Here is a 115076-nt window from a genome sequence, read left to right on the forward strand (position 1 = left end):
CTGACCGCCGCCCCGGGCACGCCCGTGCAAGGGCGTCGCGCGCCGGCCGACGGTCCGCGGCTGCAGGACCTGCTCGCGCCCGAGGGGGCTTTCGAGCCGGTGGTGCACGAGGGCTTCGAGTTCTGGGTCCCGGACGCGGAGAACGCCACGCCGGAGGTGACCGCCTCCCTGGAGCGGGCCAACGCCGCGGCCATCCCGACCGTCCGGCTCCAGGGCGTGGACGCCGCCTACTGGTGCGAGACGCCGGAGAAGAACCACCTGCGGTGGGTCATGCCGCACGAGGAGGAGCGGCTTCTGGACGCTCTGGCCCGGCTGCACGCGGCGGGCCGGTCGAGCCTGGGCGAGGGCACCCGGCTCGTGGGGTCCTTCCGGGCCCACGGACTCACCGTCCCGGTCTGGGACCTGCCGAGCGGGGTCACCGCCGAGGACGTGGAGAAGCCGGCGGCCGAGTTCGCCGAGCGCCTCGCCGAGGCCCTGGCCACGGAGGCGCCGCTCACGCCCGACGAGCGCCGGGCGCGCGGCGGCTTGACCAACCGGCAGGTCACCCTCAGCTGAGCCGCGGCCGGCGCACGGCCTCGGTGTCCGGTCCGGCTGACCGACCGGTCAGCCGGACCACCGGGTGCGGAACGCGTGACTCCAGTCACAACTCCCGCCACAGACACGCCAGTCGGTGACCGGAAAACAGGAGATCGAATTTGCTAACCGCCGATCTCTTGTTACCGTTCGAGTAGCCCGGTTGCTGGTGCATCCCCCGTCGCCAGCAACCGGGTCTTTGCATGCCCTCCCTGGCGCGAGCACCCGTGGCATCGCGTCAACGAGCCTGCTCTGTAGGCGAGTTGCTGCCCGTGCGCAGCAGCAGCGGTCCGTAGCCGGCCCGGCCGGCGAACTCGGCGACGGCGGTGTACGCGGCCGGCTCGCCCCGCATCCGCTCCCGGGGCGTCTCGCACATGCCCGGCGCGTCCTCGGCGCCCACCGCGCAGCGCATGCGCACGCTGCGGCCGCCGGGCCCCATGAGGCTCAGCACGGTCTCCAGCGCCCCGCCGGTCGCGTTGCGGTAGTAGGTCCGCGCCCAGGTCGCGGTCCCCTGCGTCAGCACACAGGTCTGTGCCTCGACCCCCTCGGGCGAGGTGAGCTCGGGACCGCAGCGCACGGCGGTGGCCAGGCCGAGCGGCAGTGCGGTGCGGGCGGGCCCGGCACCGGACGACGCGGTGCGGCCGTCGCTCCGCTCGGGCGCCTTGCCGTCACCGCCGTGCGGAAGCAGGCGCGCCACCGGCGGCCGGTGGTCCTTCTCCCCGTGGTGCACCGGCCCCGCGGACGCCACGGCGAACGGCAGCACGACGGCACTCACCACGACACCGGCGAGTCCGTACAGACGCATCCGGCCGCCGGCCGGACGACGGCGGCGCTGTCCCGCGCGGCGCGGCCTCGCGGCGCGGTGCTCCCCAGCATGAAGCGGCATGGAGCGGACGATAACGACCCCGGACGCGCGCCGACTTCCGCGCGCGCCCGACACCCCTACAACTCGGGGGCGCTCACACCCGTACGGGTGAGGGCGTCGACCACCGCGTCCACCACGGCCTCCACGTCGGGCACCCAGGGCGAGGCGGAACCCGGCAGCGGTGCCCGCTCCCAGCGGACGGCGCCCCGGCCTGTCCCGGACGGGGGCAGGGCGAGGTAGCCGCCCTCACCGTGGAAGCGCAGCGATCCGGGGACGAAGTCCTTGGCGTAGAGCAGTTCGCCCAGCTGCTCCATGGAGTACGGCCGGACCAGCAGCGACCAGCGGGTGGGCGAGGCGACGACCGGGCCGAGCCGCAGACCGGCGCGGTCGAGCGCGGCCAGGGCGCGGGCGGCCGGCAGGGCCGGCAGGGAGACGGCGCACGGGGCGCCGCCCCCGGTGGCCATGACGATCGGCGCCGTCGGCCGGTTGGTCCACCACCAGCGCACCATCCGCTCGTCGGTGGTGGCGGCGAGGAGGCCGGGGTCGAAGGGGTGCGCGCCGGGCACCGTGCACTCGGGGTCGGGACACCCGCAGCGCGAGCGCGCCTGCGGGTCGGGCGCCACGCCCGGGAGTACGGGCCACTGCCACTGCGTCGCGTAGGTCAGGGCCGCGCCGATCAGCTCAGGCCGCCCGTCGCCTCGCCGGGACAGGAGCCTGCGTCGCCTTCCGAGGATCTCGCGCATGAGCGCTCGTTCCTTTCCGTTGCACGCCTGGCAACACCGTGGTCGTCTCACACCATGTGTCGATCACTTCGCTGTGCGTAGCTGGTGGCGCATCACACCCCTGCCGCGGGCAAGGGACACCCCTGTGGTCCGAGCTCAGACTGCGTCCGCGGCGGTTCCATCCATACTGCGTCCATCAAAAGCATGGGCATGGCGCGGGGGTGGCGAAGTCTGGCGTTTGCCGTCCCGCGTATTTCTCTCCGCCTCCGCCACGGGAGGATGGGGCACGGTCGTCGGTGGATAGGACGCCCGGGTCCGCCGCCAGGTTCCGGGTGGCCCCCAGCCACCCCTGGCCTTCACCGAGTACGTACCCATCACGACCGCTGTGACGCTCCGTGGAGCACCCCCAGAAGACCGCAACAAGACATCCTCTGGGGCAGTTTCAAGCCAACTTCGCCTTTCCGCAAGGGGTTCGAAGAGGAGGCCGCTCGCACCTCACGGACACCAGGAATCCCAGCAGGACAATGCTGGACATCTCCTTACGAGTGCGTGTACATGTGGAGACACTGCCAGCGGCGCAGAATGACATGGGGGTTTGCGATGCTTTTGAGCAGTAAGCACCGGTCGGAAAGCCGGACGCCATGAACGCCCCGCACCCTGCGAAAGTGGCTGGAATCGATTCAACTGTGCCGTCCCCCGCACACACTGTCGCGTCCGCCGTCGCGGGCACCTCGCCGGCCGCCCCGCCGAACGGCCCGGGCACGCCGGACCCGCCGGGCGCCCTGCTCCAGGACCGGCTCGCCGGCTGGGTGTCCGACCTGACGACCCTGCACGAGCTGACCGAACGCCTCGTCCGCACGGACTCCCTCTCCGAAGCTCTGCAGGAACTGCTGCGCGCCGGCGCCGCCCTGGTGGGCGCCCGGCGCGGCCTCGTCGTCGTGGAACCGGCCGACGGGCTCGGCCCCGACAGCACCATCGGCCTCGGACTGGCCCGCGCCGACCTCGGCCACATCGAGACGGTGCCGCGCAGCTCCCTGTCGTACGGACGGATCCTGGAGGGCCTGCCCGTCGCCGAGGGCGGCATCGCCGAACCCGACCTGTTCGCCGAGGAGGGCCTCGACCCCCGCCACCGCGAGGTCGCCGCCCGCCTCGGTTACGCCGCCAGCTACGCCCTGCCCCTGTCCACCGAGCGCGCCGGCCGCCTCGGCGTCGCCGTGTGGCTCTACGACGAACCCGCCGAGCCGCGCGAGCGGCAGCGGCACCTGGTGGGGCTGTACGCCCGGTACGCCGCCGAGCACCTGGCCCGGCTCCTGGAGACCGAGCGCACGCGCACCCGCATGGCGACCATGGCGGAGGAACTGCTGCCCTCGCGCCTGCCCCGGGTGCCGGGCGTGCAGCTCGCCGCCCGCCGCCGCACCGGCCCGCGCGGCGGCGGTGACTGGTACGACGCCCTGCCGCTGCCGGACGCCGCGCTCGGCCTGGCCGTCGGCTCCGTCACCGGCTGCGGCCCCAGCGCGGTGGCCGCCACCGGCCGGCTGCGCGCGTCCCTGCGGGCGTACGCCGTGATGGAGGGCGAGGACCCGGTCGCGGTCCTGTCCGACCTGGAGCTGCTGCTGCGGCTCACCGAACCCGCCCGCTCGGCCACCGCCCTGTTCGGCTACTGCGAGCCCGCGCTGCGCCGGATCACCCTGGCCGGCGCCGGACACAGCCCGCCGCTGCTGACCGGCGAGCGGCGCACCGAGTTCGTGGAGACCTCCGTCTCGGCTCCGCTGGGCATGCTCGCCTGCTGGGAGGCACCGAGCGTCGAGCTCCAGGCCGCGCCCGGCGAGACGGTCCTGCTGTACACCGACGGTCTGCTGCACCGCACCGGCGACCCGATCGACCGCGCCTTCGCCCGACTGCACGCCGCCGCGGCCGGCGTACCGCGGGCCAAGCGCCAGGATCCGGACGCCGTCGCCGACCACGTGCTGCGCACGGTGCTGCCGGACGGCGCGGACGAGGCGGACTCCGAGGAGGACGTGGTGCTGCTGGCGGTCCGCTTCGACCAGTGACGCGCGCCGCACGGTGTAACAGGTCCTTCGGCCCTGGGCCCCCTTCCGCACGACCGTACGATGGAGGTGGTCCAGTGCCGTATCAAGGAGGATGACCGTGGCGGAGGAGCTCACCCCGGAGACCCCGGAAGAGACCGAAGAGCCGATCAAGCAGCGCAAGAACGGCCTGTACCCGGGCGTGTCCGACGAGCTCGCCGAGAACATGAAGTCCGGCTGGGCCGACACCGAGCTGCACGACCTGCGGCCGATCGCCCAGGCCGCCGAGACCGCCGCCCGCCGCGCCGCGCTCTCCGCCCGCTTCCCGGGCGAGCGCCTGGTGATCCCCGCGGGCAACCTGAAGACCCGCTCGAACGACACGGAGTACTCGTTCCGCGCGTCGGTCGAGTACACCTACCTGACCGGCAACCAGACCGAGGACGGCGTCCTGGTCATGGAGCCCGAGGGCGACGGCCACACCGCGACGATCTACCTCCTGCCGCGCTCCGACCGCGAGAACGGCGAGTTCTGGCTGGACGGCCAGGGCGAGCTGTGGGTCGGCCGCCGCCACTCCCTCACCGAGGCCGGGAAGCTGTACGGCATCCCCGCCTCCGACGTGCGCGAGCTCGCCGGCGCGCTGCGCGAGGCCACCGGCCCGGTGCGCGTCGTGCGCGGCCACGACGCCGGCATCGAGGCGGCCCTGACCGACAAGGTCACCGCCGAGCGCGATGAGGAGCTGCGCGTCTTCCTCTCCGAGGCCCGGCTCGTCAAGGACGCGTTCGAGGTCGGCGAGCTGCAGAAGGCCGTCGACTCCACCGTCCGCGGCTTCGAGGACGTCGTGAAGGTCCTCGACAAGGCCGAGGCGACCAGCGAGCGCTACATCGAGGGCACCTTCTTCCTCCGTGCCCGCGTCGAGGGCAACGACGTCGGCTACGGCACCATCGCCGCCGCCGGCCCGCACGCCTGCACCCTGCACTGGGTCCGCAACGACGGCCCGGTCCGCTCCGGCGACCTGCTGCTGCTCGACGCGGGCGTGGAGACGCACACGTACTACACGGCGGACGTCACGCGCACCCTGCCGGTCAACGGCACGTACAGCGAGCTGCAGAAGAGGATCTACGACGCCGTGTACGACGCCCAGGAGGCCGGCATCGCGGCCGTGAAGCCGGGCGCCAAGTACCGCGACTTCCACGACGCCGCCCAGCGGGTGCTGGCCGAGCGGCTCGTCGAGTGGGGCCTCGTCGAGGGCCCGGTCGAGCGGGTGCTGGAGCTGGGCCTGCAGCGCCGCTGGACGCTGCACGGCACCGGCCACATGCTCGGCCTCGACGTCCACGACTGCGCCGCCGCGCGCGTGGAGTCCTATGTCGACGGCACGCTGGAGCCCGGCATGGTCCTCACCGTCGAGCCCGGCCTGTACTTCCAGGCCGACGACCTGACCGTGCCCGAGGAGTACCGGGGCATCGGCGTCCGCATCGAGGACGACATCCTCGTCACCGAGGACGGAAACCGGAACCTGTCCTCCGGCCTGCCGCGCCGGTCGGACGAGGTCGAGGCGTGGATGGCTTCGCTGAAGGGCTGACCTCCGGGCCGACGGCCGGGTACCGCAACCGGTACCCGGCCGTCGTCGTACCCGGGGCGCCGAACGGCGCCGGGGCGGGTGCCTGACGAGGTGCGCCGGAGGAACGCTTCAGGCGGCCCCGGCCGCCTGAAGCGTTCGTCAGACCGCCGTCAGGGGGGCGTCCTCCCGCCACTTGAGGACCTTGTCGAAGCTCACCACGGCCCCCGCCCGGCCCGGCGTGCCGCCGAAGTGGACGTGGTCGGCGAGCTCCCGGATGAGACACAGGCCGCGCCCGTGCTCGGCGTCGGCGGGCGCCGCACCGGTCGGCCGGCCGGGTACCGAGGTGTCGAAACCGGGGCCCGTGTCGGCGACCTCGATGCGGCACCGCTCGCCGTCGAGGTAGGCCGTGACGCGGTACGCGGCCGAGGGACTGCCGGGCGCGTCGTCCCCGCCGTGCTCGACGGCGTTGGCACAGGCCTCGCTGAGGGCGACGGAGAGGTCGAAGGAGATGTCGGGGTCGACGCCCGCGGTCTCCATCGTGCCGAGCAGCAGACGGCGGGCCAGGGGCACGCTCGCAGCCTCGCGCCGCAGATGGAGTGACCACCAGATGCTCATGCTCCAGCCTCCCGGCCGCGGCTCGACATACCGTTACGTATTGCCCCTTGTGCCCGGGCGTAAGCGCAGTGTCCGCGCCGGACCGCCCGGACGGCGGATGCGACCGCCCCGGCGACCGGTGTATGTGGGACGGCTCCTGCCAAGAGCGACCATCCGGTCGTACGGCATCTTGCGGACCTGCCGTACGGCGCGGTGGCCGCCAGTGCGATGATGAGCCCGCCATGACTGCCCCCCACCCGCCTTCGGCGCGCTCCGGGAACGACCTCCGGATCCTGCGGGCCGCGGTGTTCGCCGCGGTCTGCGTCGTGCTGGCCGCGGCGGGTCACACCTTCGCCTCGTGCGCCACCGTCCCTCTGTGGTCGCTGGGCGCGGGGTTCCTCGGGGCGGTCCTGGTCGCCGCGCCCCTCGCCGGGCGCGAACGTTCACTGCCCGGGATCGCGGTGCTGCTCGCGGTCGGCCAGACCGCCCTGCACACGGTCTTCGGGCTCGGTCAGCACGGGGCGACGGCCGTCACCGCGGCGGCGTCCCCCGGCGGGACGGCACCGTTGTCCGACGCCTCACTGGTCCAGCAGGCCGCGCGCCTGGTCTGCGGGACCACCGCCGCGGCGATCAGCCCGGCCGAGGCCCAGCGGATCCTCACCGACGCGCGGCTCGCACCCGGTTCCGGCGCGGCACACCACCCGGCGGACGCCCTGTCCACCGCCGCCGGCTCCTCCGCCTCCCTGCTGCCGTCCCTGCCGATGCTGCTCGGTCACGTCCTCGCGGCCCTCGCCGCCGGCTGGCTGCTGCGCCGCGGGGACCTGGCGGTGGCACGGATCGTCGCGCTGTCGGCGCACTCGGCCCAGTCGATGGCCGAGGGAGCGCTCGTCCGCGCCCTGCGCGCCGCGCTCGCCCTGGTGCGCGTCCTGCATCGCGGGCTCGCGGGCGCTCCCCGCACGGGCCCGCGCCCGCCGCGCACCGCCCATCTCGTGCCGGTGCGGCCGCACACCGCCGCCCTCCAGCACACGGTGATCAGGCGCGGTCCGCCGAGCGCCCTCGCCCTCGCCGCCTGATGCGACGCGACCACCGACCGCCGAACCGCTTCCGCCTCACGGCCGGAGCGACGGAGGAGGGGCCGCCGTCGTGCGGCACGCGCGCGTCCGCGCACCCCTCCCGTCACTCCTGACACCGGCTCCTCGCCGGGTCATCACACGAAGCGGAGTACTCCGTTCATGAAGGTTTCCCGTATCGCCGCCGCGGGCTCCGCGGCCGGCATCGCCGTCCTCGCCCTGTCCGCCCCCGCCTTCGCGCACGTCAGCGTGCAGCCGGAGGGCGCGGCCGCCAAGGGCGGTTACGCGGTCGTCGACTTCAAGGTGCCCAACGAGCGCGACAACGCCTCCACCACCAAGCTGGAGGTCAACTTCCCCGCGGACCACCCGCTCGCGTCCGTCATGCCGCAGCCGATCCCCGGGTGGACGGCCGAGGTCACCAAGGCCAAGCCGGCCAAGCCGCTGGAGTCGCACGGCAAGCAGATCACCGAGGTCGTCACCAAGGTGACCTGGACCGCCGACGGCAAGGGTGTCGAGCCCGGCTACTTCCAGAAGTTCCCCGTCTCCATCGGCTCGCTGCCCGAGGACACCGACGAGCTGGTCTTCAAGGCGATCCAGACGTACTCCAACAAGGAGGTCGTGCGCTGGATCGAGGTGCCGCAGGAGGGCCAGGAGGAGCCCGACAACCCGGCGCCCGTGCTCGAACTGACCGCCGCCGAGGGCGACGCCCACGGCGCCGCGGGCGCGAACACCGGCACCGGTGCCGAGGCCACCGCCCAGCACAGCGCGGCCGGCAGCTCGACCGGCTCCGGCGACAGCAGCGACACCACCGCCCGCGTCCTCGGCATCGTCGGCATCGTCGTCGGCGCGGCGGGCGTCGCGTACGGCGTCCTCGCCGGCCGCCGCCGGAACACCGGCGCGTCGGCGTAACCGCACCCCCGCCGGTGTGTGCCGGGGCTCCGTTCGCGGACCCCGGCACACACCGGGGCACATCACATCTGGGACATTTCTCTATGCGCACGAAGACCTTCGCCGCGGCGGCGCTGCTCGCCGCCGCCACCCTGACCCTCTCCGCCTGCGGCAGCGGCGGTGACGGCGACAAGCCCGTCACCGTGGTCTCCGAGGACACCGGCCGACAGGCGGCCACCGTCCTCGACAAGCCCTTCGAGAAGCCGGACCTGGTCCTCACCGACACCCGGGGCAAGCAGTACGACCTCCGCGAGCAGACCGCCGGCAAGCCCACGCTGATCTACTTCGGCTACACCCACTGCCCCGACGTCTGCCCGCTCACCATGAACAACATCGCGGTGGCCAAGAAGCAGCTGCCCCGGGCCGAGCAGGACCAGCTGCGCGTCGTCTTCGTCACCACCGACCCCGAGCGGGACACCCCCGCCGCGCTCGGCAAGTGGCTCCAGGGCATCGACCCCCAGATCGTCGGCCTGACCGGCGACTTCGACACCATCCAGGCCGGCGCCCGCACCCTCGGCATCTCCATCGACCCGCCGACCAAGGACAAGGACGGCAACGTCGTCTCCACCCACGGCACCCAGGTCATCGCCTTCTCCCCGAAGACCGACGGCGGCTACGTCCTCTACGGCAAGGACGCCACCGTCGACGACTACACCGAGGACCTCCCCGCGCTGCTCAAGGGGGAGAACCCGTGACGGGCCGCCCCGCGCTGGCCGCCGCGGCCGTGATCGGCGCCCTGGTCCTCGCGGGCTGCGGCGACTCCGGCTCCGGCGCCTCCTCGGCCGCCGACCTCTCCGTCGACGCCGCCTACATACCGCAGCCGGTCTCCGACACCATGGCCGCCGGCTTCCTCACCGTCACCAACAAGGGCGGCGCCGAGGACGAACTCACGTCGGTCACCAGCCCGGCCGGCGAGGTCACCGTGCACGAGACCGTCGGCGGTGCGATGAAGGAGGTCGACCGCCTGCCCGTGCCCGCGCACGGCGAGCTCGTGCTGGAGAGCGGCGGCAACCACCTGATGTTCGAAAAGCTGAAGCACCGGCCCGAACAGGGTGAGACGGTCTCCATCGAGCTCCACTTCGCCCACTCCGACCCCGTCACGGTCGAGATGCCGGTGAAACCGGCCACGTACCGGCCCACCGCCGGACACACCGGACACTGAGGGAGGGACCACCTTGACCCGGACCACCGCCCCGCGCGTACGGACCCTGGTGCTGCTGCTCCTGGCCGCGGTCTGCGCGCTGCTCGCCGCCGCCGGCCCGGCCTCCGCGCACGCCGCGCTCACCGGCAGCGATCCCCAGCAGGGGGCGGTGGTCGACAAGGCCCCGGCCCAGGTGTCGCTCACCTTCTCCGAGACGGTCTCCCTGGACGACGACTCACTGCGCGTCCTCGACCCCAAGGGCCGGCGCGTCGACGACGGCCGGCCCGCCGGCACCGGCGGCACCACGTACGCCGTGAAACTGCACGCGGGCCTGCCCGACGGCACCTACACGGTGGCCTACCAGGTCGTCTCCGCCGACAGCCACCCCGTCTCCGGCGCCTACACCTTCTCCGTCGGCGCCCCTTCGGAGACCTCCGTCTCCGTCGGCGGCCAGGAGGCGGGGGGCGGCATCGTCGGCCTGCTGTACGGCGTCGGACGGTACGTGTCCTACGCCGGGTTCGTCGTCCTGGCCGGCGGCGCCGCGTTCGTCCTCGCCTGCTGGCCGCGCGGTTCCGGCGTCCGCCCCCTGCAACGGCTCGTCGTCTCCGGCTGGCTCGCGCTGACCGCCGCGACCCTGCTGCTGCTCCTGCTGCGCGGCTCCTACACCGGCTCCGGAAAGGCCGGCGACGTCTTCGACCTGAGCCTGCTCGGAGACGTCCTGCAGACCAAGAGCGGCGCCTCGCTGGTCTCCCGGCTGCTGCTGCTCGCCGCGGCGGCACTGTTCATCGCCGTGCTCTTCGGCGCCTACGACAAGCGCGAGGACGACGAGAAGAAGGACCTCACCTTCGGACTCGCGGCCGGCGGGACCGTCGTGGCCGCCGGGCTCGCGGCGACCTGGGCGCTGTCCGAGCACGCCTCCGTCGGCCTCCAGGCCGGCCTCGCCATGCCCGTCGACGTCCTCCACCTGCTGGCCGTCGCCGGCTGGCTCGGCGGACTCACCGCCCTGATCGTCGCCCTGTACCGGGCACCCGCCGGCACCCCCGTCCCCGCCTCCGCCGTACGCCGCTTCTCCCGCGTCGCCTTCGGCAGCGTGGTCACCCTCGTGGTGACCGGCGTCTACCAGTCCTGGCGGCAGCTCGGCTCCTGGTCCGCCTTCACCGACACCCGCTACGGGCAGCTGCTCCTCGTCAAGATCGCCCTCGTGGCGGTGATGGTCGGCCTCGCCTACCTCTCGCGACGCTGGACCGCGCAGCTGGCCCGGACGACGCCCGACGTCGCCCCGCAGCGGGAGAGGGAGCAGGTCGGCGTGGCCGGCGGCCGTCGGACGGAGACGGCGGGCGACCCGGGAGCCCCGGAGGGGTCCGGGGCGTCGGAGGCGTCCGGGGCGTCGAACGGTGCTGGCGGTTCTGGCGGTTCCGACGGTGCCAGTGGTTCCGGCGGTTCCGGCGCCTCCCGGGCGACGGGCGCGTCGAACGGGTCCGGTGGGTCCCAGCGTGCCGCCCAGCTCGCCCGGCAGCGGGCCGCCATGGACACCGCCCGCCGGAAACGACTGCGGGACGCCGACCCCCACCGCCTCGGACTGCGCCGGTCCGTCCTCGCCGAGGCGGGCGTCGCCGTCGTCCTGCTCGCCGTCACCACCGTGCTGACCCAGACCGAACCCGGCCGCACCGAACAGGAGGCCCGGGCCGCCGGCGGGTCCGCCGCCTCCTCGTCCACCGCCGCGTCCGGAGCCGTGACCCTGGACATGCCCTTCGACACCGGAAGCGCGAACGGCAAGGGTGTCGTCCGCATCGAGCTCGACCCCGCCCGGGTCGGCGACAACGACCTGCACCTCTATGTCGAGGACGCGGACGGCCGCGCCTTCGACATCCCCGAGGTGAAGATCGCCTTCACTCTGGAGGCCAAGGACCTCGGCCCCCTGCCCGTCGTCCCCGACCACATCACCAACGGACACTGGTCGGCGAGCGGAGTGCAGCTTCCGATGGCCGGCGACTGGAAGGTCGCCGTCACCGTACGCACCTCCGACATCGACGAGGTGACCATCTCCAAGAACGCGCAGATCGGCTGAACCGCACCATGGCTGACCAGTCCATCCCGGAGGCCCGCACCCCCGAGGCGACGCCCGGGACACCCGCCGGACCCGGCCCGCACGGCACCGGCGATGTCACCCCCCGCGGCGGCATCTCCCGGCGCCGGCTCCTCGGCACCGCCGGCGCCACCGGCCTCGTGCTCGGCGCGGCGGGCGGCGCCGTGGGATACGCCGCCGCCCCCACCTCCGCCGCCACACCCCTCACCTCGGTGGGCAGCGAGGAGGTGATGTTTCACGGGAAACATCAGCCCGGCATCACCACCCCGATGCAGGCCCGCGGGCACCTCGTCGCCTTCGACCTGAAGCCGGGCGCCGGGCGCAAGGAGGCCGCCGCTCTGCTGCGCCGCTGGTCCGAGACCGCCCGGCGGCTGATGGCGGGCGAACCGGCCGCGACCGGTGACACGGGCGTCGCCCGCGACGCGGGCCCCTCCTCCCTGACCGTCACCTTCGGCTTCGGCCACAGCTTCTTCGGCCGCACCGGGCTGGACGGGCAACGCCCGACCGCCCTCGACCCCCTGCCCGACTTCTCCTCCGACCAGCTCGACAAGGCCCGCAGCAACGGCGACCTGTGGGTGCAGATCGGCGCCGACGACGCCCTGGTCGCTTTCCACGCGTTGCGCGCGATCCAGCGGGACGCCGGGTCGGCAGCCCGTGTCCGCTGGCAGATGAACGGCTTCAACCGCTCACCGGGCGCCACCGCCCACCCCATGACCACCCGCAACCTCATGGGCCAGATCGACGGCACCCGCAACCCCAAGCCGGCCGACACCGACTTCGACAAGCGGATCTTCGTGCCCGAGAAGGGCGAGCCCGCATGGATGGCGAACGGCTCCTACGTCGTCGTACGCCGGATCCGCATGCTCCTCGACGACTGGGATCAGCTCTCCGCCCAGGCCCAGGAGGAGGTCATCGGACGCCGCAAGTCCGACGGCGCCCCCCTGTCCGGGGGCGGCGAGACGACCGAGATGGACCTGGAGAAGACGGACGGGGCCGGGAAACTGGTCGTCCCGATCAACGCGCACGCCCGCATCACCCGCCCCGACCAGAACGGCGGCGCCACCCTGCTCCGCCGCCCCTTCTCGTACCACGACGGCTTCGACACCGACGGTGTTCCCGACGCCGGCCTCCTTTTCGTCTGCTGGCAGGCCGACCCCCTGCGCGGCTTCGTACCGGTGCAGCGCAAGCTGGACCGGGGGGACGCGCTGTCGCAGTTCATCCGGCACGAGGCCAGCGGCCTGTTCGCCGTGCCGGGCGGGGCCGCGGAGGGCGAGTACGTGGGGCAGCGGCTGCTGGAGGGATGACGCGTCGCCTTCGGGCGATGCCCGCCGGGCGGCCGGGCCGGGGAAGCGTGCTCCGCGTCCGGCAAGGCCATTAAGGTGAAGCTCATGCCCGCCAGTTACGCGTATCTCGGCCCCGAAGGCACGTTCACCGAAGTCGCCCTGCGCACCCTTCCCGAGGCGGCCACCCGGGAACTGGTCCCCTACGTCTCCGTCCAGTCCGCGCTCGACGCCGTGCGCGGCGGCGAGGCGGAGGCCGCGTTCGTGCCGATCGAGAACTCCGTCGAGGGCGGCATCACCACCACCCTCGACGAGCTGGTCGCCGGCCAGCCCTTGATGATCTACCGCGAGGTGCTGCTGTCCATCACCTTCGCGCTGCTGGTCCGCCCCGGCACCAAGCTGTCGGACATCAAGACGGTCACCGCCCACCCCGCCGCCCAGCCCCAGGTGCGCAACTGGCTCAAGGCACACCTGCCCGACGTGGCCTGGGAATCGGCCGCCTCCAACGCGGACGGTGCCCGCCTCGTCCAGGAGGGCCGGTACGACGCGGCCTTCGCCGGCGAGTTCGCCGCGGAACGGTACGGCCTGGAGGTCCTCGAGTCCGAGATCCACGACGCCGAGAACGCCCAGACCCGCTTCGTGCTCGTGGGCCGCCCCGCCCGGCCCGCCGCGCCCACCGGCGCGGACAAGACGTCCGTCGTGCTCTGGCAGCGCGACGACCACCCCGGCGGCCTGCGTGATCTGCTGGGCGAGTTCGCCACCCGGGGCATCAACCTGATGCTGCTCCAGTCCCGGCCCACCGGCGCCGGCATCGGCAACTACTGCTTCTGCATCGATGCCGAGGGGCACATCTCCGACCGGCGGGTGGCCGAGGCCCTGATGGGTCTGAAGAGGATCTGCCTCCAGGTGCGCTACCTCGGGTCGTATCCGCGGGCGGACGTCGATCCGTCGGACGTGGCGCCCCTGCGCCGGGGGACCTCGGACGAGGAGTTCACCACGGCGGCCGACTGGGTGGCGCGGTGCCAGGACGGCCGTTTCTGACCGGTCGTACCTGCCGATTTTCGTTATCCACAGAAGTTATCCACAGGCCACGTTCTCGACCTGGGGACAAGTCGACAACGAAACGCCCTTCGGTCGACAAATCACCCTACGGGCGCCCACTTCGTCCACAGGCGCCCAGGTCACCCTTCGTCCACCTGTTTCTTGCCCCCCATCCTCCGGAGTGACCCGTTTCCACTCGAAAGTGAGCCTGCAAGGGGTTTGACACAGGAATTCTTCGCCCGATATGCCCGCACGCGCCCGATGAGGAATGGTCGCCTCCGAAGTCCACAGATCTTTCGCACAGCCTGTGGATAACTTCTTCCGGATCGCACAGCCTGTGGAAAGCCGACCCCCTCAAGTCCCGTTGCCCGCAAGGAAGTCCGGTCCGCCCGGCACGTGGCCACCCGTGTCGCCCCGAGTATGCGGACGCCTTTTCGCCGACAGGCCGGACAGGCCCGGCAAGCGGGAGCACAAGGCGCCAATTCTCCCGAAGCGAAGCTCTCGGAACGCGCTCGGCAAGAGCGAGTCGTGAGCCGTCACCGCGCACCGGTAGCCTTGACCGCGTGATTGACCTTCGCCTGCTCCGTGAGGACCCCGACCGTGTGCGCGCGTCGCAGCGCGCCCGTGGAGAGGACGTCGCGCTCGTCGACTCTCTCCTCTCCGCCGACGAGCGGCGCAGGTCGTCCGGCGTCCGCTTCGACGAGCTGCGCGCCGAGCAGAAGGGCCTCGGCAAGCTCATCGGCAAGGCCACCGGCGACGAGAAGGCCGAGCTGCTCAAGCGGGCCGAACAGCTGAAGACCGACGTCAAGGCCGCCGACGCCGAGCGCGACGCCGCCGACGCCGAGACCCAGGAGCTGCTCCAGCGGCTCGGCAACCTCGTCCACCCCGACGTGCCCGTCGGCGGCGAGGAGGACTTCGTCACGCTGGAGACGCACGGCACGCACCGCGACTTCGCGGCCGAGGGCTTCGAGCCCCGCGACCACCTGGAGCTGGGCCAGCTGCTCGGCGCCATCGACGTCGAGCGCGGCGCCAAGGTCTCCGGCTCGCGCTTCTACTTCCTGACCGGCGTCGGCGCCCTGCTGGAGCTCGCCCTCGTCAACGCGGCGATCGCCCAGGCCACGGCGGCCGGCTTCACGCCGATGCTGACCCCGGCGCTGGTGCGCCCCCAGTCGATGGCCGGCACCGGCTTCCTCGGCCAGGCCGCCCAGGACGTCTACCACCTCGACAAGGACGACCTCTACCTGGTCGGCACGTCCGAGGTCCCGCTGGCGGCGTACCACATGGACGAGATCCTGGACGCCGACCGGCTGCCGCTGCGCTACGCGGGCTTCTCGCCGTGCTTCCGCCGGGAGGCGGGCTCGCACGGCAAGGACACCCGGGGCATCTTCCGTGTGCACCAGTTCGACAAGGTCGAGATGTTCTCCTACGTCCTCCCCGAGGACTCGCAGGCCGAGCACCAGCGCCTGCTGGAGTGGGAGAAGCAGTGGCTGACCTCGCTGGAGCTGCCCTTCCGGGTGATCGACGTGGCCTCCGCCGACCTGGGCGCCTCGGCCTCGCGCAAGTACGACTGCGAGGCGTGGATCCCGACCCAGGGCAAGTACCGCGAGCTGACCTCGACCTCGGACTGCACCGAGTTCCAGTCCCGCCGCCTGTCGATCCGCGTCCGCGAGGACAAGAAGGTGCGTCCGCTGGCCACGCTCAACGGCACGCTGTGCGCGGTGCCGCGCACGATCGTGGCGATCCTGGAGAACCACCAGCAGGCCGACGGCTCGGTGCGCGTGCCCGAGGTGCTGCGCCCGTACCTGGGCGGCCGGGAGGTCCTGGAGCCGGTGGCCAAGTGAGTGACACCGGATCCGCCGCCGGTCCCGGCACCGGCTCCGCCGGGGGGGTCCCGTACCGGCTGATCGCCACCGACCTCGACGGCACGCTGCTGCGCAGTGACGACACGATCTCGTCGCGCACCCGCGAGGCGCTCGCCGCGGCCACCGCGGCGGGCGCGGCCCACATCGTGGTCACCGGGCGTGCGGTGCCGTGGACCCGGCACATACTCGACGACCTGGGTTACGACGGCCTCGCCGTCTGCGGCCAGGGCGCGCAGGTGTACCACGCCGGGGAGCACCGGCTGCTGACCTCGGTGACCCTGGACCGGCAGCTGGCCGGGGTCGCGCTGGCCAAGATCGAGGCGGAGACCGGTCCGCTGTACCTGGCGGCCAGCCGCGACGGCCTGGAGGGCGACGTCCTGGTCGGGCCGGGCTACGCGGTCGGGGGGCACCTTCCGGCGGTTCCGTTCACCGACGCGTCGGACCTGTGGTCCGCGCCGCTGAACAAGATCTACATCCAGCACCCGACGCTGTCGGACGACGAACTGGCGGAGGCCGCCCGGCAGGTCGCGGGCGGTTTCGTCACGGTCGTCATGGCCGGTGCCGGTGTCGTCGAGCTTCTTCCGCTGGGCCTGTCGAAGGCGACGGGGCTGTCGCTTGCGGCCCGCCGTCTCGGGCTGAAGGCGGCGGACACGATCGCCTTCGGCGACATGCCCAACGACGTCCCGATGTTCGGCTGGGCGGCCCGGGGCGTGGCGATGGCCAACGCCCACGAGGAGCTGAAGGCCGTGGCCGACGAGGTGACGTCCTCGAACGACGAGGACGGGATCGCCGTGGTGCTGGAGCGGCTGTCGCTCTGACGGCGGCCTGACGGCCTCGCCGCGCGCGTCCGGCGGCACGGCTCCGGGGGGCCGCAGTCCGGACGGCGCCGGCGTCCCCGTCGGCCGGCCCACGCGGGGCGTCCCGCGTGCTCGAAGCGGCCGCCCGATCGCGCCGGCGCCGTCCGGCTTCGTGCATCCCCCACAGTGCCGGTACGGCGGGCGGGGTGCCACCGATTAACAGCGGACGTACGGCGTGCCGCCGCCTGTCCCGCCCTCAGCCGGGCCCGGTCACTCCTCCCCCGCGAGCGTCAGCGACCGCAGCTTCTGACCGGCGTACCAGGTGGCGAGCACGGTGACCGCGACCAGCAGCACCGTGGCGGTCGGCAGGCCCACGTCGGAGGTGACCAGGTTGCCGTCGGCGACCTTCTGGGCCACTGCCAGCGACCACTGCTGGACGCTCAGGGTGCGGGCGCCGGGCACGAGGGAGCCGAACAGGGCCTCCCAGACGAGGGCGTAGACCAGCCCGAAGACCACCGCGTGCCGGGACACCGTGCCCAGCAGCAGGAAGAGCGCGGCGTAGGCGATGGAGGCGACCAGCGCGGCGATCGTGTAGGCGACGGCGACCTGCTGGCCGTTGCCGTTGAGGATCAGGCCGGCGAGCAGCGTGGGCACGGCGGAGAAGACCATGGTCACGGCGATGGCGACGATCAGCTTGGTGAAGATGATCGTCGGCCGTTTGACGGGCTTGGACAGCAGGTACACGACCGAGCCGTCGTCGATCTCGGGGCCGATCGCTCCGGTGCCGGCGATGACACCGATGATCGGCACCATCGTGGCGAGCGCGAACCCGCCGAGCACGTCGGACGCCGTCTGGTCGTCGGCTCCGGTGAGGGCCCGCACCACCACCGCGATGACGAGCAGCAGCAGGGGCAGTGCGCCGAGGATGAGGGCCCGGCGGCGGCCGAGCAGGGCCCGGTAGGTGAGCCGGGCGACTGTGGGGTCGTACATTCTTCGGCCTCCTACGCCGCGACGAGATACGAGAAGACGGACTCGAGGGACTCGTCGGACGGCGAGACCGTGAGCAGCCGGATGCCGTGGTCGCGGGCGACCTTGGGCAGCAGTGCCGTGAACCGGCCGAAGTCGACGGCCTGGATGCGCAGTGCGCCCTCGGCGAGGTCGACCTCGATGCCGGCTGTCGACGGGTCGGCGATCAGCGCCGCGGCGAGGGCCCGGTCGTCGCTGGAGCGCACCAGGTAGCGGTGCGGCCGGTCGGTCATCAGGCGGCGGATCTTGCGGAAGTCGCCGCTGGCCGCGTGGCGTCCGGCCACGATGACCTCGATGTGCCAGGCGAGCTGTTCGACCTCTTCGAGGATGTGCGAGGAGAACAGGACGGTGCGGCCCTCGTCGCCCATGCGGCGCAGCAGGTCCATCAGCTGCATGCGCTGGCGCGGGTCCATGCCGTTGAACGGCTCGTCGAGCAGCAGCAGGGAGGGCTGGTGGACGAGGGCGGAGGCCATCTTCACGCGCTGCCGCATGCCCTTGGAGTAGGTGGCGATCTTCCGGTCCTGCGCGTACTCCATCTCGACGGTGGCGAGCGCCTCCTGCGCCGCCCGGGCGCCGAGTCCGTGCAGTTCGGCGTTGGCGAGGACGAACTCGCGGCCGGTGAGGAAGTCGTACATCGCCTCCCGTTCGGGGACGATGCCGATGTGCCGGTAGATGGCCTCGTTGCGCCAGACCTGCTGTCCGTCGAGGGTGACGGTGCCGGTGGAGGGGGCGAGGAAGCCGCCCATCATGTTGATGAGGGTGGACTTCCCGGCTCCGTTGGGGCCGAGGAGGCCGGTGACGCCGGGGCCGATCGTCATGGTGACGTCGTTGACGGCGACCACGTTGCCGAACCAGCGGGAGACGTGGTCGATGCTGAGGGTGCTCACAGGCCCACCTTCTTGTAGCGGCGCATCAGGAGGCCGTAGGCGCCGGCGATCAGTCCCAGGGTGACGAGGACGTACACCGCGCCCTCCGCGGTGCCCGGGCCCTCCCCGCCGGGGAAGGAGGACGTGGCGCCCAGGAAGGCGGACTGCACGCCGTCGATGAGGGTGATCGGCGAGAACAGGCCGATCCAGGCGATGGAGCCGGAGCTGTCCTGGACGTCCGCGATGGCCTGGAGGGTGGAGACCGCGCCGTAGGTGATGGTCAGGACGGCGATGACGGCGGCGATGCCGAAGCCGCGGCGCGGGGTGACCGAGGCGACGACCAGGCCGAGGCCGGCGAAGAGCAGCGAGAGCAGTGCCACGGAGACCAGTCCCTGTGCGAATCCTTCCGTCTGGTCCGCGAAGTCCAGCTTGGCGAGCAGGGCTCCCACGTACAGGACCAGCAGCGGTGCGGCGGTGAGGAGGAACAGGGCCGAGGCCAGTGCCGCGTACTTGGCGCGGACGTAGTCGGCGGTCTCGATGGGCCGCGAGAAGTAGAGCGGCACGGTCTTGAAGCGCAGGTCGCGCGAGACCGACTGGGGTGCCTGGGCGGCGACGTAGAGGCTGATGACGGCCTGGAGGACGATCGCGTAGCGCGTGTAGTCCAGAGGCAGTTCGTCGGCCTTGGTGGCGACGGCGACGGCGACCATGATGCCGGCGGGCAGGCACATCACCGCGAACAGGAGCATCGGCAGGACCTTGGACTTGGCCGAGCGGCCGAGGCCGTAGGAGCCGCGCAGGGACTGCGAGTACAGGGAGCGGCGGGCGTAGGCGCGGCCGAGGCGCGGGCCGTCGTAGCCGCGGTAGCCGATGTTGTGGATGCGGGTCTGGTCGCCCGGCATCGTGGCCGGTGCGGGCAGGGGCTGTTCAGTCGCCATGGCCGACCGCCTCCTTCCGTGCTGCGTCGCTGTCCGTGAAGACCTCCGAGATGTGGTGCCTGCGCTGCTCCATGCGCACCAGGCCGAGGCCGAGATCCGCGATGACGTCCCGGACGAGGTCGTACGTCTCCTCGCCCGACGCGCTGAGCAGCAGGACGTGGCCGGCGCCGGGCAGGCCGCTGCCGTCCTCGGTGGTGACCCCGCGCGCGTGGAGCGCGTCACGGACGGCACGGGTGCCGTCGGGGTGTTCGTCGGTGTCGGTGACCTCGATCGCGAGGGTCGTCGTGGTCTGGGTGAAGTCGGTGGTGGAGCTGGACCGCAGCAGCTTGCCGCCGTCGACGACGACCACGTGGTCGCAGGTGCGCTCCAGCTCGCCGAGCAGGTGGGAGGTGACGAGGACCGAGATGCCGAAGTCGGTGTGGACGCGGCGGATGAGGCCGAGCATCTCGTCGCGGCCGACCGGGTCGAGGCCGTTGGTCGGCTCGTCCAGGAAGACCAGCTGCGGATCGTGGACGAGGGCCTGGGCGAGCTTCACGCGCTGCTTCATGCCGGTCGAGTAGCCGCCGATGGGGCGGTAGCGCTCCTCGTACAGGCCGACGTGGCGCAGCGTGTCGGCGGTCCGTTCGCGGGCGGCGGTCGGCGGCAGGCCGGACATGCGTGCCATGTGGACGACGAACTCGGTGGCCGAGACGTCGGGTGGCAGGCAGTCGTGTTCCGGCATGTAGCCGACCCGCTCGCGGATGTCGGCGCCCTTGGTGGCGACGTCGAGACCGAGCACTTCGGCACGGCCCTCGGTGGCGGGGGACAGACCCAGCAGGATCTTGATCAAGGTGGACTTGCCGGCGCCGTTGGCACCCACGAGTCCGGTCACACCGGGTCCGATGTCCACGGAGAGCCGGTCGAGCGCGGTCACCCGGGGGAACCGCTTGCTCAGGCTTTCGGTCGCGATCACAGTCACGTCCACGACAGTAGTGACGCCCGCCACTCCGGTCGTCAGACCGGAGAGCCGTCTTGGGGTCAGTCTGGAGTAGTACGGGCCCGTAGGGGATGCCGTACCTGAGGGTCACGGTGCGGGCTACGGGGGTCCGTGCCGCCCGCACCGTGGCGCCCTATTGACGCCTGGTCTAACAACTGGGAGATTCGGCGGCGTCACGTGACGAGCGAGCAGGGGCGGTCGGCCGGTGGGGCGGCCGGGACGGGTGGCACGGAGAGTGCCTCCTGGCTGGACGACGATCTGCCGCACGTGCGGCGCTGGGCGGAGGAGCGATGACGGTGCTGGACGGTGTGCGGGAACGCTGGGTGCGCTCGGACGACGTGGAGCTGTGCGTGGCCGAGCTGGGCGACCCGCAGCAGCCCACGGTCGTCCTGGTGCACGGCTACCCGGACAGCAAGGAGGTCTGGTCCGAGGTGGCCGCCCGCCTCGCCGGCCGGTTCCACGTGGTGTTCTACGACGTCCGGGGCCACGGCCGGTCCAGCGCGCCGAGCCCGCTGCGCGGCGGGTTCACCCTGGAGAAGCTGACGGACGACTTCCTCGCCGTCGCGGACGCGGTCAGCCCCGGCCGGCCCGTGCATCTCGTGGGCCACGACTGGGGCTCCGTGCAGTCATGGGAGTTCGTCACGGTCGACCGCACCAAGGGCCGGATCGCGTCCTTCACCTCGATGTCCGGGCCGTCCCTCGACCACTTCGGCCATTGGATCAACCGGCGGATCAAGCGGCCCACCCCCCGCCGGGTGGGCCAGCTCCTCGGCCAGGGCGCCAAGTCCTGGTACGTCTACCTGCTGCACACGCCGGTGCTGCCCGAACTGGCCTGGCGCGGACCGCTCGGCAAGCGCTGGCCGGGCATCCTGCGGCGCGCGGAGAAGGTGCCCGGCGGTGACTACCCGACCGCGTCCCTGCCCACCGATGCCGCGCACGGAGCCTGGCTGTACCGGGACAACGTCCGGCCCCGGCTGCGGCGCCCGCGCGACGACGCACACGCCCACGCGCCCGTCCAGCTCGTCACGCCCCTCGGTGACGCGTTCCTGTCCGAGCGGCTCTACGACGAGCTGGAGCTGTGGGCGCCGCGGCTGACCCGCCGCACCCTGCCCGCCAAGCACTGGGTGCCGCGTACCCGCCCCGACCGGCTGGCGGACTGGATCACAGAGTTCGTCACCGCCGTCGAGGACGGACGGACGGAGGTGGCGGCGAACGGCAGGCACGCCGACCGCTTCGCCGGCCAGCTGGTCCTGGTCACCGGGGCGGGCAGCGGCATCGGGCGGGCGACGGCGGTCGCGTTCGCCGAGGCCGGCGCGCGCGTGGTGGCCGTCGACCGGGACGCCGGGTCCGCGGCCCGCACCGCGGACCTGTGCCGGTCGGCAGGCGCCCGGCAGGCCTGGGCGGAGACCACCGACGTCTCCGACGAGCAGTCCATGGAGAAGCTCGCGGCCAAGGTCGCCGAGGAGTACGGCGTGGTGGACGTCCTCGTCAACAATGCCGGAATCGGCCTGTCGGGCTCCTTCTTCGAGACGACGCCGGAGGACTGGAAGAAGGTTCTCGACGTCAATCTGTGGGGCGTGATCCACGGGTGCCGCCTCTTCGGCCGGCAGATGGCCGAGCGGGGGCAGGGCGGCCACATCGTGAACACCGCGTCGGCGGCCGCCTTCCTGCCCTCCCGGGTGCTGCCCGCCTACAGCACCTCGAAGGCGGCCGTGCTGATGCTGAGCGAGTGCCTGCGCGCCGAGCTGGCCGGGCAGGGGATCGGCGTCACGGCGATCTGCCCCGGCATCGTCAACACCAATATCACCTCCACGGCGCGCTTCGCCGGGGCCGACGTGAGCGAGGAGAAGCGCCGGCAGCAGCGCAGCGCCCGGCTGTACGGGAAGCGCAACTATCCGCCGGAGAAGGTCGCCGCCGCGATCCTGGAGGCCGTGGTGCACGACCGGGCCGTCGTCCCCGTCACGCCCGAGGCACGCGGCGCCCACCTCATGTCCCGTTTCCTGCCGGTGGCGTCGCGCAGGCTCGCCCGGGTGTCGCCGCCGCTGTAGTTCCACAGGAACACCCCTGAGGCCCATGGACCACCGCGTACGCCTGTGGGTCGGACCGCGGCGGCAAAATCGATCGCGGGACGCGTGCCCCGCTCGGCACGCTGGTCGTATGGACAGAGAACAGATGGACGACAGACGCACCGTGAAGGTCTCCAAGTACCTGTCGAAGCATCTGCGGCACCAGCCGGGCCGGATCGGGCTCACGCTCGACGAGGCCGGCTGGGTCGAGATCGACACACTGATCGCCGCGGCGGCCGCGCACGGTTTCCGCTTCACCCGGCCAGAGCTGGACCACGTGGTCGCCACCAACGACAAGAGGCGCTTCGCCGTCGAGGGCACCCGCATCCGGGCCAGTCAGGGCCACAGCATCGACGTCGACCTGGGGCTGCCCGCGGCGGAACCGCCGGCGTACCTCTACCACGGGACCGTGGCCGGCGCCCTCGACGCGATCCGCAGCGAGGGCCTGCGCCCCATGAACCGGCACGACGTGCACCTCTCACCGGACCGGGAGACCGCCACCCGGGTCGGCGCCCGCCGCGGCCGGCCGGTCGTCCTGTCGGTGGACGCCGCCGCCATGCACCGCGACGGCCATGTCTTCCGCGTCAGTGCGAACGGCGTCTGGCTGACCCAGGCCGTACCTCCGCGCTATCTGCGCTTCCCCGGCCCGCACTGACGCCTGTCGCCGCGTGGGAGGCCGCAGGTGGCCGTTTCACGTGAAACCCGCTTGGACGTTTCACGTGAAACCTGGTCGTCCGCTTAGGCTCGGTGCCATGAGTCTGCGTCTGAGCACCGTGATCCTCCCGTACCGCCGCTGGCACGACGGCGGCCGTTCCACCTGGACCCGTGCCGAGCAGCTCGGTTTCCACAGCGCGTACACCTACGACCACCTGTCCTGGCGGAGCTTCCGGGACGGCCCGTGGTTCGGTGCGGTGCCCACCCTGACCGCCGCCGCGTCGGTCACCGAGCGGATGCGGCTGGGCACCCTGGTGACCTCGCCGAACTTCCGGCACCCGGTGACGCTCGCCAAGGAGCTGATCTCCCTCGACGACATCTCCGACGGCCGGATCACCCTGGGCATAGGAGCGGGCGGCACCGGCTTCGACGCCACGGCGCTCGGCCAGGAGCCCTGGACACCGCGCGAGCGGGCCGACCGGTTCGCCGAGTTCCTCCAGCTGCTCGCCCGCCTGCTCACCGAGGATGCGGTGTCCTACACCGGCGACCACTACGCCGCACACGAGGCGCGCAACGTCCCCGGCTGCGTGCAGCAGCCCCGGCTGCCGTTCGCGGTGGCCGCCACCGGTCCGCGCGGGCTGCGGCTCGCCGCGCGGTACGGGCAGGCGTGGGTGACCACCGGCGACCCCAAGCTGTACGAGAACGGCACCCCGGAGCAGTCGGTGCGGGCCCTGCGCGGGCAGGCCGAGAAGCTGGCCGACGCCTGCGCGGAGATCGGCCGCGACGTGGCGGAACTCGACAAGGTACTGCTCACCGGCTTCACGCCGGACCGTGGCCGGCCGCTGGAGTCCGTGGACGCGTTCGTGGACTTCGCGGGGCGCCACCGGGATCTGGGCTTCACCGAGATCGTCGTGCACTGGCCGATCCCCGGTTCGGACTTCGCGGCGGACGACAAGGTCTTCGAGAAGATCGCCATGGAGGCACCGGCGCAGCTGCGGTGACCACGCGACCGGCCGCCCCGGCCGTGGCCGCGGTTGTCGGTGCGGCTGCGGCCGGACAGCAAGGGGATGTCACTGATGAGAGCCATAGCTCACAGATGTGCGGACTTCCGCACGGGCGTGCGGGCATATGCGTGACAATGGCCGGGTGACCTCAGCGACCCGACAGCCCGAGACCCCGGCCGCCGCCGTGCGCCCACGACTGATCGCCACCGATCTGGACGGCACGCTGCTGCGCGACGACAAGTCGGTATCCCCGCGCACGGTCGCCGCCCTGGCGGCCGCCGAGAAGGCGGGGATCGAGGTCTTCTTCGTCACGGGCCGCCCCGCCCGCTGGATGGACGTCGTCAGCGAGCACGTCCACGGGCACGGCCTCGCCATCTGCGGCAACGGCGCCGCCGTGGTCGACCTGCACGGCGGCCCCGGCGCCCACCGCTTCGTGAAGGTCCGCGAGCTGGCCCGCGAGAACGCGCTGGACGCCGTCCGGCTGCTGCGTGACGCGGCACCCGGCACGCTGTACGCGGTGGAGCAGACGTTCGGCTTCCACCAGGAGCCGGAGTACCCGAGGATGCACATCGAGGTGCCCGACACCCTCGCGTCCGCCGAGGAGCTGCTGGCGCCGGACGGGCGCGCCGCGGCCGAGCCGGTCCTCAAGATCCTCGCCTTCCACCCCGACCTGGAGCCCGACGCCTTCCTCGCCCTGGCCCGCATCGCCATCGGCGACCGCGCCAACGTCACCCGGTCCAGCCCCAGCGCCCTGCTGGAGATCAGCGGCCCGGAGGTCTCCAAGGCCAGCACACTGGCCCTGTGCTGCGCCGAGCGCGGCATCTCGCACGAGGAGGTCGTCGCCTTCGGCGACATGCCGAACGACGTCGAGATGCTCACCTGGGCGGGACAGTCCTACGCCATGGGCAACGCCCACCCGGACGTGATCGCCGCCGCCTCGGGGCGGACGGTCGCCAACAACGACGACGGCGTCGCGGTCGTGATCGAGCGCCTCCTGGCGGAGGGGGCGTAGGCCCGGCCCGCACGGAGGACCGGTCAGAGCGGGGCCCCGCGCTGCCTCAGCCACGGCACCGGATCCAGGGCCGAGCCCATCTCCGGGGTGACCCGCACCTCGAAGTGCAGGTGCGGTCCGGTGGAGTTGCCGGTGCTGCCCGACTGACCGATCCACTGCCCCGCTTCGACCCGCTCGCCCTGGTCGACGGCGACGGCGGCGAGATGGGCGTACTGGGTGTAGTAGCCGTCCGGGTGCTGGAGAACGAGCTGCATGCCGAAGGCGCCTCCGCACGACACCTTCACCACGCGACCCGTGCCGACCGAGCGCACCGGTGTCCCGACCGGTACCGCGAAGTCCTGCCCGGTGTGGCGGTTCGCCCACCGCGCCCCGCCGCTGCCGAAGGACGCCGACAGTTCGTACGTCTCCACCGGTGTGACCCATGCCGCCGAGGAGCGCGGCTCCGGCTGGTCCAGGCGGACCGCGCCCGGGCAGGAGCCGGCCGCCACCGAGGCGTCCGCCTGCCCCTGCAGCCGCGCCCGCGCCGCCAGCAGCTTTTCCTCGATCCTCCCCTTCAGGTCCGCGAGCTCACCGTTCCGTTTCTCCAGCGCCCGCCAGGCCGCGCTCGCCCGGGCCTCGTCGGCGGCGAGCCGGGCCTCGGCCCGCAGGCTCCGGCCGATGGCCCTGTCGACGGCCAGACCGGCCCGGCTCAGCGCGTGCTGTCCCCGCATCAGCTCGTCCGGATCGTCGGCGAGGAACATCCGAGCGGTCAGCGGAAGGCCGCCACCGCTGCGGTACTGGGCCCGCGCGATGGTGCCCAGGTCCTCGTGCACGGCGGCGATCTCCTGCCGTTGCTCGTCGAGCAGTTCCTCGTACCGCTCGGCCTTCGACCGCTGTGCCTCGGCCTCGCGCCGGCCCCGCTCGTACTGCTCGGTGGCCTTGGCCGCCTCCTCGTACAGCCGTGCCACCTGCGCGCCGGCGGCGGTGCCGGAGCCGCCGTCCCTGTCGGTGGCCCCGGAGGGACGGGCCGCGAGTACGGCGAGTGCGCACAGCACCACCGGAACGAGCAGCGGACGGCGGCGAGATGAGCGCATGGCAGTGATCGTGGCCCGAGCAGGGGCGCGCGGTCCTGTTCGCGTGGTACGGTCGGGGGACCGGTTGCTGCACACGGCCCAGCGCGGTTGCTGCACATGGGGCAACACGGCCCTGACGGCGCCTCGGTGCGGCGCGGGCTCCTGACGGCGTCCGGCCACGGGACGCCGTCCTGACGCCCTCTCAGTACGGGGCCTCCCACAGCACCGTCGTGCCGCCGCCGTCCACGCCGATGCCGGGGCCGACGCGGCTGACGCCGCCGAGCGTCTCGGCGCGGCGCCGGAGGTTGCGCAGACCGCTGCGCCGGCCGCCCTCGGGAATGCCGACGCCGTCGTCCGCGACGGTCAGCCGGACGCCCGGACGCCCGTCCGGCAGGGTCACCTCGGCGTCGACGACCACGTCGATCCGGGTGGCCCGGGCATGCCGGAAGGCGTTGGACAGGGCCTCGCGCAGGGCGGCGATGAGGTTCTTGCCGGTCAGGTCGCCGACCGCGCCGTCGACCGGGCCGGCGAAGCGGTGCGAGGGCGTGAAGCCCAACGGCACGGCCGCCATGGTGATCTCGCGCAGGACCCGGGCGCGCAGCCCCGCGGGTGCCTCGGGGGGCTGCCGCAGCGCGAAGATCGCCGAACGGATCTCCTGGATGGTCACGTCGAGTTCGTCGACGGCCCTGCCCACGCCGTCGCGCACCTCGGGCACGAGCGGGCCGCGCCGGGCGCTCTCCAGCAGCATGCCGGTGGCGAACAGCCGCTGGATGACGAGGTCGTGCAGGTCCCGGGCGATGCGGTCGCGGTCCTCGAACACGGCGAGCCGTTCCCGGTCGCGCTGCGCGTCGGCCATCATCAGCGCCAGCGCGGCCTGCGCGGCGAACTGGCCGCCGAGCACGCGCTCCGCCCGCGTGTACGCAGGCCCGCCCCGCGCCCGGGGCATGACCAGGCTGCCGAGCACCCGCCCGTCGTTGCGCAGCGGCAGCAGCATGATCGGCCCGTAGGCGCGCACCGGACCCGTGTCCAGCCGCGGGTCGGTGGCCGCGTCGTCGACGAACACGGCCCGCCCGGCGAGAAGTTCGGCGATCACACCGTTGTCTGCCGGGATGACCGTGCCCAGTGCCTCCGCGGGCCGGGGCGCGGCGACGGCGGCGATCTCCATCCCTCCGCCTTCGGCGGCCAGCAGCACGATTCCGGCGGCCGCTCCGGAGAGCCTGCGGGCCTGCTCCGCGACGACCTGGAGGGCGTCGTCGGTGTCACCGCCGGACAGCAGCGCGGTGGTGACGGCGACCGACCCGTCGATCCAGCGCTCGCGCTGTTGCGCGGACGCGTACAGCCGCGCGTTGCCGATGGCGATTCCGGCTTCCGTGGCGAGGACACGGACCATGGCGAGGTCGTAGTCGTCGAACGGCTCACCGTCCCGTTTGTCGGTCACGTAGAGGTTGCCGAAGATCTGTCCCTGCACACGGATGGGCACCCCGAGGAAGCTGCGCATCGGCGGGTGGTGCTCGGGGAAGCCGCAGGAGCGGGGGTCACCGGTCAGGTCCGTGAGCCGGACCGGCTCCGGGTCGCGGATGAGGGCACCCAGCAGCCCCTTGCGGCCGTCGGGCAGGTGCCCGATCCGCCGGGTGGTCGGCTCGTCGATGCCGTGGTGGACGAAGTCGGCGAGGCCGTCGCCGTCCTCGGCGACGACGCCGATGGCCGCGTACCGGGCGTCCGCGAGATCGGCCGCGGTCTCGCAGATCCGGTTCAGCGTGGAATGCAGCTCCAGCCCGGTGCCGACCGACCGCATCGCCTCCAGCAGCCTCGGCACCCGCGCCAGGAGTTCGGCGGAGACCCCGTCGCGGGGCGGCGGGCGGCCGGGGGGCGGGGCTGCGGGCATGCACAGAGCCTAATCAGACGGTTTCGTCCAGGAAAGTCGGAATAGCCGTGCATCGTGTGCGGCCGCTGTCGCGCGCACGTTCCGGGACGGACCGCCACCCGCCCCGGACGCCGCGGTCACCGGGCTCCGACCAGCACGTCCGACGCCGCCTCCCGCTCGACCATCGTCCGCAGCGGTCCGTCCACGGCTGCCAGCTTCGCGTACGTGCCCCGCTGCACGACCCGGCCCCCGTCCAGCACGATCACCTCGTCCACCGCGTCCAGACCTGCCAGCCGGTGGGTGATGAGCAGGGTCGTCCGGCCCTCGGTGGCGGCCAGCAGATCGGTGGTGAGGGCGTCGGCGGTCGGCAGGTCGAGGTGCTCGGCCGGCTCGTCGAGCACGAGCACGGGGAAGTCGGCGAGCAGCGCGCGGGCCAGGGCCAGCCGCTGCCGCTGCCCGCCGGACAACCGCGCCCCGTGCTCGCCGACCAGGGAGTCCAGGCCGTCGGGCAGACTGTCGGCCCAGTCCAGCAGGCGGGCCCGCGCCAGCGCGGCACGCAGCTCCGGCTCCGTGGCGTCCTTCCTGGCCAGGAGCAGGTTCTCGCGCACCGAGCTGTCGAAGAGATGCGCGTCCTGCGCACACAGCCCGACGAGCCGCCGTACCTCGTCTCCGGCCAGGGCACCGGCGTCCGTGCCGGCCAGGGTGTAGGAGCCGGCGTCGGGATCCACGAACCGCAGCAGCACCTGGGCCAACGTCGTCTTGCCGGAGCCGGACGGTCCGACCACGGCGATGCGGCGGCCCTCCGCCAACGTCAGATCGACTGCCGTGAGAGCGTCCCGTCGCTGCCCGGGGTGGCGCGCGGCCAGCCCCTCGAGGACGACCGGGAACGGTGACGCGGGCGCCTCTCCCGGCCGCTCGGGTTCGCGCACGGGCTCCGGCGCGTCGAGCACCTCGTACACCCGCTCGGCGCTCCTGCGCACGCGCTGGCGGTACTGCACGGCGAGCGGCAGTCCGAGGACCGCTTCGAAGGCGGCCAGCGGGGTGAGGACCACGACGGCCACGGCCACGCCGGCCAGGCGGCCGTCGGCCACCGCCTGAACGCCGGTGAGCGCGGCGCCCGCGACGGTCAGACCGGAGATCAGCGCGACGAGTCCGTCGCCCAGCGCGGTGGCCGTCGCCGCCCGCGAGGCGATCCGGGTGAGCGTGCCGTCGGCGCGTCGCGCTTCGGCAATCCGCCCGGGGAGGGCACCGGCGACGGTCAGTTCGGCGGTACCGGTGAGCAGCTCGGTGACCCGGGTGGCCAGTACGCCGCGAGCGGGCGCCAGCCTGCGCTCGGCCCGTCGCGCCACGGCCCCGGTGATCAGCGGGACACCGGCTCCGGCCGCGAGCAGCCCGGCGGCGAGCACGGCTCCGGCCTCCGGCAGCAGCCAGGCCGTGAAGCCGACCGACGCGGCGCAGACGGCCACCGCGGTGCAGGCGGGCAGCAACCAGCGCAGCCAGTAGTCCTGCAGCGCGTCGACGTCGGTGACCAGCCGGGACAGCAGGTCCCCGCGCCTGCTGCGGCGCAGGCCGGCGGGCGCCAGCCGCTCCAGCCGCCGGTAGACGGCGACCCGGGTGTCGGCCAGCATCCGCAGCACGGCGTCGTGCGAGACGAGTCGCTCGGCGTAACGGAACACGGCCCGCCCGATCCCGAAGGCGCGCGTCGCCGTCACGGCCACCATCAGGTACAGCACCGGCGGCTGCTGCGAGGCCCGCGAGATGAGCCACCCGGAGGTGGCCATGAGTCCGACGGCACTGCCGAGCGCGAGGCTCCCGAGGAGCAGTGCGAGGCCGAGCCGCCCGCGCCGTGCGGCGGACATCGCCCGGACCCGGGCGAGGACGCGGACCGGGGAGCGCGGGGCAGGTTCCGTCGTGCCCGGGCCGTCGGCCGGAGCCGGGACCGCGCCGCCCGGCGCGTCGTCGGCCGGGCGGCCCGCCGTGGGCTTCGGGGCACCGGTTGCCGCGGGAGCGGCGACCGGTTCGTCCAGCCGCACCACCCGGTCGGCCACCGCCAGCAGGGCCGGCCGGTGCACCACCAGCAGCACGGTCCGTCCGGCCGCCAGCCTGCGCACGGCGGCCACGACCTCCGCCTCGGTCGCCCCGTCCAGGGCGGCCGTCGGCTCGTCGAGCAGCAGCACCGGCCGGTCCGCGAGGAACGCCCGGGCCAGGGCGAGCCGCTGCCGCTGCCCGGCGGACAGCCCGGCACCGTCCTCGCCGAGCACGGTGCCCGTCCCCTCGGGCAGCGCGTCCACGAACTCCAGCGCCCCGGCGTCGCGCAGCGCCCGCCGCACGGCCGCGTCGTCCGCCTCTGGACGGGCCAGCCGTACGTTGTCGGCGACGGTGCCTGCGAACAGGTGCGGACGCTGCGGCACCCAGGCGACGCGAGCGTGCCACCGCGCCGGATCGAGGCCGGTGAGATCCGCCCCGCCGATCCTGATCCGCCCGTGGGACGGCCGGACGAAGCCGAGCAGGGCGTGCAGAAGCGTCGACTTGCCCGCACCGCTCGGCCCGACGAGCGCCACCGTCTCACCCGGCTCGACGACGAGGTCCACGTCCGACACGGCATCCGCGGTGCGCCCGGGATAGCGCACGGTCACGCCCTCGAAGGACAGGGCACCGTCCCTCGGCACCGGGCCGCTGCCCGGTACCGGTGCCGGCGTCTCCAGCACCGAGAAGATCTCCTCGGCGGCGGCGAGCCCCTCGGCCGCCGCGTGGTACTGCGCCCCCACCTGCCGCAGCGGCAGATAGGCCTCCGGGGCGAGCACGAGCACGACCAGGCCGTCGTACAGGGCCATGTCGCCGTGGACGAGCCGCATGCCGATGGTCACGGCGACGAGCGCCACCGAGAGCGTGGCGAGCAGTTCCAGGGCGAAGGACGACAGGAAGGCGATCCGCAGAGTCCGCATGGTCGCTTGCCGGTACTCGCCGGTGATGCGTTTGATCGACTCGGCCTGGGCCTTGGCCCGTCCGAACACCTTCAGCGTCGGCAGCCCCGCCACCACGTCCAGGAAGTGCCCGGACAGCCGGGACAGCAGCCCCCACTGCCGGTCCATCCGCGACTGCGTGGCCCAGCCGATCAGCATCATGAAGACCGGGATGAGCGGCAGGGTGGCGACGATGATGGCCGCCGAGACCCAGTCCTCGGTGACGATCCGGGCCAGCACGGCCACCGGCACGACCACCGCGAGCCCCAACTGCGGGAGGTAGCGCGAGAAGTAGTCGTCGAGGGCGTCGACGCCCCGGGTGGCCAGGGCGACGAGCGAACCGGTGCGCTGCCCGCCCAGCCAGCCGGGGCCGAGCGTCGTCGCCCGTTCCAGCAAGCGGCCCCGCAGCTCCGACTTCACGGCGGCACTCGCCCGGTGCGCGGCCAGCTCGGTGAGCCAGCCGACCAGGGCCCGACCGCAGGCGACGGCCACCAGCAGCAGGAGCGGGGTGCGGAGTTCGGCGGCCGTCATGCCGTGCTGGAAGGCGCCCACCACCGTTTTGGCGATGAGCATCGCCTGGGCGACGACCAACCCGGCTCCGACGGCGCCCAGGGCGACGACCGCCGCCAGGAAGAGCCGGGTGGCACGGGCGTACCGCAGCAGCCGTGGATCGATCGGTTTCACGTGAAACACACCCCGCAGGGACTCAGTGCGCGGCTTCGGCGATGTGCTGGGTGCCGATCCGCTTGCGGAACACCCAGTACGTCCACCCCTGGTAGACCAGGACGACCGGCGTGGCGATCACGGCGAGCCACGTCATGATCTTCAGGGTGTACGGGCTGGACGAGGCGTTGGTGACGGTGAGGCTCCAGTCCGCGTCGAGCGTCGACGGCATGACGTTCGGGAAGAGCGTGAGGAAGAGCATCGCCACGGCGGCCACGATGGTGACACCGGACAGCGCGAACGCCCATCCCTCGCGACCCGCCTGATTCGCCGCCAGCGCGACGACCAGGGCGGCGACGGCCACCACCAGCGCGACCAGGCTCTTGCCGTCGCCGTTGTCGGCCTGCGTCCACAGCAGGAAGGCGAGGGCCAGCACCGCGGCCACGAGACCCACGCGCAGCGCGAGCGTCCGGGCCCGTTCACGGATCTCCCCCACGGTCTTGAGCGCGGTGAACACCGTTCCGTGGAAGGTGAACAGGGTGAGGGTGACCAGACCGCCGAGGAGGGCGTACGGGTTCAGCAGGTCCCAGACGGTGCCGACGTACTCCAGGTCGCGATCGATCTTCACCCCGTGGACGATGTTGCCGAAGGCGACGCCCCACAGGAACGCGGGGATCAGCGAGGTCCAGAAGATCGCGGTCTCCCAGTTGCGCTGCCAGCGCTCCTCGGGCCGCTTCACCCGGTACTCGAAGGCGACGCCCCGGACGATCAGGCAGAGCAGGATGACCAGCAGGGGCAGGTAGAAGCCGGAGAAGAGGGTGGCGTACCACTCGGGGAAGGCGGCGAAGGTGGCACCGCCGGCCGTCAGCAGCCACACCTCGTTGCCGTCCCAGACGGGCCCGATCGTGTTGATCAGCACCCTCTTCTCGGCCCGGTCACGGGCGAGCAGCCTGGTGAGGACGCCGACCCCGAAGTCGAAACCCTCCAGGAAGAAGTAGCCGGTCCACAGGACGGCGATCAGGACGAACCAGACGTCGTGAAGTTCCATGACTGTGCAGCTCCCTCGGCCTAGTACGAGAAGGCCATCGGCTTGTCGGCGTCACGGGCGTCGCCGCCGATCTTCGTGGGCGGGTTGAGGTCGGCCTCGGTGAGCTCGGGCGGACCGGCCTTGACGTACTTCACCAGCAGCCTGACCTCGATCACGGCCAGGACGGCGTAGAGCAGGGTGAAGGCGATCATCGAGGTGAGGACCTCGGCCGTGGAGACACCGGGGGAGACCGCGTCACGGGTCTGGAACAGGCCGTAGACGACCCAGGGCTGACGGCCCATCTCGGTGAAGATCCAGCCCCAGGAGTTGGCGATCAGCGGGAAGGCCATCGTCCAGACCGCCAGCAGCCAGTACAGCCGGGAGAGCTTCGACCCGAGCGGCTTCTTCAGCAGCACCAGGTGGGGCACCTCGTCGTCACCGGTCCGCCAGGCCGCCGGGAGCAGGAACTTCTTGCGGGTCAGCCACAGCCCCAGCAGACCGAGCGAGAAGGAGGCCATGCCGAAGCCGATCATCCACCGGAAGCCCCAGTAGGCGACGGGGACGATGGGCTTGTAGTCACCGGGGCCGAACTTCTGCTGCTCGGCCTTGTTGGTGTCGTTGATGCCGGGCACGTACGAGTCGAAGTCGCTGTGGGCCAGGAAGGACAGCAGACCGGGGATCTCCAGGGCGACCTCGTTGTGCCCCTTGTCGACGTCGCCGTAGGCGAAGACGGAGAAGGGCGCCGGCTGTTCGCCGTCCCACAGGGCCTCGGCGGCGGCCATCTTCATCGGCTGCTGCTCGTACATGACCTTGCCGAGGGTGTCGCCGCTGACGGCGGTGAGCAGGCCGCCGACGGCCAGGGTGACCAGGCCGAGCCGCAGCGAGGTGCGCATCACGGGGATGTGCTTCTTACGCAGCAGGTGGAAGGCGGCGATGCCCACCATGAAGGCGCCGCCCGTCAGGAAGGCCGCCGAGAAGCTGTGGAAGACCTGGTTGAGCGCGGTGTTCTGGGTGAGGACCTGCCAGAAGTCGGTGAGTTCGGCGCGGCCCTTCTCCTCGTTGATCCGGTAGCCGACCGGGTGCTGCATCCAGGAGTTGGCGGCGAGGATGAAGTACGCCGACAGCAGCGTGCCGATCGAGACCATCCATATGCAGGCCAGGTGGACCCTCTTCGGCAGCTTGTCCCAGCCGAAGATCCACAGGCCGATGAAGGTCGACTCGAAGAAGAAGGCGATCAGCGCCTCGAACGCGAGCGGCGCGCCGAAGATGTCACCGACGAAGCGGGAGTAGTCGGACCAGTTCATGCCGAACTGGAACTCCTGCACGATGCCGGTGACGACACCCATGGCGATGTTGATCAGGAAGAGCTTTCCCCAGAACTTCGTCGCCCTGAGGTACTTCTCCTTCTCCGTGCGCATCCAGGCGGTCTGCAGCCCTGCCGTCAGCGCGGCCAGCGAGATCGTCAGGGGCACGAAGAGGAAGTGGTAGACGGTCGTGATGCCGAACTGCCATCGCGCCAGCGTCTCCGGCGCCAAAGCCATGTCCACGTCGTCGGCCTCCTTGCATCGCCGTGGTCCCGGCAGTTTGTGCGTGTATGTGCCACCTATTGCGGGAGCAACCCGACACGCTTGTGAACGCGTTCACATTCACAAGCAATTATGACGTACAGCTTTTCGACGCCGGAAGGGGGGTCCCCTGTGACGTCAACCCCTTGGCAAGAACTTCAACATCTTGTTGAATCCGCGGCATGAACACCACGGAGAAGCAGGAGCAGTACGCACGGATACGCATCTCATGGCCGGCGGGTCACCTCACCGCGACCGTCGACGACACCCCCACCACGCAGGCGCTTCTCAAGGCCCTGCCGCTCACCGCCTCCGCCCACACCTGGGGCGAGGAGGTCTACTTCGACACAGGTGTGTCGGTTCCACGTGAAACGGACGCCCGCCAGGTCGTCGAGCCCGGCACCGTCGCCTTCTGGACGGACGGCGACGCGCTGGCGCTCCCGTACGGCCCCACGCCGATCTCCCGAGGTGATGAATGCCGCCTCGCGAGCCCGTGCAACGTCCTCGGCCGCCTCGAGGGCGACCCTCGTCAGCTCGTGACGGTGCGCGACGGCGACCCGATACGCGTGGAGGCGGTGGACGCCTGACGCCCACCGCCCCGGCGGACGGCCGTCGCCCGGCCGCCCTGGTGGACGCCATGCGCCCACCGCCCCGTCAGATCTCCTTGCGGAACGCTTCCGACACCTTCAGGAAGATGTCGTTCGCCTCGCTCTCCCCGACCGTCACCCGCACACCCTCGCCCGGGAACGGCCGTACGACCACGCCGGCCCGCTCGCACGCCTCCGCGAAGGCGACCGTGCGCTCCCCCAGGCGCAGCCATACGAAGTTGGCCTGGGTCTCCGGCACCGTCCAGCCCTGCGCGCGCAGGCCGTCGACCACACGGATGCGCTCGCAGACCAGCGAGCCGACGCGGCCGATCAGCTCGTCCTCGGCCCGCAGCGAGGCGATCGCCGCCTCCTGGGCGATCTGGCTCACACCGAAGGGCACCGCCGTCTTGCGCAGCGCGGCCGCCACCGGCTCGTGGGCGATCGCGAAGCCGACCCGCAGGCCGGCGAGGCCGTACGCCTTGGAGAAGGTCCGCAGCACGCAGACGTTGGGCCGCTCCCGGTAGAGCTCGACACCGTCCGGCACCTCGGTGTCGCGGATGAACTCGCGGTAGGCCTCGTCGAGGACGACGAGCACGTCACTCGGCACCCGGTCGAGGAAGCGTTCCAGCTCGGCCCGCCGCACCACCGTGCCCGTCGGGTTGTTCGGGTTGCAGACGAAGATCATCCGCGTCCGGTCGGTGATCGCGGCGGCCATGGCGTCCAGGTCGTGCACATCGCCCGGCGTCAGCGGCACCTTCACGGACGTCGCACCGCTGATCTGCGTGATGATCGGGTACGCCTCGAAGGAGCGCCAGGCGTAGATCACCTCGTCGCCGGGGCCGGAGGTCGCCTGGAGCAGCTGCTGCGCCACACCGACCGACCCGGTCCCGGTGGCCAGGTGGGAGACGGGGACGCCGAACCGTTCCGCCAGCTCGTTCATCAGGGCCGTGCAGGCCATGTCCGGGTACCGGTTGAAGGACCCGGCAGCGGCGGCGACCGTGTCCATCACCCCCGGCAGCGGCGGGTACGGGTTCTCGTTGGAGGACAGCTTGTAGGCCACCGGCCCGTCCGCCGCGGCGGGCTTGCCCGGCTTGTAGGTGGGAATACCCTCCAGCTCGGCGCGCAGCTTGGGGCTCGTCTCGCTCACCGCAGTCCTCCTCGTGACCACCACCACATCGAATACTTCTCACCTTATGAGGATTCGGCGCCGCTGCGTATAGGGGCGGTCAGGCCTCCTCCGTCACATCGGCATCATGGGCACCAGCACACGAAGGCGCACGATTCGGGGGGCGCGCTGCACATATATCTATGCGCCGGTGGCTCGCGCCGTGGCGCGCATCCCTCGTGCAGGTGAGTTGAGACCTCTTCGCAACATCGGCCAGTCGGCAGGCCCCTGCTGGCCCACACGACGGGTACTGGGTCGACGACCGACAACTTCCTTGGTTTCCAAGCCTGTTACCAGTTAATGATCATGGAGAATCGTGCCTGTCAACGCGTGCATATGCGTCCGCCCTACCCCGCCGCATGAGCCCTACTATCGGCTCGCCATGACAGCAGCAGGGAAGCACCAGGTGAGCCGCGCGGAAACCTCACGTCGAGGCAGCCGGCCGGGCCGGGCGGGCATCAGAGACGTGGCCGCCGCCGCCGGAGTATCCATCACGACCGTCTCCGACGCCCTCAACGGCAAGGGCCGACTCCCGGATGCCACCCGGCGCCATGTCCGTGAGGTGGCCGACCGGCTGGGGTACCGGCCGTCGGCCGCCGCCCGTACGCTCCGCACCGGCAAGTCGGGACTCATCGGCCTGACCGTGACGACGTACGGGAATGAACCTTTCACCTTCACCGAGTTCGCGTACTTCGCCGAGATGGCGCGTGCCGCCACCTCCGCCGCGCTCGCCCGCGGCTACGCCCTCGTGATCCTCCCGGCGACCTCCCGCCACGACGTGTGGTCCAACGTCGCGCTGGACGGCACGGTCGTCATCGACCCGTCCGACCAGGACCCGGTCGTCAGCGAACTGGTCCGGCAGGGGTTACCGGTCGTCTCCGACGGCCGCCCGGCCGGCGCTCTTCCCGTCACCGCGTGGGTCGACAACGACCACGAGGCCGCGGTGCTCGGCATCCTCGACCACTTGGCCGCCGCCGGCGCCCGCCGGATCGGCCTGCTCACCGGCACCACGACGGACACCTACACCCACCTGTCGACCACGGCCTATCTGCACTGGTGCGAGCGTGTCGGACAGGACCCGGTCTACGAGGCCTACCCGGCCCACGATCCGTGCGCGGGGGCGGTGGCCGCCGACCGGCTGCTCGCCCGGCCCGACCGGCCCGACGCCGTGTACGGCCTGTTCGACCCGAACGGCACCGACCTCCTCGCCGCCGCCCGCCGCTACGGTCTGCGCGTCCCGGAGGACCTGCTGATCGTCTGCTGCAGCGAGTCCACGGTGTACGCCAGCACCGAGCCGCCCGTCACCACCCTGTCGCTGAAGCCCCGCCGCATCGGCACGGCGGTGATCCAGCTCCTCATCGACGCCATCGAGGGCCTCGACTCCGACCAGACGGTCGAGCAGGTGATACCGACGGAGCTGATCGTGCGGACCTCGTCGCAGCGCCGCCCGCCCCGGACGACGATCAGCCCGCCGCGGTCGCCCGAGCGCGAGTAGGGGCCGGGCCGGCGGGACGGGGCCCCTGCGGAGGAACGCCCGCCCGGCACGCCCCGTACGGTGAAATCACGCCGACGTCACGGACGGGCGAAGCCCGCCCCAAACGGGGCGAATGCCGCGGTGAACCGGAGTCCTGCTCTGATTCACCACCCCTGGGTCATCACACAGAGCGATCCGCATTCCTATGATGGGCCCACACACCGCGGGCCGCTGCGACCAGGCAGTCCGAAGCGGTGCAGATGCGGCGCGATGGTGGAGGGGTCGATGACTCAGGGGGCCGGTCAGGGACCCGAGGTGGAGCGGACGGCGACGGTGCGCGACTTCCGGGTGCCCGCGTACGTCCACGAGGCCGCTCCGTACGCCGCCGCCGGCACACACGCGGGCAATCCCGCTCCCCCCTCCGAGAAGGGCTACGAGGACGCCTATCCGGAGGGGTACACGCCCACGCAGCGCGATCTGCCCGTCATCCGCAGGGGTGACACGGTCCAGGTGACCGTCGACCCCGAGGCGGTCCCGGCGGCGCAGCCCGCCACAGGGCAGGGGCCCCTGTTCGTCGTCGGCGACGTGCACGGCTACCTCGACCAGCTGGTCGCCGCCCTCCAGGAGAAGGGCCTCGTCGACGCCTCCGGCCAGTGGTGCGCGGGCACCTCCCGCCTGTGGTTCCTCGGCGACTTCACCGACCGCGGCCCGGACGGCATCGGCGTCATCGACCTCGTGATGCGGCTGTCCGCCGAGGCCGCCGCGGCCGGCGGCTACTGCAAGGCGCTCATGGGGAACCACGAGCTGCTGCTCCTCGGGGCCAAGCGGTTCGGCGACACCCCCGTCAACTCCGGCGCCGGCACCGCCACCTTCCAGGCGGCCTGGCTGCTCAACGGCGGCCAGAAGACCGACATGGACCGGCTCCAGGACCACCACCTGCAGTGGATGGCCCGCCTCGACGCACTCGAGGAGGTCGACGGCCACCTCCTCGTCCACTCCGACACCACCACCTACCTCGACTACGGCCGCTCCATCGAGGAGGTCAACGACACCGTCCGCGAGACGCTCACGCGCAACGACGCGGAAGAGGTGTGGGACCTGTTCCGCAAGCTCACCAAGCGCTTCTCCTTCCGCGACGAGGGCGGCGCGGACGCCGTGCGCTCGCTGCTGGACACCTACGGCGGCACGCGCATCGTCCACGGCCACAGCCCCATCCCCTACCTCCTGGGCGAGGTCGGCTCCGAGGACGGCGAGGACGACACCCGTACCGCGGTCGAGGGGCCGCACGTCTACGCGGACGGGCTGGCCATCGCCATGGACGGCGGCGTGACCATGGCCGGAAAGCTGCTGGTCCAGCAACTCCCGTTGGACGCCTGACCGTTCACCGGCGTTATTTCCCGGGCGCCGGTCCCGCAGGCCGGCACCCAATTTCTGGAAACCCCCTGTCACCGCGCGCCGTGACCGCTCTACCATCGGCTTATCCGTAGCAGGCTCCCCTCCGTTTCTGCCCGACGGCTCGTTGGCATGCGAGCCCCAAGCCCTACGGAGCATCGGGGGATGCACATGAACAGCGTTCCGCAGCATCTGTCGAACGAGGACCGCCAGGAGTACGAGCGGGTCCTCGACGAGGCGCTGCGCTCCGCACCACACCGCCCGGAACTGGCCGCTGTCGGACAGCGGCTCAACGCCGAACAACTGCGCACCATGGCACTCAACGCCACCGCACTGATCACGGCGGCGGCCACCACCGAGTACCAGCACTACGTGAAGGTCCGCGAGGAACTGCGTCGTCCGGCGCCGAACGCCTCGTCGTCCGCGCGTGACTCCGGCTCCGACGAGCCGGGCACGGGCGCGATGGGTCTCGCCGCGACCGTCGGGGAGGCCGCCGAGGCCGGCGCGGGTGCGGTCGCGGTCGTCGCCGTCCTGGCACCCGTCCTGGCCGGCACGGCAGCGGCGATCTTCCTGCTCGTCGGCTACGTCCTGAGGATGATCGACCCGGGGCAGGCGTTCGCCCGGACCATGCTCACCACGGGATGGGTGTTCGGTGGTGTGACCGCCGTCGCCGTCCTCGTCGCAGGCGTGGGGCTGCTGCTCACCGCACTGCGCAACCGGCCCTTCGCCGAGTCCGGCCGCTACGGCGAACTCGACGGGGAGGTGACCCGGGCCCGGGAAGCCTGGCACGACGCCCTGCTCGAGCGCGGCATCCTGCCCTTCCTGCGGGAGGCGCTCACCGATCCGAACGCGGCGGTCGCGCTGCACCGCACGGGACCGGCGGCACCGGCGAGCCGGATGCCGCACCTGGGCTACGACCGACCGGGGTTCACGAGCCCCGGCGACGGCCAGGAGAGTCCGCGCCCGAGCTACTCGAGTCCGGACTACAGCAGCCCGGACTTCGGCGGCCCGGAACACCGGCCGGAATAGCCACCGGCCGGGGCGGGCACGTCAGAGAATGCCCGCCCGGCCGGCGGCGGTGATCCAGGAGGGGAACTCGGACAGCAGGCGGTCGTACAGCTCCTGGTCGGGGACGATGCCGATGTCGTCCACCGCGAAGAAGCCGACGTTGTCCACGCGGCGGCCGGGCAGGGTGTCGAACCGCTCGAGCACCCCGTAGTTGGACCGGCCGAGGCCCACGAACTGCCAGAAGACCGGCTCCTCCACCGCCTCCCGCAGCTCCCGCTCGATCTCGCTGTTGCGGTAGACGCCGCCGTCGGAGAAGAACAGCACCAGCGTCGGTGCCTGCGCCGGGTTGTCCCGGACGAAGGCCCGGACCTCGGCGATCACCTTCTGCTCCTCGTTCTGGATGCCGACGTCCCGCATGTCGACCTGGTCGGCGTGCAGCCCCTTCTTCCTTCCCCGGCGGAAGAGGCCCACCTCCCCCACCCGCACGTGCAGCCGCAGCCACTCGGGGAGGTCGCCCAGCCGCAGGTCGGGCAGGCGTGCCGGGTTCGACGCGAAGGTCCAGGCCTGCATCTCGCCGTCGTCGTCCAGCTGCGCGGCGACGGCCGCCATGCGTTCCACCACATCGGCCACCACGCCCTTGGAGTACAGGAAGGACATGGACCCGGAGGCGTCCAGGACCAGGACGACGCGCGCGGTGACACCGGAGGCGCCGTGCTTGCGCAGGCTGACCGCGACCTGCTCCTTGCGCAGGGACAGCCGCTTGCGCATGTCGACGGGGAGGCGCTCTTCGCCCTTGGTGAGCCGGGGGCCGGGCGCCGCCGCCGACGGGGGCACCGGTGCGGGCGGGGCCGGCGGAGCGGACGGCGTGGAGAGACCCGGCGGCACCGGGGGAACCGGCTGCGGGGGCGGGGCGTGCGTGACGGGAGGCGTCGGGGCGGGCGGGGCCACGGTGGCCGGGGACACGGTGGCCGGGGACACGGCGGTCGGGGACACGGCGGTCGGGGACACGGCGGTCGGGGACACGGTGGCCGGGGACACGGTGGCCGGGGACACGGCGGTCGGGGGCACGGCGGTCGGAGCGTCGTCGACGGTGATGCCGAAGTCGGTGGCCAGACCGGCGAGTCCGCTGGCGTAGCCCTGGCCGACGGCCCGGAACTTCCACTGCCCCTGGCGCAGGTACAGCTCGCCGCCGACCAGAGCGGTCTCGGAACCGGCCGTCATGTCGAAGCGGGCCAGCTCGGTCCGGGTGGCCGCGTCCAGCAGCCGCAGCGACAGTCCCGGCACCCGGCCGAAGGTCCCGCCGTCGGAGGAGGCGCACAGGACGATGCGCTCGACGCCGGGTTCCAGCGCGTGCAGGTCCACCTCGACGCTGTCGGTCATGGCTCCGGAAGCAGGCCCGGACCCGGACTCCTTCCCCAGGTGCCGCACCGCGCCGGACGCGTGCCGGGGCTGGTTGTAGAAGACGAAGTCGCCGTCGTCCCGTACGCGTCCCGCCGAGGTGAGCAGCAGCGCCGAGGCGTCGACCTCGGGCACACCCGGCCCGGCGGACCAGCTCAGTGCGACACACACCGCGGGGGAGTCGACGGCGAGATTGGCGCCCTTGCTCAGGGATGAGGCTGTCATGGGCCCAGTCTGCCGAGGCGGAGCCCCCGAGGGGAGAGGTCGGGCCCGGTGGTCCGCCCTGCTTCCGCTCTCCCGGGCCTTCGCCGGGATGCAGGCGCTGCAATTCGGCACCGGTCGCCTACAGGGCGACCAGCAACGGCCGCAGGGACCGGCCCGCCTCATGACGCCGGGCGGCCCGGCGAGGGACCGCCCGGCGTGCGTCCGGGGCCCGGTGTCAGTCGGCCAGCGGGAGATACACCCGGTTCCCGCCGGCGGCGAACTCCTTCGACTTCTGCAGCATGCCCTCGGCGATCTCGTCGGGAGACGCTCCGGCGGCGGCCGCACCACCGAACCGCTCGTTGATGTCCTGGCTGATCTTCATCGAGCAGAACTTCGGCCCGCACATCGAGCAGAAGTGAGCCGTCTTGGCGGGCTCGGCCGGCAGCGTCTCGTCGTGGAACTCCCGTGCCGTGTCCGGGTCGAGGGCCAGGTTGAACTGGTCCTCCCACCGGAATTCGAAACGGGCGTCCGACAGCGCGTCGTCCCACTGCTGCGCACCCGGATGACCCTTGGCGAGGTCGGCGGCATGGGCGGCGATCTTGTAGGTGATGACGCCGGTCTTGACGTCGTCACGGTTGGGCAGGCCCAGGTGCTCCTTGGGCGTGACATAGCAGAGCATGGCCGTGCCCCACCAGGCGATCATCGCGGCACCGATGCCGGAGGTGATGTGGTCGTACGCCGGTGCGACGTCCGTCGTCAGCGGGCCGAGCGTATAGAACGGAGCTTCATCGCAGATCTCCTGCTGAAGGTCGATGTTCTCCTTGATCTTGTGCATCGGGACGTGCCCCGGGCCTTCGATCATGGTCTGTACGTGGAAACGCTTGGCGATCCGGTTGAGTTCCCCGAGCGTGCGCAGCTCGGCGAACTGCGCCTCGTCGTTGGCGTCCGCGATCGATCCCGGTCGCAGGCCGTCGCCGAGGGAGTACGTGACGTCGTACGCGGCGAGGATCTCGCAGAGCTCCTCGAAGTTCTCGTACAGGAACGACTCCTTGTGGTGCGCCAGGCACCAGGCCGCCATGATCGAGCCGCCGCGCGAGACGATGCCGGTCTTGCGGTTCGCGGTGAGCGGTACGTAGGCCAGCCGGACGCCCGCGTGGACCGTCATGTAGTCCACGCCCTGCTCGGCCTGTTCGATCACCGTGTCCTTGTAGACCTCCCAGGTCAGGTCCTCGGCCCTGCCGTCGACCTTCTCCAGGGCCTGGTAGAGCGGCACGGTGCCGATGGGCACGGGGGAGTTGCGGAGCACCCACTCGCGGGTGGTGTGGATGTTGCGACCGGTGGACAGGTCCATGACCGTGTCGGCGCCCCAGCGGGTCGCCCAGGTCATCTTCTCGACCTCCTCCTCGATGGAGGAGGTCACCGCCGAGTTGCCGATGTTGGCGTTCACCTTCACCAGGAACCGCTTGCCGATGATCATCGGCTCGATCTCCGGGTGGTTGACGTTGGCCGGCAGCACGGCCCGCCCGGCGGCGATCTCCTCACGGACCACCTCCGGCGAGACGTTCTCCCGGACGGCCACGTACTCCATCTCGGGCGTGATCTCACCCCGGCGTGCGTACGCGAGCTGCGTCACCGCCGTGCCGTTCCTGCCCCGGCGCGGCTGACGCGGACGCCCGGGGAAGACCGCGTCCAGATTGCGCAGGCCACCGCGCGGTGAGGTGTGCTTGATCCCGTCGTCCTCGGGACGGACGGGGCGGCCCGCGTACTCCTCCGTGTCGCCGCGGGCGATGACCCAGTTCTCCCGCAGCGGCGGCAGCCCCCTGCGGACGTCTGTGTCGACGAGTGGATCGGTGTACGGGCCCGATGTGTCGTAGAGCGTGACCGACTGCCCGTTGGTGAGGTGCACCTGACGGACCGGCACCCGCAGGTCGGGGCGCGAGCCCTCGACGTACGCCTTGTGCCAGCCGATGGACTTCCCGGCCTCCGCGGACTCCGCCTCGACGGAGTTGTGGGTGGAGGCAGGCGTGCGTGCGTCCTTGATGGTCATGAGACCTACTCCCTACGCCGGCATTACCCGGTAACAGGTTCAGCGGTCGACGCAGCGGTTTCCGTCTGACGACGCCTCGTGGGCAACATCACTCGACTTCGGTGATGTTTCCCGTGAAACATCGCAGGGACGGAGGTCAGCGCCCTCTCAGCCCGGTGCTCCGAGCTCCCGCGTGTACAAAGGTGCCCCCACGCTAGCGTCAATCCGGGCGCGGTGAACAGAGGGCCCCCCTCGTTCTCTTGCGATGATCGGTCCGTGACCACGACCCAGCACCCTCCCTACCCGCCGCACGAACCTCGCCGCGGCCCGGGCGCGCAAGCAGGCGACGGGCGAGCGGAAGGCCATGCCCCAGGCGGCCCGTACGCCGCCGGTGAGGAGCGCACCGGCAACGGCGGACACGGTGGCAGCGGGGGGCACGGTCACTCGAACGGACACGGTCACGGCCCCGCGGCGCCCGTCTCCCGGCACCTGCGGAAGGTCATCGCGGCGGTCCTCATTCCCTTCGCCGCGGCGGTGGTGGTCGGGCTCGCCGTGCTCTGGCCGGGCGGTGCGCCACCGCACGAGCGCACCGGAGTCGGCTTCGACCGGCAGACACAGCAGGCCACGGTCACCACGGTGGACAGGCTGAGCTGCACGTCCGTCAACGCCTCCGGCGTTCCCCCGACCGGCGACACGTCCACGGCCGAGGGCTCCTCCGCGGTGCAGCAGGCGAACGGCGACTGCAAGCGGGCGACGATCCGTGTCGACACCGGCAAGGACAAGGGCCGCACCTTCACGGAGATCGTGCAGCCGGACCAGACACGCCAGTTGCACGAGGGTCAGAAGGTGGTGGTCGCCTACGAGCCCTCCGCGCCGAAGGACCTGCAGTACTCGGTGACCGACATCGATCGCGGGTTCCCGATGGCCCTGCTCGCGGGCATCTTCGCCCTCGCCGTCGTGGTCGTCGGCCGGCTGCGGGGTCTGATGGCCCTGGTCTCGCTGGCCATCAGCTTCCTGCTGCTCAACTTCTTCATCCTGCCCGCCATCCTCCAGGGCTCGAACCCGCTGCTCGTGGCCGTGACCGGGGCCAGCGCCATCATGCTCATCGCGCTGTATCTGTGCCACGGGCTGTCGGCGCGAACCTCCGTTGCGGTGCTCGGGACCCTGGTCTCGCTGCTGCTGATCGGTGTCCTGGGGTCCCTGTTCATCGGGTGGGCCGCCCTCACCGGCAACACGGACGACAACACCGGCCTGATCCACGGCCTGTATCCGTCGATCGACATGAGCGGCCTTCTGCTCGCCGGGGTCATCATCGGCTCGCTCGGTGTCCTCGACGACGTGACGGTCACCCAGACGTCGGCGGTCTGGGAGCTGCACGAGGCCAATCGCACGATGGGCTGGCGCGGTCTGTACCGCGCGGGCATCCGCATCGGACGCGACCACATCGCCTCCGTCGTCAACACCCTCGTCCTCGCGTACGCGGGCGCCGCGCTGCCGCTGCTGCTGCTGTTCTCGATCGCGCAGAGCAGCGTGGGGACGGTTGCCAACAGTGAGCTGGTCGCGGAGGAGATCGTGCGCACGCTGGTGGGATCGATCGGCCTGGTGGCCTCCGTGCCGGTCACCACCGCCCTCGCGGCCCTGGTCGTCTCGGCCGACCGTCCGGCAGGGCGGACCGGCGCGCGGGACCCCGGTGCCGTGGCACCGGCGCGTGGTGGACGGGGCCGCCGCCGCAAGCGCTGAGTCGGCCGGGGCCGTGCGGGGGCACCCTCGCACGACCGGCCACCTCACCTGAAGAACCGTTACTGCAGAGGCGGGCGACCTGACGAAGCGTTACGCCACCGCCTTGGTCGCCGTAACGGTTCAGCCCGCGCTCTGCTCCTCCGCAAGGATGCGGTCCAGTGCCTCGTCGAGGTGTGCGTCGAAGTCGGCGAGCGCGCCTTCCTGACCCAGCGGCACCAGCTTGTCGGTCCGGTCCAGAAACGCCACGAGCGGCGCCGCCGAGGAGCGGAACAGCGCCTGGTCGCTGCCGACCTGGAGACGGATCAGCACCTCGGCCAGCGGCCCGGGATCGACGGGTGCGATACGCACGTCACCGTCGCCGCACGGCGTGCCCACCCCGTCGACCAGCAACTCCCGGCCGAAGGCCCAGGTCACCGGGGCATCGCCAGGCAGATGGAAGGTCAGCCGCACCGCGTAGGGATCACACGTCTGGTAACGCAGCTCCACCGGGATGCGGAATGAGAGCTCCTCGGACACGAGAAAGCTCATCATGACCTCTGCCTGTACGGACTCGCCCATCGCCTACCCCGTCATTCGCCGTCGACTGTCCGGGAATCAAACCTCTTACACTGGTGGCATCTTGCTCAACGTACACACCAGATCACAAGGAGTGAGTTTTCAGATACTGATAGAGATCGCGAGTGACCCCAGAAGCCGGCCCATTTCGTTCTGCAGACGCTGCGCCGCGGGCAGCAGCCGGTCGGCCTGGTGGGCGGGCAGGGAGAGGCCCATCGTCGCGGCCGTGGTGCCGATGGTGATCGGGATGGCCGCGCACACCGTCCCCAGGGCGTACTCCTGGCGTTCGGTCACCGGCGTCATCCGCCGCGTGCGCTCCAGTCGTTTCATCAGACTGACCCCGTCACGCACCGTGTACGGCGTCACGGGGTTCACCGGATAGCGGTCCAGGTGATCGCGGCGGGCGTCCTCGTCCAGCTGCGACAACAGGCACTGTCCGATGGCGTGGGCATGGCCGGTCTCACGGAAGTCGGCCCACTCCTCCACCGCGGGATTGCCCGGGGTGTCGGAGACGCACATGACCTCGATCTCACCGTCGCGGTACATGGCGTAGTAGACGGGAACGCCGATGGCGTCGCGCCAGCGCGCCAGCGCGTCGACGACCGTGCTGCGACGTTTCTGCTCGGCCCCGCTGCTGCTCAGCCGCTCGGCCGCCTCCCCGAGAAAGAACAACCCCTTGTCGCGGCGCAGGTATCCCTCGTGCACCAGGGTGCGCAGCAGGTGGTACGCCGTGGGCAGCGCCAGCCTCGTCTCACGGGCCAGCTGTTTGGCGGGAGCGCCGTACTCGTGCTCCGCGACGCACTCCAGAAGGCGCATCGCGCGCTGCACCGAGCCGATGAGAGTCACCGTGGGCGGGTCCGCGGACGGCGGCACGGCGGGGGCGGGGGGCGTCCTGGGCGCCGAAGGCTGCACGGGCAGTGCGCGCGGCGGTACGAATGCGGTGTCAGCCGTGGCCAAGGGTCACTCCCGGAACGCGAGGGGGCAGCCCGTGCGGGAAACACGGGTGGGGTGTACGCCGCTCGCGGGGTCGCCCCCGCGTGGAGTTCCGGACTCTAACCGCCGGTCACCGCGTGCCGACGGTCCGTCCGGGAAACTTCCCTCGCGCGAGGGAACCGGTGGTTCCTGTTACCGCCACCGGTGTCCCACGGTTCTCACCAGTCGCTGCGTGACGAGGAACCCGCCATGAACTTGCGGACCACGTAGATCACCCCACCGACCAGCGCCACGAACAGCAGCAGCTTGAACAGCAGTCCGATCACGAAGCCGACCACACTGGCGATCAGCCCGCCGAAGACGACCAGGGCGATGACCGGCACCGCGATCCACTTCACCCACCACGGCAGTCCCGTGAAGATCTCTCGCATCGCCCTCGTCCTTACCTTTCCGCCCGTCCGAGTGCCGGGTCCTTCGGCCCCGGGATCCCGATGGGAATCCTGATGTCCTGCACTCGATGCTAGGGCCGCCAGGGCGCCCGCAGGGCCCTCGTACCCCTTGTCTCCCCCTGACCGATCCCCTAGGGAACCCCGGGGCCGCGGCTCAGCTCTCGGGCGGAGAGAACACCACGAGCACCCTGAGGTCCTCGCTGATGTGGTGGAACTTGTGGGCGACTCCCGCCGGCACGTACACCACGCTTCCGCGGGCGACCTCGGTGGTCTCCAGACCGACGGTGATCGAGGCGCGGCCGCTGACCACGAAGTACACCTCGTCCTGCTCGTGCGGCTTCTGCGGATCCGCCGTGCCCGCGTCGAGCGCGTACAGACCTACCGACATGTTCCGCTCGCGCAGGAACTGCAGGTAAGCACCGTCGTTGGCGGCACGCTCCGCCTCCAGTTCGTCCAGCCGGAATGCCTTCATCGCCTCGCCCGCCCCTGCCTCGCCGTTCGCTTCCGATCGCGTCTGCCACGATCAGACACATGAAGAATTTCCTAGTCAAGACGGTCGCCAACGCGGGCGCCCTGGCGGTCGCCGTGTGGCTGCTCGACAAGATCACCCTGACCGGCGGCAGCACCGGCGAGAAGGCTGCCACGCTGATCGTCGTCGCCCTGGTGTTCGGGCTGGTGAACATGCTGGTAAAGCCGATCGTGCAGGTGCTGACCTTCCCGCTGTTCGTCCTCACCCTCGGCCTGTTCACCCTGGTGGTCAACGCCCTCATGCTGCTGCTCACGTCGTGGGTGGCCGACGGACTCGACCTGAGCTTCCACGTCGACGGCTTCTGGACCGCCGTCCTGGGCGGCCTGATCATCTCGGTCGTGTCCTGGGCCCTCAACGCCTTCCTGCCCGACAAGGACTGAGCCCCATGACCTACCGCGTCTGCTTCGTGTGCACGGGAAACATCTGCCGCTCCCCGATGGCCGAGGCCGTCTTCCACGCGCGTGTGGCGGAGGCCGGGCTCGAGGACCTCGTCGAGGCCGACAGCGCCGGCACCGACGGATGGCACGAGGGCGAGGGCGCCGACCCGCGCACCGTCGCCGTCCTGACGGAGAACGGCTACGGACTCGACCACACGGCCCGCCGGTTCCACCCGTCCTGGTTCGCGCACCTCGACCTCGTCGTCGCCCTCGACGCGGGCCACCTCCGGGTGCTGCGGCGGCTGGCGCCCACGGAGCGGGACGCGGCGAAGGTACGGCTGCTGCGGTCGTACGACCCCGCTGCCGACGGCGGTGACCTCGACGTACCGGATCCCTACTACGGGGGCGCGGACGGCTTCGAGGAGTGCCTTGAGATGGTGGAGGCGGCGAGCAACGGACTGCTCACCGCGGTACGCGAGCATATGAAGGGACGGGCGGCATGAACGATTCCGCTGTCGAACACGGGGGAGCGCCGGGCGCGGACACGTCCGCCGGCGCCGGTGACGGCACGCGCGCGGTGCGCGCGGGGCTGCCCGAACCGGTCAAGCACGAGCCGACCCTGCCCGGCCCCGTGTTCGCCGCGCACTTCCACCTCCCGGGCGACCCCACCGGCCCGTACACCTACGGCCGCGACGAGAACCCCACCTGGACCCACCTCGAGCGCGCCATCGGCGAGCTGGAGGCACCCGGGCGGGACGACGCCGAGACGCTCGTGTTCGCCTCGGGCATGGCCGCGATCTCCTCGGTGCTCTTCTCCCAGCTGCGCGCCGGGGACGTGGCCGTGCTGCCTGACGACGGCTACCAGGCGCTGCCCCTGGTCCGTGCCCAGCTGGAGACGTACGGCATCGAGGTGCGCACCGCCCCGACCGGCGGCGACGCCCAGCTCGGCCTCCTGGACGGGGCGAAGCTGCTGTGGATCGAGACGCCCTCGAACCCGGGCCTCGACGTGTGCGACGTCCGGCGGCTCGTCGAGGCGGCACACGCGCGCGGCGCCCTGGTCGCCGTCGACAACACGCTCGCCACGCCGCTCGGACAGCGCCCGCTGGAGCTCGGTGCCGACTTCTCCGTGGCCAGCGGGACCAAGCAGCTGACCGGCCACGGCGACATCCTGCTGGGGTACGTCACCGGCCGCGACTCCGAGGCCATGGCCGCCGTACGGCGCTGGCGCAAGATCGTCGGCGCGATCCCCGGGCCCATGGAGGCCTGGCTCGCGCACCGTTCGATCGCCACCCTCCAGTTGCGCGTCGACCGGCAGAACGCCACCGCGCTGAAGGTGGCCGAGGCCCTGCGGGAGCGGCCCGAGGTGACCGGCCTGCGGTACCCGGGACTGCCCGACGACCCCTCGCACGAGGTCGCCTCGCGGCAGATGCGGCGCTACGGGTGCGTCGTCTCCTTCACGCTGCCCTCGCGCGCGCGTGCCGACCGTTTCCTCGACGCCCTGCGTCTCGTCGACGACGCGACGAGCTTCGGCGGAGTGCGGTCCACGGCCGAGCGGCGCGGACGCTGGGGCGGCGACGCGGTACCGGAGGGCTTCGTCCGCCTCTCGGTCGGCGCGGAGGATCCCGACGACCTGGTGGCGGATCTGCTGCGCGCGCTGGAGCTCTCGGCGGACTGATCTCCCCCGCACGCACGCCGGACGGTGTCCGGCCGGACACGACGGACGGTCCGAGCCTCCCCCCTCGTGGCTCGGACCGTCCTTTCGGTTCTGCGCGCGAAGAACCGCGCCCACAAGGCTAGTTGACTCAGTGTCAGTGTCCAATCACGGTAGCGACAGCGACCTATCGACATATTTATAGTTGAGCGCGGCAGGGGTGTCGGGAACGGCGGAGAAGGGGAGGGTCTTTCCGTGGATCTGGCCTTGCTGCGCACGTTCGTGACCGTGCACCGGGCCGGTTCCTTCACCCGGGCCGCCGCCCTGCTCGGTCTCTCCCAGCCCGCGGTCACCTCTCAGATCCGGACCCTGGAGCGGCAACTGGGCCGGCCCTTGTTCCTGCGGCAGGCCCGTGGCGTGACGCCCACGACCATCGGCGACGAACTCGCCCACAAGGCCGCCCCGCACCTCGACGCCCTGGTGGAGATCGCCGAGACCGGGGTGGACGACGAGTCCCCGGTCCGGACCCTGCACCTCGCCGGACCTCCCGAGTTCACCGCCGAGCGGGCGCTGCCCGCGCTCACGGAGCTCACCGGCAAGGACGGGCAGGGCTTCGCGCTGCGCGCCACCTTCGGGAACGCCGAGGAGGCACTGGAGGGCCTGGCCGCCGGACATCATGATCTGGCCATCGGCACCGCCCGGCCACGCGGCGCCCTGCTCACGGCGACTCCGCTCTGCGACGAGGAACACGTGCTGGTGGCCGCGCCCCGCTGGGCCGCGCAGACCGGTGCCGGGAAGCCCCGCCGCACCTCGGCAGCGGACCTGGCGCACGCGCCCGTCGTCGAGGTGCACGAGTCTCTGCCCTTCGTCACCCGGTACTGGGCGTCCGTCTTCGACACCTGCCCGGCCGCTCCGGGCACCGTCGTCGTTCCCGACCTGCGCGCGGTGCTCACCTGCGTGATCGCGGGCGCGGGGCTCGCGGTGCTGCCCCGCTACCTGTGCGGCGATGCTCTGGCACGCGGGGACGTCGTCGCCCTGCACGATCCGGCGGTGCCGCCGCTGCGGACGTACTTCCTGGTGGTGCGCACCGGCACGCTGGCGATGCCGCACATCGCCCGGGCCCATGAGTGGCTGCTGCACGCGGCGGGCCACTGGAACTGAGCAAACGGGCATGCCGCGATGTTTCACGTGGAACCAGCCGGGCCACATTTCTCCCATGACCGTCCGACCCGTGGTCAAGCGCACCGCGCGCGCCGTCCTCCTGGACGGCGGCGACCTGATTCTGATCAAGCGCACCAAGCCCGGCGTCGACCCCTACTGGGTCACTCCCGGAGGCGGGGTCGAGCCGGAGGACACGACTGTCGTCGACGCCCTGCACCGCGAGGTGCACGAGGAACTGGGCGCAAAGATCACCGACGTGGTTCCCTGCTTCGTGGACACCGTGGAGCACATCGGTGAGGACGGTGGGGCGACCGGTGTGAAGGTGCAGCACTTCTTCGTCTGCCGCCTGGAGTCCATGGATCCGGCGCTGCGGCACGGTCCCGAGATGGACGAGCCCGCCGGCGAGTACGAGATCGTCCGGGTGCCGTTCACCCGGGTCGGCATCGCCTCCGTCCACCTCGTACCGCTGTCGTTGCGGCACTACCTGGACGGCAACATCGAAGGCGTGCGTGCGATGCACGCCCCCGATCTCGGCTGACGCCGAACGCGAGACGTCCACCAGGTGCCGCGGCGCCGTACTCTCTGCCATGACATGGCCAAAAGGTCATCCGTCCCACCGCAAAGAGGTGGACGCGGACGGCCCCCGTCGGCCAGCCTGACCTGCGTGGTGACTCCTTCCCTCTCCTCCTTGCCGATCCGCCGTCTGACGCTCCGCGATCTCTCCGCCTGCGCCGACTTGTCCGAGGACCGGGGGTGGCCACGCGAGGAACACAAGTGGGGCTTCCTTCTCACCGCCGGGAAGGGATACGGCATCGACGACCCCGGTGGCGGTCTCGTCACCGCCTGCACCGTCACCGAGTACGGGCCGGTCGAGCGGCCGTCCCTCGCGGCCGTCGGCATGGTGCTGGTCGCCGAGCGACATGCCCGCCAGGGCGTGGGACGCCGGCTGATGCGCCACGTCGTCTCGGCGCAGGGCACCACCCCCCTGACGCTGCACGCGACCCCGAACGGCCGCCCGCTCTACGAGGAGCTCGGCTTCAAGTGCACGGGCCGGGCGGAGATGGTGCGGGGGCACTTCACCCCTGGTGGGCCCGAGCCACGGATCGCCGCCCGGGCGGCCACCGCGGACGACCTCACCGCCATTCTCCGGCTGGACGAGGAGGTCTTCGGCGCCGACCGCACCCACATCATCACGCGCCTGCCCGCCTTCGCCGACCGGCTGCACGTGGCGGAGGAGGCGGGCCGGCTCATCGGCTACGCCGCCGCCTGGCCCAACATGGACACCCACGTCGTGGGTCCCCTGATCGCCCGCGACACCGAGACGGCCAAGGCGCTCGTCACCTCGCTGGCCGCCCGCACCGACCGGCCGTTGCGCACCGACATCGACGTACGGCACGAAGAGCTGCTGGCGTGGGCGAACGAGCGCGGCCTCGCCCCGGTCGCCTCCAACGCGGTCATGACGTACGGGATCACCGAGCTGCCCGGGGACCGAACCCGGCGGTTCGCTCCCCTGACCGTGGCGGCGGGCTGACCTCGGCGAGGCAGGGCGGCGGGGCCCTCAGGCGAGGGCGTCCACCGCGGCCACGGCGAAGGCGTGGTCCTGCTCCGGCGCACCACCGCCGACCCCGATCGCGCCGACCAGTCGGCCGTTCCGGCGCACCGGGACGCCACCCGCGATGAACAGCAGCGGCCGGTCGAGTGCGGTGGGCAGGGTGTGGAAGGGGCCGCCGGGCTGCACGGCGTCGACGAGGCCGGCGGTCGGGGCGTCCAGCTGGAGCGCCGTGTAGGCCTTGCGGGTGCTGGTCTCCCCGGAGATCAGCACGGCGCGGTCGTCCCGCCGGAAGGCGAGCAGATGACCACCGGCGTCGAGGACGGTGACGCTGACGGTGACCCCGGCGGTCTCGGCGGCGCGGTGGGCCGCCACGACGAGGCTTTCGGCGTCCTGGGTGGACAGCGGGACGACGGCGGAACTGGTGGTCGTGGTCATGGTGGGTTTCTCCTTGGTTTCTTGCGGTGGTGCTGCGCCTCGTCGGAACGAGGCGGGAGGGAGCCGCTGATCTCGGGAACGGCCCTGGCCCCGCGTCGCGGCGACCCGGTTGCCCGGGTGGTTCAGTGGGTCACGGGGGTCCGGTGCTCGCTGGGCAGGGAGCCCGCGACGACCGCGCCGGGTGCGCCGTCGCGCCGCTCGATGGCGGCCGAGACGAGGGCGAGGACCAGGGCCGCGGCGGCGAGGGCGGCACCGACCCAGTTGGGCGCGGTGTAGCCGAAGCCGGCGGCGATGACGACACCGCCGAGCCAGGCGGACAGCGCGTTGCCGAGGTTGAAGGCGCCGATGTTCACGGCCGAGGCCAGCGTCGGGGCGCCGTGCGCATGGTCGAGGACGCGCTTCTGCAGCGGCGGCACGGTGGCGAAGCCCAGAGCGCCGATCAGGACGATCGTCACGGCCGCCGTGGCCTTGTTGTGCGCGGTGAGCGTGAAGAGGGCGAGAACGACGGCCAGAGCGCCCAGCGAGACGTACAGCATGGGCATCAGGGCGCGGTCGGCGAACCGGCCGCCGACGAGGTTGCCACCGACCATGCCCAGTCCGAAGAGGACCAGCAGCCAGGTGACCGAGCCGTCGGCGAAGCCCGTGACGTGCGTCATCATCGGCGCGATGTAGGTGATGGCCGCGAAGACGCCGCCGAAACCGAGGACGGTCATCGCCATCGCCAGGAGCACCTGGGCGTTCTTGAAGGCGGCGAGCTCGTGCCGCAGTCGCACGCCTTCCGGCCTGGGCACCTCGGGAACCAGCTTGGCGACGCCGGCCAGGCCGATGACGCCGAGCGCGGCGACGAGAGCGAACGTGACGCGCCAGCCGGCCGACTGGCCGACCAGCGTGCCCAGGGGGACGCCCACGACGTTGGCGACGGTCAGACCGGTGAACATCATCGCGATCGCCCCGGCCTTCTTGTGCGGGGCGACCAGGTCGGCCGCGACGACCGAGCCGATACCGAAGAAGGCACCGTGGGCGAGAGAGGCGATCACCCGCCCGATCAGCATGACGGAGAACGCGGGGGCGAGGGCGGAGAGCAGGTTGCCGACGATGAACAGACCCATCAGCAGCATCAGCATCCGCTTGCGCGGCAGCTTGGTGCCGAGCACGGTCATCAGCGGGGCGCCGAACATCACGCCGAGTGCGTAGCCGGTCACCAGGAGACCGGCGGTGGGGATGGAGACCCCGTAGTCGCTCGCGACCTCGGGCAGCAAGCCCATGATCACGAACTCGGTCGTTCCGATCCCGAAGGCCCCGATCGCGAGGGCCAGTAGCGCGAGAGGCATGGGGGATGCACCTTCCCAGACGATTGCAGGAGCGCTTTGCGTGCGTTCACAATAGTTGCAGACGCTGGCTATGTGCAAGCGCCAGAAATTGCGCCGCTGGTCTACCCTTGACTCAGCCGCTCCGGGACGGAGGAACCACATGACAGCGACGGACCCCGCGCTCACCGCCCTCTCCCAGGGCTGGTGCGCCCTTTCCCTGCTGCACGGGAGGATCGAGGCCCATATCGAGCGCGCCCTGCAGTCCGGGCACGACCTGAGCGTGCGGGAGTACTCCCTGCTCGACGTGCTCAGCCGGCAGCACGACGGTGACGGAGGCCACCTGCAGATGAAGCAGGTCGCCGACGCCGTGGTCCTCAGCCAGAGCGCCACCACCCGGCTGGTCACCCGCCTCGAGGACCGAGGTCTGCTCGAGCGCTACCTGTGCCCCACCGACCGTCGCGGCATCTACACCAACGTCACCGCAGAGGGCCTGAAGCTGCTGGACGCGGCGCGACCCACCAACGACGCCGCCCTGCGCGAGGCTCTCGACGAGGCGGCCAGGAACCCCGAACTGGCTCCGCTGGTCCGGGCGGTGGAAACACTCAAGGCCCCGGTGCCCGCATGACCGAAGCCGGCTCGGATCACCTCCGCGCCGGTGGATTCCCTGCATAGGGTGCGGTCATGGGAGATCTCGAAATACGTCGCACCACCGAGGACGACATCCCCGCGGTCGTCGCGATGCTCGCCGACGACCCCCTGGGCGCCCAGCGCGAGTCACCGGATGACCTGAGTCCCTACCTCGCCGCATTCGAGCGGCTCCGCGCCGACCCCCACCAGCACCTGGTCGTCGCCGTCCGCGAGGGGCGTGTCGTGGGCACGCTCCAGCTGACCGTCGTCCCCGGACTCTCCCGGCGCGGCGCGACACGCTCGATCATCGAAGGCGTACGCGTCCACGCCGACGAGCGGGGCAGCGGCCTGGGCACCCAGCTCATCGAGTGGGCGATCGCGGAATCCCGTCGGCAGGGTTGCCAACTGGTCCAGCTCACCTCGGACAAGACCCGCGCGGACGCCCACCGCTTCTACGAACGCCTCGGATTCTCGGCCTCTCACACGGGCTTCAAGCTCGGGCTCTGAACACGGCGCGCCGGGGCCTGCGCTGTTTCACGTGGAACGGCGCAGGCCCCGGGACCGTCGGCGAGACCTAGCCGATGCCTCGCCAGCCCTCCGGGTCCACGCCTCCCGGCACGGAGGCGCCTTCGTCATAGGGCACGCGCGTGAAGACGAACGACCCGAGGTCCAGATGACTCACGGTCCCGTCCGCACGCCGCACGGCCCGCAGCAGCTCACCGGCGTAGTAACCCTCAAGCCCCGTCCAGGTGCCGTCGCCGTTCGCCCGGAAGCGTGAGCGCCGGCCCTGGCCCGACAGCGGCTCCAGCGAGACTCCCCCGGCGGGTGTCAGCCGCAGCGCGAAGGCATGGGTGCCCCAGTACCAGGGCCCCGCCAACTCCAGCGCGGAGGCGTCGACGTCCGGCAGCGGCCGCCACGGCTCCGGGATCCGCGGTTCGGCCTCCGCGACGATCCGTACGAGGTCGGCACCCACCCCGGCCGTCAGCGGCCCCGACGTGCAGTTGGTCAGCACGACCGCCGCCACGTCGTCCTCGACACCGATGGTGAGGTTGGCCAGGAAGCCCGGCAGGGAACCGGAGTGACCCACGAGCAGCCGGCCGTCCCGGTACTGGATCTGCAGACCCAGTCCGTACGTCACACCGTCCGCGACGTCCGCCGCCTCGGCCGGGGCCGCGGGTGTCCGCATCTCCCGCACCGTCTCGCTGCTCAGCACCTTGTCGTCGCCCCCCGCCAGGAAGGCGGCGAACCGTGCCAGGTCCCCGGTGGTGGACCAGAGCTGACCGGCCGGGGCCATCAGTCCGAGGTCCTCGGCGGGCTCCGGCAGCATCACGTCGGCCCACGGATGCACGGCCCAGCCGCCGGCATGGGGCGCCTGCGGACGCGTGGTCGTACGGTCCAGGCCCAGCGGCTGCAGGACCTCCCGCCGCAGCACGTCCTCCCACGGCGCCCCGCGCAGGCGCTCGACCAGCGCGCCGAGGAGGGTGTAACCGGGATTCGAGTAGTGGTGCCGACGGCCCACCGGATGCAGAAGAGGCTGCTCGCCCAGGACATCGGCCAGCTCGGGGCGCAGGGAGCCGGGGGTCCGTTCCCACCACGGCGCGGGAGACTCGGCGGCCAGCCCGCCGGTGTGGGCGAGGAGCCCGGCGATCGTGGCGTCCCCCGCTCCCGTGCCCGGCAGGTGCTTCTCCAGCCGGTCTCCGAGGTCGAGCACGCCCTCGTCGCGCAGCCGCAGCACCAGAACGGCGGTGAAGGTCTTGGTGATCGAGCCGATCCGGTACTGCACGTTCTCGTCCGGCCCGTGCCCGTCGACCGACGTCCGCGCGCCGTGCCACACGGTTCGTCCGTCCCGCACCACCGCGGCGACGAGCGACGGCGCCCGCCCTTCGGCCTGGGCGACGGCGATCCGGTGCAGCAACGCGCGGCGGGTGGTGGGAAGCAACTCTTCCTGAGGTGTCGTCATGCCCTCAGTCCATCGGGCCCCACACCACGCGTCGAACCGTTTTCCCCTGACCGGCGGGTCAGGTCTGCGCCATGTCCACGAACCGCGAGTAGTGACCCTGGAAGGCGACCGTGATGGTCGCCGTCGGACCGTTTCGGTGCTTGGCCACGATCAGGTCCGCCTCGCCCGCGCGCGGCGACTCCTTCTCGTAGGCGTCCTCGCGGTGCAGCAGGATCACCATGTCGGCGTCCTGCTCGATGGATCCGGACTCACGCAGGTCGGACACCATGGGCTTCTTGTCGGTGCGCTGCTCGGGACCACGGTTCAGCTGGGAGAGCGCGATGACGGGGATCTCCAGCTCCTTGGCCAGCAGCTTGAGGTTACGGGACATGTCCGAGACCTCCTGCTGACGGCTCTCGGCGCGCTTGGACCCGCCGGACTGCATCAGCTGGAGATAGTCGATGACCACCAGCTTCAGATCGTTACGCTGCTTGAGCCGGCGGCACTTGGCGCGGATCTCCATCATCGACAGGTTCGGGGAGTCGTCGATGTAGAGCGGCGCGGCCGATACGTCCGGCATCCGGCGGGCCAGACGCGTCCAGTCGTCGTCCGTCATCGTGCCGGACCGCATGTGGTGCAGGGCGACCCGGGCCTCGGCGGACAGCAGACGCATCGCGATCTCGTTGCGTCCCATCTCGAGCGAGAAGATGACACTCGGCAGATTGTTCTTGATGGAGGCGGCCCGGGCGAAGTCCAGCGCGAGCGTCGACTTGCCCATCGCGGGACGGGCGGCGATGACGATCATCTGGCCCGGGTGCAGCCCGTTGGTGAGCGAGTCGAAGTCGGTGAACCCCGTCGGCACACCGGTCATCTCGCCGCTGCGCGACCCGATCGCCTCGATCTCGTCGAGCGCGCCCTCCATGATGTCGCCGAGCGGCAGGTAGTCCTCGCTCGTGCGCTGCTCGGTGACGGCGTAGATCTCGGCCTGGGCGCGGTTGACGATCTCGTCCACGTCGTCGTCGGCCGCGTACCCCATCTGCGTGATCCGGGTACCGGCCTCCACGAGGCGGCGCAGGACGGCACGCTCGTGCACGATCTCCGCGTAGTAGGCGGCGTTCGCCGCCGTGGGCACGGTCTGGACGAGCGTGTGCAGGTACGACGCACCGCCGACCTTGTTGATCTCACCGCGCTTGGTGAGCTCGGCGGCGATCGTGATGGGGTCGGCCGGCTCGCCCTTGGCGTAGATGTCGAGGATCGCCTGGTAGATCGTCTCGTGGGCCGGTTTGTAGAAGTCGTGGCCCTTGAGGATCTCGACGACGTCCGCGATGGCGTCCTTGGACAGCAGCATGCCGCCGAGCACGGACTGCTCGGCCTCCAGGTCCTGCGGAGGCACCCGCTCGAACGCGGACGGCCCGGCGCCGTCCCACGCTCCGTCGTCCCGGCCGCGCTCGTGCTGGTCGTCACGGCTCCTGCCGCTGTCACCGCGACGGCGGGAGGCGGGCAGACGATCGCTGGGACCGCTGTCGGCCCACGGGTCGTCCAAGGGCTCGGAAATGCTCACCGAGCCACCTCCTCCCGTCCGCCGAGCGGACCTCGCCGTGCCCGTCATTTCTACGGCACGGCACTGACAAATAAGACGCCCAACTCCGGTTCTGAAGCGTCGGTTTTGTGATGGTTCACAAGCCGTCGGACGGAGCAGGCGCCGGACCACCGTAGGCCCGCGGGCACCGTCAGCCAATCTGGTTATCCACAGGCCATGTGGACGACTGGCCAGATGCTGTGGACAACTCCTCGAAAGCTGTGCACGACCCGGTGGACAGCCCTGTGAACAAGCCCTCGATGCAGCTGCGGACACCTTTCTGACCTGCCACTTTGCCATCCACGGGCTGTGCAGAAGAAAAACTTTCCCAGCCGGATCAAGATCACTTCCGACCGCACACAAGAGCACACCGGACGGCGAGAGAAGTAAGGGTTGCTGAAGCTTTGCATCTCTTACCTGTGGACGATTAGATTGGTGCTCATGACACAGGCCCCCGCGCGCTCCCGCACCGCCCGGCGCCGGCACGACCGCGAGATCGTCGCGCTGGCCGTCCCGGCCTTCGGCGCGCTCGTCGCCGAGCCCCTCTTCGTCATGGCCGACAGCGCCATCGTCGGCCATCTCGGTACTGCACAACTGGCCGGACTCGGCATCGCCTCGGCCCTGCTGACCACAGCCGTCAGCATCTTCGTCTTCCTCGCCTACGCCACCACCGCGGCCGTCGCCCGGCGCGTCGGGGCGGGCGATCTGGGGGCCGCCATCCGCCAGGGTATGGACGGCATCTGGCTGGCGCTGCTGCTCGGCGCCGCAGTCATCGCCGTCATCCTGCCCACGGCCCCGTCCCTGGTGGACCTCTTCGGCGCCTCGGACACCGCCGCCCCTTATGCCGTCACGTATCTGCGGATCTCCTCGCTCGGCATCCCGGCCATGCTCGTCGTGCTCGCCTCGACCGGTGTCCTGCGGGGACTGCAGGACACCCGCACTCCGCTCTACGTGGCCGTCGCGGGTTTCGTCGCCAACGCCGTGCTCAATGTCGGGCTCGTCTACGGCGCCGGACTCGGCATCGCGGGATCCGCCTGGGGCACCGTGATCGCCCAGCTCGGTATGGCCGCGGTGTACCTCGGGGTGGTCGTCCGCGGAGCACGCCGACACGGCGCGTCCCTGCGCCCGGACGCCGCCGGAATCAGGGCCTCGGCACAGGCCGGAGTGCCGTTGCTCGTGCGTACCCTCTCCCTGCGGGCGATCCTCATGATCGCCACGGCCGTGGCGGCTCGTCTCGGGGACGCAGACATCGCGGCCCATCAGATCATCCTGTCCTTGTGGAGCCTGCTGGCCTTCGCCCTCGACGCGATCGCCATCGCCGGACAGGCCATCATCGGGCGCTACCTGGGAGCCGGTGACACGCGAGGCGCACGGGAAGCCTGCCGCAGGATGGTCGAGTGGGGCATCGCTGTCGGAGTCCTCCTGGGCCTTCTGGTGGTGCTGGCCCGGCCGGCGTTCCTGCCTCTGTTCACCGGTGACGCCACCGTCAAGGACGCCGCACTGCCCGCGCTGGTGATCGTGGCGCTGTCCCAGCCGATCTGCGGCGTGGTCTTCGTCCTGGACGGTGTGCTGATGGGCGCGGGGGACGGTCCGTACCTCGCCTGGGCGATGCTTCTCACCCTGGCGGTCTTCACTCCTGCCGCGCTTCTCGTCCCGACGCTCGGCGGCGGGCTCACCGCGCTGTGGGGGGCCATGACATTGATGATGACCATGCGCTTGCTGACGCTGTGGTGGCGTACGCGCTCCGGCCGCTGGGTCGTCACCGGCGCGACGCGCTGACCGTTTCACGTGAAACAGGCTGTTTCACGTGAAACAGCGCTCTGGCCGAGTCAGCGGCGGCACGAGAAAGGGGCCGCACCCCCGACCGGGAGTGCGGCCCCTTCTCATCGCTTCGGCGAGAGCCAGGCTCAGGCGGAAACAACCTCGATGTTGACCGTGGCGGCAACCTCGGGGTGCAGACGCACGGACGTCGCGTGGGCGCCCAGGGTCTTGATCGGCGAGCCCAGCTCGATGCGGCGCTTGTCGACCTCGGGGCCACCGGCAGCCTTGATCGCCGAGGCGACGTCGGCCGGGGTGACGGAACCGAAGAGACGACCGGCGTCGCCGGAGCGGACGGCCAGACGGACCTTCACACCCTCGAGCTGGGCCTTCACCTGGTTGGCCTGCTCGATGGTCTGGATCTCGTGGATCTTGCGAGCACGACGGATCTGCTCGACGTCCTTCTCGCCACCCTTGGTCCAGCGGATCGCGAACTTCCGCGGGATCAGGTAGTTACGGGCGTAGCCGTCCTTGACGTCGACGACGTCGCCCGCGGCGCCGAGGCCGGAGACCTCGTGGGTGAGGATGATCTTCATGAGTCGGTCACCCTTCCCTTATCGCGCGGTGGACGTGTAGGGCAGCAGCGCCATCTCACGGCTGTTCTTGACGGCCGTGGCGACATCACGCTGGTGCTGCGTGCAGTTGCCGGTCACGCGGCGGGCACGGATCTTGCCGCGGTCGGAAATGAACTTCCGCAGCATGTTCGTGTCCTTGTAGTCCACGTACGTGACCTTGTCCTTGCAGAAAGCGCAGACCTTCTTCTTCGGCTTGCGCACAGGCGGCTTAGCCATGATATTTCTCCTGTGTGATCAAGAAGTGGGGGTGCCCGCCCTAGAAGGGGGGCTCGTCCGAGTAGCCGCCGCCGCTGCCGGAGCCGCCGCCCCAGCCACCGCCGCCGCCCTGGTTGCCACCGGCGGGAGCGCCCGTGGCCCAGGGGTCGTCGGCAGGCGCGCCGCCGCCGCCCTGCTGGCCGCCACCGGGGCCGCCGCCCCAGCCGCCGCCACCCTGGCCGCCACCGCCGCCGTAACCGCCCTGGCCGCCGCGCCCCTGGCCCGAGGTCTTGGTGACCTTGGCCGTGGCGCTGCGCAGGCTGGCACCGACCTCGTCGACGTCCAGCTCGTAGACCGTGCGCTTGACGCCCTCACGGTCCTCGTAGGACCGCTGCTTCAGCCGGCCCTGCACGATGACGCGCATGCCTCGCTGGAGCGACTCGGCGACGTTCTCCGCCGCCTGACGCCAGACCGAGCAGGTCAGGAAGAGGCTCTCGCCGTCCTTCCACTCGTTCGTCTGACGGTCGAAGGTGCGGGGGGTCGACGCAACGCGGAACTTCGCGACGGCCGCACCGGACGGGGTGAAGCGCAGCTCGGGGTCGTCGACAAGATTGCCGATGACCGTGATGACGGTCTCGCCTGCCATGGGGGAACCTCTCGGCGGGTTTGCTGCTGGCTGCTTGTGCTGCTACTCGAATCCCGGGTTCAGCTGAGCGGAAGGCTCAGTGCATCTCGGGACGGAGGACCTTGGTCCGGAGGACCGACTCGTTCAGGTTCATCTGGCGGTCGAGCTCCTTGACGACCGCAGGCTCGGCCTGCAGGTCGATGACCGAGTAGATGCCCTCGGGCTTCTTCTTGATCTCGTACGAGAGACGACGACGGCCCCAGGTGTCGACCTTCTCGACCTTTCCGCCGCCGTCACGGACGACAGAGAGGAAGTTCTCGATCAGCGGGGAGACAGCGCGCTCCTCGAGATCGGGGTCGAGGATGACCATCACCTCGTAGTGACGCATGTGGAACCCACCTCCTTTGGACTCAGCGGCCACGGTCGTTCCGTGGCAGGAGGGTTGCGATGCGTTCGCACCGGCATCAGCGAGTAAACCAGGACCCACTGACAATGGGGTCTCCTCCGGGGAGGCGGCCCGGCCGGGGGTCGGCAGCGGACACCAGTGCAGAAGGTACAGAGTACCCGCCCCACGGCTTGCGGTTGAAATCCGCCCGCGGGGGGACGCAATCTGTACACATCGGAAGTGCAGGGCGAAGACAGACTGCCTTCGGCTGGAGGTTCTCCATGGCACAGATCATGCGACCCGCCAAACCCAGGACCGGCCTGCTGGCCACCGACGGCAAACCGCACCCCCTCCAGGACACGCTGATGGCCGTGAGCCTGGTGCTGGGAGTGCTCTCCCTGGTGACCGCGGGCTTTCCGGGGCTTCACCTCCTGACCTCCTGGGCCGGACTGGCCGGTGTCCTGGTCGGTGGATACGGCCAGTTCATCTCCGAGACGACCCGCGAGCGTTTCGGCCTGGTGCTGGGTATCGGCGCCTCCGCGATCGGCCTCTACTTCGGCATGTCCCACGGCGGGCTGTTCGGCAACTTCGGCGGGTTCGTCGGCGGCTGACCCGCGGACCGCGCCGGCCCGCGGGACGGCGCGGTCCCCCGGTACGCCGGACGGGGCGCTCACCGGGCGCAGTAGGCTTCGCGCGAGAGCCGGAGCCCCTGTACCCATGGGGACACACCAGCCCGAGGAGCGCCCCGAATGAGCCTGACCCTGAGGACCATCAGCCGCGAGCAGCATCTGGCCTACATCCAGAGCCTGCCGGCGGCGAGTCACATGCAGGTGCCGGCCTGGGCGGACGTAAAGGCCGAGTGGCGCTCGGAGAACCTCGGGTGGTTCGACGACCGGACCGGCCAGCTGGTCGGTGCGGGCCTCGTGCTGTACCGGCAGCTGCCCAAGATCAAGCGTTACCTCGCGTACCTCCCCGAGGGCCCGGTCATCAACTGGTTCGCGCCGAATCTCCAGGAGTGGATGGAGCCCATGCTGGCGCACCTGAAGCAGCAGGGCGCCTTCTCGGTGAAGATGGGCCCGCCGGTGATCATCCGGCGCTGGGACGCCGCGTCGATCAAGAAGGGCATCCAGGACCCCGACGTCAAGCGGCTGCGCGACATCGAGGCCGACCACATCGAGCCCCGTGCCTTCGAGGTGGCCGACAAGCTGCGCCGCATGGGCTGGCAGCAGGGCGAGGACGGCGGCGCCGGCTTCGGCGACGTGCAGCCCCGCTACGTCTTCCAGGTGCCCCTGGCCAACCGGTCCCTGGAAGAGGTCCACAAGAACTTCAACCAGCTGTGGCGCCGCAACATCAAGAAGGCCGAGAAAGCCGGCGTCGAGGTCGTCCAGGGTGGCTATCACGACCTCGAGGAGTGGCAGCGCCTGTACGAGATCACGGCGGTGCGCGACCACTTCCGGCCGCGTCCGCTGTCCTACTTCCAGCGCATGTGGGCGGCCCTCAACAACGAGGACCCCAACCGCATGCGGCTGTACTTCGCCCGGCACAACGGAGTGAACCTGTCGGCGGCGACGATGCTGGTCGTCGGCGGGCACGTCTGGTACTCCTACGGCGCCTCCGACAACATCGGCCGCGAGGTCCGGCCCTCGAACGCGATGCAGTGGGCGATGCTGCGCGACGCCTACGCCCTCGGGGCCACCGTCTACGACCTGCGCGGCATCTCCGACTCCCTGGACGAGAGCGACCACCTCTTCGGTCTGATCCAGTTCAAGGTCGGCACGGGCGGGCAGGCGGCCGAGTACCTCGGGGAGTGGGACTTCCCGCTGAACAAGCTGCTGCACAAGGCGCTCGACATCTACATGTCGCGCCGCTGACCCACGCTCCCCGCTCCCCGTTCCAGTAGCGTCGGGAGGGGTTTCCACAGCTCCGACGAGTCTCCCTCATCTCTGACACACCGCAGCCACGAGAAAGGTTCCAGGTCCGGCCATGGCGCTCACGCTCTACGTCGACACCGCGCGCTGGCGGGCGCACCACAAGCACGTGCAGGAGCAGTTCCCCGGGCTCGTCCCGGTCTGCAAGGGCAACGGCTACGGCTTCGGACACGAACGGCTGGCGGAGGAGGCCACGCGCCTCGGTTCCGACGTCCTCGCCGTGGGCACGACGTACGAGGCCGCCCGGATCAAGGACTTCTTCGGCGGCGATCTGCTGGTGCTGACGCCGTACCGGCGCGGCGAGGAGCCGGTGCCGCTGCCGGACCGGGTCGTGCGCTCCGTGTCCTCCATCGACGGCGTGTACGGCCTGGTCGGCGCGCGGGTGGTCATCGAGGTGATGTCCTCGATGAAGCGGCACGGCATCAGCGAGCAGGACCTGCCGCAGCTGCACGCCGCCATAGAGAACGTCCGGCTGGAGGGCTTCGCCATCCATCTGCCGCTGGACCGCACCGACGGCTCGGACGCCGTCGAGGAGGTCATCGGGTGGATGGACCGGCTGCGTGCGGCCCGTCTGCCGCTGCACACGATGTTCGTCAGCCACCTCAAGGCCGATGAACTCGCCCGCCTCCAGCAGCAGTTCCCGCAGACCAGGTTCCGCGCGCGCATCGGGACGCGGCTGTGGCTGGGGGACCACGAGGCCACCGAGTACCGCGGCGCCGTGCTCGACGTCACCCGCGTGGGCAAGGGGGAGCGCTTCGGCTACCGGCAGCAGAAGGCGGCCTCCGACGGTTTCCTGGTGGTCGTGGCGGGCGGTACGTCCCACGGCGTGGGCCTGGAGGCACCGAAGGCGCTGCACGGTGTGATGCCGCGCGCGAAGGGCGTCGCCCGGGCGGGCCTGGCCACGGTCAATAGGAACCTGTCGCCGTTCGTCTGGGGCGGCAAGCAGCGCTGGTTCGCGGAACCGCCGCACATGCAGGTGTCGATCCTGTTCGTGCCCTCCGACGCACCGGAGCCGACGGTCGGGGACGAGCTGGTGGCACACCTGCGGCACACCACCACGCAGTTCGACCGCATCGTCGACCGCTGAGCTCCGCGCGGAGCGAGAGCCACGAGACCGGCGAAAGGGCCGTGCACGGTCACCCGTGCACGGCCCTTTGCGTGCCCTCGGAGGCCGGGCGGGCTGCCGGCCCGACGCCGGGTTCGCTCAGAGCGAACCGCCGGGCTGCCGGCCGGCGCCCCACTCCACTCGGGGGCCCTCGAGGTGGGCCGCGTGACGTGCCGGACGAGCCGCGGGACCGAGGACGAAGACGTCCTCGGCGCCGTCGAGCACACCGCCCGAGGGGTCGTCGTCGCCGCTCCGCCGGACCGGGTCCCGGTCCGGCATGAGGATGTCGCGGACGACCATGACGCACAGGTACAGCGTCCCCAGCAGGTGGAGGCCGATGGCCCAGTGATAGCCGTCCGTCGGCAAGCCCTTGTGGGCGTCTCCACTGGTGGTGTACGCGAGGTACATCCAGATGCCGAGGAAGTAGGCCACCTCGCACGCCTGCCAGATCAGGAAGTCCCGCCACTTCGGCCGGGCCAGTGCGGCGAGCGGCACCAGCCACAGGACGTACTGCGGCGAGTAGACCTTGTTGGTGAGGATGAACGCCGCGACGATGAGGAAGGCGAGCTGGACGAACCGCGGACGCCGGGGGGCCGTCAGCGTGAGCGCCGCGATGGCGCCGCAGCACAGGAGCATCAGGAGCGTGGCGAGCGTGTTCACGGTCTCGGTGCTGGGCGGGTTGTCCGAGTTCCGGACGATGATCAGCCAGAAGGACCCGAAGTCGACGCCGCGTTCCTGGCTGAACCGGTAGAACTTCGACCAGCCGTCGAAGGCGAAGAGCATCACCGGCAGGTTCACCACGAGCCAGGCGACGGCCGCGCCGGCCAGGGCCTTCGCGAACTCCCGCCACTTGCCCGCACGCCAGCACAGCACGAGCAGCGGGCCGAGGATGAGGAAGGGGTAGAGCTTGGCGGCCGTGGCCAGGCCCAGGAGCACACCGAAGGCCGGCGCACGCCCCCGTGACCACATCAGGATCGCCGCGATCGTCAGGGCGACGGCCAGCAGGTCCCAGTTGACGGTCGCGGTCAGCGCGAAGGCGGGTGCCAGCGCGACCAGCAGGCCGTCCCAGGGGCGCCTGGTGTGCATGCGGGTGACGCAGACGGCGATGACGGCCGCGCACACCATGAGCATCCCGGCATTGACCATCCAGTACCACTGCTCCTGGTGCTGGATGGTGCCGCTGCCCGGGGTGAGCCAGGCCGCCACCTCCATGAACACCCCGGTGAGCACCGGATACTCGAGGTACTCCATGTCGCCGGGGAGCTTGTCGAAGTAGGGCACGAGCCCGTCGACGAATCCACGGCCCTGGTAGAGGTGCGGGATGTCGGAGTAGCAGGCATGCGTGTACTGGGAGCTGGCACCGAAGAACCAGGCGCCGTTGTAACAGGGCGCCTTCTGGACCAGGCCGAGGGCGAACATGCCGATCGCCACGAGCGCGATCACCCGCACCGGGGTCCACCAGGACGTCCCGAGCAGGGCACGCCGGCCGAGAGGACCGCCGATCAGCTCGCTGCCTGCTGCGGCGACCCCGTCCTCCCTGGTCGGCGGCACCCGATCCGGTTCGTGCACGCTCGCTGGCGTCGATTCTGCACTGGGCATGGGGCACATCCTGCCGCACGCGTCTGGGAATACGGCGGGGCCGCCGCGCCCTGATGGGTGCGACGGCCCCTGTTTCACGTGAAACAAGCGGGTGTTCCACGTGAAACACGCACGCCGGGCATGTCGGCGACTATCCGCTCGAACCCCAGATGGTGCCTCCTGGCCCGTTTCCATTGCCGTTGCCGTTGCCACCGCTGTCGCTTTCGCCGTCCGTCGCGCTGGACGAGGGCGATGGCGACGGTTCGCCGTCGCCGCCGGCGGTGTCGTTGCCGCCGTTCTGGTTGCCGCTGTTGTCCCCGTTCTGGCATTCCCAGTCGAAGACACCGCAGGTGTCGGTCGGCGTGGGAGATGGGCTGGTCGGGGTCTGGCTGGGTGTCGGGCTCGGTGACGGGCTCGACTCCTTCGTCTGGGACGGCGTGGGTGTCGGGCTCGGCGACGGAGTGTCGTTGAGGACTTCGCCGATGGGCTCCGGCGTCGGGAACTTCATCGCGGGCTGGTCCTTCAGTGCCTGCGCCATGTAGTCGTGCCAGATCTCCGACGGGAACGACGCACCGTGGATCTTGTCCTGGTCGCCCGTTCCGTACATCTCCAGGAACGTGCGGTTCTTGATGGACTCGTCGTCCGGGTAGCGGAACATGCTGATCGCTGTCGACAGCTGCGGGGTGTACCCGACGAACCAGGCGGACTTGTTGCCGTCGGTGGTACCGGTCTTGCCCGCCACCTCACGGCCCGGCAGTTGGGCGTTGGAGCCCGTGCCGTCCTCGACGACGGTCTTCAGCACGTCCGTGACGTTGTCCGCGACCTTGGCGGTGAAGGCCTGCTTGGTCTCGTCATGGTGCGTGTGGATCGTCTCGCCGCCGTGCACCACCTTCGTGACGGAGAAGGGCGCACGCTGCTTGCCGCTGGCGGCGAAGGTGCCGTACGAGCCCGCCATACGGATGGCGCTGGGGTCCGAGACACCGATGGAGAACGACGGGTAGGAGGTGCCTGCCAGGCTGGCCTCCAGGAGGCCCGCGTCGACGGCGGCCTCCTTGACCTTGTCCAGGCCGACGTCCATGCCGAGCTGTACGTAGGCCGAGTTCACCGACTCCCGCATGGCCTCGCGCAGGTCGATCTTGTAGTCCGGCGCCTCACCCAGCGACTGCTTGCCGTCGTTCTCCTGCCGCCACTGCTCGCCCTTCTCGTTGGACCAGATCGAGCCGTCGTAATTCTTGATCTTGAGGTCGTTCTCACCGCTGTAGAGGCTCTTCGGAGAGACCACGGTGCGCTCGTCCTGCGGCTGGTCCTCGGGGCCGTCGGGATCACGCACGCCCCACTTCATCGCCGCCGCGAGCACGAACGGCTTGAACGTCGAACCGACCTGGGCGCCGGTCACGTCGGCGTTGTTGGTGAAGTGCTTGGTCGCGTCGGCGCCGCCGTAGATGGCCTCGATGGCGCCCGTCTCGGGGTTCACGGACGCCCCGCCGAACTGGACGTGGGTGTCGGTCTCGGGGCGCTTGTCGGGCTTGATGTTCGCCTTGTAGACCTTCGTGACCGCGGTTTCGAGCGCCTTGACCTTCTGCTCGTCGAAGGTCGTGTGGATCTCGTAGCCGCCCTGGTCCAGCTGGTCACGTGTCGCGATGCCGTCCTTGATCACGGACGCCTTGGCGAGGTCCACGAGGTAGCCGATCTGGCCGCCCAGCTGGGTGTTCGACCGGGGGTTCTGCACCGTGGGAAGTTCGGTGTACTTGGCCCGCTCCGCCTGGTCCAGATGCCCGTACTCGACCATCTTGTCGAGGGTGTCCTGCATCTGCCTGAAGGCGCGCTTCCTGTTGGCCTCCGGGGTGGCGGCCGGGTCGATCGACGTGGCACCCGCGGGGTCGTAGTAGGTGGCGCCCTTGAGGACGGCCGACAGCAGCGCGCACTCGCCCGGATTGAGGTTGACGGCGTCCTTGTTGAAATACGCCCGCGCCGCGGCCTGGATGCCGTAGGCACCGCGGCCGTAGTAGGCGGAGTTCAGGTAGCCCGCGAGGATCTCGTCCTTGTCGACCTCGGCACCCACCTTGACCGAGACGAGGATCTCCTTGACCTTCCGGGAGACCGTCTGCGACTGGTCCTCCAGCATCGCGTTCTTGACGTACTGCTGCGTGATGGTCGACCCGCCCTGCGTCTCACCGCCCCGGGCCATGTTGAACACGGCGCGGGCGATGCCCTTCGGGTCGATGCCGCTGTCGGAGTAGAACGTCTTGTTCTCCTGGGAGATGACAGCGTTCTGCATGGCCTTGGGAATCTCGGAGAGCTTGATCACCTGGCGGTTGCGCTCACCGCCCGTGGCGACCATCACCTGGCCGTTGGCCCAGTAGTACACGTTGTTCTGCGCGGTCGCCGTCTTGGCGACGTCCGGGATGCCCACCATGGCGTACGCGATGCCGGCCGCGGCCACGAGACCGCCGAAGAACGCGATGCACAGACCCGAGACCAGCTTCCACGACGGCACCCAGCGCTGCCATCCGTCCCGGTCGCCCCGCGGATAGTCGATCATCCGCTTCTTGCCGGAGGCCGCCACCCGGCCCTGTCCGGCACCGCCCGCCGCGGCGGCGCCACCGGCTCGTCTGCCGCCACGGGCCGGCTCGGCCGCCCTGCGGCGACCGCCTCCGCTGCGTTGTGCCGCGCGCCGGGCCTCGGCACGGCCCCCGTAGGGACGTTCCTCATCCTCCGGACCGTACGAGCCGGACGGAGACCCTGTGGCGCCCCGCGGCGCCGCACGGCGGCCGGAGGACGAGCCGGACTGGCCGCGTCGGGCCGCGGCACGTCCGCCTCCCTGCGGCTGCGGCGGTTTGCGACGGTGCTCGCTCATCGAACGACTACTCCTCGGGCAGGCGCACCTTTGCGCGCCTGGAAAAGGCGGCTGGTTTCCGGTCCCCCCGAAGTACGGATGCGGCCCCTACCGCATTCACCCGTACTGCACCGAGGACGAGGACGCCCCCACGCGTCACACGGTTCCCGGCAGTTTGCATGGCGCACAGACTACGCACCGCCAAAACCCCTGAGTTCCGAAGTTCACCTCAAATCAGGCAACTTGCTCAGGAGGAATCGTCGATGTGATCCCGTTCACCAGTGCGCCTCTTGTCGCACGCGGATGGTCGTTCTATCGTCGTGATGTATCGAGCCGATACATCAGCGCGGCATAAGGACGAGAGGAGGCGACGATGAGCCGGCGTTCCGGCATCCTCGAGTTCGCCGTACTCGGCCTGCTCCGCGAATCCCCGATGCACGGCTACGAGCTGCGCAAGCGGCTCAACACGTCACTCGGTGTGTTCCGGGCGTTCAGCTACGGGACGCTGTATCCCTGCCTCAAGACGCTGGTCGCCAACGGCTGGTTGATCGAGGAGCCGGGGAACGTCGGCGAGGCCGCCGCCTCCCTCACCGGGCGGCGGGCCAAGATCGTCTACCGGTTGACGGCCGACGGCAAGGACCACTTCGAGCAGCTCCTCTCGCAGACCGGCCCCGACGCGTACGAGGACGAGACCTTCGCCGCTCGCTTCGCGTTCTTCGGGCAGACGTCGCGCGAGGTGCGCATGCGCGTGCTGGAGGGCCGGCGCAGCCGGCTGGAGGAGCGCCTGGAGAAGATGCGGGCCTCCCTGGCCCGCACCCGGGAGCGCCTCGACGACTACACGCTTGAGCTCCAGCGCCACGGAATGGAGTCCGTGGAGCGCGAAGTGCGCTGGCTGAACGAGCTCATCGAGAGCGAGCGGGCGGGGCGGGACCTGCGAGGTTCCGCCGCCGAGGGGACCGCTCAACAGGACACGACATCTGGAGCGACGGGCGGCCTGCCCCGGCCGGGGGACGACCCCCGGCCGGATACGCCCGGCGACACCGCCACGTGAGCGCCCAGTCAGGGCCTCACTCGTACACACAGGGAGCAACCGGAATGGGTTCGGTTCGCGTAGCCATCGTCGGCGTGGGCAACTGCGCCGCATCGCTGGTGCAGGGCGTCGAGTACTACAAGGACGCCGACCCGGCGTCCAAGGTCCCGGGCCTGATGCACGTCCAGTTCGGGGACTACCACGTCCGTGACATCGAGTTCGTCGCCGCCTTCGACGTGGACGCCAAGAAGGTCGGCCTGGACCTCGCGGACGCCATCGGCGCCTCCGAGAACAACACCATCAAGATCTGCGACGTGCCGAACAGCGGCGTCCAGGTCCAGCGCGGCCACACGCTCGACGGTCTCGGCAAGTACTACCGCGAGACCATCGAGGAGTCCGCCGAGGCCCCGGTCGACATCGTCCAGGTCCTCAAGGACAAGCAGGTCGACGTCCTCGTCTGCTACCTGCCCGTCGGCTCCGAGGACGCGGCGAAGTACTACGCCCAGTGCGCCATCGACGCCAAGGTCGCCTTCGTCAACGCCCTCCCGGTCTTCATCGCCGGCACCAAAGAGTGGGCGGACAAGTTCACCGAGGCCGGCGTGCCGATCGTCGGTGACGACATCAAGTCGCAGGTCGGCGCCACCATCACGCACCGCGTGATGGCGAAGCTGTTCGAGGACCGGGGCGTCGTCCTGGACCGCACGATGCAGCTGAACGTCGGCGGCAACATGGACTTCAAGAACATGCTCGAGCGTGACCGCCTCGAGTCCAAGAAGATCTCCAAGACGCAGGCCGTCACCTCCCAGATCCCCGACCGGGAGCTCGGCGAGAAGAACGTCCACATCGGCCCGTCCGACTACGTGGCGTGGCTGGACGACCGCAAGTGGGCCTACGTGCGCCTCGAGGGCCGCGCGTTCGGCGACGTCCCGCTGAACCTGGAGTACAAGCTCGAGGTCTGGGACTCCCCGAACTCGGCCGGTGTCATCATCGACGCCCTGCGCGCCGCGAAGATCGCCAAGGACCGCGGCATCGGCGGCCCGATCCTGTCGGCGTCGAGCTACTTCATGAAGTCCCCGCCGGTCCAGTACTTCGACGACCAGGCCCGCGAGAACGTCGAGAAGTTCATCAAGGGTGAGGTCGAGCGCTGAGCGCGCCCGGCTGAAGTCCGCTGAAGGTCCCTGGGTCGCACGACCCGGGGACCTTCGCGTATGTGAGGCTGTGCCCCATGGCCGTCGTCCGTGACCTGCGCATCCTGCTGCGCCTGAAGGGGTTCCGGCGCCTGCTCGCCGTGCGTCTGCTCTCCCAGGGCGCCGACGGCGTCTACCAGGTCGCACTCGCCACCTACGTCGTCTTCTCGCCGGAGAAACAGACCTCGGCCGCCGCGATCGCCTCCGCGATGGCGGTCCTGCTGCTCCCGTACTCGCTGGTGGGCCCCTTCGCCGGCGTCCTGCTGGACCGCTGGCGCCGCCGCCAGGTCTTCCTGTACGGCAACCTGCTGCGCGCCCTGCTCGCGTCGGTGACCGCGGTGCTGATGGTCGCCTCCGTCCCGGAGTGGCTCTTCTACGTCTCCGCCCTGTGCGTCACAGCGGTCAACCGCTTCGTCCTGGCGGGTCTGTCCGCGGCGCTGCCGCGCGTGGTCGACGCGGAGCGCCTGGTGATCGCGAACTCCCTCTCCCCGACCGCCGGCACCCTGGCGGCCACGGCCGGCGGCGGTCTGGCCTTCGTCGTGCGCCTCGTGGTCGCCGACTCCGACGCCGCCGTGGTGCTGCTCGCGGCCGCCCTGTACCTGTGCGGCGCCCTCGCGTCGCTGCGGCTGGCGGTGCAGCTGCTGGGACCCGACGAGGCAATGGTGCGGCCGCATCTGGCGTCGGCGCTCGCGGGCACGGCCCGGGACCTGGTGGCCGGGGTCCGGCATCTCCTCGCGCCCCCACGCCGGAGAGCGGCCTGGTCGCTCGCCACCATGACGCTGATGCGGTTCTGCTACGGCGCTCTGCTCGTCCTTCTGCTGATGCTGTGCCGGTACGCCCTGACGTCGGAGACGGACGAAGGGCTCGCGCTGCTGGGACTGGCCCTGGGGGTCTCGGGCGCCGGCTTCTTCGCCGCGGCGGTGATCACACCCTGGGCGGCCGGGCGGCTCGGACCCGGCCGCTGGATGGCCGTGTGCGCGGCAACCGCGGCGGTGCTGGTCCCGGCTCTCGGGCTGCCGTTCGCCACCGCCCCCCTGCTCGCCGCTGCGTTCGTGCTGGGACTGACGACCCAGGGTTCGAAGATCGCCACCGACACGATCGTGCAGTCGTCGGTCGCCGACGCCTTCCGTGGCCGGATCTTCTCCGTTTACGACGTGCTGTTCAACGTCGCCTTCGTCGGTGCCGCCGGGGTTGCCGCCCTGATACTGCCGCCGGACGGACGGTCGGTGCCGCTGATCGTCACCGTCGCCGCTGTCTACGGAGCGGTTGCTGTGGCTATGGCCCGTTTTGACGGCCAGTAAGTGTCACATCAGTGCCACAGAGCCCCACCGGGCTACAGAGATGTCGGCGGGGCCCGGTAACTTACGTGCGTCTTACTCGCGCCATGTTCGCGTCATGCACCCATGTTTAGGGGGACCCCCAGTGACCACTCCGCCGCCCCAAGGCAACCCGTTCGCGCAGGGCCAGCCGCAGGCCCCGCAGCAGCCCCAGGGGCAGAACCCCTACGCGCAGGGGCAGCCGGGCTTCCCGCAGCAGCCCGGTCAGCCCGGATTCCCTCAGCAGGGTGCACCGTACGCGCCGGTTCCGCCGGAGCCGGCCCGGCGCAAGGTCAGCTTCAAGGTGATCAAGAACGTTGTCATCGCCGTGATCGTCGTCGGCGTGGCCGTCGGCGGTTACATCGCCAGCCGCGACGACGCCAACACGGCGGCGGTCGGCGACTGCATGCACCGCGGCAGCACCGACGACAGCGACCCCGACCTCGAGGTCGTCGACTGCGCGGACTCGAAGGCCCAGTACGAGGTGCTGGCCAAGATCGAGGGCTCGTTCCTCACCGACACGATGGCCCAGAGCAAGTGCGAGGCCGAGGCCAAGGACTTCCAGTACGTCTACACCGAGAGCGGCGACGGCAAGGACTTCCTGCTCTGCCTGAAGGACTACAAGAAGTAAGGCAGGCACCCCACCTGCCACGAAGGGGCGGTGTTTCACGTGAAACACCGCCCCTTTCGTCTGTCCAGGCCGTGTTTCACGTGAAACACGGCCTGGACAGACGGCTCACGACTCCTGGTCCGCCCACCACTTCTTCAGCGCCGCGACCGCGGCCTCATGCCCCATGGGCCCGTTCTCCAGGCGAAGCTCCAGCAGGTACTTGTAGGCCTGGCCGACAACCGGTCCCGGCCGGACGCCCAGGATCTCCATGACCTGGTTGCCGTCCAGGTCCGGGCGGATGGCGTCCAGCTCCTCCTGCTCCTGGAGCTTGGCGATGCGCTCCTCCAGCCCGTCGTACGCCCGCGACAGCGCGGCGGCCTTGCGCTTGTTGCGGGTCGTGCAGTCCGAGCGCGTCAGCTTGTGGAGACGGTCCAGCAGCGGGCCGGCGTCCCGGACATAGCGGCGGACCGCCGAGTCCGTCCACTCGCCCGTGCCGTAACCGTGGAAGCGCAGGTGCAGCTCGACCAGGCGCGAGACGTCCTTCACCAGGTCGTTGGAGTACTTGAGCGCGGTCATGCGCTTCTTCGTCATCTTGGCCCCGACCACCTCGTGGTGGTGGAACGAGACCCGGCCGTCCTTCTCGAACCGGCGCGTGCGCGGCTTGCCGATGTCGTGCAGCAGGGCGGCCAGCCGGAGAACCAGGTCGGGGCCCTCGGTCTCCAGGGCCATCGCCTGCTCCAGGACGATGAGCGTGTGGTCGTAGACGTCCTTGTGCCGGTGGTGCTCGTCCCGCTCGAGACGCAGAGCGGGCAGCTCGGGCAGGACCCGCTCGGCGATGCCTGTCTCCACGAGCAGGGTGAGTCCCTTGCGCGGGTGAGCGGAGAGGACGAGCTTGTTCAGCTCGTCCCGGATCCGCTCGGCGGAGACGATGTCGATCCGTCCGGCCATGTCCTGCATGGCCGTGACGACCTCGGGGGCCACCGTGAAGTCGAGCTGGGCGGCGAAGCGCGCGGCCCGCATCATCCGGAGCGGATCGTCCGAGAACGACTCCTCGGGGGTGCCGGGAGTGCGCAGCACACGGGCCGCGAGGTCGTCGAGTCCGCCGTGCGGGTCGATGAACCTCCGCTCCGGGAGCGCGACGGCCATGGCGTTCACGGTGAAGTCCCGCCGGACGAGGTCCTCCTCGATGGAGTCGCCGTACGACACCTCCGGCTTGCGCGACGTGCGGTCGTACGCCTCCGACCGGTAGGTGGTCACCTCGATCTGGAAGCCGTCCTTCTGCGCCCCGACCGTGCCGAACGCGATCCCGACCTCCCAGACGGCGTCCGCCCACGGCCGCACGATCTTCAGGACGTCCTGCGGCCGGGCATCGGTCGTGAAGTCCAGATCGTTGCCGAGCCGGCCGAGCAACGCGTCCCGGACCGAGCCGCCGACCAGGGCGAGAGAGAACCCGGCCTCCTGGAAACGGCGGGCGAGGTCGTCGGCGACAGGCGCTACCCGCAACGGTTCGCTCACCGCGGGAGGCTGCGCCTGACTCATGGCACTGGGGTTGACTTCGTTGGCGTTCGGCACAACAGGACAGGGTACGTGGCCCGGACGGACACGGTCGCCTCCCTGGTCCGCGCACCCGGCCGCCCGACTTTGTCGGCTCGCTCCCCTCTATAGGGGCACATTCGGGGCAGCCCCACGTCAGGACGGATGGTGTGGCGTACACCGCGGCACTTCCCCTCGGCGCACATCGTTACCATGCGTGGACGCACATTCCGACGACCACTGACACGACGAGGGACGGGCGAGCGCGTGGCCGAGGCGGCAGACTTCCAGGGGACCAGTCCCTCACCTGCCCGCCGGTGGCTCCGGCGCACCGCAGCCCTGCTCGCCGGTGCGCCCCTGCTGGCCGGGCTGGTCCAGCTGCCCGCGGGATCCGCGGGGGCCGAAGAGCAGGCGACCGCCAAGGCCGACTCGGACTCCGGCGCGGTATCCGTGGCCGTCGACTCGCTCACCCCGTCCGCCCCGACGACGGGGGACACGGTGACCGTGTCCGGCACCGTGACGAACAACGGCAAGCAGCCGGTCACCAAGGCCCATGTCGGACTGCGGATGGGACCCGAGATCAACACCCGCTCGTCCGTCGACGCCGTGGCCAAGGACGGCACCGACCTGGCGGGATCCGTCCCTCCGGAGATCGACGACAAGTACACGGCGAAGTTCTCCAAGCTCGCCCCGGGCGTCGCCGAGCACTTCAACATCTCCGTCCCGGTCGACGACCTGGATCTCGGCGAGGACGGCGTCTACGAGTTCGCGGTCTCGCTCTCCGGGGAGACCGCGGCGGAGCCGTGGGAGCAGGTCCTCGGCATCCAGCGGACCTTCCTGCCCTGGAAGCCCGACGCGGCCGGCCAGAAGACGAAGACGACATATCTCTGGCCTCTCGTCTCGACCACCCACATGGCCGCCGAGACGGGCCCGAACGAAGAGCAGACCCCGGTCTTCCTCAACGACGACCTGGCCAAGGAGATCTCCCCCGGAGGCCGCCTGAACCAGATGGTCACGCTGGGCAAGGACCTCGACGTCACCTGGGTGGTCGACCCGGATCTGCTCGCCTCCGTCGACGCGATGACGGGCAGCTACCGGGTCCGCAACGGGGACGACACCGTTCGCGGCACCCACCAGGCGGTCGCCAAGCAGTGGCTCGCCGACCTCCAGGACGCGGTGACCGACAAGGAGGTCGTCGCACTGCCCTTCGCCGACCCCGACCTGGCCTCGCTGGCCCACAACGGCACGGACACCGCCGGGTCGCTGAGTCAGCTGAAGGAAGCCACGGACGTCGTCGACAACACGGTCTCGCCGATCCTCCACGTGAAACCGAACACGGACTTCGCCTGGCCCGTGGAGGGCGCGGTCGACCGGTCGATCGTCAAGGTCGCCACCTCGGCGGGCGCCGACAAGGTGATCGCCCGCAGCGACAGCCTCCAGGAGACCAACGGCCTGCCGTACACCCCGTCGGCCGCACGCCCCATCGGCGGCGGGACCACCGCGGTCGTCGCTGACGCCCGGCTGTCCACGGCGTTCGAGGGTGACCTCACCAAGGCGTCCGCGTCCACGCTCGCGGTGCAGCGGTTCCTGGCCCAGAGCCTGACGCTGGGGCTCCAGACCGGCAAGCAGCGCAGCATCGTCGTCGCCCCGCAGCGCACCCCCTCCGGCAGCCAGGCACGCGCGATGGCCGAGGCGCTGAAGGCCCTGCAGGACGGCACCTGGTCCCAGTCCCAGAAACTGGCGGACGCCGCCACCGCCAAGCCCGACCCCGACGCCACCACCAAGGTGCCGGGTACCTCCTCGTACCCCTCGGCGCTGCGCAAGAAGGAACTGCCGCGGTCGGCGTTCACGGAGATCGCGCAGACCCAGGACACGCTTGACAACTTCAAGGTCGTCCTGTCGGACCCGTCCCGGGTGGTGACGCCCTTCGGGCGGGCCCTGAACCGGGAGATGTCCGTGTCCTGGCGGGGCCGGGCCACGGAGGCGGAGTCGTTCCGCGCCGGCGTGAGGTCGTACCTCGACGGGCTGACCGGCCGGGTCAGACTGATCGACAAGTCGGAGACGAAGCTGTCCGGCCGCAGCGCCACGATCCCCGTGACGGTGCAGAACAACCTGGTGCAGGACGTCGGCCCCCTGGTGCTGCGGCTCACCTCGACGAACCCGACGCGCCTCGAGATCGGCGGCGAGGCCTATCAGGAGCGGCCGGTGTCCGTCTCCGGGGGCCACAGCCAGTCGGTGAAGTTCACCACGTCCGCCAATGCCAACGGCCGGGCCACGGTGATCGCTCAGCTGTACACGATGGACGGACGGCCCTACGGGAAAGCCGTCACGTTCGACGTGAAGGTCACCGAGATCACGGCCACGGTGATGCTCGTCATCGGCGGCGGTGTCCTGCTCCTCGTCCTCGCCGGCTTCCGGATGTACACGCAGCGCAAGCGCGCTGCGGCCCGTGCGGCCGACGGTGGCGATTCGGGTGAGGACCCGGGATCGGGCAGTGACGAGGACGGTTCCGAGAACCCGGATGCCTCCGAGAACCCCGAAGACCCCGAGGCGCGTCTCAAGGACTCCGAGGAACTCTCCCGGGCCGGCGAGCCGGAGCAGCCGAGTGACCCGGCACCGGACACCGCAGCGGAAAACGCCGACCCGTCCGGCACGGGTGAGAGAGTGGACCGTTGAGGATGTCGTGGCCGGTCGGCCCGGGACGATGAGGTGGGGTAACCATGAACGCGCCGTACGACGGTGACCGCGGTCAGGCCGTGGACGGCTCGGGCCACCCCGAGGGTCCGGTGCCCGACCACGGCCAGACGCCGCCGCAGCCGCCCGCGGACATGTACCTCCAGGACGCCTACGACCAGGATCCCTATCGGGCGCAGGACCTCTCCGCCCAGGACCCGGTCTCCGAGGCGCTCTACGACCGCGCCGCGCACCCCCCGCCGCCCCCGGGTACGTACCCGCAGCAGCCGCTGTACGGCGCGCCGTCCCAGTCGCCGTACGCCCCCGACCCGCGCGTCTGGGCCCAGACCCCGGCACCCGAGCCGGAGGGCCCCACCCAGTACCTGCCGTACGGCGACGATCCGCGCACGACGCAGTTCGTCGGCGTGGACGACCTGGTCACCCAGGCCGGCGAGCAGCGCCATGAGCCGGACGCCTTCGCCCACCTGTTCCGGGACCAGCAGCAGGGTGGCGGTCACCCGTCCTACGACGACCAGGCGGCCGTTCCCTCACCCGCACCCACTCCGGGGCAGTACGGCGCGGCACCGGGACCGGACCAGTACCGCGGCCCACAGGGCCCCGGCCCGTACGCGAACACGCCGGCCCCCGGCCCGTACGGCGGCACGGCCGCGTCACCCGGCCCGTACGGCGACACCGCCGCGTCACCCGGCCCGTACGCGGCACCCGCGCCGGGCCAGTACGCGGCGGCTCCCGCTCCGGAGGCGGCCCAGGCGCCGGTCCAGGAAGCCGAAGCCGCCGCACCGGCCGCCGCCCCCAAGAAGGGCGGCCGTGCGGGCGGCCTGCTGAAGTCCAGCGCCGTGATGGCGGCGGGCACGATGGTGTCCCGGCTGACCGGGTTCATCCGCTCGGCACTGATCGTCTCGGCGCTCGGCGTGGGCCTGCTCGGCGACACCTTCCAGGTCGCCTACCAGCTGCCGACCATGATCTACATCCTGACGGTCGGCGGCGGCCTCAACTCGGTCTTCGTACCGCAGCTGGTGCGGGCCATGAAGGACGACGACGACGGCGGCGAGGCCTTCGCCAACCGCCTGCTGACGCTGGTCATGGTGGCGCTCGGCGCGCTCACCGTGATCACCGTCTTCGCCGCCCCCCTCCTGATCCGGTTCCTGTCCAACCCGGTCGCGAGCAACCCGGCGGCGAACGAGGTCGGCATCACCTTCGTCCGCTACTTCCTGCCCTCGATCTTCTTCATGGGCCTGCACGTGGTGATGGGGCAGGTCCTCAACGCCCGCGGCAGGTTCGGCGCGATGATGTGGACCCCGGTCCTGAACAACATCGTCATCATCGTCACGCTGGGCATGTTCATCTGGGTCTACGGCACCGCGGAGACCTCCGGAATGAAGGTCACCAGCATCCCGCCGGAGGGCCAGCGTCTGCTCGGCATCGGCGTGCTGCTGGGTCTCGTCGTGCAGTCGCTGGCGATGATCCCGTACCTGCGCGAGACCGGCTTCCGGATGCGGCTGCGCTTCGACTGGCGGGGCCACGGACTCGGCAAGGCCGTCACGCTCGCCAAATGGACGGTCCTGTTCGTCCTCGCCAACCAGGCGGGCGCCATGATCGTCATCCAGCTCTCCACGGCCGCGGGCACGGCGTCCCCCGTCGACGGCACCGGCTTCGCCGCCTACGCCAACGCACAGCTGATCTGGGGTCTGCCACAGGCCATCATCACGGTCTCCCTGATGGCCGCCCTGCTGCCGCGCATCTCGCGCTCGGCGTCCGAGGACGACGGCGGCGCGGTCCGCGACGACATCTCCCAGGGCCTGCGCACGACGGCCGTCGCCATCGTGCCCGTCTCCTTCGGCTTCGTCTCGCTCGGCATCCCGATGTGCACGCTCATGTTCGGCTCCTCGGGCACCAGCGAAGCCACCAACATGGGCTACATGCTGATGGCCTTCGGCCTCGGCCTCATCCCCTACTCCGTGCAGTACGTCGTCCTGCGCGCCTTCTACGCCTACGAGGACACCCGGACGCCCTTCTACAACACGGTCATCGTGGCCGCGGTCAACGCTGCCGCGTCCGCCCTGTGTTACGTCCTGCTGCCCGCCCGCTGGGCCGTGGTCGGCATGGCCGCCGCCTACGGCCTGGCCTACGTGATCGGTGTGGGCGTCGCCTGGCGCAGGCTGCGCAAGCGGCTCGGCGGGGACCTCGACGGCGCCCGGGTGCTGCGGACGTACGCGCGGCTGTGCATCGCCTCGGTCCCGGCCGCCCTGCTCAGCGGAGCCGCCTGCTACGGGATCGGCCACACCCTCGGCCAGGGCGTCGTGGGGTCCCTCGCCGCCCTGCTGGCCGGTGCGGTGCTCCTGTTCGGCGTCTTCTTCGTCGCCGCCCGCAGGATGCGGATCGAGGAGGTCAACTCGCTGGTCGGTATGGTGCGCGGACGCCTGGGACGCTGAGACCGAGGGTAGGCGCACAACCATCGTCCGCCGCCGTGTGTCGTGCATAGCGGCGGACTGTGGGCACAATTGGGTTCGGCGTCGGGCTGCGCGCATCGGGAGTCGGTCGGCGTGCATCGAATGGGGAGGCAGGAACGACGGTGGCGGAACGGAGCACAGCTGCCGTCGACGTGGCAGACAACAGCGGCGAGAAGCCGCTGACCGCACAGGCGGACCAGTCCACGGCCGACGGGGTGGCCAACAACCGGGAGCGGGACACGGACAGCGACGAGGCACAGGGCAGCCGCACGAGCGAGGATTCCGGCAAGGCCTCGCCTCCCGAACTGCACAGCGGGCACAAGCTCGCCAGACGCTACCGCCTCGAGGAATGCGTCACCCGTCTGGACGGCTTCAGCAGCTGGCGCGCCGTCGACGAGAAACTGCGCCGCGCCGTCGGAGTCCACGTCCTGCCGGCGGACCACACGCGAGCCCGTTCCGTGCTGGCCGCCGCACGCTCCGCCGCTCTTCTCGGCGACCCTCGTTTCGTCCAGGTACTGGACGCCGTCGAGGACAACGACCTCGTCTACGTCGTCCACGAATGGCTCCCCGATGCGACCGAACTGACCGCGCTCCTCGCCGCCGGCCCGCTCGACGCGTACGACGCCTACCAGATGGTGAGTCAGGTCGCCTCCGCGATGGCCGCGGCTCACCGCGAGGGCCTCGCCCATCTGCGCCTGAACCCCAACGCCGTGCTGCGTACGTCGACGGGCCAGTGGAGGATCCGCGGACTGGCCGTCAGTGCCGCACTGCGCGGCATCAGTTCCGACACCCCGCAGCGCACCGACACGGAGGCCATCGGTGCCCTGCTGTACGCCACGCTCACCCAGCGCTGGCCGTACGAGAGCGACGCCCACGGCATGGCGGGCCTGCCCAAGGACATCGGTCTGATCCCTCCGGACCAGGTACGCGCCGGTGTCCACCGCGGCCTGTCCGAGCTGGCCATGAGGGCACTCGTCAACGACGGCGCCACCGCCTCGCGCCACGAGTCCCCGTGCACCACGCCCGAGGAGCTGGTCAAGGCGATCGGTGAGATGCCCCGCATCCGGCCGCCGGAGCCGACCTTCACCACTCCGCCCGCGTACCAGCGCACGTCGTACCAGCAGGGCACGTACGGCCGCCCGGCTGCGCACCCCGGCGTCACCCAGCCGGTGCCGACGCCACCGCCCCCGCTGCAGAGCCGCACCGGCAAGGCCCTGAAGTGGACCGTCTCCGCCCTGCTGATCGCCGCGCTGGGCCTCGGCAGCTGGCAGCTGGCGGACACCCTCATGGAGCGGGGCGGCAAGGCCGACGACCAGAACCGGACCCAGACGACGGACGGCGACGACAAGAGCCCGAAGATTCCGGTGTCCGGCAAGCCGATCACCATCAGCGGAGCCCGGGACTTCGACCCCTTCGGCGACCAATCCGAGAAGCCGTCCGAGATAGAGAACGTCTACGACGGCAGTTCCTCCACGTACTGGCAGACGGACTACTACCTCAGTTCCGACTTCGGCCGCCTCAAGTCGGGGGTCGGCGTCATCGTGGACCTCGGCAAGGTCCAGCAGGTCGGCAAGGTGACGGTCACGTTCGTCGGGAGCACGTCCGTCGAGCTGCGCAGCGCGGGGGCGGACGCCACCGCGGAGCCGACGTCGTTCGACGACTACGACAAGGTCGCCGAGGGCTCCGGGACGACGGTGGAGCTCAAGCCCGACAAGGCTCTCCAGAGCCGGTACCTACTGGTGTGGCTGACCGATCTGCCGAAGCAGGCGGACACCGGGGAGTGGCGCGGCAGGCTGGCGGACGTCAAGGTGACCAGCTGACGGCGGCTGCCGCGAGGAGAGGGCGTGATGGCGGACGGCACGAGTGGTGAGGACCTGACCGATCACGAGTTGCTCGCCCGCCACGTCGAGGGCGATCCCGACGCCTTCGGTGAACTCGTCCGCCGCCACCGCGACCGGCTCTGGGCGGTTGCCCTGCGCACCCTGGGCGACCGCGAGGAGGCCGCTGACGCGGTCCAGGACGCCCTCGTCTCCGCCTACCGGGCCGCACACACCTTCCGCGGGCAGGCGGCCGTCACGACGTGGCTGCACAGAATCACCGTGAACGCGTGCCTTGACCGTGCCCGCAAGGCCGCCTCCCGCAAGACCGCCCCGGTCGACGACGCGGAGCGCCTGGAGCAACTGCTGGAGCCGCACGAGTCGGCGTCCGCCCCCGCCGAGCGCAACGACCTGCACCGCCAGCTCGTCGAGGCCCTGGGGACACTGCCCGCCGACCAGCGGGCGGCTCTCGTCCTCGTCGACATGCAGGGGTACCCCGTCGCCGAGGCAGCGCGGATCCTCGATGTGCCGGTCGGCACGATCAAAAGCCGGTGTGCCCGTGGCAGAGCCCGGCTTCTGCCGCTGCTCACCCACCTGCGTCCGGACGGCAACGGTGACGACGGCAAGCCCGGCCCCGAGCGGAACCGGACGCCGGGCGCATCCGTCCCACCCGCAGCGGGACCGCACCGGACGGATCCGCCGGGAGCAGGCCACAGCGATTCAGCCGCAGTGAAGGGCGGAGGTGGACGAGCGTGACGTCGTCGACGACAGACACGGCCGGGCATCCGGACGTCGCGGAGATCTCCGACCTCGCCGAAGGCCTGCTGACGCCCTCGCGGACCACGGACGTACGACGGCACCTGGAGTCCTGCGAGCTCTGTGCGGACGTCCACGCGTCACTGGAGGAGATCCAGGGGCTGCTCGGAACGCTGCCCGGACCCCAGCGGATGCCTGATGACGTGGCGGGTCGCATCGACGCCGCCCTCGCCGCCGAAGCCCGGCTGGGTGCCACAGCGCCGGCGGTCTCGGCAGCGGCGGCAGCCGAGGGGGACGAGGACCACGCCGACACGCATGTTTCACGTGAAACATCGGCGGCGGACCGCCCCTCCGGTCACGCCCGCACTGCCACCAGGGGCCCGGGCCGCAAGAATCGCAGGCGCATCGGACGGCGCAGGATCGCCGTTCTGGGTGCGGTGGCCGCGGCGGCCGCCCTGGGGATCGGCTCCGTGATCGTGTCGTCGGTCACGGGAGGCAGCCCGCCCGAGGACACCGCCCACGGGCCGCAGACCGCGCCCGTGGACACCTTCTCCGAGAGCAGACTGCAGAAGCAGGTCACCGAGCTCGTCGGCGACGGGCAGGGCGCACGGAGCGGCTCTCGGACGCCGCACAGCTTCGGCACGTCGTCCGAGACGGAGAATCACGTCCTCACACAGCCGACGATCGTCCCCGAGTGCGTCCAGAAGGCCATCGGCCGTGACGACGCGGTGCTCGCCACGGAAGAGGGCGTCTACAAGGGCAAGGAAGCACTGCTCGTGGTGCTGCCGGACGCTCTCAACGACAACCGGGTCACCGCCTACATCGTGGACTCCGCCTGCGTCGAGCAGCCCGCCGTCGGCAAGGCCACGGTCCTCCTGGAGCACAGCTACACGCGGCCCTGAGCCACACCTCCTCGTCGCCCGCCGTGTGCCCGGACACAGTGGGAATGCGCGCCCCTTAGGATCCGTTGGGTGGGGTGAGAGCTCCGACAGAAGCTCCACCCGGACCTGAAGACGCAGTCCAGAGACGAGGAATGAAGCCGTGAGCGACGTCCGAAACGTGATCATCATCGGCTCCGGGCCCGCCGGCTACACGGCGGCGCTCTACACCGCACGCGCGTCGCTGAAGCCGCTGGTGTTCGAGGGCGCCGTCACCGCGGGCGGCGCCCTGATGAACACCACCGAGGTGGAGAACTTCCCGGGCTTCCAGGACGGCATCATGGGCCCCGAGCTCATGGACAACATGCGCGCCCAGGCCGAGCGCTTCGGCGCCGAGCTCGTGCCGGACGACGTCGTCGCCGTCGACCTCACGGGGGAGATCAAGACCGTCACCGACACCGCGGGCACCGTCCACCGGGCGAAGGCCGTCATCGTGACCACCGGCTCCCAGCACCGCAAGCTCGGTCTGCCGAACGAGGACGCCCTGTCCGGCCGTGGCGTCTCCTGGTGCGCGACGTGCGACGGCTTCTTCTTCAAGGACCAGGACATCGCCGTGATCGGCGGCGGTGACACCGCGATGGAGGAGGCCACGTTCCTCTCCCGGTTCGCCAAGTCCGTGACGATCGTCCACCGCCGCGACACCCTGCGCGCCTCCAAGGCGATGCAGGAGCGTGCCTTCGCCGACCCGAAGATCTCGTTCGTCTGGGACAGCGAGGTCGCCGAGATCCAGGGTGACCAGAAGCTCTCGGGCCTGAAGCTCCGCAACATCAAGACCGGCGAGCTCTCGGATCTCGCGGCGACCGGCCTGTTCATCGCCATCGGTCACGACCCGCGTACCGAGCTCTTCAAGGGCCAGCTCGACCTGGACCCGGAGGGCTACCTGAAGGTCGACGCCCCCTCGACCCGCACCAACCTGACCGGCGTCTTCGGCGCCGGTGACGTGGTCGACCACACCTACCGGCAGGCGATCACCGCCGCCGGCACCGGCTGCTCCGCCGCCCTCGACGCCGAGCGCTTCCTCGCCGCGCTCACCGACGAGGACAAGGCCGAGCCCGAGAAGACCGCTGTCTGATCCCCATCCGCCCCACACAACCAGTTAAGGAGCCCGCCGTGGCCGGCACCCTGAAGCAAGTGACCGACGCCTCCTTCGAGCAGGACGTCCTCAAGAGCGACAAGCCCGTCCTGGTGGACTTCTGGGCCGCCTGGTGCGGACCGTGCCGCCAGATCGCTCCGTCCCTCGAGGCGATCGCTGCCGAGTACGGCGACAAGATCGAGATCGTCAAGCTGAACATCGACGAGAACCCGGGTACGGCCGCCAAGTACGGCGTCATGTCCATCCCGACGCTGAACGTGTACCAGGGTGGCGAGGTCGCCAAGACCATCGTCGGTGCCAAGCCCAAGGCCGCGATCGTCCGCGACCTCGCGGACTTCATCGCCGACTGACGTTTCACGTGAAACATGAAGGGGCCGGCCCTCCCGGGCCGGCCCCTTCGTGTTGCGGCCCATGCCGGGCTCGGCAGGTCACAGCGGCCGCAGCACCGGCTCCTTCTGGACGGCCCCGAGCAGCCGGTCCAGCGCATGCTCCACGTCTTCCTTCCACGACAACGTTGACCGAAGCTCCAGCCTCAGCCGCGGATGGTAGGGATGGGGCCGGACCGTCTTGAAGCCGACGGCCAGCAGATGATCCGCCGGAAGCACACAGGCGGGCTCCTTCCAGCGGGCATCCCCGAAGGCCTCGATCGCCTTGAAGCCGCGCCGCAGCAGGTCCTTGGCGACCGTCTGCACCATCACTCGCCCCAGCCCCTGCCCCTGGTACCCCGGCATCACGAAGGACGTCATCAACTGCACCGCATCGGGAGCGACAGGACTGGTGGGAAACGCCATCGAGCGCGGAACGTAGGCGGGAGGGGCGTAGAGCATGAAGCCCACCGGTACGTCATCGACGTAGACCACCCGGCCGCAGGACCCCCAGTCCAGCAGGACGGCAGAGATCCAGGCTTCCTTCTCCGCGGCAGACGTCCCCGCCGTTATCGCGGCTTCGCCGCTGACGGGATCCAGCTCCCAGAAGACACACGAGCGACAGCGCTGGGGAAGGTCCTGAAGGTTGTCCAGCGTGAGCGGTACGAGCCGACGCCCCATGAAGGCTGTTCCTCGCTTCCTTCGCCCGTCGCGTCGCGGGCGGCTGTGAGAGCACCCCGTTCCCTGAGCAGGCTGCCGATGAAGCCCCCGACCGCGCCCAGTCCCAAACCCGCGCTCACCAGTCCGGTGCGGCTCATCGTTCGCATGGCCCCTGCCTGCCTCTCAGAGGTACTGCCGGGTGATTGCGCCATCTGAGACGCATCGTATCCACGATGGGAAGGGCTGAGCACCGGCGAAAGGCAAAGGGCGGGCCGTGTTCCGGTACGCACCGAACACAGCCCGCCCATCGGCAACCGGAGCACCGTCAGGTGATCCCGCCTGCCCGTGGATCAGGACTCGCTCTCCTCGGCCTCCCCGTCCACGAGGCCCTTCTGCAGCACGGGGCCCTCACCGGGAGCGAGGCTCCCCAGGATCCGCTCGAGGTCCTCCATGGAGGCGAACTCCACGGTGATCTTCCCCTTCTTCTGCCCCAGGTCGACCTTCACCCGCGTCTCGAAGCGGTCCGAGAGCCGGGTCGCCAGCTCGGACAGCGCCGGCGAGACGAGAGCGCCGGCCCGCGGCCCCTTGGCCCGCTGCGGCTTCTGCGGCCGGGAGCCCATCAGGGTCACGATCTCCTCGACCGCCCGTACCGAGAGTCCCTCGGCCACGATGCGGTGGGCCAGCCGCTCCTGCTCCTCCGAGTCCTCGACGGAGAGCAGCGCCCGAGCATGCCCGGCAGAGAGCACGCCGGCGGCCACGCGGTTCTGCACCTTCGGAGAGAGCTTCAGCAGACGCAACGTGTTGGACACCTGCGGGCGGGACCGGCCGATGCGGTCCGCCAGCTGGTCATGGGTGCAGTTGAAGTCCTTCAGCAGCTGGTCGTAGGCGAAGGCCTCCTCCAGCGGATTCAGCTGGGCGCGGTGCAGGTTCTCCAGCAGCGCGTCCAGGAGCAGCTGCTCGTCCTCCGTGGCCCGCACGATCGCCGGGATGGCCTCCAGCCCCGCTTCACGGCTGGCCCGGAGACGACGCTCACCCATGATGAGCTCGTACCGCCCGGGGCTCGTCTGCCGGACGACGACCGGCTGAAGGAGGCCGACCTCCTTGATGGAGGTCACCAGCTCGGCGAGGGCGTCGTCGTCGAAGACCTTGCGCGGCTGCCGCGGGTTCGGAGTGATCGAGTCCAGGGGCACTTCCGCGAAGTGCGCCCCCAGGGGAGGCGCGGGCATGCCCGCCGCGGACGTCGGCGCAGACTCCCCTGTTGTTTCACGTGAAACAGAGGGCAGCGTGGCCACCTTCGCCGCCGCCACTCCCCGGTCGTTCGGCAGCCCGGGCACTCCCGAGGGGGAAGCGGACGTCGCATTCCCCAGGGCCGCCGATGCCACCGACTTCTCGGTCGGGGCTGCGGGAATCAGTGCCCCGAGACCACGGCCCAACCCCCTTCGTCGCTCACTCACTGGATCCCCTCCACCATGTTCGGGTCATTCTGGGCGCCGAGGTGTGCCTGAGCCGGGTCGTACGTGACCCCCACACCTCTCAGCGCGATCTCGCGTGCCGCCTCCAGATAGGAGAGGGCTCCGCTCGATCCTGGATCGTAGGTCAGCACGGTCTGCCCGTAGCTGGGGGCCTCGGAGATACGGACCGAGCGCGGGATGCTCGTCCGCAGGACCTCTTCGCCGAAGTGGCTGCGTACCTCGTCCGCGACCTGCGACGCCAGCCGCGTCCGACCGTCGTACATGGTGAGCAGGATCGTCGACACATGCAGAGTGGGGTTGAGGTGCCCCCGCACCAGATCGACGTTCCGCAGCAGCTGCCCGAGTCCTTCCAGCGCGTAGTACTCGCACTGGATCGGAATCAGCACCTCCTGGCCCGCGACGAGCGCGTTGACCGTCAGCAGGCCCAGCGAGGGCGGACAGTCGATGAGGATGTAGTCCAACGGCTGCTCGTACGCCTGGATCGCCCGCTCCAGCCGGCTCTCCCGCGCCACCAGGGAGACCAGCTCGATCTCCGCACCGGCGAGGTCGATGGTGGCGGGCGCGCAGAAGAGACCTTCGACATCGGGCACCGGCTGGACGACCTCGGAGAGCGGCCGGCTCTCGACCAGCACGTCATAGATCGACGGAACCTCGGCGTGGTGGTCGATCCCCAGCGCGGTGGACGCATTGCCCTGCGGGTCGAGGTCGACGACCAGGACGCGGGCCCCGTGGAGCGCCAGCGACGCGGCGAGATTGACGGTCGTCGTCGTCTTGCCGACGCCGCCCTTCTGGTTGGCGACCACGATCACGCGGGTCTGCTCGGGCCGTGGCAGGCCCTCACCGGCTCGACCCAGAGCCTCGACCGCCAGTTGGGCAGCTCGACCGATCGGAGTGTCGTCCATCGGAGACGGTGTTTCACGTGAAACATCCGCCCCCATCGACTCGGTACGGGGACCGGGGACCGGATCGGTCATCGGTCCCGCGATGTTGGCGTCGGACCGCAAGGATTCACTCTCCTCGACTTCAGGCTCGCAATGGACAGAGCCTCCCATGCCTTCGGGGTCGTGAACCAGTGAGGCCTGACGTTCTGTGGAGAAATCCACCTCTGTGGACAACTCCGTACCCCGCGAGAGGGTCGCCTCCTCGGAAGAGTCCGGTTCGTCCGCAAGAGAACCGAGAGGCCTCTGGTCGCGGGGTTCGGCCGCGGCGCGACCGCGGCTGATGATGCCGTGCAGCAGTGAGCGACGTTTCACGTGAAACACGATGCACAGCACCTGAGGGCGAACCGCCGCGACACTCCGGCATGCGTAGGCGGGGAGGCTTGTGTGGAGTACGCCGCGTCGTCAGGACGGGGCCGACAGCACGGATCGGCCCCGCCACATGATCAGCCTCGTCGGCGGCGCGCCCGACCGGTCCGGGCCGCCTTGGCACGCTTCGCGGCGAAGCGCACACCTCCGGGGCTCTCCCCGACCTCGACGCGCACCACAGTGGACTGCGGATCCACGACGCCTTCACCCACATGCAGGATCGACGTCTCCACCGCACCGAGCTTGCTCAACGCCGTGGCCGCGGCCTTGAGCTCCTCCTCGGCCGTGTCGCCCTTGAGGGCGAGCATCTCACCGTACGGGCGCAGCAGCGGGATGCCCCAGGTCGCCAGGCGGTCCAGCGGCGCGACGGCACGGGCCGTCACCACATGCACCGGCGGGACCTTGCCCATGACCTCCTCGGCCCGGCCTCGCACCACGGTGACATGGTTCAGACCCAGCAGCTCCACCACCTCGGTCAGGAAGTTGGTGCGCCGCAGCAGCGGCTCCAGGAGCGTGATCTTCAGGTCGTCCCGGACGAGCGCCAGCGGAATCCCGGGCAGCCCGGCGCCCGAGCCGACGTCGCACACCGTCACTCCCTCGGGCACGACCTCCGAGAGCACCGCGCAGTTCAGCAGGTGCCGCTCCCACAGGCGCGGGACCTCACGGGGACCGATCAGGCCCCGCTGCACTCCCGCCTCGGCGAGCAGCTCGGCATAGCGGACCGCATCCGCATAGCGATCACCGAACACCTCACGTGCCTGCTCGGGCACAGGGGGAAGCTCCGCTGCCTCCGTCACGGGGGGACCGTCCTTCCGTACCGCACCGGCGCACCGGGCGCCGATGCCAGAACCACCAGAACTATCAGGCTGACAAAATTCGGCCCCGCCTGCGCTACAGACGGGGCCGGAAAAACGTGGTGACCGATCAGGCGGGAAGCACGACGACGAAGCGCTGCGGCTCCTCGCCCTCGGACTCGCTGCGCAGTCCCGCGGCCTTGACCGCGTCGTGCACGACCTTGCGCTCGAACGGCGTCATGGGCTGCAGCCGCACGGCCTCGCCACTGCTCTTGGCCTCTGCCGCGGCCTTCGCACCCAGCTCGGAGAGCTCGGTGCGCTTCCCGGCCCGGTAGCCCGCGATGTCGAGCATCAGCCGGCTGCGGTCCCCGGTCTCCCGGTGCACGGCCAGGCGCGTCAGCTCCTGAAGAGCCTCCAGCACCTCACCGTCCCGGCCGACCAGCTTCTGCAGATCACGACTGTTCGAGTCGCTGATGATCGAGACAGAGGCACGGTCGGCCTCGACGTCCATGTCGATGTCGCCGTCCAGGTCGGCGATGTCGAGCAGACCCTCCAGGTAGTCCGCGGCGATCTCGCCCTCCTGCTCGAGGCGAGTCAGGGTGTCTGCACCCTCGGCAGCGGCGGAGGTGGTGCCTTCCGTCACGGGATGGACTCCTTCTTACTTCTTCGACGGGGACTTGGGCCGCTGCGGGCCCTTGCGCTGTCCGGACTGGGCCTTGCTGCGGCCACCGCCGCCGGGCTTCTGAGCGGACTTCTTGGCTGCGGCGGGCTGGGTGCCCGGCGTGGCGTCCTCCGGCTCGTCGGCCTTGGTGAGCGAGGTCTTCGGCTCGGCCTCGCCGGCCGCCTTCGTGGACTGCCGCTGGGACTTGCTCTGCCGCTTGGGCTGCTGACGCTTCGGCGTGCCCGTCGTGACGGGTGCACCGTCCTCGGTCTGCGCGGCGACAGCGGCGTCGTTCTTCACCACGGTGCCGTCGGGCTGAGCCGCAAGGCCCGCCTTGTTCAGACCGTTGATGAACTTGCGCTCGAACTCGTTGCGGTCCCGGCCCTTGGCGACGATCGCCTTCACGATGGCCTTCTCACCGCGGCCACGCGTCTTGCCGTGCTCGGTGACGTGCTTGTGCAGGCGCTCCAGGTAGGCGGCCTGGGCCTTGGAACCCGGGGTCGGGTTGTTGCGGATGACATACATCTGCTGGCCCATGGTCCACACGTTGGTGGTCAGCCAGTAGACGAGGACACCGACCGGGAAGTTGATGCCGAAGACGGCGAACATGACCGGGAAGACGTACATCAGCATCTTCTGCTGCTGCATGAATGGCGTCTTCACCGTCGTGTCGACGTTCTTGGTCATCAGCTGGCGCTGGGTGAAGAACTGCGACGCCGACATCAGGACGATCATGATGGCGGTGACGACGCGGACGTCGGTGATGGAAGACCCGAGAGCCTCCACCTTCGAGGCGCTGTCGGTGAACTTCGCCGCGAGCGGGGCACCGAAGATGTGGGCCTTCTGCGCGCTCTCCAGCAGGCGATCGTTGATCACACCGATGGTGTCACCCGTCGCGATGCCGTTGAGCACGTGGTACAGGGCGAAGAAGAACGGGGACTGCGCCAGGATGGGAAGGCACGAGGAGAGCGGGTTGGTACCCGTCTCCTTGTACAGCTTCATCATCTCTTCGGACTGACGCTGCTTGTCGTTCTTGTAGCGCTCCTGGATCTTCTTCATCTCCGGCTGGAGCGTCTGCATCGCGCGCGTCGACTTGATCTGCTTCACGAAGAGCGGGATCAGGCAGATGCGGATCAGAATCACCAGGGACACGATGGACAGGCCCCAGGCCCACCCTGTGTCAGGGCCGAAAATGGCGCCGTACACGCTGTGGAACTGGACGATGACCCAGGAGACAGGTGTCGTGATGAAGCTGAAGAGGCTGGCAATCGTGTCCACTAATCATGCTCCTTGGGCATGGGACTGGGTCTCTGCGGCCGGGCTCGAAGGACTGGACGGACTCGTGGGAGAAGCCTGCCCCTCGGTGGCCGGTTCGGCGGCGGAGGGCCCGCCCCTGCGTGCACGCCAGGCGTCACGCAGCATTTCGTGCCATCGCGGGCGCTTGCGCGGCGGAACGTGGTCCACCCCGCCCAGCGACCACGGGTTGCACCGCAGGATGCGCCAAGCCGTGAGTGCCGTTCCCTTGATGGCACCGTGCCGGTCGATGGCCGTGTAGCCGTAGTGGGAACACGACGGGTAGTACTTGCAGACCGGCCCGAGCAGTGGACTGATCGTCCACTGGTACAGCTTGATCAGAGCCAGCAGCGGGTACTTCATCGCGCGCCCCCTCCCAGTAGCCGCGCCAGGGCGGCGTCCAGGTCTCGGGCCAGCTGTGCATGGTCGGCGTCGCCCGCACCGGGCAGCGCTCGTACGACTACCAGGCTACCGGGGGGAAACAGGTCGACCCGGTCGCGCATCAGATGGCGAAGCCTGCGCTTCACCTTGTTGCGCACCACCGCGCCACCCACGGCTTTGCTCACGACGAAACCCGCACGTGTCGGGGGAGCGCTCTCCCCAGGCGCGTGCGGGTCCGTGGCACCGCTTCGAAGGTGGACGACGAGAGCCGGGCGGCCGGCCCGGCGGCCTCGTCGTACCGCGGTCGCGAAGTCCTCGCGCCGCCTCAGCCGGTTCTCGGTGGGCAGCACGATGTCATGACCTGACCGGGATCAGGCGGACAGACGGGCGCGACCCTTGCTGCGGCGGGTCGCGAGAATCGCGCGGCCGGCACGGGTGCGCATACGCAGCCGGAAGCCGTGGGTCTTGGCGCGACGACGGTTGTTCGGCTGGAAGGTGCGCTTGCTCACTCGGGGGCTCCAGAAAGAATCGGGGTTGGCGGGGTGCCGTCCTGGCTGTCACCGTGCGCCCACGAGTAGCTCTCGTCACGCCCGAGTGCACCGCTTTTTCGATCACCTTGGACGTGACCTGTGCCCATCGGAGGCAGGCGGCAGCAGCCATCGACAACTCGACCTGGTTACGGTACGTGAGACTGCGCCATTCGGTCAAACCAGAGGTGACCGAGGCACACTTGTCCACAGGCTGGGGACAACGACTTGAACCCTACCGGTCGCGCTGACTACCGTGACTGAACTCCGATTCGTTCCCTTATCCCTGCCCCACCCGAGTTTCATCCCGACCCGTCCCCGAATCACACCTTCGAGGGACTCGTGAGAGAGCGTGCCCTGTGGCTGACGTACCTGCCGATCTTGCCGCAGTGTGGCCACGCGTACTGGAACAGCTGCTCGGGGAAGGCCGCGGGCAGGGGGTCGAATCGAAGGACGAGCACTGGATCCGCCGCTGCCAGCCCCTGGCACTGGTCGCCGACACCGCTCTTCTCGCCGTACCCAACGAATTCGCGAAGGGCGTGCTCGAGGGCCGCCTGGCCCCCGTCGTCAGCGAGACGCTGAGCCGGGAGTGCGGCCGCCCCATCCGCATCGCGATCACCGTCGACGAGACCGCGGGCGAGCCCCCCGCGCCGCCGGCGCCCCCCGCCCGTCCCCAGCCGCGCTACGAGGAGCCCGAGCTCCCGTCCCCCGGCCAGCCGGGAAGCGGAGCGGGCCAGAACGGCCCGGGCCCCCACGGCCGCGACGACTACGAGGGATACGGCCGCCACCGCGCCGACCAGCTCCCCACCGCACGTCCCGCCTACCCGCAGGAGTACCAGCGCCCCGAGCCCGGCTCCTGGCCCCGCCCGTCCCAGCAGGACGACTACGGCTGGCAGCAGCAGCGCCTCGGCTTCCCGGAGCGGGACCCGTACGCCTCGCCGCAGCAGGACTCGTACGGCCCGCCGCCCCAGGACAGCTATTCCTCACCGCAGCAGGACTCCTACTCGAAGGACTCCTACTCCCAGGACTCCTACGGCCAGGAGCCGTACCCCCAGGACGCGTACCCGCAGGACCGGCGCCCCCAGGACCGCCGCCCCCAGGCGCCGGAGCGCTCCCCGTACGACCCCCAGCGCACCGACTACGACCAGCCCCGCGGTGACTACGACCAGCGCGGCGCCCGGCGCGACCTCCCCGAGCCGCCGCCCGGCTCCGGCCACGTCCACCGCGGCGGCCCCGTCGGTCCCGGGCCCGCCACCGGCGCTCCCGGCCCCCTGGCCGCACAGCCGGCGCCGGCGACCGGCCCCGGCGAGCCGACCGCGCGGCTCAACCCGAAGTACCTCTTCGACACCTTCGTCATCGGCGCCTCCAACCGCTTCGCCCACGCCGCGGCGGTAGCCGTCGCCGAAGCACCCGCCAAGGCGTACAACCCCCTCTTCATCTACGGGGAGTCGGGCCTCGGCAAGACCCACCTGCTCCACGCGATCGGGCACTACGCGCGCAGCCTCTACCCCGGCACGCGCGTGCGGTACGTGAGCTCGGAGGAGTTCACCAACGAGTTCATCAACTCCATCCGCGACGGCAAGGGCGACAGCTTCCGCAAGCGCTACCGCGAGATGGACATCCTGCTCGTCGACGACATCCAGTTCCTGGCGGACAAGGAGTCGACGCAGGAGGAGTTCTTCCACACCTTCAACACGCTCCACAACGCGAACAAGCAGATCGTCCTGTCCTCCGACCGGCCGCCCAGGCAGCTGGTGACGCTCGAGGACCGGCTGCGGAACCGTTTCGAATGGGGCCTGACGACCGACGTCCAGCCGCCCGAACTGGAGACGCGCATCGCGATCCTGCGCAAGAAGGCGGTACAGGAACAGCTCAACGCCCCGCCCGAGGTACTGGAGTTCATCGCCTCCCGCATCTCGCGCAACATCCGCGAGCTGGAGGGGGCACTGATCCGGGTCACGGCGTTCGCGTCGCTCAACCGGCAGCCGGTCGACCTGGGCCTGACCGAGATCGTCCTCAAGGACCTGATCCCCGGCGGCGAGGACTCGGCGCCCGAGATCACGTCCACGGCCATCATGGGCGCGACCGCCGACTACTTCGGCCTCACGGTCGAGGACCTGTGCGGCACCTCCCGCGGGCGCGCGCTGGTGACGGCGCGCCAGATCGCCATGTATCTCTGCCGCGAGCTGACGGACCTCTCCCTGCCGAAGATCGGCGCGCTGTTCGGCGGCCGTGACCACACCACGGTGATGCACGCCGACCGCAAGATCCGCAATCTGATGGCCGAGCGGCGCTCCATCTACAACCAGGTGACGGAACTGACCAACCGCATCAAGAACGGCTGACGGCCGCCGCCCGCGAGGGCCGGCCACGCGTCCTGGAGGCGCCCCTGGGAAGCCCGGGGGCGCCTTTTCGCGCCCCGGACGCGGCGCGGCGGACCCTTCGCGGGTGCCGGGAAGGTCCCCACGCCTGCTCCGCCCGGCCCGCCGCTGTTCGAATACCTGCCGGGTTACGGCCTCTCTCCACAGATTGGGCGACTTTTTCCCCTCCACAGCTTGGGGACCGGGAAGTTGTCCCGATTCTGTCCACAGGGTGGGCTGTTGAGGAATGATCAGGGCAGGTCAGCCCCCTGTGGATCCGTGGACAAAAGATCTCCACAGGCTGTGGACAACGGAAAGTTCCCCAGCCCGCCCGTCAAGTTGTCCACCGGGAACCCACAGGCTGGGGGCGGTTGTCCCCAGCGATCACCGGCTTCTCCACATGGCTGTCCACTGTTCGGCAACCCGACGCGGCTCCTCACCGCCCCGAGTGAAAGGCGTCACACCAAGGTGCCTGATTGGGCTGTGGGAAAGGTGGGTAAACCTGGGGACGGCGTTGGGGAGAAGTCGCCCTCCCCTGTGCACGGCGTGTGCAGAACTTTCTGTTCTCCACAGAGACGCCCGGTTGTCCACCGGCTCCGCCCACAGGCCCCGTGGACAAAATTCCTGCCCTGACCTGCGAAAACGCGGTTATCCACGGTATCCACAGGCCCTACTACTACTCCCGACTAGAGAGAGAGCGGGAATCGTTTCGAAGCGGGACCTGTGCACAACTCGCTCTCTCGAGCCCGACCGCCCCTCGTCGCGACTTGACCCCGAAGGGCACCTACTGTCAGTGCGGTGCGTCAGACTGGTCCCCGGTGTTCTGCCCCCCGACGGGGCCGGCGACACCGGGTCAGACGACGAAGGCGAAGCAGGGCGAGAAGCGCCGGCAACAGCAGGAGGCGGCAACGGTGAAGATCCGGGTGGAACGCGACGTACTCGCGGAGGCAGTGGCCTGGGCGGCTCGCAGCCTCCCGGCCCGTCCGCCGGCGCCGGTCCTCGCGGGCCTGCTGCTGAAGGCCGAGGAGGGGCAGCTGAGCCTGTCCAGCTTCGACTACGAGGTCTCCGCGCGGGTGTCGGTGGAGGCGGAGGTCGAGGAGGAGGGCACGGTCCTCGTCTCCGGCCGGCTGCTCGCCGACATCTCCCGCGCCCTGCCCAACCGGCCGGTGGAGATCTCCACAGACGGTGTACGGGCGACGGTGGTCTGCGGCTCCTCGCGCTTCACCCTCCACACCCTGCCGGTGGAGGAGTACCCGGCCCTGCCGCAGATGCCGAACGCCACCGGCACCGTCCCCGGCGAGGTCTTCTCCGCCGCCGTGCAGCAGGTCGCCATCGCCGCCGGCCGGGACGACACGCTGCCCGTCCTCACCGGTGTGCGCATCGAGATCGAGGGCGACACGGTGACGCTGGCCTCCACCGACCGCTACCGCTTCGCGGTCCGCGAGTTCCTGTGGAAGCCGGAGAACCCGGAGACCTCGGCGGTCGCCCTGGTGCCCGCCAAGACGCTCCTGGACACCGCCAAGGCTCTGACCAGCGGCGACCAGGTGATCCTGGCGCTGTCCGGGTCGGGTGCGGGTGAGGGCCTGATCGGTTTCGAGGGCGCGGGCCGCCGGACGACGACCCGGCTGCTGGAGGGCGACCTCCCGAAGTACAAGACGCTCTTCCCGACGGAGTTCAACAGCGTCGCCGTGATCGAGACCGCCCCGTTCGTGGAGGCCGTCAAGCGCGTGGCCCTGGTCGCGGAGCGCAACACCCCGGTGCGGCTCAGCTTCGAGCAGGGCGTGCTCATCCTGGAGGCCGGCTCCAGCGACGACGCACAGGCTGTGGAAAGGGTCGACGCCCAGCTGGAGGGCGACGACATCTCGATCGCCTTCAACCCGACGTTCCTGCTGGACGGCCTGAGCGCGATCGACTCGCCGGTGGCCCAGCTGTCCTTCACGACGTCCACGAAGCCGGCGCTGCTCAGCGGCAGGCCCGCGCCGGACGCCGAGGCGGACGAGGCCTACAAGTACCTGATCATGCCGGTGCGGCTGAGCGGCTGACCGGCCGCTGACCGGCCGAGGCCGTCCGAGTCGTCCACAGGCTGAGGACAAAGCCCCAGGTGAGGGCATACGCATGAGCGCGTATGCCCACAGCTGTGCACGGGGGTCCGGGTTTAGGCTCGTACGCGGGTACGAAAGTGCCGCGGCACGCATCCGCCGGGTGCGGGCGTGCCGCCACGCCACCTCGCAGACCTAAGGAACGCAACTGATGGAGCTCGGTCTCGTCGGCCTCGGCAAGATGGGCGGCAACATGCGCGAGCGGATCCGCCGCGCGGGCCACACCGTCGTCGGATACGACCGCAATCCGGATCTCGCGGACGTCCACAGCCTGGAAGAGCTTGTGGGCAAGCTCAGCGCGCCCCGCGTGGTCTGGGTGATGGTCCCGGCCGGTGAGCCCACCCAGGCCACCGTCGATCAGCTGGGGGATCTGCTGGAGCCCGGCGACGTGGTCGTGGACGGCGGGAACTCCCGCTGGACGGACGACGAGAAGCACGCCGAGGAGCTGGCGGCCAAGGGCATCGGCTTCGTGGACTGCGGAGTCTCGGGCGGTGTCTGGGGCCTGGAGAACGGCTACGCGCTGATGTACGGCGGCGACGCGGAGAACGTCGCCAAGGTGCAGCCGGTCTTCGACGCCCTCAAGCCGGAGGGTGACTTCGGCGCCGTGCACGCGGGCAAGGTGGGCGCGGGCCACTTCGCGAAGATGGTCCACAACGGCATCGAGTACGCGATGATGCAGGCCTACGCCGAGGGCTGGGAGCTGCTGGAGAAGGTCGACTCCGTGGAGAACGTCCGCGAGGTCTTCCGCTCCTGGCAGGAGGGCACGGTCATCCGCTCCTGGCTGCTGGACCTGGCGGTCAACGCGCTCGACGACGACGAGCACCTGGAGGGGCTGCGCGGTTACGCACAGGACTCCGGTGAGGGACGCTGGACGGTGGAGGCCGCGATCGACAACGCGGTGCCGCTGCCGGCGATCACCGCGTCGCTGTTCGCGCGGTTCGCGTCCCGGCAGGACGACTCGCCGCAGATGAAGATGATCGCCGCGCTGCGCAACCAGTTCGGCGGTCACGCGGTGGAGAAGAAGTAAGCAACACCCGAAGGTTGGGGAGGTCGGCGAACGACCATGCACGTCACGCATCTGTCGCTGGCCGACTTCCGTTCGTACGCCCGGGCCGAGGTCCCGCTGGACCCGGGCGTCACCGCCTTCGTCGGCCCCAACGGGCAGGGGAAGACGAATCTCGTCGAGGCGGTCGGCTATCTGGCCACCCTCGGCAGTCACCGGGTCTCCTCGGACGCGCCGCTCGTGCGCATGGGCGCCGAGCGTGCGGTGATCCGGGCGCAGGTGCGGCAGGGCGAGCGGCAGCAGCTGGTGGAGCTGGAGCTGAACCCGGGCAAGGCCAACCGCGCCCGGATCAACAGGTCGTCGCAGGTCAGGCCGCGTGACGTGCTCGGCATCGTGCGGTCCGTGCTGTTCGCGCCCGAGGACCTCGCGCTGGTCAAGGGGGACCCGGGTGAGCGGCGCCGCTTCCTCGACGAGCTGATCACCGCCCGTTCCCCGCGCATGGCCGGGGTGCGCTCGGACTACGACCGGGTCCTCAAGCAGCGCAACACCCTGCTGAAGTCGGCCGCGCTCGCCCGCAGGCACGGTGGGCGCACGATGGACCTGTCCACGCTGGACGTCTGGGACCAGCACCTGGCGCGGGCGGGCGCCGAGTTGCTGGCGCAGCGCCTGGACCTGATCGCCGCGGTGCAGCCGCTGGCCGACAAGGCGTACGAGCAGCTGGCTCCCGGCGGTGGTCCCCTCGCGCTGGAGTACAAGCCGTCGGCGCCCGGCGAGGCGCACACGCGCGAGGACCTCTACGAGCAGCTGATCGCCGCGCTGGGCGAGGCGCGGAAACAGGAGATCGAGCGGGGCGTCACGCTGGTCGGCCCCCATCGGGACGACCTGGTGCTGAAGCTCGGCCAGCTGCCCGCGAAGGGGTACGCCTCCCACGGTGAGTCGTGGTCGTACGCGCTGGCGTTGCGGCTGGCGTCGTTCGACCTGCTGCGGGCGGAGGGCAACGAGCCGGTGCTGGTGCTCGACGACGTGTTCGCCGAGCTGGACGCGCGGCGCCGGGAGCGGCTGGCCGAGCTGGTGGCGCCCGGGGAGCAGGTGCTGGTGACCGCCGCGGTGGACGACGACGTGCCGCACGTGCTGGCGGGGGCGCGGTTCGCGGTGACGGAGGGGACGGTGGAGCGCGTATGAGCGCGGAAGGGCCGGTCCCCGGGAACTCCGGTGGCGAGCAGGGCAAGGGCGGCAGGGCCCCCGAGCCGTCGGGCGTGGACCTGGCGCGGGTCGCGCTGAGGGCGGCGCGGGAGGCGGCACGCGCGCGGGGGGACGCGGCGCAGCAGAAGCGGCAGGCACGGCGCGGCGGGCTGCGCTCGGGCGCGCGCGCGGACGGCCGTGACCCGATGGCGCTGGGGTCGGCGATCAACCGGCTGATCACGGAGCGCGGGTGGGAGACGCCGGCCGCGGTCGGCGGTGTGATGGGCCGCTGGCCGCAGATCGTGGGCGAGGACGTGGCCAAGCACTGTGTGCCGGAGCGGTACGACGAGGACGAGCGGGTGCTGGTCGTCCGGTGCGATTCGACGGCCTGGGCGACGAATCTGCGGCTGCTCGCCCCGACGCTGGTGGCCCGGCTCAACGAGGACCTCGGGCACGGCTCGGTGCGGGTGATCAAGGTGCAGGGTCCCGGTGGTCCGGGCGGTTCCGCCCGGCGGTACGGACCGCTGCGCGCGCCGGGCAGCAAGGGCCCGGGGGACACCTACGGGTGACCCCTCCGCCCGGGCTGCGGGTTGGTGAGGTACATCACATCTTCGGGTGCGCGGGGCCCGCGCGGAGCGCCGGCCCCCGGTGCGACGTACTCCCGCACACGGTTGCGAATCCCGATCTGACTCCCAAGTAGCCAAGGGTTGACGCCTCGAAGCGCTGAGTGCCGTCGTGAGCCTCTTGAGGCCCCCATCCGCATATCGGGAGTCGGGAGAGGCTCGTTCAGGGCGGCACATGCGAACTCAGGCACCGGCAAACCCCCATCAGTGTCAGTGCTACCGGTAGAATGGAAGACAATCCCGCCCCGAACGTGGGGACCGTCCGGGACAAGCTGAGCAACGCTGATCAAGGCTTACCAACGCAACATGCCGCAGCCGCTCCGGCAACCCGCCGACGAGCCCGGCTCGTGCTGTGCCAGAAAGGGCGCTTCGTGGCCGATTCCGGCAACCCCAACGAGAACAACCCGTCCACCGACACCGGCGTGAACGACCCGGTGAGCACCGCCGACGGCGAAGCTCCCGCCTCGTACGACGCCAGTGCCATCACCGTCCTCGAGGGTCTGGACGCGGTCCGCAAGCGACCCGGCATGTACATCGGCTCGACCGGTGAGCGCGGCCTGCACCACCTGGTGCAGGAGGTCGTGGACAACTCCGTCGACGAGGCGCTGGCCGGTCACGCGGACACCATCGACGTGACGATCCTCGCCGACGGCGGCGTCCGGGTCGTCGACAACGGCCGTGGCATCCCGGTGGGCATCGTCCCCTCCGAGGGCAAGCCCGCCGTCGAGGTCGTGCTGACCGTGCTGCACGCGGGCGGCAAGTTCGGCGGCGGTGGTTACGCGGTCTCCGGTGGTTTGCACGGCGTGGGCGTCTCCGTCGTCAACGCCCTGTCCACGAAGGTCTCCGTCGAGGTGAAGACCGACGGCTACCGCTGGACGCAGGACTACAAGCTGGGTGTCCCCACGGCACCGCTCGCGAAGCACGAGGCCACCGAGGAGACCGGCACGACGGTCACCTTCTGGGCCGACGGCGACATCTTCGAGACCACCGACTACTCCTTCGAGACGCTCTCCCGGCGCTTCCAGGAGATGGCCTTCCTCAACAAGGGCCTGAAGATCAACCTCACCGACGAGCGCGAGTCGGCGAAGGCCACGGCCGGCGCGGACGAGGCGGGCGAGGACGAGAAGCACGAGGTCAAGAGCGTCTCGTACCACTACGAGGGCGGCATCGTCGACTTCGTGAAGTACCTCAACTCCCGCAAGGGAGAGCTGGTGCACCCCAGCGTGATCGACCTCGAGGCGGAGGACAAGGACAAGAACCTGTCCCTCGAGGTCGCGATGCAGTGGAACGGCGGCTACACCGAGGGCGTGTACTCCTTCGCCAACATCATCCACACGCACGAGGGCGGTACGCACGAGGAGGGCTTCCGTGCGGCGCTCACCTCGCTGATCAACAAGTACGCGCGCGACAAGAAGCTGCTGCGCGAGAAGGACGACAACCTCACGGGCGACGACATCCGCGAGGGCCTGACGGCGATCATCTCGGTGAAGCTGAGCGAGCCCCAGTTCGAGGGCCAGACGAAGACGAAGCTCGGCAACACCGAGGTGAAGACCTTCGTCCAGAAGATCGTCTACGAGCACCTGACCGACTGGCTCGACCGCAATCCGAACGAGGCCGCGGACATCATCCGCAAGGGCATCCAGGCGGCCACCGCGCGCGTCGCGGCCCGCAAGGCACGTGACCTCACCCGTCGCAAGGGCCTGCTGGAGTCGGCGTCGCTGCCGGGCAAGCTGTCGGACTGCCAGTCGAACGACCCGATCAAGTGCGAGATCTTCATCGTCGAGGGCGACTCCGCCGGCGGTTCGGCCAAGTCCGGCCGCAACCCGCAGTACCAGGCGATCCTCCCGATCCGAGGCAAGATCCTCAACGTGGAGAAGGCGCGCATCGACCGGATCCTGCAGAACCAGGAGATCCAGGCGATGATCTCCGCGTTCGGCACCGGTGTGCACGAGGACTTCGACATCGAGAAGCTCCGCTACCACAAGATCATCCTGATGGCGGACGCCGACGTCGACGGCCAGCACATCAACACCCTGCTGCTGACCTTCCTGTTCCGCTTCATGCGGCCGCTGGTCGAGGCCGGCCACGTGTACCTGTCCCGTCCGCCGCTCTACAAGATCAAGTGGGGCCGGGACGACTTCGAGTACGCGTACTCGGACCGTGAGCGCGACGCGCTGATCGAGATGGGCCGCCAGGCCGGCAAGCGCATCCGTGAGGACTCCGTGCAGCGCTTCAAGGGTCTCGGTGAGATGAACGCCGAGGAGCTGCGCGTCACGACCATGGACCAGGAGCACCGCGTGCTCGGCCAGGTCACGCTCGACGACGCCGCGCAGGCCGACGACCTGTTCTCGGTGCTGATGGGCGAGGACGTCGAGGCCCGGCGCGCGTTCATCCAGCGCAACGCCAAGGACGTCCGCTTCCTCGACATCTGAGTCGGTCTCAGCTGACCGCACCAGGAAGGACCTTCACCAGCAATGACCGACGAGAACACTCCTGTGACGACGCCCGAGGGCGACGCCCTGGCGATGCGTGTCGAGCCCGTCGGGCTCGAGACGGAGATGCAGCGCTCGTACCTCGACTACGCGATGTCCGTCATCGTCTCGCGTGCGCTGCCCGACGTCCGTGACGGGCTCAAGCCCGTCCACCGCCGGGTGCTGTACGCCATGTACGACGGCGGCTACCGCCCCGAGCGCGGCTTCTACAAGTGCGCCCGCGTCGTCGGCGACGTCATGGGCAACTACCACCCCCACGGCGACAGCTCCATCTACGACGCCCTGGTCCGCCTCGCCCAGCCGTGGTCGATGCGGATGCCGCTCGTCGACTCCAACGGCAACTTCGGCTCGCCGGGCAACGACCCGGCGGCGGCCATGCGGTACACCGAGTGCAAGATGGCGCCGCTGTCGATGGAGATGGTCCGCGACATCGACGAGGAGACCGTCGACTTCACGGACAACTACGACGGCCGCTCCCAGGAGCCGACCGTCCTGCCCGCCCGCTTCCCGAACCTGCTGATCAACGGTTCGGCCGGTATCGCGGTCGGCATGGCGACCAACATCCCGCCGCACAACCTGCGCGAGGTCGCGGCCGGCGCCCAGTGGTACCTGGAGAACTACGAGGCGTCGCACGAGGAGCTGCTGGACGCGCTCATCGAGCGCATCAAGGGCCCCGACTTCCCGACCGGCGCCCTGGTGGTGGGCCGCAAGGGCATCGAGGAGGCCTACCGCACCGGACGCGGCTCGATCACCATGCGCGCGGTCGTCGAGGTCGAGGAGATCCAGAACCGCCAGTGCCTGGTGGTCACGGAGCTGCCGTACCAGACCAACCCCGACAACCTCGCGCAGAAGATCGCCGACCTGGTGAAGGACGGCAAGATCGGCGGCATCGCCGACGTCCGCGACGAGACGTCCTCGCGCACCGGCCAGCGCCTGGTCATCGTGCTCAAGCGGGACGCGGTCGCCAAGGTCGTCCTGAACAACCTGTACAAGCACACCGACCTGCAGTCGAACTTCGGCGCCAACATGCTGGCCCTGGTCGACGGAGTGCCGCGCACCCTCTCGCTGGACGCGTTCATCCGGCACTGGGTGAACCACCAGATCGAGGTCATCGTCCGGCGGACGAAGTTCCGCCTGCGCAAGGCCGAGGAGCGCGCCCACATCCTGCGCGGTCTGCTCAAGGCCCTGGACGCGATCGACGAGGTCATCGCGCTGATCCGGCGCAGCGACACCGTCGAGATCGCGCGCGGGGGCCTGATGGACCTCCTGGAGATCGACGAGATCCAGGCCAACGCCATCCTCGAGATGCAGCTGCGTCGACTGGCGGCTCTGGAGCGGCAGAAGATCGTCCAGGAGCACGACGAACTCCAGGCGAAGATCAACGAGTACAACGAGATCCTCGCCTCGCCGGTCCGTCAGCGCGGGATCGTCAGCGCGGAGCTGGCGGCGCTCGTCGAGAAGTACGGCGACGACCGCAAGACCAAGCTGATCCCGTACGAGGGCGACATGTCCATCGAGGACCTGATCGCCGAAGAGGACATCGTCGTCACGGTCACGCGCGGCGGCTACATCAAGCGCACCAAGACCGACGACTACCGCGCCCAGAAGCGCGGCGGCAAGGGCGTACGGGGCACGAAGCTCAAGGAAGACGACATCGTCAACCACTTCTTCGTGTCCACCACGCACCACTGGCTGCTGTTCTTCACCAACAAGGGCCGGGTCTACCGGGTCAAGGCGTACGAGCTGCCCGACGCCGGCCGGGACGCGCGCGGCCAGCACGTCGCGAACCTGCTGGCCTTCCAGCCGGACGAGACGATCGCCCAGATCCGCGCGATCCGCGACTACGAGGCGGTGCCCTACCTGGTCCTGGCCACCAAGGCCGGCCTGGTGAAGAAGACGCCGCTGAAGGACTACGACTCCCCGCGCTCGGGCGGCGTGATCGCCATCAACCTGCGCGAGCAGGCGGACGGTTCCGACGACGAGCTGATCGGAGCCGAGCTCGTCTCGGCCGAGGACGATCTGCTGCTGATCAGCAAGAAGGCGCAGTCGATCAGGTTCACTGCTTCGGACGACACCCTGCGTCCCATGGGCCGTGCCACCTCGGGCGTCAAGGGCATGAGTTTCCGCGAGGGGGACGAGCTGCTCTCGATGAATGTTGTTCGAGCCGGTACGTTCGTGTTCACTGCCACCGACGGCGGGTACGCGAAGCGGACCTCCGTCGACGAGTACCGCGTCCAGGGTCGCGGTGGCCTCGGCATCAAGGCCGCCAAGATCGTCGAGGACCGCGGAACGCTCGTGGGCGCGCTGGTGGTCGAGGAGAACGACGAGATCCTCGCCATCACACTCTCGGGCGGTGTGATTCGTACGCGAGTCAGCGAAGTCAGGGAGACGGGCCGTGACACCATGGGCGTCCAACTGATCAATCTGGGCAAGCGCGATGCCGTCGTGGGTATCGCGCGCAACGCCGAGGCGGGACGCGAGGCGGAGGAGGTCGACGGCGATGTCGTCGTCGACGAGGCCGCCGAGGGTGCCGCGACCACCGGCACGGACGAGGGTGAGGCGCCCTCGGCCGAGTAGCACGAGGAGAGAGTCATCGTGAGCGGAGCCACGGGCGCCGGATCGGCCAGTACCCCGAGAGGTACGGAGACGGACGGCGGCCGTGGCTCCGCCGCGCGTGCGACGGATCCGCACACGACTCAGCTGCGCAAGATCGACGACGGCGCGACCGGCTCGCACGCGTCTGACACTCATGGATCCCAGGGGGGAACTGTGACGGACACCAGAGGCCCGCAGACCCGGCAGTCGGCCTCGCCGCTGCCCGGCGAACGGCAGCCGCAGCAGCCCGGCGGGCCGTACCACCCGCCGCAGGCCTATCAGACCCAGGGCGGCAACCCGTCCGCGGCCGCCGCACGCCGCCCGCGCACCGGGGCGCGCACCACGCCCCGCGTCCGCAAGGCACGGCTGCGCGTGGCCAAGGCCGACCCGTGGTCGGTGATGAAGGTCAGCTTCCTGCTCTCCATCGCGCTCGGCATCTGCACGATCGTGGCCTCCGCCGTGCTGTGGATGGTCATGGACGCCATGGGCGTCTTCTCGACGGTCGGCGGCACGATCTCCGAGGCCACCGGGTCGAACGAGTCCAACGGCTTCGACCTGCAGTCCTTCCTGTCGCTGCCCAACGTGCTGATGTTCACGTCGATCATCGCGGTGATCGACGTCGTCCTCGCGACGGCTCTCGCCACGCTCGGCGCGTTCATCTACAACCTCTCCGCCGGCTTCGTCGGCGGTGTGGAGCTGACGCTCGCCGAGGACGAGTGATCCGCGCGGGCGGTCCCGGGAGAACCGATTTTGGGACTGCCCGCCTCGTGCGCTAATCTTCAGGAGTCAGCGCGCGGGACACACACCGCAGAGCGCGGCGGGGCTATAGCTCAGTTGGTTAGAGCGCATCCCTGATAAGGATGAGGCCACAGGTTCAAATCCTGTTAGCCCCACCAGCGAAAAGACCCCCAGTCGATACCGACTGGGGGTCTTTGACATCCCCGCGCGTTCGCCGCCCCGGTGGCGGAAATCGCTGTCAGACGGTCGGGACGCGGTGATAGAGAGTCCGGGTGACGACACTGACGTTCCCTGTTCTGTTGCGACTGATCGACGAGCGGTCGGCTGCCTTCCGCGCGGTGGTCGCCTCCGCGCCCAGCCTCGACGCACAGGTGCCGACCTGCCCCGAGTGGACGCTGTTCGATCTGGCGCGGCACATCGGCGAGGGGCGCCGCGACTGGGCCGCCACCGTCGCCGCGGGGCCAGCCCTGGAGAAGTCCGCAGCGGAGGGCGCCCCGGCTGTGCCCCGGGAGCGCGAGGCCCTGCCGGCCTGGTTGGCGGAGTCCACGGAGCACCTGCTGGACGCGTTGCGGGAGGCCGGCCCGGAGCGTGGGTGCTGGACGTGGTGGGGCGCGTCCCAGTCGCCGCGGACCTGTGGCGCCGTCGCCCGGCACCAGCTCCAGCAGATCGCGGTGCACACCTACGACGCCCAGGTCACCGTGGGTGCCCCGGAGCCGCTGCCGGACGAGGTGGCGCTCGACGGTGTCGAGGAGTTCCTGTTCACCTGCGTCGCCACGACGGGAGCCTGGCCGCACGAGCCCACGGCCTTCGACTTTCACGCCACCGAGGGTCGCTCCTGGCGCCTCACGGTCGACGGCGGCGGCGCACGCGCTGCCCGTGTCTCCGCGCCCGGCGCGACGCCCGTCGCCGCCGGCGAGGGCCCGGACGCGGCCGGTGTCTCCGTTCGCGGCACGGCCAGTGACCTGGTTCTCTTCGTGTACGACCGTATCCCGGCGGACTCCCTGCGGATCGAGGGAGACGCAGACCTGTTCGACCTGCTGCGCGCGTGGGAGCCGGAGGAGTAGGACGGGTGCCGCAGAGCGGCGAAGCGGGCCTCGCGGCCGGTGGTGAGGGCGCGCACACGGCGACGGCCCGGCTGCTCTGCCGAGCGGCCGGGCCGTTTCTCGCGTGCGGTGCTGTACGCAATACGCCGTGATGTCAGGGTCGGGCGGGGGCGCGGGGCGCCGGGCCGCTCAGCGCTGCAGTGGGACGCCGTGCTGCTCGTCCGGGGACTCGGTGGTGTCGCAGGGCAGGGTCGTGACGGCCGGTGCGGTGTCCGCCTGCGGACGGTGCCGGCAACTGGGGGCCTTCCCGTGAGCCTCGGCGTGGATGCGCTGTTTCATCGTGGGGGGCAGGGCCCCTGCCCGGGACCAGGACCAGGGTGCCGCCGCCGGTGCCGCCGACTCGGGCGCGGTCTTCGTGTTGCTGTGCTTCTCGGTGTGCGGTACGGCCGCCGCGGCGGTCGTCGTGACGAATCCGAGCGCCGTGCACAGCGCGAGGAAGGCGGTGACGATGGCGGTCCACAGCTTCATGACCTTGTTCCGGGCCATGGCCCCTCACTTTCGGGTCGGGCGATTTGCGTACTTTCCTCATGATGTGTATGTGGACCGCGAAGTGGTGGACCTGCGCCCGTGGCGCCGCGATGTTCAGATGAACACCACCCGGATGGCGGCAAGGGGGTCGAAAAGGTGCGGAGACGGTGGAAGTCCGGGCGAAAGTCACCGTCCGTAGAGATGTGATCACCCTCCGATCGGAACGGTCCGGTCGGCATCTACTGGGTTCCGCCGACGGGCAGTTGAGGGCCGACTCGGATCACCGTTCGGTATCGGCCGGTGTGTATAGTCGGGCGCCAGAGGTCCCCTACGTCAAGGAAAGACGAGGTCGCGCGGTGAAGAAGCTTCTCCTGGTCGCACTGGCCGCCATCGGCGGGCTCCTCGTGTACCGCCAGATCCAGGCGGATCGCGCCGAGCAGGATCTGTGGACGGAGGCGACTGACTCCGTGCCCACGGGTTCGTGAGTACGACCGACATCCGGTCCTGAGCAGACCCCGGCCGTCGTCACGGTCGGGGTTTTGTGTTGTCCGGACCGGGCGCGCGGACCACCGGGCGCGCGGCAGGATGGGCCACGGTCCGTGCGACGGCGAGCGCGAGGGGTGGCGGCTGATGGTGCGCTGGTGCAGGGCGCGGTGGCGAGCCGGTTCGGGACGTGGCCGCCCACCGGTGCCGGTGCGTCTGGCCGTCGTGACCGCGGTGCTGGTCACCTCCTGCGTCCTGCCGGGCGGGACGGCCCTGGCGGCCGGTACGCCGGGCGGCTACGCCTTCGCCGAGGACGCCCGTCGGGTCGAGGGCGCGAGCGGCACCACGGACGCCCCGCTGCTCGAACCCGGCACGACGTACCGCGGCTCCCTGCCGCGGAGCGGCACGCTCCATTACCGCCTCGCACTCGACGCGGCCTCGGACACGTACGTCTCCGCCACCGCCGTTCCCGGCGAGGGCGGCGAGCTCACCGCCGTCGACGGCGTCCGGCTGTCCCTGCAGGACGCCGAAGGGGGCATCTGCTCGTCGGACACCGCGAGTTTCGGTGCCGCCCGCAGCCCTCGCCCGGTCACGGCCTGGGGCGTACGCGCCATCGCCCCCGGCGGAACGCGGTGCCAGGAAGCCGGCACCTACTACGTCACTGTCGAGCGGTCGCGGCCGAAGGACTCCCCGCCGGAGCCCTGGGACCTGGAGCTCACCGCCGTCACGGAACCGCGCCCGGCACACACCGGTGCCACACACGCACCCGAAACGTGGGACTCCGCCCCGCCCGAACCGCTCACGGGCGAGCCCGAACGCCGCCGCGGCGGCAGCGGCTTCGCCCGGGCCACCCCCGTCGGCCAGGGAGCCTGGCGCGACGACATCCGGCCCGGACAGACCCTCTTCTACAAGGTGCCCGTCGACTGGGGCCGGCAACTCCACGCCGCCGCCGAGATCGGCAGTACCGACAGCGGCTCCGGCTACGCGACCGGCGCACTGCGCCTGGCCCTGCACAACCCCGTGCGCGGCGAGGTCGCCGACGCCGCCAGGGGGTACACCGGCCGCCAGGCCACGGCCGCGCTCGCTGCCGTGCCGCCGGTGGCGTACGCCAACCGGTACGGCACCGGCGACCGGGTCACCGGCATGCGGTTCGCCGGCGACTACTACCTGGTGGTGCACCTCGCGGCCCAGGTGGCCGACGACTTCGGACCGGGCCCGTTCCCGCTGGTCCTGCGCCTGCGGCTGGAGGGAACGGCGCAGGCCGGGCCCGGGTACGCGGGGGAGTCCGTGCCCGCCGGCGTCTTCGAGGTGCCGGCCCGCGACCGGCAGGCGGCGTCGGCGGACGGAGCGGCCGGGGACGACGGCACCGCCATGACGGCGCTCGCCGTGGGCGGGATCGGCGCCGGCAGCGTCCTGCTGGCAGGGCTCGGCGTGTGGACGGCGCTCGCCCGGCGCCGGGCCGCCTGACGCGTCCCGGCCGGCCCGGGCCTCAGCTGTGGGCCAGAGCCCAGAAACCGACGGCGTAACAGGCCAGCGCGAGCAGCAGCAGCGGAACCGCCACCCGGGCCGGGGGCCCGGGACGGCGGCGCCGCGCCGCGCGGTGCTGGCGGTACGCCGGAGCGGGCGCGGCAGCCTGCTCGGCCCGTGGGGAACGCGGGGCCCGTGGGTCCTGAGCGGTGTACGCGGCGGTGGGCACGTCGGCGGGCTGCCACGGCTGCGGTGCCGGCGTCCCGGGAGGAGGCGGGGGAGCGTACGAGGGATGGTGCCCCCGGCCCGGGGAAGCAGGCGTCTGCGGCTGTGCCGACGGGTGGGGCGGGGTATGTGCGGGCGTCCGCTGGGGGCCGGACGTGGCGGTGGCCTGCGGGGGCGGCAGGGGGAAGCTGCCGGTGTCCGTCATCGCGGACGGCCGTGCGGGCCCGGGGGACGGTGCGGGTGCGGGTTCGGACGGTCCCCGCGGTGGCGGTTGCGAGCTGTCCGGGGTCCGCGCAGGGGCGGAGGGCCGCCGAGGATCCGTCGGTTTGTCGTCCACCCCCGTGGCCCGTGCGAGCGGCCCGCCGGGCCCGAACCCCGGGGGCAGAGGGCCGATCTGGTCGAAGACCTCGATCAGCTCGTCGTCCGGGCCCGGCTCCGGCAGCAGCTCCGCCGCCGCCGCCAGTGCCTTGCGCGCCCCCGTGGCCGTACGGAACCTCGCCTCCGGATCCGGCTGCACCAGCGTGGCCACGATCTGCCACAACGGCTCGGGGATGTTCTGCGGGGCCGGCGGCGTCCCGTGCTCCGCGAAGTACTGGACGAGCGTTTTGGCGTCCGGCTTGGCCCCCTCCAGCAGATAGAGGGCGACCAGCCCCACGGCGAACAGGTCCGCGGCGAAGTCCGGTTCCGCGCCCATCATCTGCTCCGGCGCGAGATAACCGGGCGTCCCCACCACCAGGTTGGTCTCCGTCAGCCGGGGCTCGCCCAGCCGCATCGCGATGCCGAAGTCGGACAGCCGCAGTCGGGGCCGCCCCGTCCCGGTGGCTTCGAGCAGCACGTTGGCGGGCTTGACGTCGCGGTGCACGACATCCTCCGCGTGCACCGCCGCCAGGCCCGCCAGGAGCTGGTCCAGGAGGGTGCACACGAACCCCGGCGGCAGCGGGCCGTAGTCCCCGACCAGGTGGACGAGGGAGCCGCCCGTGACCAGGTCCATGGTGAACAGGACCTGGTCGTCGTCGGCGGCCCAGCTGGCCGGAGCCAGCACATGGGGATGGTCGATCCGCAGCGCCTGCTCACGCACGAAGCGCAGCAGCGAGTGGGCGTCCCTCTGCTGCAGCACCTTGGCGGCCACGTAGCGCCGGCGGCGGTGGTCCCAGGCACGCCAGACGGCCCCCACCCCTCCACGGCCGATCGGATCGACCAGCTCGTACCGGCCCGCGAAGACCTCACCCATGGCTGTGTGCCGCTCCTCCCCCTCGCGCCACTCCCCGCCGCGGCCCGGCCGAGCCCGTCGACGGCCGGGCCCCGGGGGTCAGTTCTGGTGGGACTGGTAGTGCGCGACCGCGTCGGAGGTACGGCCGGCGCCGTACACCCGCAGGAACTCCGCCAGCTCCGGGTGGGACGGGGAGAGGGCGTCCGCGGCGTCGATTATGTCGCCGGCGGCCGCCACCGAGCGCAGCAGCGACTGGATCTCACGGACCACCCGCTTGACCGTGGGAGCTCCCGAACTGTTCGTGGTCTGCGTGGTGTTGCTGAGCACCGAGCCCCCCTGCGACTTCTTGATCTCGTCCATGCGCTCGGTGGCCTCGGCCGCGCTGACACTGCCGTCCGCGACCTGCCCCGCCAGGTCCTGCAGCAGCTGCACCCGCTGAACCACCGCGGGATTACCGATCTTCGCCCGCTGCCCGCTCATCAGCTGCGACAGCATCGGCGCGGACAGCCCCAGCACCCCCGCCAGACGCGCCTGGTTGAGACCCAGATCGTCGATAAGCCGGCGGAAGAGCGCCCCCAGTGGCTCCCCGTACCAGTTCCGCTGCAGTTCCCGCGCTCTCGCGGTGGCTTCCTGCTGTGCGGCGTCCATTGCGTCTCCCCATCGCTTCCCCAAAAACCGCAGTTCGCTCCAGCGAACCACGCCGAGCATCTTACGGAGCGTGGTGTTTCCCCGGGAGTCCCCATCATTTGTGAGATACGGGGGGCGACCCGGTACTCTTGTCTGCGGCGCCCGCCGGTTCGATGATCCTCCGGCCGGACGTCTTCTCCGGGGCCTTAGCTCAGTTGGTAGAGCGCTGTCTTTGCATGGCAGATGTCAGGGGTTCGACTCCCCTAGGCTCCACTTTCAAGAGCCCGTCCGACCTGCGTGAACGCCAGGTCGGACGGGCTCTTCGCATCGGTGTCGTCACCCGGCGTGCGCAGCGGTCCGCGGGCCGGCGGTCCACGCGGCCCCGGGCCTCCCCCCGCGCCCCGCGGCCGTCTCCGTGGACGCTGCCGAACGTCGCACCCGCACGTCGCACCCGCACTCGGACCCGGCGAGCACATGATCGCCAACGAGTCCCGCAATCACGGCAGTTGACGGGGTGACAGAGGTCACCGGTCCCCCGTGACCGGGTGGGAACGGGTGTGCGCGAGGCCACCGCTCAGCACCGGAAGGGTGCTGTCTGCTCTTGATATCGTCACCCCAGAGGGCACCAGCGCCACACCCCTGCGGGGCGGTGCCAAGCGGCGCACCGCCGCCGGAGCCGTCCGGTCGCTGCCGACGAGATGAAAGGGGCAGAGCATGCGGGCCAAGGTACGAGCCGCACTCGATGCGCTGTACATGAAGCGTCTCGTCAGGGAGCTGGAGGGCCGCCCACGCCCTCAGCACATCGGCATCATGCTGGACGGCAACCGTCGCTGGGCCAAGGAATCGGGCATCGAGGACCCGCGGGAGGGCTACCGGGCCGGCGGCGCGAAGGTGCTGGACTTCCTGCACTGGTGCGACTCCGCCGAGATCGAGCACGTCACCCTCTACATGCTCTCCGACGACAACCTGCACCGGCCCGAGGACCAGCTCACCCCGCTGATCGACATCATCGCCGAGGTGGTGGAGCGGCTCGCCGCGCCCGGCAACCCCTGGCGCGTCGAGGTCGTCGGAGCGCTCGACCTCCTCCCGGCCGAGTCCGCGAGCAGACTGAAGACCGCCACCGCCGCCACGCAGGGGCGCCAGGGCGGGACCAAGGTGGACGTCGCCGTGGGATACGGGGGCCGCCGGGAGATCGTCGACGCCGTCCGCTCCGCCCTCATGGAGCACAGCGCCCAGGGCGGGGACATCGACGAGTTCATCGAGACCTTCACCATGGAGCACATCTCCAAGCACCTGTACTCCAAGGCGCGGTCCGAATCCGACCTCATCATCCGCACTTCCGGAGAGCAACGGCTGTCCGGCTTCCTGCTGTGGCAGTCCGCGTACGCCGAGATGTACTTCTGCGAGACCTACTGGCCGGACTTCCGCGAGATCGACTTCCTGCGTGCCCTGCGCTCCTATTCCCTGCGTGAACGCCGCTACGGCCGCTGAACCGACCGACGTTCCACGTGAAACATCGCCGCGGGGCGGGAGACCCGGAAGTCTCCCGCCCCGCGGCGATGCACAGAGGTGGTGGCGTACCGATCCGCCCCGGAAGCCGTCAGCGCGACTCGTCACCGCCGTCGGCGGCCTCGTCCTCGGCCTGCTTGGCCTGCACCTCGGGGTCCAGGACCGCCCCGCCCGTGCCGTCCACCGACGTCAGCCGTCCGTTCTCGGGGACCTCTGTCGCCTCGGGCGGCTCCACCAGCCAGTCCGGGTTGGCCTGCTTGTCCCACCACTTCCAGGCCGCGAAGGCACCGCCCGCGACGGCGCCCGCGATCACCAGCACCTTGGCGATGCGTCCGGCCCTCGCCCGCCGCTCGTGCCTGCGGGCCAGCTTCTGGATCTCCTTGGCCGAGACCTGGCCCCGCAGCGCGGCCAGCGCCGCGGCACCACGCGCGGTGGCCTCGTCCCTGACGGGTCCGGCAGCGGCAACCGCCTGCTCGATCACCGGCCGGGAGTAGTCGGCGGCCTGCCGTGCGGCCAGCCGCGTACGGGCCGCGGCCTCGTGAGCGGCCTGGTCCATCTTCGGCGGCACATGCGTACGGGCCTGCTCCAGACGAGGCGCGACGCGGGCGCCGTACTGAAGCCGGGCCTGGCACGCGGCCTGCGACACCTTGGGCGCCAGCCGTACGCGCGCCTCCTGTGCGTAGTGAGCGGCCCTGTCCTTGGCCGTGTCGGCGTAGGGCGCCACCACTTCCGCGGCGTGCAGCACGCTGTCCTTCGCCGAACCGGTCGCGGCGCGCACGCTGTCGATGCGGGTCACGGGTTCCTCCTCCTCGGTGGCGTACGGTAATTCGACTTTCCACCCTTTTACGGATCATGCCTGCCGACACACAGCCAGGCATGCGAGGGCGAGCATCCGGGTCACGGGTGATGACCTCGGGCCCTCTGGGGCAGGTGGTGCCGAAGATGCGGCCAAAGGACGATCAACGGCAACAAACGGACGAATACAGGGCAACGGGAGCCTCTCGACGACAATGCCACGGATCGGCGCCCAGCGCTCGCAACCCGGGGGTACCCACCCGGATTCCCCCGAGCGCCCCTGCCGGCCCGCGGCCCGTACCGGCAGCTGGGCGACGTGCGCCACGGACCGTGCGAGGATCGGGGAGCACAACAGGACGACGGAAGGCACATCGTGGCCGAGCAGCTCTACGCCACCCTGAAGACCAGCCACGGCGACATCGAGGTCCGGCTCCTGCCGAACCACGCCCCCAAAACGGTCAGGAACTTCGTCGAGCTCGCCCAGGGCGAGCGCGAGTGGACCAATCCCGAGACCGGGCAGACGTCCACGGACAAGCTCTACGACGGCACCGTCTTCCACCGGGTGATCAGCGGCTTCATGATCCAGGGCGGAGACCCGCTGGGCAACGGCACCGGCGGCCCCGGCTACAAGTTCGAGGACGAGTTCCACCCCGACCTCGCCTTCGACAAGCCCTACCTGCTGGCCATGGCCAACGCCGGCCCCGGCACCAACGGCTCCCAGTTCTTCATCACCGTCTCCCCGACCACGTGGCTCACCCGCAAGCACACGATCTTCGGCGAGGTCACCGACCCGGCCAGCCAGAAGGTCGTCGACGCCATCGCCGGCACGGAGACCAACCCCCGCACCGACCGCCCCCTCACCGACGTCGTCATCGAGTCGGTCGTCGTCGAGACCCGCCAGGGCTGACCGCCGCGGCTCCCCGGACGCCTCTCGCCGGCGCGTCCCAGGGGAACCAAATGCCCCGCTCGTCCGTAGGGAAGGGCGGGGCAGCGCGCTCCCGGACACGGACGGACAAGGGAGGGGATCCCATGGACCAGCCACCGAACGGCCCACAGGGCCCGGACGGCCAGGCACCCCCGCCCGCCCACAGCCTCCCCGGCTGCTACCGCCACCCGGACCGCGAGACGGGTATCCGCTGCACCCGCTGCGAACGCCCCATCTGCCCGGACTGCATGGTCGACGCGTCCGTCGGCTTCCACTGCCCCGACTGCGCCCGCGGCGGCACCGGACCCGCCCCCGCTGCCTCCCGGCCCCGCACACTCGCCGGCGGCACGGTCGCCGCCGACCCGCACCTCGTCACCAAGATCCTCATCGCCCTCAACGTGGCGGTGTTCATCGCCGTCCGCGTCCGGTCCTCGCTCCTCGACGACCTCGTCCTGATCGGACGCTGGCCGCCCGCCCCGTTCATGCCGACCGAGGGCGTCGTGGAGGGCGAGTGGTACCGCCTGGTGACCTCGATGTTCACCCACCAGGAGTTCTGGCACATCGGCTTCAACATGCTCGGACTCTGGTGGCTCGGCGGCCCCCTCGAAGCGGCCCTCGGCAGAGCGCGTTACCTCACGCTGTACCTCGTCTCCGGCCTGGCCGGCGGTGCCCTGACCTACCTGCTCGCCGCGCCGACCACCGCCTCGCTCGGTGCCTCCGGTGCCATCTTCGGCCTCTTCGGCGCGACCGGCGCCCTCGTCCGCCGGCTCAACGCCGACATGCGTCCGGTCATCGGCCTGCTGGTGATCAACCTGGTCTTCACCTTCGGCTGGAACAACATCGCCTGGCAGGCCCACATCGGCGGCCTCGTCGCCGGCGCCGTCATCGGGTACGCCATGCTCCACGCGCCGCGGG

The 115076-nt window shown here is 70.7% G+C and carries 101 protein-coding genes, 2 tRNA genes and 1 riboswitch (2 of these 104 running past the window's edge); of the genes, 60 read left to right on the forward strand and 43 right to left on the reverse strand.

All coding sequences use genetic code 11. The annotated features are described in order from the left end of the window. Nucleotides 1-555 carry the 3' portion of a DUF5926 family protein gene (locus tag ACGF3H_RS11420; RefSeq protein WP_362486056.1) on the forward strand. It extends 411 nt beyond the left edge of the window, so only the last 555 of its 966 coding nucleotides appear in the window; its start codon lies off the left edge, out of view; it ends in the stop codon at nucleotides 553-555. Between the two features lie 256 nt (nucleotides 556-811). Here the strand turns inward: ACGF3H_RS11420 and ACGF3H_RS11425 are convergent, their stop codons facing one another. Together ACGF3H_RS11425 and ACGF3H_RS11430 are read right to left on the reverse strand one after the other, a co-directional pair. After that, the gene (locus tag ACGF3H_RS11425; protein WP_362486058.1) at nucleotides 812-1459 is read right to left on the reverse strand and encodes a hypothetical protein; all 648 of its coding nucleotides are present in this window, start codon (nucleotides 1457-1459) and stop codon (nucleotides 812-814) included. A gap of 56 nt (nucleotides 1460-1515) precedes the next feature. Further along, nucleotides 1516-2181: a bifunctional DNA primase/polymerase gene (locus ACGF3H_RS11430; protein ID WP_362486060.1), complete on the reverse strand. Its 666-nt coding sequence runs from the start codon at nucleotides 2179-2181 to the stop codon at nucleotides 1516-1518. 620 nt (nucleotides 2182-2801) lie between these two features. Here ACGF3H_RS11430 and ACGF3H_RS11435 point away from each other — a divergent pair. Further along, the gene (locus ACGF3H_RS11435) at nucleotides 2802-4211 is read left to right on the forward strand and encodes a PP2C family protein-serine/threonine phosphatase (RefSeq protein WP_362486062.1); all 1410 of its coding nucleotides are present in this window, start codon (nucleotides 2802-2804) and stop codon (nucleotides 4209-4211) included. Between the two features lie 97 nt (nucleotides 4212-4308). Then, on the forward strand, nucleotides 4309-5766 hold the full coding sequence (locus ACGF3H_RS11440; RefSeq protein ID WP_362486064.1) for an aminopeptidase P family protein: 1458 nt from the start codon (nucleotides 4309-4311) through the stop codon (nucleotides 5764-5766). Nucleotides 5767-5904: 138 nt separating this feature from the next. On the opposite strand, the gene ACGF3H_RS11445 is transcribed toward ACGF3H_RS11440, so the two are convergent. Next, a complete protein-coding gene (locus ACGF3H_RS11445; protein ID WP_362486066.1) occupies nucleotides 5905-6360 on the reverse strand; it encodes an ATP-binding protein in 456 nt (151 codons plus the stop codon). Nucleotides 6361-6581: 221 nt separating this feature from the next. Between ACGF3H_RS11445 and ACGF3H_RS11450 the strand changes: the two genes are divergently transcribed. From ACGF3H_RS11450 to ACGF3H_RS11490, 9 genes are all read left to right on the forward strand, one after another. Next, nucleotides 6582-7412 (forward strand): hypothetical protein, encoded by an 831-nt coding sequence (locus ACGF3H_RS11450; RefSeq protein WP_362486068.1) that lies wholly within the window; start codon nucleotides 6582-6584, stop codon nucleotides 7410-7412. 159 nt (nucleotides 7413-7571) lie between these two features. Then, nucleotides 7572-8318 (forward strand): YcnI family protein, encoded by a 747-nt coding sequence (locus ACGF3H_RS11455; RefSeq protein WP_362486070.1) that lies wholly within the window; start codon nucleotides 7572-7574, stop codon nucleotides 8316-8318. Nucleotides 8319-8401: 83 nt separating this feature from the next. Further along, complete coding sequence (locus ACGF3H_RS11460) at nucleotides 8402-9052, forward strand: SCO family protein (protein ID WP_362486073.1); 651 nt, start codon at nucleotides 8402-8404, stop codon at nucleotides 9050-9052. After that, a complete protein-coding gene (locus ACGF3H_RS11465; RefSeq protein ID WP_362486075.1) occupies nucleotides 9049-9519 on the forward strand; it encodes a copper chaperone PCu(A)C in 471 nt (156 codons plus the stop codon). Before ACGF3H_RS11460 ends, ACGF3H_RS11465 begins: the two co-directional genes overlap by 4 nt. A 13-nt stretch (nucleotides 9520-9532) precedes the next feature. Further along, entirely contained in the window at nucleotides 9533-11566 is a 2034-nt protein-coding gene (locus tag ACGF3H_RS11470; protein ID WP_362486077.1) for a copper resistance protein CopC, read from the forward strand. 8 nt (nucleotides 11567-11574) lie between these two features. Continuing rightward, entirely contained in the window at nucleotides 11575-12888 is a 1314-nt protein-coding gene (gene efeB, locus ACGF3H_RS11475) for an iron uptake transporter deferrochelatase/peroxidase subunit (RefSeq protein ID WP_362486079.1), read from the forward strand. An 84-nt stretch (nucleotides 12889-12972) separates the two neighbouring features. After that, nucleotides 12973-13905 carry a prephenate dehydratase gene (gene pheA / locus ACGF3H_RS11480; protein ID WP_362486081.1) on the forward strand — a complete coding sequence of 311 codons (933 nt, stop codon included), beginning with the start codon at nucleotides 12973-12975 and terminating at the stop codon, nucleotides 13903-13905. Nucleotides 13906-14468: 563 nt separating this feature from the next. Next, a complete protein-coding gene (gene serS, locus ACGF3H_RS11485) occupies nucleotides 14469-15746 on the forward strand; it encodes a serine--tRNA ligase (RefSeq protein ID WP_362486083.1) in 1278 nt (425 codons plus the stop codon). Continuing rightward, nucleotides 15743-16585 (forward strand): HAD family hydrolase, encoded by an 843-nt coding sequence (locus tag ACGF3H_RS11490; protein ID WP_362486085.1) that lies wholly within the window; start codon nucleotides 15743-15745, stop codon nucleotides 16583-16585. The genes serS and ACGF3H_RS11490 overlap by 4 nt, the downstream gene beginning before the upstream one ends. Nucleotides 16586-16834: 249 nt before the next feature. Here the strand turns inward: ACGF3H_RS11490 and ACGF3H_RS11495 are convergent, their stop codons facing one another. From ACGF3H_RS11495 to ACGF3H_RS11510, 4 genes are read right to left on the reverse strand one after another with little or no spacing between them, the layout of a single operon-like run. Beyond that, nucleotides 16835-17554 (reverse strand): ABC transporter permease, encoded by a 720-nt coding sequence (locus ACGF3H_RS11495; RefSeq protein WP_362486087.1) that lies wholly within the window; start codon nucleotides 17552-17554, stop codon nucleotides 16835-16837. A gap of 11 nt (nucleotides 17555-17565) precedes the next feature. Beyond that, nucleotides 17566-18477, reverse strand: a complete 912-nt coding sequence (locus tag ACGF3H_RS11500; protein ID WP_362486089.1) for an ABC transporter ATP-binding protein — start codon at nucleotides 18475-18477, stop codon at nucleotides 17566-17568. After that, nucleotides 18474-19391 (reverse strand): ABC transporter permease, encoded by a 918-nt coding sequence (locus ACGF3H_RS11505; RefSeq protein WP_362486091.1) that lies wholly within the window; start codon nucleotides 19389-19391, stop codon nucleotides 18474-18476. Before ACGF3H_RS11505 ends, ACGF3H_RS11500 begins: the two co-directional genes overlap by 4 nt. Then, nucleotides 19381-20343, reverse strand: a complete 963-nt coding sequence (locus tag ACGF3H_RS11510) for an ABC transporter ATP-binding protein (protein WP_362486639.1) — start codon at nucleotides 20341-20343, stop codon at nucleotides 19381-19383. The genes ACGF3H_RS11505 and ACGF3H_RS11510 overlap by 11 nt, the downstream gene beginning before the upstream one ends. A 314-nt stretch (nucleotides 20344-20657) precedes the next feature. Between ACGF3H_RS11510 and ACGF3H_RS11515 the strand changes: the two genes are divergently transcribed. The 4 genes from ACGF3H_RS11515 (at nucleotide 20658) to ACGF3H_RS11530 (ending at nucleotide 25103) form a co-directional block, all read left to right on the forward strand. Next, on the forward strand, nucleotides 20658-22415 hold the full coding sequence (locus ACGF3H_RS11515; protein WP_362486092.1) for an SDR family oxidoreductase: 1758 nt from the start codon (nucleotides 20658-20660) through the stop codon (nucleotides 22413-22415). A gap of 124 nt (nucleotides 22416-22539) precedes the next feature. Then, complete coding sequence (locus ACGF3H_RS11520; protein WP_362486640.1) at nucleotides 22540-23088, forward strand: RNA 2'-phosphotransferase; 549 nt, start codon at nucleotides 22540-22542, stop codon at nucleotides 23086-23088. A 97-nt stretch (nucleotides 23089-23185) separates the two neighbouring features. Beyond that, nucleotides 23186-24088, forward strand: a complete 903-nt coding sequence (locus tag ACGF3H_RS11525; protein WP_362486094.1) for an LLM class flavin-dependent oxidoreductase — start codon at nucleotides 23186-23188, stop codon at nucleotides 24086-24088. A gap of 127 nt (nucleotides 24089-24215) precedes the next feature. Next, nucleotides 24216-25103 carry a Cof-type HAD-IIB family hydrolase gene (locus ACGF3H_RS11530; RefSeq protein WP_362486096.1) on the forward strand — a complete coding sequence of 296 codons (888 nt, stop codon included), beginning with the start codon at nucleotides 24216-24218 and terminating at the stop codon, nucleotides 25101-25103. Nucleotides 25104-25126: 23 nt separating this feature from the next. On the opposite strand, the gene ACGF3H_RS11535 is transcribed toward ACGF3H_RS11530, so the two are convergent. From ACGF3H_RS11535 to ACGF3H_RS11555, 5 genes are all read right to left on the reverse strand, one after another. Continuing rightward, nucleotides 25127-26176: a peptidoglycan DD-metalloendopeptidase family protein gene (locus ACGF3H_RS11535; RefSeq protein ID WP_362486098.1), complete on the reverse strand. Its 1050-nt coding sequence runs from the start codon at nucleotides 26174-26176 to the stop codon at nucleotides 25127-25129. A 181-nt stretch (nucleotides 26177-26357) separates the two neighbouring features. Next, complete coding sequence (locus ACGF3H_RS11540) at nucleotides 26358-28040, reverse strand: GAF domain-containing protein (RefSeq protein ID WP_362486100.1); 1683 nt, start codon at nucleotides 28038-28040, stop codon at nucleotides 26358-26360. Between the two features lie 116 nt (nucleotides 28041-28156). Continuing rightward, entirely contained in the window at nucleotides 28157-31666 is a 3510-nt protein-coding gene (gene cydD / locus ACGF3H_RS11545; protein ID WP_362486102.1) for a thiol reductant ABC exporter subunit CydD, read from the reverse strand. A 22-nt stretch (nucleotides 31667-31688) separates the two neighbouring features. Continuing rightward, on the reverse strand, nucleotides 31689-32693 hold the full coding sequence (gene cydB / locus ACGF3H_RS11550; protein ID WP_362486104.1) for a cytochrome d ubiquinol oxidase subunit II: 1005 nt from the start codon (nucleotides 32691-32693) through the stop codon (nucleotides 31689-31691). Between the two features lie 20 nt (nucleotides 32694-32713). Then, nucleotides 32714-34219, reverse strand: a complete 1506-nt coding sequence (locus ACGF3H_RS11555; protein WP_362486106.1) for a cytochrome ubiquinol oxidase subunit I — start codon at nucleotides 34217-34219, stop codon at nucleotides 32714-32716. 200 nt (nucleotides 34220-34419) lie between these two features. On the opposite strand from ACGF3H_RS11555, the gene ACGF3H_RS11560 reads away from it, so the two are divergent. Then, on the forward strand, nucleotides 34420-34824 hold the full coding sequence (locus ACGF3H_RS11560) for a cyclophilin-like fold protein (protein ID WP_362486108.1): 405 nt from the start codon (nucleotides 34420-34422) through the stop codon (nucleotides 34822-34824). 67 nt (nucleotides 34825-34891) lie between these two features. On the opposite strand, the gene hisC is transcribed toward ACGF3H_RS11560, so the two are convergent. Continuing rightward, a complete protein-coding gene (hisC, locus tag ACGF3H_RS11565) occupies nucleotides 34892-35971 on the reverse strand; it encodes a histidinol-phosphate transaminase (protein WP_362486109.1) in 1080 nt (359 codons plus the stop codon). A gap of 400 nt (nucleotides 35972-36371) precedes the next feature. Between hisC and ACGF3H_RS11570 the strand changes: the two genes are divergently transcribed. The 3 genes from ACGF3H_RS11570 (at nucleotide 36372) to ACGF3H_RS11580 (ending at nucleotide 39884) form a co-directional block, all read left to right on the forward strand. After that, a complete protein-coding gene (locus ACGF3H_RS11570; protein ID WP_362486111.1) occupies nucleotides 36372-37484 on the forward strand; it encodes a LacI family DNA-binding transcriptional regulator in 1113 nt (370 codons plus the stop codon). A 249-nt stretch (nucleotides 37485-37733) separates the two neighbouring features. Beyond that, nucleotides 37734-38840, forward strand: coding sequence for a metallophosphoesterase (locus tag ACGF3H_RS11575; protein ID WP_362486113.1), 1107 nt, complete (start codon nucleotides 37734-37736; stop codon nucleotides 38838-38840). A gap of 180 nt (nucleotides 38841-39020) precedes the next feature. Next, nucleotides 39021-39884 carry a hypothetical protein gene (locus tag ACGF3H_RS11580; protein ID WP_362486115.1) on the forward strand — a complete coding sequence of 288 codons (864 nt, stop codon included), beginning with the start codon at nucleotides 39021-39023 and terminating at the stop codon, nucleotides 39882-39884. Between the two features lie 21 nt (nucleotides 39885-39905). On the opposite strand, the gene ACGF3H_RS11585 is transcribed toward ACGF3H_RS11580, so the two are convergent. Further along, the gene (locus ACGF3H_RS11585; RefSeq protein WP_362486117.1) at nucleotides 39906-41486 is read right to left on the reverse strand and encodes a VWA domain-containing protein; all 1581 of its coding nucleotides are present in this window, start codon (nucleotides 41484-41486) and stop codon (nucleotides 39906-39908) included. Between the two features lie 214 nt (nucleotides 41487-41700). Beyond that, nucleotides 41701-43512 (reverse strand): phosphomethylpyrimidine synthase ThiC, encoded by a 1812-nt coding sequence (thiC, locus tag ACGF3H_RS11590; RefSeq protein ID WP_362486119.1) that lies wholly within the window; start codon nucleotides 43510-43512, stop codon nucleotides 41701-41703. Next, a riboswitch (TPP riboswitch) is annotated at nucleotides 43505-43694 on the reverse strand. Its footprint overlaps the gene before it by 8 nt. 73 nt (nucleotides 43695-43767) lie before the next feature. Here thiC and ACGF3H_RS11595 point away from each other — a divergent pair. Continuing rightward, nucleotides 43768-45231 (forward strand): YibE/F family protein, encoded by a 1464-nt coding sequence (locus ACGF3H_RS11595; RefSeq protein ID WP_362486122.1) that lies wholly within the window; start codon nucleotides 43768-43770, stop codon nucleotides 45229-45231. A 120-nt stretch (nucleotides 45232-45351) separates the two neighbouring features. Here ACGF3H_RS11595 and ACGF3H_RS11600 read toward each other — a convergent pair whose 3' ends face one another. The 4 genes from ACGF3H_RS11600 to ACGF3H_RS11615 form a co-directional block, all read right to left on the reverse strand. Next, nucleotides 45352-45789 (reverse strand): SsgA family sporulation/cell division regulator, encoded by a 438-nt coding sequence (locus ACGF3H_RS11600; protein WP_189230211.1) that lies wholly within the window; start codon nucleotides 45787-45789, stop codon nucleotides 45352-45354. 99 nt (nucleotides 45790-45888) lie between these two features. Beyond that, nucleotides 45889-46614 carry a helix-turn-helix domain-containing protein gene (locus ACGF3H_RS11605; protein WP_362486642.1) on the reverse strand — a complete coding sequence of 242 codons (726 nt, stop codon included), beginning with the start codon at nucleotides 46612-46614 and terminating at the stop codon, nucleotides 45889-45891. 323 nt (nucleotides 46615-46937) lie between these two features. After that, a complete protein-coding gene (locus ACGF3H_RS11610; protein ID WP_362486124.1) occupies nucleotides 46938-47150 on the reverse strand; it encodes a DUF5326 family protein in 213 nt (70 codons plus the stop codon). 172 nt (nucleotides 47151-47322) lie between these two features. Beyond that, nucleotides 47323-47640 carry a cupin domain-containing protein gene (locus tag ACGF3H_RS11615; RefSeq protein ID WP_225634707.1) on the reverse strand — a complete coding sequence of 106 codons (318 nt, stop codon included), beginning with the start codon at nucleotides 47638-47640 and terminating at the stop codon, nucleotides 47323-47325. Nucleotides 47641-47699: 59 nt separating this feature from the next. On the opposite strand from ACGF3H_RS11615, the gene ACGF3H_RS11620 reads away from it, so the two are divergent. The 6 genes from ACGF3H_RS11620 to ACGF3H_RS11645 all read left to right on the forward strand — a co-directional run bounded on the left by ACGF3H_RS11620 (nucleotide 47700) and on the right by ACGF3H_RS11645 (nucleotide 52417). Further along, the gene (locus tag ACGF3H_RS11620) at nucleotides 47700-48077 is read left to right on the forward strand and encodes a phage holin family protein (RefSeq protein WP_362486126.1); all 378 of its coding nucleotides are present in this window, start codon (nucleotides 47700-47702) and stop codon (nucleotides 48075-48077) included. A gap of 5 nt (nucleotides 48078-48082) precedes the next feature. Then, complete coding sequence (locus tag ACGF3H_RS11625) at nucleotides 48083-48577, forward strand: low molecular weight protein-tyrosine-phosphatase (protein WP_362486128.1); 495 nt, start codon at nucleotides 48083-48085, stop codon at nucleotides 48575-48577. After that, nucleotides 48574-49749 carry a cystathionine gamma-lyase gene (locus ACGF3H_RS11630; protein WP_362486130.1) on the forward strand — a complete coding sequence of 392 codons (1176 nt, stop codon included), beginning with the start codon at nucleotides 48574-48576 and terminating at the stop codon, nucleotides 49747-49749. The genes ACGF3H_RS11625 and ACGF3H_RS11630 overlap by 4 nt, the downstream gene beginning before the upstream one ends. A 231-nt stretch (nucleotides 49750-49980) precedes the next feature. After that, on the forward strand, nucleotides 49981-50886 hold the full coding sequence (locus ACGF3H_RS11635; RefSeq protein WP_362486132.1) for a LysR family transcriptional regulator: 906 nt from the start codon (nucleotides 49981-49983) through the stop codon (nucleotides 50884-50886). 55 nt (nucleotides 50887-50941) lie between these two features. After that, nucleotides 50942-51424 carry an NUDIX hydrolase gene (locus tag ACGF3H_RS11640; protein ID WP_362486134.1) on the forward strand — a complete coding sequence of 161 codons (483 nt, stop codon included), beginning with the start codon at nucleotides 50942-50944 and terminating at the stop codon, nucleotides 51422-51424. Nucleotides 51425-51550: 126 nt separating this feature from the next. Next, on the forward strand, nucleotides 51551-52417 hold the full coding sequence (locus tag ACGF3H_RS11645; protein ID WP_362486136.1) for a GNAT family N-acetyltransferase: 867 nt from the start codon (nucleotides 51551-51553) through the stop codon (nucleotides 52415-52417). 27 nt (nucleotides 52418-52444) lie between these two features. Here the strand turns inward: ACGF3H_RS11645 and ACGF3H_RS11650 are convergent, their stop codons facing one another. Continuing rightward, nucleotides 52445-52873: a heme-binding protein gene (locus ACGF3H_RS11650; RefSeq protein ID WP_362486138.1), complete on the reverse strand. Its 429-nt coding sequence runs from the start codon at nucleotides 52871-52873 to the stop codon at nucleotides 52445-52447. 122 nt (nucleotides 52874-52995) lie between these two features. After that, nucleotides 52996-54204 (reverse strand): MFS transporter, encoded by a 1209-nt coding sequence (locus ACGF3H_RS11655; RefSeq protein ID WP_362486140.1) that lies wholly within the window; start codon nucleotides 54202-54204, stop codon nucleotides 52996-52998. 139 nt (nucleotides 54205-54343) lie between these two features. Between ACGF3H_RS11655 and ACGF3H_RS11660 the strand changes: the two genes are divergently transcribed. Both ACGF3H_RS11660 and ACGF3H_RS11665 read left to right on the forward strand, forming a co-directional pair. Beyond that, on the forward strand, nucleotides 54344-54808 hold the full coding sequence (locus ACGF3H_RS11660; RefSeq protein ID WP_362486142.1) for a MarR family transcriptional regulator: 465 nt from the start codon (nucleotides 54344-54346) through the stop codon (nucleotides 54806-54808). 56 nt (nucleotides 54809-54864) lie between these two features. Further along, nucleotides 54865-55317, forward strand: coding sequence for a GNAT family N-acetyltransferase (locus ACGF3H_RS11665; protein ID WP_362486144.1), 453 nt, complete (start codon nucleotides 54865-54867; stop codon nucleotides 55315-55317). Between the two features lie 67 nt (nucleotides 55318-55384). On the opposite strand, the gene ACGF3H_RS11670 is transcribed toward ACGF3H_RS11665, so the two are convergent. Continuing rightward, nucleotides 55385-56770 carry a serine hydrolase domain-containing protein gene (locus ACGF3H_RS11670; RefSeq protein ID WP_362486146.1) on the reverse strand — a complete coding sequence of 462 codons (1386 nt, stop codon included), beginning with the start codon at nucleotides 56768-56770 and terminating at the stop codon, nucleotides 55385-55387. A gap of 58 nt (nucleotides 56771-56828) precedes the next feature. Continuing rightward, nucleotides 56829-58310 carry a replicative DNA helicase gene (dnaB, locus tag ACGF3H_RS11675; RefSeq protein ID WP_362486148.1) on the reverse strand — a complete coding sequence of 494 codons (1482 nt, stop codon included), beginning with the start codon at nucleotides 58308-58310 and terminating at the stop codon, nucleotides 56829-56831. A 459-nt stretch (nucleotides 58311-58769) separates the two neighbouring features. Here dnaB and ACGF3H_RS11680 point away from each other — a divergent pair, with 459 nt between their 5' ends. Beyond that, nucleotides 58770-60107 carry an MATE family efflux transporter gene (locus ACGF3H_RS11680; protein ID WP_362486150.1) on the forward strand — a complete coding sequence of 446 codons (1338 nt, stop codon included), beginning with the start codon at nucleotides 58770-58772 and terminating at the stop codon, nucleotides 60105-60107. 128 nt (nucleotides 60108-60235) lie between these two features. On the opposite strand, the gene rplI is transcribed toward ACGF3H_RS11680, so the two are convergent. From rplI to rpsF, 4 genes are all read right to left on the reverse strand, one after another. Further along, complete coding sequence (rplI, locus tag ACGF3H_RS11685; RefSeq protein ID WP_189230198.1) at nucleotides 60236-60682, reverse strand: 50S ribosomal protein L9; 447 nt, start codon at nucleotides 60680-60682, stop codon at nucleotides 60236-60238. 18 nt (nucleotides 60683-60700) lie between these two features. Continuing rightward, nucleotides 60701-60937, reverse strand: coding sequence for a 30S ribosomal protein S18 (gene rpsR, locus ACGF3H_RS11690; RefSeq protein ID WP_003949403.1), 237 nt, complete (start codon nucleotides 60935-60937; stop codon nucleotides 60701-60703). A 40-nt stretch (nucleotides 60938-60977) separates the two neighbouring features. Beyond that, nucleotides 60978-61562, reverse strand: a complete 585-nt coding sequence (locus ACGF3H_RS11695; RefSeq protein ID WP_362486153.1) for a single-stranded DNA-binding protein — start codon at nucleotides 61560-61562, stop codon at nucleotides 60978-60980. 76 nt (nucleotides 61563-61638) lie between these two features. Then, nucleotides 61639-61929 carry a 30S ribosomal protein S6 gene (gene rpsF, locus ACGF3H_RS11700; RefSeq protein ID WP_077798159.1) on the reverse strand — a complete coding sequence of 97 codons (291 nt, stop codon included), beginning with the start codon at nucleotides 61927-61929 and terminating at the stop codon, nucleotides 61639-61641. 278 nt (nucleotides 61930-62207) lie between these two features. Here rpsF and ACGF3H_RS11705 point away from each other — a divergent pair, with 278 nt between their 5' ends. The 3 genes from ACGF3H_RS11705 (at nucleotide 62208) to ACGF3H_RS11715 (ending at nucleotide 64941) form a co-directional block, all read left to right on the forward strand. After that, nucleotides 62208-62537: a hypothetical protein gene (locus ACGF3H_RS11705; RefSeq protein ID WP_362486155.1), complete on the forward strand. Its 330-nt coding sequence runs from the start codon at nucleotides 62208-62210 to the stop codon at nucleotides 62535-62537. 138 nt (nucleotides 62538-62675) lie between these two features. Further along, nucleotides 62676-63797, forward strand: a complete 1122-nt coding sequence (gene femX / locus ACGF3H_RS11710) for a peptidoglycan bridge formation glycyltransferase FemX (protein ID WP_189230194.1) — start codon at nucleotides 62676-62678, stop codon at nucleotides 63795-63797. A 112-nt stretch (nucleotides 63798-63909) separates the two neighbouring features. Beyond that, a complete protein-coding gene (locus tag ACGF3H_RS11715) occupies nucleotides 63910-64941 on the forward strand; it encodes an alanine racemase (protein ID WP_362486158.1) in 1032 nt (343 codons plus the stop codon). A gap of 117 nt (nucleotides 64942-65058) precedes the next feature. On the opposite strand, the gene ACGF3H_RS11720 is transcribed toward ACGF3H_RS11715, so the two are convergent. Beyond that, entirely contained in the window at nucleotides 65059-66567 is a 1509-nt protein-coding gene (locus ACGF3H_RS11720) for a glycosyltransferase 87 family protein (protein ID WP_362486160.1), read from the reverse strand. A gap of 121 nt (nucleotides 66568-66688) precedes the next feature. Beyond that, nucleotides 66689-69394 (reverse strand): transglycosylase domain-containing protein, encoded by a 2706-nt coding sequence (locus ACGF3H_RS11725; protein WP_362486162.1) that lies wholly within the window; start codon nucleotides 69392-69394, stop codon nucleotides 66689-66691. Between the two features lie 352 nt (nucleotides 69395-69746). On the opposite strand from ACGF3H_RS11725, the gene ACGF3H_RS11730 reads away from it, so the two are divergent. From ACGF3H_RS11730 to ACGF3H_RS11745, 4 genes are all read left to right on the forward strand, one after another. Next, a complete protein-coding gene (locus ACGF3H_RS11730; protein WP_362486164.1) occupies nucleotides 69747-70424 on the forward strand; it encodes a helix-turn-helix transcriptional regulator in 678 nt (225 codons plus the stop codon). 44 nt (nucleotides 70425-70468) lie between these two features. Continuing rightward, entirely contained in the window at nucleotides 70469-71551 is a 1083-nt protein-coding gene (locus ACGF3H_RS11735; RefSeq protein WP_362486166.1) for an inositol-3-phosphate synthase, read from the forward strand. Nucleotides 71552-71628: 77 nt separating this feature from the next. Next, nucleotides 71629-72891 (forward strand): MFS transporter, encoded by a 1263-nt coding sequence (locus tag ACGF3H_RS11740; RefSeq protein WP_362486167.1) that lies wholly within the window; start codon nucleotides 71629-71631, stop codon nucleotides 72889-72891. Nucleotides 72892-73012: 121 nt separating this feature from the next. Further along, a complete protein-coding gene (locus ACGF3H_RS11745) occupies nucleotides 73013-73537 on the forward strand; it encodes a hypothetical protein (protein WP_362486169.1) in 525 nt (174 codons plus the stop codon). A gap of 105 nt (nucleotides 73538-73642) precedes the next feature. On the opposite strand, the gene ACGF3H_RS11750 is transcribed toward ACGF3H_RS11745, so the two are convergent. Further along, on the reverse strand, nucleotides 73643-75088 hold the full coding sequence (locus ACGF3H_RS11750) for a CCA tRNA nucleotidyltransferase (RefSeq protein WP_362486171.1): 1446 nt from the start codon (nucleotides 75086-75088) through the stop codon (nucleotides 73643-73645). Nucleotides 75089-75316: 228 nt separating this feature from the next. Here ACGF3H_RS11750 and ACGF3H_RS11755 point away from each other — a divergent pair, with 228 nt between their 5' ends. The 7 genes from ACGF3H_RS11755 (at nucleotide 75317) to trxA (ending at nucleotide 85147) form a co-directional block, all read left to right on the forward strand. Continuing rightward, nucleotides 75317-77725 (forward strand): DUF6049 family protein, encoded by a 2409-nt coding sequence (locus ACGF3H_RS11755; RefSeq protein ID WP_362486172.1) that lies wholly within the window; start codon nucleotides 75317-75319, stop codon nucleotides 77723-77725. 44 nt (nucleotides 77726-77769) lie between these two features. Then, nucleotides 77770-80175 (forward strand): murein biosynthesis integral membrane protein MurJ, encoded by a 2406-nt coding sequence (murJ, locus tag ACGF3H_RS11760; RefSeq protein ID WP_362486174.1) that lies wholly within the window; start codon nucleotides 77770-77772, stop codon nucleotides 80173-80175. A gap of 140 nt (nucleotides 80176-80315) precedes the next feature. Then, nucleotides 80316-82013, forward strand: a complete 1698-nt coding sequence (locus ACGF3H_RS11765; protein ID WP_362486176.1) for a protein kinase family protein — start codon at nucleotides 80316-80318, stop codon at nucleotides 82011-82013. A 27-nt stretch (nucleotides 82014-82040) separates the two neighbouring features. Next, nucleotides 82041-82766 carry an RNA polymerase sigma factor SigM gene (gene sigM, locus ACGF3H_RS11770; RefSeq protein ID WP_362486178.1) on the forward strand — a complete coding sequence of 242 codons (726 nt, stop codon included), beginning with the start codon at nucleotides 82041-82043 and terminating at the stop codon, nucleotides 82764-82766. Further along, nucleotides 82763-83668, forward strand: a complete 906-nt coding sequence (locus ACGF3H_RS11775; protein WP_362486180.1) for a hypothetical protein — start codon at nucleotides 82763-82765, stop codon at nucleotides 83666-83668. The genes sigM and ACGF3H_RS11775 overlap by 4 nt, the downstream gene beginning before the upstream one ends. Nucleotides 83669-83807: 139 nt before the next feature. Continuing rightward, on the forward strand, nucleotides 83808-84776 hold the full coding sequence (trxB, locus tag ACGF3H_RS11780) for a thioredoxin-disulfide reductase (protein WP_362486182.1): 969 nt from the start codon (nucleotides 83808-83810) through the stop codon (nucleotides 84774-84776). Between the two features lie 38 nt (nucleotides 84777-84814). Continuing rightward, nucleotides 84815-85147, forward strand: a complete 333-nt coding sequence (gene trxA, locus ACGF3H_RS11785; RefSeq protein WP_362486184.1) for a thioredoxin — start codon at nucleotides 84815-84817, stop codon at nucleotides 85145-85147. Nucleotides 85148-85225: 78 nt separating this feature from the next. Here the strand turns inward: trxA and ACGF3H_RS11790 are convergent, their stop codons facing one another. The 9 genes from ACGF3H_RS11790 to rpmH form a co-directional block, all read right to left on the reverse strand. Beyond that, nucleotides 85226-85843 (reverse strand): GNAT family N-acetyltransferase, encoded by a 618-nt coding sequence (locus tag ACGF3H_RS11790; protein WP_362486186.1) that lies wholly within the window; start codon nucleotides 85841-85843, stop codon nucleotides 85226-85228. Between the two features lie 329 nt (nucleotides 85844-86172). After that, nucleotides 86173-87276, reverse strand: coding sequence for a ParB/RepB/Spo0J family partition protein (locus tag ACGF3H_RS11795; RefSeq protein WP_362486188.1), 1104 nt, complete (start codon nucleotides 87274-87276; stop codon nucleotides 86173-86175). Then, nucleotides 87273-88346 carry a ParA family protein gene (locus ACGF3H_RS11800; RefSeq protein WP_362486644.1) on the reverse strand — a complete coding sequence of 358 codons (1074 nt, stop codon included), beginning with the start codon at nucleotides 88344-88346 and terminating at the stop codon, nucleotides 87273-87275. Before ACGF3H_RS11800 ends, ACGF3H_RS11795 begins: the two co-directional genes overlap by 4 nt. 332 nt (nucleotides 88347-88678) lie before the next feature. After that, entirely contained in the window at nucleotides 88679-89398 is a 720-nt protein-coding gene (gene rsmG, locus ACGF3H_RS11805; RefSeq protein WP_362486189.1) for a 16S rRNA (guanine(527)-N(7))-methyltransferase RsmG, read from the reverse strand. Nucleotides 89399-89525: 127 nt separating this feature from the next. Continuing rightward, nucleotides 89526-90038, reverse strand: a complete 513-nt coding sequence (locus ACGF3H_RS11810) for a R3H domain-containing nucleic acid-binding protein (protein WP_362486191.1) — start codon at nucleotides 90036-90038, stop codon at nucleotides 89526-89528. Between the two features lie 15 nt (nucleotides 90039-90053). Next, the gene (gene yidC / locus ACGF3H_RS11815) at nucleotides 90054-91334 is read right to left on the reverse strand and encodes a membrane protein insertase YidC (protein WP_362486193.1); all 1281 of its coding nucleotides are present in this window, start codon (nucleotides 91332-91334) and stop codon (nucleotides 90054-90056) included. Between the two features lie 3 nt (nucleotides 91335-91337). After that, a complete protein-coding gene (yidD, locus tag ACGF3H_RS11820) occupies nucleotides 91338-91712 on the reverse strand; it encodes a membrane protein insertion efficiency factor YidD (RefSeq protein WP_362486195.1) in 375 nt (124 codons plus the stop codon). Then, the gene (gene rnpA / locus ACGF3H_RS11825; RefSeq protein WP_362486197.1) at nucleotides 91709-92080 is read right to left on the reverse strand and encodes a ribonuclease P protein component; all 372 of its coding nucleotides are present in this window, start codon (nucleotides 92078-92080) and stop codon (nucleotides 91709-91711) included. The genes yidD and rnpA overlap by 4 nt, the downstream gene beginning before the upstream one ends. Before the next feature lie 21 nt (nucleotides 92081-92101). Continuing rightward, entirely contained in the window at nucleotides 92102-92239 is a 138-nt protein-coding gene (rpmH, locus tag ACGF3H_RS11830) for a 50S ribosomal protein L34 (RefSeq protein ID WP_003975051.1), read from the reverse strand. 377 nt (nucleotides 92240-92616) lie between these two features. On the opposite strand from rpmH, the gene dnaA reads away from it, so the two are divergent. The 10 genes from dnaA to ACGF3H_RS11880 all read left to right on the forward strand — a co-directional run bounded on the left by dnaA (nucleotide 92617) and on the right by ACGF3H_RS11880 (nucleotide 106413). Then, a complete protein-coding gene (gene dnaA / locus ACGF3H_RS11835) occupies nucleotides 92617-94602 on the forward strand; it encodes a chromosomal replication initiator protein DnaA (RefSeq protein WP_362486199.1) in 1986 nt (661 codons plus the stop codon). 926 nt (nucleotides 94603-95528) lie between these two features. Continuing rightward, entirely contained in the window at nucleotides 95529-96659 is a 1131-nt protein-coding gene (gene dnaN, locus ACGF3H_RS11840; protein WP_362486201.1) for a DNA polymerase III subunit beta, read from the forward strand. 208 nt (nucleotides 96660-96867) lie between these two features. After that, complete coding sequence (gene gnd, locus ACGF3H_RS11845) at nucleotides 96868-97743, forward strand: phosphogluconate dehydrogenase (NAD(+)-dependent, decarboxylating) (RefSeq protein ID WP_362486204.1); 876 nt, start codon at nucleotides 96868-96870, stop codon at nucleotides 97741-97743. Nucleotides 97744-97779: 36 nt separating this feature from the next. Further along, nucleotides 97780-98901, forward strand: a complete 1122-nt coding sequence (gene recF / locus ACGF3H_RS11850; protein WP_362486206.1) for a DNA replication/repair protein RecF — start codon at nucleotides 97780-97782, stop codon at nucleotides 98899-98901. Beyond that, nucleotides 98898-99470, forward strand: coding sequence for a DUF721 domain-containing protein (locus tag ACGF3H_RS11855; protein WP_362486208.1), 573 nt, complete (start codon nucleotides 98898-98900; stop codon nucleotides 99468-99470). The genes recF and ACGF3H_RS11855 overlap by 4 nt, the downstream gene beginning before the upstream one ends. 425 nt (nucleotides 99471-99895) lie before the next feature. Further along, entirely contained in the window at nucleotides 99896-101956 is a 2061-nt protein-coding gene (gyrB, locus tag ACGF3H_RS11860) for a DNA topoisomerase (ATP-hydrolyzing) subunit B (RefSeq protein ID WP_362486210.1), read from the forward strand. A 42-nt stretch (nucleotides 101957-101998) separates the two neighbouring features. Next, nucleotides 101999-104593, forward strand: a complete 2595-nt coding sequence (gyrA, locus tag ACGF3H_RS11865; protein ID WP_362486212.1) for a DNA gyrase subunit A — start codon at nucleotides 101999-102001, stop codon at nucleotides 104591-104593. 18 nt (nucleotides 104594-104611) lie between these two features. Continuing rightward, nucleotides 104612-105331, forward strand: a complete 720-nt coding sequence (locus ACGF3H_RS11870) for a DUF3566 domain-containing protein (RefSeq protein WP_362486214.1) — start codon at nucleotides 104612-104614, stop codon at nucleotides 105329-105331. A gap of 99 nt (nucleotides 105332-105430) precedes the next feature. Further along, a tRNA-Ile gene (locus tag ACGF3H_RS11875) sits at nucleotides 105431-105507 on the forward strand. Between the two features lie 114 nt (nucleotides 105508-105621). Continuing rightward, nucleotides 105622-106413, forward strand: coding sequence for a maleylpyruvate isomerase family mycothiol-dependent enzyme (locus ACGF3H_RS11880; protein ID WP_362486216.1), 792 nt, complete (start codon nucleotides 105622-105624; stop codon nucleotides 106411-106413). Between the two features lie 168 nt (nucleotides 106414-106581). Here ACGF3H_RS11880 and ACGF3H_RS11885 read toward each other — a convergent pair whose 3' ends face one another. Next, entirely contained in the window at nucleotides 106582-106938 is a 357-nt protein-coding gene (locus ACGF3H_RS11885) for a DUF6344 domain-containing protein (protein ID WP_362486218.1), read from the reverse strand. Between the two features lie 338 nt (nucleotides 106939-107276). Between ACGF3H_RS11885 and ACGF3H_RS11890 the strand changes: the two genes are divergently transcribed. Then, a complete protein-coding gene (locus ACGF3H_RS11890; protein ID WP_003999697.1) occupies nucleotides 107277-107405 on the forward strand; it encodes a DLW-39 family protein in 129 nt (42 codons plus the stop codon). 145 nt (nucleotides 107406-107550) lie between these two features. Next, nucleotides 107551-108870: a hypothetical protein gene (locus ACGF3H_RS11895; protein WP_362486646.1), complete on the forward strand. Its 1320-nt coding sequence runs from the start codon at nucleotides 107551-107553 to the stop codon at nucleotides 108868-108870. Nucleotides 108871-108892: 22 nt separating this feature from the next. On the opposite strand, the gene ACGF3H_RS11900 is transcribed toward ACGF3H_RS11895, so the two are convergent. Both ACGF3H_RS11900 and ACGF3H_RS11905 read right to left on the reverse strand, forming a co-directional pair. After that, nucleotides 108893-110326 carry a protein kinase gene (locus ACGF3H_RS11900; RefSeq protein WP_362486220.1) on the reverse strand — a complete coding sequence of 478 codons (1434 nt, stop codon included), beginning with the start codon at nucleotides 110324-110326 and terminating at the stop codon, nucleotides 108893-108895. A gap of 78 nt (nucleotides 110327-110404) precedes the next feature. Then, nucleotides 110405-110953, reverse strand: coding sequence for a DNA-binding protein (locus ACGF3H_RS11905; protein ID WP_161163400.1), 549 nt, complete (start codon nucleotides 110951-110953; stop codon nucleotides 110405-110407). A 179-nt stretch (nucleotides 110954-111132) separates the two neighbouring features. Here ACGF3H_RS11905 and ACGF3H_RS11910 point away from each other — a divergent pair. Together ACGF3H_RS11910 and ACGF3H_RS11915 are read left to right on the forward strand one after the other, a co-directional pair. After that, nucleotides 111133-111205 (forward strand) — tRNA-Ala (locus ACGF3H_RS11910). Nucleotides 111206-111646: 441 nt separating this feature from the next. Beyond that, complete coding sequence (locus ACGF3H_RS11915; protein ID WP_362486222.1) at nucleotides 111647-112423, forward strand: isoprenyl transferase; 777 nt, start codon at nucleotides 111647-111649, stop codon at nucleotides 112421-112423. A gap of 109 nt (nucleotides 112424-112532) precedes the next feature. On the opposite strand, the gene ACGF3H_RS11920 is transcribed toward ACGF3H_RS11915, so the two are convergent. Further along, nucleotides 112533-113237 carry a DUF5324 family protein gene (locus ACGF3H_RS11920; protein WP_362486224.1) on the reverse strand — a complete coding sequence of 235 codons (705 nt, stop codon included), beginning with the start codon at nucleotides 113235-113237 and terminating at the stop codon, nucleotides 112533-112535. Between the two features lie 372 nt (nucleotides 113238-113609). On the opposite strand from ACGF3H_RS11920, the gene ACGF3H_RS11925 reads away from it, so the two are divergent. Both ACGF3H_RS11925 and ACGF3H_RS11930 read left to right on the forward strand, forming a co-directional pair. Next, nucleotides 113610-114143: a peptidylprolyl isomerase gene (locus tag ACGF3H_RS11925; protein ID WP_362486225.1), complete on the forward strand. Its 534-nt coding sequence runs from the start codon at nucleotides 113610-113612 to the stop codon at nucleotides 114141-114143. Between the two features lie 122 nt (nucleotides 114144-114265). Continuing rightward, nucleotides 114266-115076 carry the 5' portion of a rhomboid family intramembrane serine protease gene (locus ACGF3H_RS11930; protein ID WP_362486228.1) on the forward strand. It continues 92 nt past the right edge of the window, so only the first 811 of its 903 coding nucleotides appear in the window; it begins with the start codon at nucleotides 114266-114268; its stop codon lies off the right edge, out of view.

The sequence above is a fragment of the Streptomyces sp. NPDC048185 genome (assembly GCF_043202495.1).
Taxonomy (GTDB): domain Bacteria; phylum Actinomycetota; class Actinomycetes; order Streptomycetales; family Streptomycetaceae; genus Streptomyces.

Excerpts from the sequence above, each read along its gene's own strand:
- ACGF3H_RS11625 (WP_362486128.1), top strand. The coding sequence starts at position 48,083 with ATGACCTACCGCGTCTGCTTCGTGTGCACGGGAAACATCTGCCGCTCC.
- rpsF (WP_077798159.1), bottom strand. The coding sequence starts at position 61,929 with ATGCGTCACTACGAGGTGATGGTCATCCTCGACCCCGATCTCGAGGAG.
- ACGF3H_RS11450 (WP_362486068.1), top strand. The coding sequence starts at position 6,582 with ATGACTGCCCCCCACCCGCCTTCGGCGCGCTCCGGGAACGACCTCCGG.
- ACGF3H_RS11740 (WP_362486167.1), top strand. The coding sequence starts at position 71,629 with ATGGCCGTCGTCCGTGACCTGCGCATCCTGCTGCGCCTGAAGGGGTTC.
- ACGF3H_RS11650 (WP_362486138.1), bottom strand. The coding sequence starts at position 52,873 with ATGACCACGACCACCAGTTCCGCCGTCGTCCCGCTGTCCACCCAGGAC.
- ACGF3H_RS11580 (WP_362486115.1), top strand. The coding sequence starts at position 39,021 with ATGCACATGAACAGCGTTCCGCAGCATCTGTCGAACGAGGACCGCCAG.
- ACGF3H_RS11600 (WP_189230211.1), bottom strand. The coding sequence starts at position 45,789 with ATGGGCGAGTCCGTACAGGCAGAGGTCATGATGAGCTTTCTCGTGTCC.
- ACGF3H_RS11790 (WP_362486186.1), bottom strand. The coding sequence starts at position 85,843 with ATGGGGCGTCGGCTCGTACCGCTCACGCTGGACAACCTTCAGGACCTT.
- ACGF3H_RS11575 (WP_362486113.1), top strand. The coding sequence starts at position 37,734 with ATGGTGGAGGGGTCGATGACTCAGGGGGCCGGTCAGGGACCCGAGGTG.
- ACGF3H_RS11615 (WP_225634707.1), bottom strand. The coding sequence starts at position 47,640 with ATGAAGGCATTCCGGCTGGACGAACTGGAGGCGGAGCGTGCCGCCAAC.
- ACGF3H_RS11445 (WP_362486066.1), bottom strand. The coding sequence starts at position 6,360 with ATGAGCATCTGGTGGTCACTCCATCTGCGGCGCGAGGCTGCGAGCGTG.
- ACGF3H_RS11885 (WP_362486218.1), bottom strand. The coding sequence starts at position 106,938 with ATGGCCCGGAACAAGGTCATGAAGCTGTGGACCGCCATCGTCACCGCC.
- gnd (WP_362486204.1), top strand. The coding sequence starts at position 96,868 with ATGGAGCTCGGTCTCGTCGGCCTCGGCAAGATGGGCGGCAACATGCGC.
- ACGF3H_RS11915 (WP_362486222.1), top strand. The coding sequence starts at position 111,647 with ATGCGGGCCAAGGTACGAGCCGCACTCGATGCGCTGTACATGAAGCGT.
- ACGF3H_RS11585 (WP_362486117.1), bottom strand. The coding sequence starts at position 41,486 with ATGACAGCCTCATCCCTGAGCAAGGGCGCCAATCTCGCCGTCGACTCC.
- ACGF3H_RS11425 (WP_362486058.1), bottom strand. The coding sequence starts at position 1,459 with ATGCCGCTTCATGCTGGGGAGCACCGCGCCGCGAGGCCGCGCCGCGCG.
- ACGF3H_RS11430 (WP_362486060.1), bottom strand. The coding sequence starts at position 2,181 with ATGCGCGAGATCCTCGGAAGGCGACGCAGGCTCCTGTCCCGGCGAGGC.
- ACGF3H_RS11730 (WP_362486164.1), top strand. The coding sequence starts at position 69,747 with ATGAGCCGGCGTTCCGGCATCCTCGAGTTCGCCGTACTCGGCCTGCTC.
- ACGF3H_RS11660 (WP_362486142.1), top strand. The coding sequence starts at position 54,344 with ATGACAGCGACGGACCCCGCGCTCACCGCCCTCTCCCAGGGCTGGTGC.
- ACGF3H_RS11630 (WP_362486130.1), top strand. The coding sequence starts at position 48,574 with ATGAACGATTCCGCTGTCGAACACGGGGGAGCGCCGGGCGCGGACACG.
- ACGF3H_RS11705 (WP_362486155.1), top strand. The coding sequence starts at position 62,208 with ATGGCACAGATCATGCGACCCGCCAAACCCAGGACCGGCCTGCTGGCC.
- ACGF3H_RS11540 (WP_362486100.1), bottom strand. The coding sequence starts at position 28,040 with ATGCCCGCAGCCCCGCCCCCCGGCCGCCCGCCGCCCCGCGACGGGGTC.
- ACGF3H_RS11530 (WP_362486096.1), top strand. The coding sequence starts at position 24,216 with ATGCGTGACAATGGCCGGGTGACCTCAGCGACCCGACAGCCCGAGACC.
- ACGF3H_RS11505 (WP_362486091.1), bottom strand. The coding sequence starts at position 19,391 with ATGGCGACTGAACAGCCCCTGCCCGCACCGGCCACGATGCCGGGCGAC.
- ACGF3H_RS11520 (WP_362486640.1), top strand. The coding sequence starts at position 22,540 with ATGGACGACAGACGCACCGTGAAGGTCTCCAAGTACCTGTCGAAGCAT.
- sigM (WP_362486178.1), top strand. The coding sequence starts at position 82,041 with ATGGCGGACGGCACGAGTGGTGAGGACCTGACCGATCACGAGTTGCTC.
- ACGF3H_RS11900 (WP_362486220.1), bottom strand. The coding sequence starts at position 110,326 with ATGGGTGAGGTCTTCGCGGGCCGGTACGAGCTGGTCGATCCGATCGGC.
- ACGF3H_RS11455 (WP_362486070.1), top strand. The coding sequence starts at position 7,572 with ATGAAGGTTTCCCGTATCGCCGCCGCGGGCTCCGCGGCCGGCATCGCC.
- ACGF3H_RS11560 (WP_362486108.1), top strand. The coding sequence starts at position 34,420 with ATGAACACCACGGAGAAGCAGGAGCAGTACGCACGGATACGCATCTCA.
- ACGF3H_RS11435 (WP_362486062.1), top strand. The coding sequence starts at position 2,802 with ATGAACGCCCCGCACCCTGCGAAAGTGGCTGGAATCGATTCAACTGTG.
- murJ (WP_362486174.1), top strand. The coding sequence starts at position 77,770 with ATGAACGCGCCGTACGACGGTGACCGCGGTCAGGCCGTGGACGGCTCG.
- efeB (WP_362486079.1), top strand. The coding sequence starts at position 11,575 with ATGGCTGACCAGTCCATCCCGGAGGCCCGCACCCCCGAGGCGACGCCC.
- ACGF3H_RS11665 (WP_362486144.1), top strand. The coding sequence starts at position 54,865 with ATGGGAGATCTCGAAATACGTCGCACCACCGAGGACGACATCCCCGCG.
- ACGF3H_RS11695 (WP_362486153.1), bottom strand. The coding sequence starts at position 61,562 with ATGGCAGGCGAGACCGTCATCACGGTCATCGGCAATCTTGTCGACGAC.
- ACGF3H_RS11725 (WP_362486162.1), bottom strand. The coding sequence starts at position 69,394 with ATGAGCGAGCACCGTCGCAAACCGCCGCAGCCGCAGGGAGGCGGACGT.
- yidD (WP_362486195.1), bottom strand. The coding sequence starts at position 91,712 with ATGAAGTACCCGCTGCTGGCTCTGATCAAGCTGTACCAGTGGACGATC.
- femX (WP_189230194.1), top strand. The coding sequence starts at position 62,676 with ATGAGCCTGACCCTGAGGACCATCAGCCGCGAGCAGCATCTGGCCTAC.
- pheA (WP_362486081.1), top strand. The coding sequence starts at position 12,973 with ATGCCCGCCAGTTACGCGTATCTCGGCCCCGAAGGCACGTTCACCGAA.
- ACGF3H_RS11800 (WP_362486644.1), bottom strand. The coding sequence starts at position 88,346 with ATGGGAGGCTCTGTCCATTGCGAGCCTGAAGTCGAGGAGAGTGAATCC.
- rplI (WP_189230198.1), bottom strand. The coding sequence starts at position 60,682 with ATGAAGATCATCCTCACCCACGAGGTCTCCGGCCTCGGCGCCGCGGGC.
- ACGF3H_RS11655 (WP_362486140.1), bottom strand. The coding sequence starts at position 54,204 with ATGCCTCTCGCGCTACTGGCCCTCGCGATCGGGGCCTTCGGGATCGGA.
- ACGF3H_RS11570 (WP_362486111.1), top strand. The coding sequence starts at position 36,372 with ATGACAGCAGCAGGGAAGCACCAGGTGAGCCGCGCGGAAACCTCACGT.
- ACGF3H_RS11855 (WP_362486208.1), top strand. The coding sequence starts at position 98,898 with ATGAGCGCGGAAGGGCCGGTCCCCGGGAACTCCGGTGGCGAGCAGGGC.
- ACGF3H_RS11525 (WP_362486094.1), top strand. The coding sequence starts at position 23,186 with ATGAGTCTGCGTCTGAGCACCGTGATCCTCCCGTACCGCCGCTGGCAC.
- ACGF3H_RS11460 (WP_362486073.1), top strand. The coding sequence starts at position 8,402 with ATGCGCACGAAGACCTTCGCCGCGGCGGCGCTGCTCGCCGCCGCCACC.
- ACGF3H_RS11715 (WP_362486158.1), top strand. The coding sequence starts at position 63,910 with ATGGCGCTCACGCTCTACGTCGACACCGCGCGCTGGCGGGCGCACCAC.
- ACGF3H_RS11895 (WP_362486646.1), top strand. The coding sequence starts at position 107,551 with ATGGTGCGCTGGTGCAGGGCGCGGTGGCGAGCCGGTTCGGGACGTGGC.
- ACGF3H_RS11720 (WP_362486160.1), bottom strand. The coding sequence starts at position 66,567 with ATGTGCCCCATGCCCAGTGCAGAATCGACGCCAGCGAGCGTGCACGAA.
- rpsR (WP_003949403.1), bottom strand. The coding sequence starts at position 60,937 with ATGGCTAAGCCGCCTGTGCGCAAGCCGAAGAAGAAGGTCTGCGCTTTC.
- ACGF3H_RS11620 (WP_362486126.1), top strand. The coding sequence starts at position 47,700 with ATGAAGAATTTCCTAGTCAAGACGGTCGCCAACGCGGGCGCCCTGGCG.
- ACGF3H_RS11640 (WP_362486134.1), top strand. The coding sequence starts at position 50,942 with ATGACCGTCCGACCCGTGGTCAAGCGCACCGCGCGCGCCGTCCTCCTG.
- ACGF3H_RS11535 (WP_362486098.1), bottom strand. The coding sequence starts at position 26,176 with ATGCGCTCATCTCGCCGCCGTCCGCTGCTCGTTCCGGTGGTGCTGTGC.
- gyrA (WP_362486212.1), top strand. The coding sequence starts at position 101,999 with ATGACCGACGAGAACACTCCTGTGACGACGCCCGAGGGCGACGCCCTG.
- ACGF3H_RS11495 (WP_362486087.1), bottom strand. The coding sequence starts at position 17,554 with ATGTACGACCCCACAGTCGCCCGGCTCACCTACCGGGCCCTGCTCGGC.
- ACGF3H_RS11905 (WP_161163400.1), bottom strand. The coding sequence starts at position 110,953 with ATGGACGCCGCACAGCAGGAAGCCACCGCGAGAGCGCGGGAACTGCAG.
- cydB (WP_362486104.1), bottom strand. The coding sequence starts at position 32,693 with ATGGAACTTCACGACGTCTGGTTCGTCCTGATCGCCGTCCTGTGGACC.
- ACGF3H_RS11515 (WP_362486092.1), top strand. The coding sequence starts at position 20,658 with ATGACGGTGCTGGACGGTGTGCGGGAACGCTGGGTGCGCTCGGACGAC.
- thiC (WP_362486119.1), bottom strand. The coding sequence starts at position 43,512 with ATGACCATCAAGGACGCACGCACGCCTGCCTCCACCCACAACTCCGTC.
- ACGF3H_RS11680 (WP_362486150.1), top strand. The coding sequence starts at position 58,770 with ATGACACAGGCCCCCGCGCGCTCCCGCACCGCCCGGCGCCGGCACGAC.
- ACGF3H_RS11610 (WP_362486124.1), bottom strand. The coding sequence starts at position 47,150 with ATGCGAGAGATCTTCACGGGACTGCCGTGGTGGGTGAAGTGGATCGCG.
- ACGF3H_RS11735 (WP_362486166.1), top strand. The coding sequence starts at position 70,469 with ATGGGTTCGGTTCGCGTAGCCATCGTCGGCGTGGGCAACTGCGCCGCA.
- ACGF3H_RS11670 (WP_362486146.1), bottom strand. The coding sequence starts at position 56,770 with ATGACGACACCTCAGGAAGAGTTGCTTCCCACCACCCGCCGCGCGTTG.
- recF (WP_362486206.1), top strand. The coding sequence starts at position 97,780 with ATGCACGTCACGCATCTGTCGCTGGCCGACTTCCGTTCGTACGCCCGG.